Genomic DNA, 110,899 nt, shown 5'->3' on the forward strand with positions numbered 1-110,899 from the left:
AGCTGTTGACGGTGAGCTGCCGGTCGGCCCGGTCGAGGACGGCGTCGAGCTGCTCGTCGAGCAGCCGGTCGGCGACCTCGGGGATGACGTTGACACCGAAGGTGCGGGTGGTGCGGGCGGCGGTCCGCTCCACCAGGGCGGTGGCCAGGGCGCGGTCGCTCTTGTAGAGGGCGACGGTGCCCAGCGCCCCGGCCTCGCTGACGGCGGCGGCCAGCTCCGGTCCGGCGATGCCGCCCATCCCGGCCTGGACCAGCGGGAGTTCGACGCCGAGCGCGGCGGCGCCCACCGCGGCGGCGGCGTCGGCGGCGGCCACCGCAGCGGCGACGGCGGCACCGGCCGAGGCGGCGCCGGCGTCAGCGGCGCTCATCGCGCACCTCGCGGACCCGTTCGAGCGCGGCGTCGGCACTGCCGTGGGTGAGGATCGCGGCGTGCACCCAGCGCTCGGCGCCGAACGCGGTGCAGCCGCTGTGCGCGGCCTCGCCGCCGGAGGTGATGCCGAGGCGGTCGCCGAAGAAGTTGCGGTGCCGGTTGACGGAGGCGATGGCGGTGCCGTCGACGGCCAGGAACTCGTACTTGACCGGGTCGAGGGCCATCAGCTTGGCGCGCGAGCCGGTGCGGTCGTAGAACGGGTCGTTGGCGGGCTGGTAGTCGAGGACGATGCCGAGGGCGGCGGCGAGGTCGAGGACGAACTCCTTGGAGCGGGCGAGGTGGTCGCGCACGCCGTCGGGGGTGCCGAGGTAGAGCACCTCGCGCATGTGGAAGCCCCACAGGCGGCGCAGCCCGTCGTAGTGGTCCTCGTTGCGGAAGCAGCGGCCGATGGCGGTGACCCGCTGCCCGTCGCCGACCTCGGCGCCGGAGAGCGAGAGCAGCAGGCCGTAGCAGGTGGCGGAGGGCAGCAGGTAGCCGGTGGGGTGGACGCCCTGCTCGGCGGGGGGCTCCCCGGCGGCGAGGGCGTCCAGGGTGTCGCCCCGGTAGCGGGCGGCGGCGACGCCCAGGTGCGGGAAGTTGCGGAAGTAGTCGAGCTTGGCGAGCCCTTCGGCGGGCAGCAGCGGCGGGCCGATCACGGCGGGGGCGTGCAGTTGCTCGGCGAGGCCGGTGAACAGCGCGTCGAGTTCGGTCAGCAGCGCGGCGCGGACGGGGTCGAGGACGACCAGGCCGGGGCCGGGCTCGCGCAGCGGGGGCAGGTCGGCGGTGCGGGTGCTCATGCGGGTTCCCTTGCTGGGCGCGGGGGTCGGTGGGTTCTCAGGCGGCGTCGAGCACGCCGATGCGGCGGTAGAACGCGGTGGTGCGGGAGGTGATGGCGGCGTGCGCGGCCTGCCGGGCGGGGTCGGCGATGACCCGGGCGCGGAAGGCCAGCGGGTCGGGGATGCCCGCGTCGCGGTAGGCGTCGACGCTGTACAGCTGCTGGATCGAGGACTGGACGTACTTCTCGACGTACTGCCGGCCGCGCTCGGTCTCCCGCTCGTCCCCGGCCTCGACCAGGCGCTGCCACAGCGCGCGCACCAGTTGGGCGCCGAACGCGATGTGCCGGGACTCGTCCTGGTGGTGGACCCGGTTGATGGCGCGGATGGTCTCGGGCAGCGCGGTGTCGGCGGCCATCCTGCTGTTGAAGTGGTCGACGATCTGCTCGAAGATCAGGATGCGGCTGAACACCACGAAGTTGTCGAGCCGCGCGGAGTGCTTCTCGGCGGAGAAGGCCATCGACCGGTCGGGGAACAGCCGGCCGCCGTAGCGCAGGCAGAACTCGGCGAAGAACCACATGTGTTCGTTCTCCTCGCCGAGGAAGTGGTGGAAGAACGGGGTGGGGATCTCGTAGCCGGGGGCGTGGATGCGCCGGACGACCTCCTGCATCAGCTCGCGGATGCCGTGCACGTTGAGGCTGTAGAAGTTGATGCTCTCCCACTTCGACAGCGCCAGGTACTGCTCGCGGCTCAACTCGGCCGCTGCGGCGGTGCCGTGGACGGTGAGCAGGTCCTCGCTCATCCACAGGGCGCCCTCGGGGATGCGCTCGGGCCAGTCGAAGGTCTGGTAGGGGTTGTAGTACTCGTTCTCGGCGGCGGCGGTCAGCCGGGTGACGGCGGCGGCCACCTCCTCGTCCCAGACGGGCGCGGTGTCGGCGGTCGGGGCGGCGGTGGTCATGCGGGGTTCCTCTCGGTGCGACGGTCGGGGGGTGGCGGCCCGCGCTCGGCGGCTACGCGGTTCAGCGGCCGAAAGCGGCGACGGCGACGGCGGCGACGGGTTCGACGGCGACGGCAACAGCGACGGCGACGGCGACGGCGACGGGTTCGACCGGCTCAGCGGTCGAAGTCGAAGGCGACGGCGGCGAGTTCGACCGGCTCGGCGGCGGCGGCCACCAGCAGGCCCTCGAAGGCGCGCAGCACCCGTTCGATGTCCTGGCGGGGGATCAGTGCGGTGTCGGCCATCAGGTACAGCAGTGCGGTGTCGGGCGCGTAGGTGGTGTGGACGAAGAACAGCGCGTCCTGGCGCTCCCAGGAGCCGACGTGGAAGATCCGGGTCTTCGCGGTGAGCGGCGCGAGGTCCTCCGGGGTGGCGGGGACGTCCGGCAGGTCCTCCCAACGGTCGTGCATCCGCTTGTCGTTGAAGAAGTGGCCGAGTTGCAGCACGCCGCCGTTGCGTTCCCGAGCGGCGTCGAGCACCTCGTCGACGGCGATCGGGTCGTAGTGGGCGTGCCGGTAGGCGTTCATGCCGGCCAGGAAGGCGCGCTTGACGGCCTGGTCGAAGGTGCCGGTGCCGACGTCGAGGGAGAACAGGGCGTTCTCGGCCATCGCGGCGACCAGGCGGCGGGTGCGGTCGTCGTGCCGGTTCACGGCGATGAGTTGCAGCGGGACGAGGGGGTGCCCGGTCCAGGCGCCGAGCACCGCGGCGGTGGCGGCGAGCAGCACGGTGCCGGTGGAGACCTGGCAGCGTTCGGCGATCGCGGTGGCGGCGACGGCGGCGGCCGGGGAGTCCATGCCGAGGCGGACGAAGCGTTCGGGGCGCCCCTGGTCGTCGACCGGCGGGAACAGCGCGGGCGGGGTCTTCTCCAGGGTGCGCCGCCAGTGCTCGACGGCGGCAGCGCCGCGCCGGGCGCCCTCCCCCTCGCTCTCGTACCCGGCCTGGTCGAGCGGCTGCCAGTCGGGGGCGGGGCCCTGCTCCCCGGCGAGCAACTCCCGCAGGTCGCGCTCCAGTTCGCGCACCGCCCAGAAGTCCACGCCGAGGTGGGAGAAGACCAGCACCAGGTGGGCGGGCCGGCCGCCGTCGCGCACCAGGGCGCAGCGGAACGGGATCTCCTCGGTGTGCCGGAACGTCCGGGCGACCAGCTCGTCGGCGACCCGGGCGGCGGTGTCCGCGGCGGTGCCGGGGGCGGCGTCGACCACGGGGTAGCGCAGGGTGCCGGTGTCGGTGAGGTGCTGGCGCCAGCCGTCGGCGCCCTCGTGGAAGGTGGTGCGCAGCGCCTCGTGCCGCTCCAACAGCGCGACGATCGCCGCGTCCACCTGCAACTGGCTCGTCCCGTCCGGCAGTTGGGCGATCCGGCGGATGTTGAAGTAGTGGGCGCCCTCGTCCAGCCAGCGGATGGACTTCCAGATCGCGCGCTGGCCCCAGGTCATGGGCGCGGTGCCGGTCCTGGCACCGCGGTAGGCCACCGTACGGGTGTCAACGCTCTCCACAGCAGCGGGTTCCTCTCCGGTACGCGCCGGTGGGACGGCGCGCGGACGAGGGCCGTCGGCGGGAAGGAGGCGACGGCCGGGCGGAAACGGGGCGTGCGACCGGGGGATGCGTTCCGGGCGGCCGGCCTGATGGGCGCGGCGGCGCGGCGGAACAACCCTCCCGGCAGCGGGCCTGCCGCAGCCCGGGAACATGCGCCAACCCCCGTCGAGCGCAAGGAGAACGAGTACCGGCGGTGTCCGGCCGGTCCCGATCCGGACAGGACGCTAGCCCGGATGTCGATCAAATGTCTAGACCAAACGGAAGACTCGCCCACGCTTCCGCCGTCGTTCGCAACCAACTCCGAGTGACTGTCAGGTGAATTCTTGACGGACTTGACGGCCCTGCAGCAGACTCGGGGACCCGTGCCCCCCGGCGACATCGACGTCCCGGCTGTCGGGCACCCTCCCGCGTTCCCGCCCCGCGCCGCCCCTCCGCCCCGCGGCGCTCCCGGGCGCACCCCGTCCCGTTCGACGAGACCCACCGAAACCCGGAGGCACCCGCCCGTGCCCTCTCCCGCCCCGCCGTCCGCACCCGCGCCCGCCGCGCCTCCCCCGCCCGCCGCACCCTCCCCGCCCTCCGGGCCCGGGCCGGGGGCGGCCGGAGCCCCGCCCGCCCCCGGCCTGCCGGAACGGCTGCGCCGCCGCGTCCGGCACCGGCTGGCCGCCGCCCGGCTGCTGCGCCTGCTGCACCCGGCCCTGCTGGCCGGGGCGACCGTGCTGCACCTGGCGGTCGGCCTGCTGCCGATCGGCTTCATCGCCGCCACCAGCCACCTGATCGCCGCCCTGCCCGCCGCCCGCACCGGCGGCGGCGGGCCGACCGCGGCGCTGCTGATCGCCGCCGCCGCGTTCGTCCTGCACCAGGCGCTCGCCCCGTTCCAGTCCCTGGTCGGCGAACTGGTGGCCCGGCAGGTCGACGGCGCCCGGATCGCCGACCTGATGGCCTGCGCCCTGGACGGCCTGGACAGTGCCGAACTGGAGGAGCAGGACGTCCTCGACCTGCTCGCCGAGGCCCGCGGCGGCTTCGACCGCCTCTCGCCCACCCCGGGCGAGGCCGCCGCCGGCACCCTGGCCCTGCTCGCCCGTTACGCCCAACTGCTGGGCGCGGCCACCGTGGTGGGCATCGCCCTGGGCTGGCTCCCGGCCCTGCTGGTGACCGCCGCCGCGCTGGTCATCCGGGCCGGGCAGCGCGGCGCGCTGAGCCGCTTCGGTGCGGCCCGCGCCACCATGACCGGCCGCCGCCGGCGCCTGGCGTACCTGCGCAGGACCGCCACCGGCACCGGCCTCGCCAAGGAGGCCCGGATGCTCGGCCTGGTCCCCTGGCTGCGCGAACGGCACACCGCCGAGGCCCGCCGCTACCTCGAACCGCTCTGGGCCACCCGCCGCCGCCTGCTGTTCCGTCCCTTCCTCGGCCTGGCCGCGGTCGGCCTGCTCGGCGGCGGCGCGGCCCTCGCCCTGCTCGCCCGGGGCGGCGCGGCGCACACCCTGACGCTGCTCCAGCTCTCCGCCGCCCTCCAGGCGGTGCTGGTGCCGATGCGGTTCGGCGTGTTCTTCCCCGAGAGCGACATGCAGACCCTGTACGGGCTGACCGCCGAGGACGCCCTGCGCACCCTCGAACAGCGCCCGTCCCGCGCACCGGCACCCGCCGACGCGTCCGGAGGCACCGCCACCGCCGGGGACGGGGTGCCGGCCGGCGGGACGATCCGGCTGGAGGACGTCTCCTTCCGCTACCGCCCCGACGGCCCCGACGTGCTGCACCACCTCGACCTGGAGCTGCCGCCCGGCCGCTCCACCGCCGTGGTCGGCCTCAACGGCGCGGGCAAGACCACCGTGGTGCGGCTGCTCGCCCGGCTGCGCGAACCCACCGCCGGACGGATCACCGTCGACGGGGCCGACCTGGCCCACCGCCCGGTGGCCGACTGGCACCGGCGGATCGCGGTGATCTTCCAGGACTTCGCCCGCTACGAGCTCACCGGCGCCGAGAACATCGCCCTCGGCCGGCCCGCCCGGCTCACCGACCGGACCGCGCTGCGGGCCGCCGCCGACCGGGCCGGGGTCCTCGACGTGCTCGACGCGCTGCCCGACGGCCTGGACACCGTGCTCAGTTCGCACTACCGGGGCGGCAGCGACCTGTCCGGCGGGCAGTGGCAGCGGGTCGCCCTGGCCCGGGCCATGCTGGCCCTCGCCGACGGCGCCTCCCTGCTCGTCCTGGACGAGCCCACCGCCCAGCTCGACGTCCGCGCCGAGGCCGCGTTCTTCGACCGTTTCCTGGAGATCACCCGCGGCGTCACCAGCGTCATCATCGCGCACCGCTTCTCCAGCGTCCGGCGCGCCGACCACATCGTCGTCCTCGACGGCGGCCGGGTCGCCGAGTCCGGCACCCACGACGAACTGCTGGCCCTGGACGGCGAGTACGCCCGCCTGTTCCGCGCCCAGGCCGAACGCTTCACCGCCGACGCCGACGCCGACGCCGCTGCCAGCCTCGTCACCCCTGCCACCGACGCCGCTGCCACCACTGCCGACGCCGACGCCACCACCGCCGACTCCCCGGACGCCACCGGCGCCGGCACCCCGCCCGCCGAGGAGGCCCCGCGGTGACCGACCTGATCCCGGCCCTGCGCCACCTGCTGGTCCTCGCCTGGCGGTGCGACCCGCGCCGACTGCTGCGCGCCGCCGCCATGATGGCGGCCGGCTGCCTCGCCACCCCGCTGATCGCCCTGTGCCTGAAGGGCCTCACCACCGAGACGCTGGCCGGGCACGGCGGCAGCGCCGTCCTGCTCGGCCTGGCCGCCGCCGTCCTGCTGGTGCTCGAACTGATGATGGGTCACTTCGCGCACCTGGCCTACTTCGAGCTCGGCGACCTCGGCGAGGTCGAGCTGCAGAACCGGCTGGTCGCCCTCGCGCACGGCGCGCCCGGCCTGGAGGACCTCGACACCCCCCGGTTCGCCGACACGCTCGCGCTCGTCCGCGACGACCTGCCGCGCACCCGGGCCTCGCTCGAAGCGGCCCTGCAACTCGCCGGTCTGGCCATCCAGTTGGGTCTGACGGCGGTGCTGCTCGGCCTGCTCGACCCGTGGCTGCTGCTGCTCCCGCTGCTGGGGGCCGTCCCGGTGCTGGCCGGCCACCGGGCCCAGCGCCTGCTGGACGCCGCCAAGGAGTCCGCCGCCCCGCACCAGCGCCTCGGCCGCCACCTGCTGGACGTCGCCACCGGCCACGCCACCGCCAAGGAGGCCCGGCTGGCCGGTGCCGCGCCCTTCCTGCTCGACCGCCACCACCGCGAGTGGCGCGCCACCACCCGCCTGCTCGGCGGCGCCCACACCCGGGCCGCCGCCCTGCGCGCGGGCGGCCAGCTCTGCTTCGCGCTCGGCTACGCCGCCGCGATCTGGCTGGTGGTCCGGCAGGCCCAGCACGGCGTCTCGCCGCTCGGCGACGTCATCCTGGTGATCACGCTGGCCGCCCAGCTCTCGCTCCAGGTCGGCACCGCGATCCAGCTGCTCACCGTCCTCCAGGACGCCGGCCGCACCGCCCACCGCCTCGACGCCCTGAAACCCTCGATCCCCTTCCCCTCCAAGCCTTCTGACGACACATCAGCTCCGCTCGTCCTGGCCCGCGGCATCCGGCTCGAACACGTCTCCTTCCAGTACCCGGGCAGCACCCGGCGGGTGCTGGACGACGTCACGCTCGACATCCCGGCCGGCACCGCGCTCGCCGTGGTCGGCGAGAACGGCGCCGGCAAGAGCACCCTGATCAAGCTGCTCTGCGGCCTCTACCGGCCGACCGGCGGACGCGTCCTGGTCGACGGCGTCGACCTGGCCGCCGCCGACCCCGCCGACTGGCAGCGCCGGGTCGCCACCCTGTTCCAGGACTTCGCCCGCCTCGAACTGCGCCTGCGCGACAACACCGGCATCGGCGACCTCGACCGGATCGACGACGACGCGGCCCTGGCCGCCGCCCTGGACGCCGCCGAGGCCGCCCCGGTGGCCGCCGCCGTCCCCGGCGGCCTGGACGGCCTGATCGGGCGCAGCTACGGCGACGGCGTGGACCTGTCCGGCGGGCAGTGGCAGAAGCTCGGCCTGGCCCGCGCCCTGCTGCGCCGCGACCCGCTGCTGCTGGTCCTGGACGAGCCGGCCTCCGCACTGGACGCGGCAGCCGAGCAGGCCCTGTTCGAACGGTTCGCCCGGCTGGTCGCGGACTCCCGCTCCCGGACCGGCGCGGTCAGCGTGCTGGTCTCGCACCGCTTCTCCACCGTCCGGATGGCCGACCTGATCCTGGTCCTGGAACACGGCCGCCTCGCCCAGGCCGGCACCCACGAGGACCTGCTCGCCGCCGGCGGCCTGTACGCGGAGCTGTACCGCCTCCAGGCCCGGGTGTACGCCTGACCCCACCGCCGACGGGGACGGGGACGGGGCCGACGACCGTCTCCGCCCCCGCACCCGCCCGCCCGCCCGCCCGCCGTCAGCGTCAGGAGGTGGGCAGGACCAGGGCCCAGGTGTCGACGGAGAAGTCCACCTCCATGCCGTGCTTGCGGTACAGCTCCGGCGCGCCGGTCGCGTTCTCGGTGTCGACGCCCAGGCCGACGGCGGAGCGGCCGTCGGCGGCGTGCACCGCGAAGAAGTGCCGGAGCAGGTAGCCGCCGAGGCCGCGGCCGCGGGCGGCGGGCAGGACACCGATGTTGAACGCCCAGGCCAGGGTGGGGAGTCGGACGCCGGTGCGCAGCACGCCGACGTCGCCCTGGCCGTCGAGTTCGGCGACCCAGACCCGGGACCAGTCGACGGTGTCGGCGTGGATGTCGGCCAGCCACTGCTCGTAGCCGCGGGGCTTGAAGTCGTAGTGCTCGGCGAAGGTCTGCTGGAGCAGCCGGTGGGCGATCCGCCGGTCCTCCTCCCGGGCGCAGTCGCGCAGCCGTACTCCGGCGGGGGGTTCGGGCAGCGGGTCGGTCTCCGGGGAGACGTCGCGCCGCAGGGCGTGGTGGCGGCGGGCGAGCCGCCAGCCGCGGGCCCGCATCGCGTCGGTGTCGGTGGTGGGTTCGGCGTTGAGCAGCAGGTGCAGGACCGCGCGGTCGGCGCCGTTGCGGCGGGCGAGTTCGGTGGCGCGGGCCTCCATCAGGTCGAACAGGTGCAGGCCGCCCGCGAGTTGGCCCGGCAGCAGGTACTGGTCGAGGTCGATCCGCTCGCCGCCGGAGCGGTCGCGGACCAGCCCGTACCCGACCAACTGCCCGTCGGCGTCGTGCAGGAGCCAGGTGTCGCGCGCCAAGTCGACGTCTGGTCGGCCGAGTTCGGACTCCACCTCGTCGGGTTCGGTCTCCGCCCACCCGATCTCCATCTCGTCCACCTGGTTCAGCAGCGCGCAGACCGCCGCCGCGTCCCCGGCCGCCGCGGGCCGCACCGTCATACCGTCCGGGAGTGCCATCGCCGCTCCCCCTCCTCCGTCGTCGACTTCTCCGGCAAACCCACCCTTTCTATCCGGCCGACCGACTCCGCCTCACGACTTTCCCGTTTCCCGCCCACGATCGCCCGTCATCGCCCCCGTCCGTCCACCGCATCCGCGTAGCCGTCGACGATGACCCCCCAGGGTGCGCCGGTGACCCAGGTCGGAGTCGAGCCCGGCACCGGTGGCGAGGGCCTGCGCGAAGTGCGGCCGGGCCCCGGGAGCCGCCGACCGTCCACCGGCACCCCGCCCGGGGCGGGGCGGGCGGAGCACCGGCGGCGCCCGGGCGGGCTACTGGTGGCGCAGGGCGGCGGCGATGTGTTCGGCGGGGTCGACGAGGTGGCTGTGGTCGTCGTCGCCGAGGTCGACCTGCGCCCAGCGGATGGTGGCGGTGAAGCGGCCGTGGGGGTCGGTGTAGCCCTCGTAGACGGGCATCGCGGTGTCGCGGCCGACGTCCATGCCCTCGTCGAAGGAGAAGTAGAGGGGGTGGGTGCGTTCGATGCGGCCCTGGGCGACCCGGGCACCGTCGAGGAAGAGCGTGAGGGTGCCGCCCTTGCCGATGCCGCCGCCGTCGTAGGCGAACTCGGCGCGGACCTGGTGGGTGCCCGCGGGGAGCGGGTCGGGGGCGGTGACGGTGCTCCGGAGCAGGCCGCAGTAGTTGTAGTGGAAGGCGAGGCGGCCCTTGTCGGCCATCAGGACCCAGCCGCCGGTGCGGCCGCCCTGGCAGACGACAACGCCTTCGGCGCCGGCGTCGGGGACGTCGAGTTCGGCGGTGACGTTGAACGACTTGTTCTTGACGTTCAGGGCGACGTTCTCGCCGAGTCGGGTCATGCCGGGGTAGAGGCGCAGGGTGGTGCCGCGGAAGAGGGTGGGGCGTCCGGCGAGGTCGGGGTTCATGCGTTCGGCGGCGCGGTCGTCCATCGGCAGGACGTTGTGGCGGACGGCTTCGATGAGGAAGAGCTGCTGCAGTTCTGCGAGCTTCTCCGGGTGCCGGGCCGCGATGTCGTGGGCCTGGGTCCAGTCGGTGCCGGTGTCGTAGAGCTCCCACTGGTCGGAGTTGAAGTCGGTGCCCTGGGCGAGCAGGTCCCAGGGGGTGCGGTGCTTGGTGACCGCCGTCCAGCCCTTGTGGTAGATGCCGCGGTTGCCCATCAGCTCGAAGTACTGCACGTGGCGGGTCTCGGGCGCGTCGGGGTGGGTGAGGGTCGGCGCGAAGGTCACGCCCTGCATCGGGGTCTGGGTGACGCCGTTGACGGTGTGGGGCTCGGCGATGCCGGCGAGGTCGAGGACGGTGGGGGCGACGTCGATGACGTGGTGCCACTGGTGGCGGACGCCACCGGCGTCGGTGACCTTGGCGGGCCAGTGCAGGATGGTGCCGTTGCGGGTGCCGCCGTAGTGCGAGGCGACCTGCTTGGTCCACTGGTAGGGGGTGCACATGGCGTGCGCCCAGCCGACCGCGTAGTGGTTGTAGGCGTGCGGGCCGCCGATCTCCTCCAGGCGCTCGGTCCAGAACTCCGGGGTCTCGAACTCGGCTCCGCCGTTGGAGGCGTTGGTGACCATGTACGAGCCGTGCAGGCCGCCCTCGGCGGAGGCCCCGTTGTCCCCGATGATGTACATCACCAGCGTGTCGTCCAGGACGCCGAGCTCGCCCAGGGCGTCGACCAGGCGGCCGGTGTGGTGGTCGGCGTACTCCAGGTAGGACGCGTACACCTCCATCTGCCGGATCAGCACCGGCTTCCACGCCTCGTCGACGTCCTCCCAGGCGGGGATCTCGGCCGGCCGGGCGGTCAGCTGCGCGTCGGCGGGGACCACGCCGAGCTCCTTCTGCCGCTGGAAGGTCGCCTCACGCACGGCGTCCCAGCCCTGGTCGAACTCTCCCCGGTACCTGGGGATCCAGTCCTTGGGGACGTGGTGGGGGGTGTGGGTGGCGCCGGGCGAGAAGTAGAGGAAGAACGGCTTGTCGGGGGTGAGGGACTTCTGCTGGCGGACGTAGGCGATGGCCTGGTCCGCGAGGTCGGGCATGAGGTGGTAATCGGGGTCGTCCGGCGGGTCGATCGCGGTGGTGCCGTCGACCAGGGCGGGCGCCCACTGGTTGGTCTCGCCGCCGATGAAGCCGTAGAACTTCTCGAAGCCGCTGTTGGTGGGCCAGTGGTCGAACGGTCCGGTCGGTCCCGACTCCCACACGGGCACCTCGTGGCACTTGCCGAACTGCGCGGTGTTGTAGCCGTTCTGACGCAGGATCTCCGCCAGCGGGGTCGCCGAGTTGGGCCGCACCGAGCTGTAGCCGGGCGAGGCGGTCGCGGTCTCGGTGATGTGCCCCATCCCCACCGAGTGGTGGTTGCGCCCGGACAGCAGCGCGGCCCGGGTCGGCGCGCACAGGGACGTGGTGTGGAAGCGGGAGTACTTGAGGCCGCCGGCCGCGAGCCGCTCGGCGGTGGGAGTGCGGACCGGGCCGCCGAACGCGCTGGAGGCGCCGAACCCGACGTCGTCCAACAGGATCAGCAGCACGTTCGGCGCCTGCGCGGGCGGTCGCTTCACCTCGACCGGCGGCAGGGGCTCGTCCAGGTCCCGGACGTCCACCGCCAGGGGGCCCTGGTACGGCCGGTCCGGTACCGGAAGACTCGTCAAACGCTCATCGGACATGCCACGCCATCCTCTGCCTCGAAGAATCCCCTCAATTCGGGCATTATCCGCAGAACGGCCGCCCGGTGGGGGGAGCCGGTCCGGCGTGGCACGCCCCGTGCGCCCCGGCCGGCCGGGGATCATGGGCGAATGGACGAGACCACCACCCCGGCGGCGCCGATCGGGTTGCGGCGGGCACCGAAGGGCATGGCGTGGATCCCCGGTGGCACCTTCCTGATGGGCAGTGAGGACTTCTACCCGGAGGAGCGCCCCGTCCACCCGGTGGCGGTGGACGGCTTCTTCCTCGACGTCCACCCCGTGACCGTCGCCGCGTTCCGCCGCTTCGTGCAGGACACCGGCCACCTGACCCTCGCCGAACGCCCCCTCGACCCGGCCCGCTACCCGGACGCGGACCCCGCGCTGCTGGTGCCCGGTTCCCTGGTGTTCCGTCAGACCCCGGGCCCCGTCCCGCTGGACGACTACCGGCGCTGGTGGGAGTACGTCCCCGGGGCGAACTGGCGCCACCCCGAAGGCCCGGGCTCCACCCTGGACGGCCGCGAACTCCACCCCGTCACCCACGTCGCCCACCAGGACGCCCTCGCCTACGCCGCCTGGGCCGGCAAGGACCTCCCCACCGAGGCCGAGTGGGAGTACGCCGCCCGCGGCGGCCTGGAGGGCGCCACCTACGCCTGGGGCGACGACTTCACCCCCCGCGGCCGCCGGATGGCCAACACCTGGCACGGCGACTTTCCCTGGCGCCCCGACACCCCCACCGGCCGCCCCGGCACCACCCCCGTCGGCCGCTACCCCGCAGGCGGCCACGGCCTGCACGACATGACCGGCAACGTCTGGGAGTGGACCGCCGACCACTACACCACCCGCCACCCCGACGCCCCCGCCAAACCCTGCTGCGTCCCCCGCAACCCCCGCAACCAGCACGGCGCCCCGGGCCCCGACGGCTTCGCCCGCCGCACCATCAAGGGCGGGTCCCACCTCTGCGCCCCCTCCTACTGCCTGCGCTACCGCCCCGCCGCCCGCCAGGGCGAGAGCGAGGACACCTCCACCTGCCACCTCGGCTTCCGCTGCATCCGACGACGGCTCTGACCGGTCCCGTCCCTCCGGCCCGGAACCCCGCAGCCGGACGCCACCCGGTCGGGGCCGCTGCTGGACCACCGCGACGCGGACCGTCGCTCGCGTGGCGCACCCCGCGGTCCTGCCGGTCGAAGGCCGGGGGACGCCCACCGGAGCGGCCCCGCCGCCGACGGTCGCCGGCCCGGTCGGCGGGCTCGGCGACCGGGCACCGGCCCCCGAGCCCCGCACCGAGATCGTCACGCCTCAGCAGCCGCGTGGATACCGGAAACCTGAAACCCGCCCTACCGGCGGACCTGGATCAGCGCGTGCCGCCCGTCCGTGCGCCACGGGGTGCCGGTGGCGTCCAGTCGGGGCGGGAGGCCGGGGGCGAGGCCGACGGCGACGTCGGACTTGAGGGTGCGGAGGGTGGCGACGGGGGTCGGGAAGTAGGCGGTCAGGGCGGCGAAGGGGGTGGTGGGGGGCCAGTGGCGGTCGCCCACCAGGCGGCGGTGGTTGAGGTCGCCCTTGAGGATGGTCAGGGTGGCGCCGGAGAGTTCGTCCCGCAGGTCGGCGGGCATCGCGTCGAAGGGCAGCGGGGCGCAGAAGAACGGGTGGGCGCCGATCGTCAGGGTGCCCGCGCCCATCGCCCGCCACAGCCGCTCGCCGATCGCGGCGGCGGCTTCCCCGGGGGCGGTGCGCAGCCGGGCGAGGGCGGCCAGGGTGTCGGCGGTGGTGGCGTCCGAGACGAAGTGGGGCTGCGGTTTGACGTGCAGGATGACGCGTCCGGCCAGGCCGGAGGTGAGCAGGTGGTCGATCAGGACCAGGTCGGGGAGGAGTTCGCGTCCGGCGTTGTCGGCGACGAGGTCGACCCGCCCGCCCCGGCCGTGTTCGAGCACGGACCAGAACGCCGCGCTGTCGTCGGCGACCAGCGCGGCGACGGACGTCCCGTCGTCCCCCGCCGTGAGCCGGAAGCCGAGGTCGGCGCGGTTGCCCCAGAGCGCGGCGGACAGCAGCGCCTGCCGCGACGGCTCGGCGGCGTCCAGCGCGGCCAGTTCCCCGGCCACCGCCGGCCCGGCCAGTTCGGCGGCCTTGACCGGGGCGAACGGGTCGACGCCCCGCCAGGGGCCGGGCCGGAAGTAGCCGGTGGCGTCCAGCAGTCGGCGGTAGAAGTAGCTCTCGGCCCACAGGAACGGCGCCTCGTCCCACTTCCTCCCCCACAGCCCGGCGCCCCACTCCCGCCACCGCGCCGCGTCCGGGTCGTCCCCGTCCGGCGGTTCCAGCACGCCGCCGCCGGTGCTCTGCGCGAGCAGCGCCGCCAGCCGCTCCCGCTGCGCCGGCCCGTACGGCAGCGCGTCCAGCACCTGCCGGATCAGCACCGGGTGGCGCTCGTGGAAGACGCCCCGGGCGAAGGAGCCGGGCACGTCGATCCGGATCACGGGCGCGTCGGGGAGGTTCGGGGGGTTCGGCACGGGCGGGCTCGGCTCTCTCGCAGCGGCACGGACGGACGGGCGGCCAGGCGGACGGACGGTCAGGCGGCGTTCCCGGCGATGCTTTCACGCCGCGCCCGACCGCCCCGGCAGGGCCGCGCCCTCCGCCGGTCGGGCTGCCGCCACAATGTCCGCATGAGAGTGATCTTCACGGTGGCCGGGGCGGCGCTGCTGCTGACGACGGCGGCCGGCATCCTGCGGACCCTGGTGGTGCCGCGCGGGCTGTACTCGGCCCTGGTGATCCGGCTGTGGTCGGTGCTGCGCCGGGTGCTGCGGACGGTCGCGGCGCCGTTCGGCGGCTACCGGGCGATCGACCGGGCGCAGACCTGGCTGGCACCGCTGGTCCTGCTGGGGATGCTGGGCTGCTGGCTGGCGTCCACGCTGCTCGCGTACACCCTGCTGCTGCGGGGGACGTCCGGGCTGCCGTGGCGGGTGGCGTTCCGGGAGGCCGGGTCGAGCCTGTTCACGCTGGGTTTCGCCAGCGGCGACCGGCTGCACCTGTCGGTGATCGACTTCCTGGCGGCGGCCAACGGCCCGCTGATCATCGCACTGCTGATCGCCTACCTGCCGACGCTCTACGGGGCCTACAACCGGCGGGAGTTGGAGGTGACGCTGCTGCAGTCCCGGGCGGGCGAGCCGGCCTGGGGGCCGGAGCTGCTGGCCCGGCAGGCGCTGGTGCGCACCGAGAGCGGGCTGCCGCAGCTGTACCGGGACTGGGAGCGGCTGGCCGCCGACCTCGGCGAGGGCCACTCCAACTACCCGGTGCTGATCTCGTTCCGCTCCCCGCAGCCGTACCGCAGCTGGGTGGTCGGCCTGATCGCGGTGATGGACGCGGCCGCGATGCAACTGGCGCTCGTCCCGCGCTCCGCCCCGCCCGAGGCCCGCCTGCTGCTGCGCGCCGGGTTCACCGCGCTGCGCGACATCGCCACGGCGCTGCGCATCCCGTTCGACCCGGACCCGGACCCGGACGGTCAGATCCGGCTGACGTACGCCGAGTTCGACGCCGCAGCGGCCCTGGTCGCCGCGTCGGGCATGCCCCTGGAGCGGACGGTCGCCGAAGCCTGGCCGCACTTCCGCGGCTGGCGGGTCAACTACGAGGCCGTCGCCTACGAACTGGCCCGCCGCGCGGACGCCGTCCCCGCCCTCTGGACCGGCCCGCGCGACTTCCCCGCCACCCCGATCCCACCCCGCCGCCCCGCCGACCGCCGCCCCACCGGCCCCTGACCTGACCTCAGTTGACCTGTCCGGCCCGGCCCGGAACTGCGCTTCTCCTCCGTGCCGAGGTACGCCGCGAACCTCCCCGGAGTGCGCATCGACCGGGAGGCGTACCTCCGCAGGACACCCCGGGCACCACGGAAAGCACGGGCACCGCAGACGCCCCGGCGCAGGCGGAGGGGGAGCGCTCCGAGTCGCGGTGACCCCGGAGCGCTCCCCCGTCGGACCCGTCGACTAGCGGCCGCCGCGCAGCAGTTGTTCCTCCGCGGTGGCCAGGACCTCCACCACCTGGCGGCCGAAGCGGATGTCGCAGGGGTGCGGGTCGCCGGTCTTCGCCGCGGTGAGGAGGGCGTCCAAGGCGCGGGCGAAGGCGGCGGTGGGGTGTTCGTCGCGGTGGGGGAGGGTGGTGACGCCGGAGGTGCCGCGCAGTTCGACCGCGACGCCGTGGGCGGAGGCGGCGGGCGGGGCGGTCAGGCTGAGGGTGACGGTGCTGGAGGCGCCGCCGCGGTGGCGGAGCACCAGGTGGGTGGTGTCGCCGGGGCCGGGGGCGGCGGTCAGCCGGTCGACCTCGCCGAGGACGGGCAGCAGGACGGACAGGGCGTGCGGGCCGACGTCCCAGAGCGCGCCCTTCTGCTGGCGCCAGGGGGAGGCGGCGTAGGGGCTGTCGGTGGTGAAGACCGAGCCGATCCAGTGGCAGTGGGCGGTGAACCAGCCGTCCTGGGCGGCCTGTTCGGTGATCCACTCCTCCTGGACGGTGCCGAACCGGGTGGTGAAGAAGACCACCGAGGCGACGCCGGACGCGGCCACCGCGTCCTCGACGGCGCGGGCGGCGTCGACCGTCGCGGCGACCGGCTTGTCGAGCAGCAGGTGCTTGCCGGCCTGCGCGGCCCGGGCCGCGTACTCGGCCTGCACGTCCGGCGGGAGGGCGATCGCGACCGCGTCGACGTCGGCCAGCAGGGCGTCCACCGTGGGGTGGGTCGGAACGCCGTGCACGGCGGCGAGTTCGGCGGCGGCCTCGGGGCGGCGGCCCCAGAGTCCGGCGAAGGTGACGTCGGGATGGGCGGCGAGGGCGGGGGCGTGCACGAAGCCCGCCCAGGGGCCGGTGCCGAGGAGTCCGATGCGCATGGTGCTCAGTCTTCCACTGCGGCGTCGGCGACCCGGATCAGGGTGAACCCGTCGTACCCCTTGGTCCCGACGGTCTGCACGGTGGTGGCGTCCAGCCGCTCGTCGCCCGCGAGCAGCTCGTGCATCCGCCGCACGCCGCGCACCGCCTCGTCCGTGCTGTCGGGGTCGGCGAGCTTCCCGCCGCGCACCACGTTGTCGACCACCATCACCGCGCCGGGCCGGGCCAGGGCCAGGGCGGCCTCGACGTAGTGCGGGATGTTGGCCTTGTCGGCGTCGATGAAGAAGAAGTCGTACGGTCCGGCGCCCTGGTCGATCAGCTGCGCCAGGCTGTCGCGGGCCGGGCCGACCCGGACCTCGACCCGGTCGGCCAGGCCGGCCCGGTCCAGGTTGGCGGTGGCCACGGCGGCGTGCGCCGGGTCGATCTCCAGGGTGGTCAGGGTGCCGCCGGCGGGCAGGGCGCGGGCCAGCCAGATGGTGCTGTAGCCGGCCAGCGTGCCGATCTCCAGGATGCGCCGGGCGCCTTGGGCCAGGGCCAGCAGGTGCAGCAGCTTGCCCTGGTTGGCGGCCACCGCGATCTGCGGCAGCCCGGCCTCGTCGGCCGCCGCGAGCGCCGCGTCCAGCACCTCGTCCGGCCCGATCAGCCGTTCCTGGGCGTACTCGTCCACCGCGGTCCACACCTGCGGGTCGTTCTGCTGCATGCTCTTCCCCACCTCCGTGATCGGGCCGTGATCGGCTCGCGGGTGCGACCCTACTCCGCCGCGTCCCGGCCCCGGCCTCCGCGCGTCCCGGAACACGCCGGGGCCGCCGCGCCCGGTGGGGGGGTGCGGCGGCCCCGGTGAGGTGCGGCGGCCCCGGTGAGGTGCGGGGCTCGGCGGGGGTCAGTCGGTGGCCTCGGCGAAGGTCTCGGCGAGCGGTTCGCCGCTCTTGCCGCCGGACTGCTCCGGGTGCTCGGCGCGGGACTTCTTCGCCTTCCGCTTGAGCACCAGCGCCGACCCGGCGCCGAACAGCACGGCCGCGCCGAGCCCGATGTACGAGGCGCCCTGGAGGTACTTCTCGGCGACCTTGCCGACCTGGTAGACCAGCAGCGTGGTGCCGCCCGCCCAGACCACGCCGCCCAGCACGTTGGCGATCAGGAACTTCCAGTACGGCATCCGCAGGGTGCCGGCCAGCGGGCCCGCGAAGATCCGCAGCAGGGCGACGAACCGGCCGAAGAACACCGCCCACATGCCCCAGCGCTGGAACTGCCGCTCGGCGGTGGCCAGGTGGTCGGGCCCGAAGTGCTTGGGGAACTTCCGGCCCAGTCGGTCGAACAGCGGTCGGCCGCCCTTGTGCCCGATCGCGTAGCCGATCGAGTCGCCGATGATCGCGCCCGCGATCGCGCAGAGCGCCACGCCCCACGGGCTGACCGTGCCCTTGGCGGCCAGCAGCGCGGCGGTGACCAGGGCGATCTCGCCGGGCAGCGGGATGCCCAGGCTCTCCAGACCGATGATCAGGCCGATGATCGCGTACACCAGGGTCGGTGGGACGTCGTTGATCCATTGGTCGACGTGCAAGGCGGAGTACCTCCGTCTGGGCAGGACAAGGCCGTCGACACGTCGTACGGCACAGTCGTACGGCACACAGGAAAATTTCAGTAAAGAACCAGCCGGGTCAGCCTATCCGCTCCCGCACACCGCGCCGAGTGCCTCCTCCCGGCCCCGGCCCGGCCGCCTCCCCCGCAGGTGCCGTACACCGGATCCAACGCGGCGCGCCGAGCCGTTCGTTCCCGTCCCGGATGTGAGATCACTCAACGCCCGCGGCCCTGTCGCGGCCCTCCGGCGCGGGCCCATACTCCGTCACCTGACACGCCGTGGCACCGCCGCGGCACACCGACGACAGGGGGACGACATGACCGCGCACGCCTCGGCGGCGGGCGACTGGCAGCTCGGCGACCGGCGGGTGAACCGGCTCGGCTACGGCGCGATGCGGCTGACCGGCAACGGGATGCACGGCAACTCCGACGGGCCGCCGATCGACCGGGCGGCCGCCGTCCGGCTGCTGCACACCGCGTTCGAGCACGGCGTGGACCACGTCGACACCGCCGCGTTCTACTTCTCGCCGCTGCGCTCCGCGAACGGGCTGATCGGCCGGGCGCTGGCCGGCTGGCCCGGCGCCGACCGGATCACCGTGGCCACCAAGGTCGGCCCCGGCCGCACCCCCGACGGCGCCTGGTACACCATGGCCCGGCCCGAGCAGCTGCGCGCCCAGGTCGAGGAGAACCTGCGCCAGCTCGGCACCGACCACCTCGACCTGGTCAACCTGCGCCGCAACGGGCCGGACGCGGAGTCCGTCGCCGAGCACTTCGGCGCGCTCGCCGACCTGCGGCGGGCCGGGCTGATCCGGCACCTGGGCCTGTCCGACGCCCGCCCCGAACACGTCCACCAGGCCCGGGCGATCGCCCCCGTGGTGTGCGTGCAGAACTCCTACGGCCTGGACCGCCGACTGGCCGACGACAACGGGCTGCTCGACCTGTGCCGCGGCCTGGGCATCGCCTTCGTCCCGTTCTTCGCCATCTCCGGCCGGGCCCGGGAGGGCACGCCCGCCGCCGAGCGGGACGCCCGGGTGCGCGCCGTCGCCGCCGCGCACGGCGCCAGCCCCGCCCAGGTCCGCCTCGCCTGGACGCTGCACCGCGGCCCGCACGTGCTGGCCATCCCCGGCACCTCGGACCCCGCCCACCTGGCCGAGAACCTCGACGCCGGGGCGCTGCGCCTGACCGCCGAGCAGCTCGCCCTGCTGGACGGCCCGGACGGCCCGGACGGCCCGGACGGCCAAGCGCCCGGCCCGGGCGTCAGGACGTGAGGAAGTCGAGCAGGTCCTGGTTGAACCGCTCCTTGTCGCCGGGCACCAGCGCGATGCCGTGCGAGCCGCCCTCGTAGACCTTGAGGACCGCGCCGGGGACGAGCTCGGCGGTCTTGCGGCCGGTGGCGTCGATCGGGACGACCTGGTCGTCGTCGCCGTGGACGACCAGCAGCGGGATGTCGAACTTCTCCAGGTCGGCGTGGAAGTCGGTGTGCGCGAAGGCGTCCACGCAGGCCACGCCGCCCTGGATGGTCTCGGCCATGGCCATGTACCAGAAGGCGTCCTTGTTGCCCTCGGTGGCCTTGCTGCCGGGCCGGTCCGCGGAGAAGAAGCCGACCGCGGTGTCCTTCCAGAACTGCGAGCGCTCCTTGAGGATGCCCGCCTTGATGCCGTCGAAGACGGACTGCGGCACGCCCTCGGGGTTGTCGGGGCCCTGGAGCATCAGCGGCGGGATCGCGGAGAGCAGCACCGCGGAGCGGATCCGGGCGGTGCCGTGCCGGCCGATGTAGCGGGCCAGCTCGCCGCCGCCCATCGAGTGCGCCACCAGTGTGACGTCGCGCAGGTCGAGGCTGGTGAGCAGGTCGTTCAGGTCGTCGGCGAAGGTGTCGAAGTCGTAGCCGTCGTACACCGGGGTGGAGCGGCCGTGGCCGCGCCGGTCGTGGGCGATGGCGCGGAAGCCCGCGTCGGCGACGGCCTTCAGCTGGTCCTGCCAGGCGTCGCCGTTCAACGGCCAGCCGTGGATGAAGACGATCGGTCGGCCGTTCCCCCAGTCCTTGTAAAAGATCTCCACACCGTCGCGGGTCGTGCAAACAGGCATGAGTGTCTCCGATCCGGGGCCAGGCGGCGCCGGTCGGCCAGTCCTGGCGGGGAGGGGTGGGTCGGGTGCGCCGGTCCGGCCGGGGTCGGCGGGACGGCGTCACCTCGACCATTCAAGGCACAGTCCGGGGTCCCGCGCACCCGGGCCGGGCCCGCCCGGCGGCCTGCCGGAGGGCGGGCCGGGCCCATGCGGTCGGGGCTCGACTCCCCTGCACCGCCCGGGTGTTCAGGCGGGCTCGACGCAGAAGAGGGCCTGCCGGACCCGGGCGGCGGTGGGCGCGGCGGTGAGGCCGTGCACCCGGATGGTGGTGCGCTCGCCGGGCAGCAGAGTGGTCAGGCCGCGGTCGGCGGCGGCGGCCGGGTCGATCCGGTCGGCCTGGAGCAGCAGGTCGCGGACCAGGGTGCGGGCGGTGACGACCACGTCGACCGCGCCGTCCCCGGCCGCCCGCACGGCCAGCTCGTACTCCGGGTGCGGGTAGCCGAACGCCTTGTCGGGGACGGGGACGTGCACGGCGCGCAGGCCGTCGGCGTCCGCGACCAGGTACTCCCGGTCCGAGCCGGCGGCGGGCAGCAGCTCGGCGGGCACCGGCAGCCGGTGGACGGCCCGGGCCGGGGCGGTGAGTTCGACGGCGGTCTCGGCGAGCACCCGGCCGTCGGCGTCCAGGCGGCGCAGGCGCAGCGCGGTGGTCCAGGGTTCGGCGGACTGGTTGACCAGGGCGATCCGGGGCGCGCCGTCGCGGTCGGCGGGCTGGAGGGTGAGCAGCCGGTCGGCGTACAGGCGGCGCAGTTCGTACCAGAGCGGTTTGCGGCGGCCGTCGCCGTCGACGGCGGCCCAGGAGGAGACCGGCCAGCAGTCGTTGAGCTGCCAGACGACGGTGCCGGCGCAGTGCGGCCAGTGCGCGCGCCAGTGCTCGACGCCGGTGGCGACGGCGCGGGCCTGGACCAGCTGGGTGAGGTAGTGCCAGCGGTCGAAGTCGGCGGGCGGCGCGAAGTGGCGCTCCACGCCGCGGTTCAGCTTGCCGTTGCCGTCCGCGGCCTTCTGGTGGTGCAGCAGGCCGGGCGAGTCGGCGGCGAGTTCCTCGCCGGGCAGGGCGCGGCGCAGGGTGGCGTGGGCGGGCGGGGCCTGCCAGCCGAACTCGGCGACGAAGCGCGGGACGCCGGCCCGGTACTCGGCGAAGTCCTGCCGGTTCCACACCTCCCAGGAGTGGTGGGTGCCGTGGTCGACGTCGTTGGGGTGGTGGTCCCAGCTGCCGGACCAGGGGCTGCCGGCCGTGTAGGGGCGGGTGGGGTCGAGTTCGGCGACGATCCGGGGCAGCAGGCCGAGGTAGTAGCCCTCGCCCCAGGAGTCGCCCGCCAGTTCCCGCTCCCAGCCCCAGTCGCGGAAGCCCCACAGGTTCTCGTTGTTGCCGTTCCACAGCACCAGCGAGGGGTGCGGCATCAGCCGGACCACGTTGTCGCGGGCCTCGGCCTCGACCTCGCCGCGCAGCGGCTGCTCCTCGGGGTAGGCGGCGCAGGCGAAGGCGAAGTCCTGCCAGACCAGCAGGCCGAGTTCGTCGCAGGCGTCGTAGAAGGGCTCCTGCTCGTAGATGCCGCCGCCCCAGACCCGGATCAGGTCGACGTTGGCGTCGGCGGCCTGCTGGAGGCGGTGGCGGTAGCGGGCGGGGGTGACCCGGGTGACCAGGGTGTCGTCGGGGATCCAGTTGGCGCCGCGGACGAACAGCCGCTCGCCGTTGACCACCAGGGTGAAACCGCTGCCGTGTCCGTCGGCGGAGGTGTCGAGTTCGACGGTGCGGAAGCCGATCCGGTGCTGCCGGGCGTCGAGCGGGTCGGTGCCGTCGGCGCCGTCGGCGAGCGTCACGTCGAGGTCGTACCGGGCCTGCCCGCCGTACCCGCGGGGCCACCAGAGGGCGACGTCGGCGGCCTCCAGGACGAGCACGCCGGTGTCGCCGTCGAGGACGGCCTCGGCGCGGGCCCCGGCCACCGAGGCGCGCAGGGTGAGCGGGCGGCCGGCGCCGCTCGCGGTGCGCTCGACGGTGACGTGCAGCTCGACCCGGCCGGCGGCGCCGTCGACGGTGACCAGCGGGCGGACCTCGGCGAGCCGGGCGGTGGACCAGTGCTCCAGCCGGGCGGGCTTCCAGATGCCCGCGCCGGGCAGGGTCGGGCCCCAGTCCCAGCCGAAGCTGCTGGCCGTCTTGCGGACGTACTGGAACGGCTCGGGGTAGGAGTTGGGGCGCTCGCCCACCAGGGCGCGGACCCGCTCGGCCTCCGCGTAGGCGCTGGTGAACTCCACCTTCAGCTCGCCGGCCAGGCCGGTGGCGTCGAAGCGGTGGCGGCGGTGCATGTTGCGGGTGGAGCCGAGCCGGGTGCCGCCCAGGGTGACGGTCGCGACGGTGTCGAGGCCGTCGAAGACCAGGTCGGTGCGCTCGTGGCGGCTGCCGTGGGCGGGCAGCTCCCGGGTGTAGGTCCAGTCCCGGCGGTCGACCCAGGCCACCTCCGGCTCGTTGGTGCCCAGGTACGGGTCGGGGATCAGCCCGGCGGCCAGCAGGTCGGTGTGGACGCAGCCCGGGACGGCGGCGGGCAGCCGCTGCCCCTCGTGGTGCAGGCTCCAGCCCTGGTCGAGCGGGGTGGTGTCCTTCATCTGTGCGGCTCCTCGGTGGTCCGGCCGGGCCGGTGGTCGGGCGCGGCGCGAGCAGCACCGTAACCCGCCCGGAGCAGGCGGAACAGGGGTCCCGGCGGCGGCGGAGCACGCCGCCGGAGCGGCCGACCGCCGCCGACCGCACCCGCGCGCAGGACGCCCCGCCGCCGGGCCGGGCCCGGGCCGCGCGCCGGACAGTGGTCGCGGCGGCCCGGCCAGCGGTCGCGGCCCGGTCAGTGGTCGCTGCCCCAGGCGAGGTGGAGGACGGCGAGGTCGTCGGTGTGCCGGCCGGCGTTCAGGGTCTGGGCCTGTTCGATGAGCCGGTCGATCCGGGCGGCCGGGTCGACGGGGTCGGCGGCGGTGGTGCCGATCAGGGCGAGGAGTCCGTCGACCTGGAGCCGCCCTCCGGTGGCGCCGTTGTGCCCCTCGACCAGCCCGTCGGTGTAGATGGTCAGGGAGCCGCTGTCGGGGAGCGGGACGGTGGTGTGCGGCCACTGCCGCAGCCCCGGCAGGATGCCGAGGGCGATGCCGTGGGCGGCGGTCAGTTCCCGGGTGCCTTCGGCGGTGGTGAGCAGGGGTTCGTGGTGGCCGGCCAGGTGGAGCGTCGCGGTGCGGTTCTCCTGGTCGAGGGTGAGCAGGGTGCAGGTGGCGAAGAGCGAGGTGTTGTCGCGTTCGGCGACCAGCACCCGTTCCATCAGGTGCAGCAGGTCCTGGCCCCGGTGGCCGCCGAGGATCAGCGAGCGCCAGGCGATCCGGAGCAGGACGCCGAGGGCCGCGGCGTCCCGGCCGTGCCCGCTGACGTCGCCGACGACGGCGTGCAGCAGGCCGTCGTCGCCCTCGACCACGTCGAGGAAGTCGCCGCCGAGCAGCGCCATGGGGGCGCCGGGCAGGTAGCGGCTGGTCACCTCGACCTTGGAGGTGCCCAGGATCGGCGGCGGGAGCAGGCCGCGCTCCAGCCGGGCGTTCTCCTCGGCGCGCAGCCGCCCGGCCTCGGCCTGGATGCTGGCGCGCTCGGTGCGGCTGCGGTAGACGGCGTAGCGCAGCGAGCGGCGCAGCAGTTCGGCCTCGACCTTGCCCTTGACCAGGTAGTCCTGGGCGCCGGCGGCCATCGCCTCGGTGCCGGCCCGGTCCTCGGACAGGCCGGTGAGGACGATGACGGCGCTGTGCGGCGCGAGTTCGCGGACGGCGGTGACGGCGGCGGTGCCGGAGACGTCGGGCAGGTGCAGGTCGAGCAGGATGCAGTCGGTCCGCTGCTCGGCCAGGGCGGCCCGGGCGGCGGCGAGGGTGGTGCGGACGGTGAGTTCGAAGGGCATCCCGGTGTCGTGCAGGAGCTCCTCGACCAGGATGGCGTCCGCCTCGTCGTCCTCGATCAGCAGGACGCGGTAGGCCGGTTCGTCGGGGTCGCTGCGGGGCGGGCTGGTGACGGTGGACGTCATCGCGTTTCCCGCCCCGGTTCGGCGTCGGCGGTGTCCGTCGCGGCAGCGGTCTCCGTCCCGTCGGGGGTGTGCGTCGCGGCGGGGTGCGTCGCGGCGGGGTACCCCGCGGCGGCGAGGTACGTCGCGGGGACGGCGGGGAGCTCCGCCGCGTCGGGGGTCTCCGTCCCGGCGGGGACCGCGGGCGGCTCCGGGGAGATGGTGAAGGTGATCCGGGCGCCCTCGCGGTGGTACGGGTCGACGGCGATCGTCCCGCCGTGGAACTCGACGATCTTCTTGCACATGGCCAGGCCGATGCCGCTGCCCGCGTAGGCGTCCTTGGTGTGCAGGCGCTGGAAGATCACGAAGACCTTGACGGCGAACTCCGGGGGGATGCCGATGCCGTTGTCGGTGACGGCGAAGTGCCACAGCCCGCCGTCGTGCGCGGCCGAGACGTGGATGCGCGGGGCGGTGCCGGGGCGGCGGAACTTGACCGCGTTGCCGATCAGGTTCTGCCAGAGCATCCCCATCTGGGTGAGGTCGGCGAACAGGGTGGGCAGCGGGTCGTGGGTGATCTCCGCGCCCGACTCCGCGATGTTGTCGCTGAGCACGTCCAGGGTGCGCTCCAGCACCTTCTCCAGGTCGACGTCCTGGTGGTTGCGGTGCACCCGGCCGACCCGGGAGAAGTCCAGCAGGTCGTTGATCAGGACCTGCATGCGGTTGGCGCCGTCGACCGCGAAGTCGATGTACTGGTCCGCCCGGGCGTCGAGCCGGCCGCCGTAGCGGCGCTGGAGCAGCTGGGTGAAGCTGGAGACCTTGCGCAGCGGCTCCTGGAGGTCGTGCGAGGCGACGTAGGCGAACTGCTCCAGTTCGGCGTTGGAGCGCTGGAGGTCGGCGGCCTGGGCGTCCAGGCGCAGGCGGGCCTGCTCGGTGAAGGCCAGCTCCCGCACCAGCCGTCGGCGCATGGAGTCGATCTCGGCGCTGAGGCGGCGCAGGTCGGCGGGGCCGCTGCCGATGATGGGGTGATCGAAGTCACCCGCGGCGATCCGGCGGGCGTCCGCGCCGAGCCGCTCCAGCGGGTCGGTGATGCCGCGGCGCAGCCCCTCGAAGACCAGCACGGTCAGCACGACGATGACGACCGCGATCGCGGTGAACACCCAGTTCCGGACCCGGGTGGTGGCCAGCAGGTCGGCCCGGGCGGCGGCGCGGTCGGCCCGCAGGTGGTCCTGCTGGCGCGAGAGCTGGACCCGGATCCGGTCGAACTCGGCCTTGCCCGCTTCGGCCGAGGCGGCGGCCTGCGGCACGGGCGCGCCGGGGGGCGCGGCGGCGATCGGCTCGGCGACCTCCCGCTGCCACTGCCCGGCCGCGGCCTCGACGGCGGCGAGGTCGGCGAGCGCGGAGTCGTTGCCGTGCAGGAGGCCGAGCAGGGTGTCGGTGTGGGTCTTCTGGTCGGCCAGGCCCTGCCGGTAGGGCTGGAGGAACTCCGGGTTGCCGCTGAGGCCGTAGCCGCGGATGCCGGTCTCCTGGTTGAGCAGCACCGATTCCAGGCGGAACGCGGTGGACATGGCGGGCGAGCGGACGTCCACCAGGTTCGTGCTGATGTCCTGGGTGCGGCCCAGCGCCCAGAACCCCGCGACACCCAGCAGTGCCAGGACGGCCAGGGACAGCGCGGCACCCACCCGCAGCCAGCGCCTGGTCGTCCACGTGGACAGCGAGCGTCCGCGAGTCGGCCTGCGGTCGTCGTGCATGGTGTGAACCCCTCCGGGAAAGGCCGACCCGGGAGGGCGGCGCAGCGCACACTGTAGAGGCTGTCCGACAAGCGTTGTTGTCGAGGGGTGAAATCAGGGCCTATTGTTCGGCTATGCCTGGCAAGAACTTCGTGCTCCGCTCCACCCCGCAGGAGACGGCCGCGATCGCGGACGCCGCGGTGGCGCGGCTGGCACGGCGCCTGGTCGCGGAGCTGCTCCAGGAGAGCGGCGGCGAGCTGAGGCAGGCCCTCGGCACGCTGCACGTCCTGAACCAGCTCCAGCAGGCCGCGGAACGCCTCCAGCGGGACGCGGCCGCGACCGCTGCCAGGGCAGGAGCCGGTTACCCCCAACTCGGCTCCGCATGCGGCATGACCCGCCAGGGGGCCCGGCACCGCTGGCCCGGCCTCTACGACCATTCCGACGAAGCACCTACGGAGACCCCGACCATGACCAGCCCCGCCCGTGCCTTCGACGTGTTGCTGGTCGAGGACGACGTCGCCGACGCCATGCTCATCGAAGAGGCGTTGACCGAGCGTGGCACCCGGAACCTCGTCCAGGTCACCGACGGCCTCGCCGCGCTGGAGCACCTGCGCGACCCGGGCACCGTCCGTCCCGACCTGATCGTCCTGGACCTCAACATGCCCCGGATGAACGGCCGCGACCTGCTCCGGGTCCTCAAGTCCGACGAGGACCTGCGCACCATCCCGGTCGTGGTCCTCACCACCTCCGCGGCCCCCGACGACGTCACCGGCGCGTACAGCAGCCACGCCAACGCCTACGTCACCAAGCCGGTCAACCTGGCGGAGTTCGAGCAGGCCGTGCAGAGCATCGACGCCTTCTACCTCGACACCGCCACCCGCCCGCCCCGCGACTGACCCGCCCCACCGGCCCGGCCGGGCCCACCAGCCCGGCCGGGGCCCCGCACTCCCCCGCGTCCCGCTCCGCACCGGCCGCCTGCGGGTCACCGGCCGCCTGCGGGTCATCGCGTCGTCAGGTCCCCGCCGCGCCACGGCGGGGCGGCTGCTGGTAGCGTCGCCATCTTCGCCGGACGCCCCGGCGGAGTACCCCTCGGCAGGGACCGGCATGACGACCGCGCAACAGCGCCTGCACCACGCCCTGGACGCCCTCGACCGCACCGCCCGCCCCGGACCGGCGGTCGGCGGCTGCGAACACTGCTACACCGCCGGGCAGTTGGCGGCCCTGGCCGGTCCGCCGGCCCTGGTCCCGAACAGTCTGCTGCACTCGGTGGCCGCGAAGAGCCCCGACCACTGGACGGACTTCCCGACCCTCTACCGGCGCCTCGCCCCGCGCATCCTGCGCCAGTTGACCACCGGCACCCTGGCCGTCGACGGCCCGCTGGTCGCCGACCGCCTGGTCGCCGCCGGCTGGCCGGACTGGCACCGCGCCGAACTCGTCCGGGAGGTCCTGGACGCCTGGTGGCCCGCGGCCCTGGCCGACCCGGGCGCGGACGCCGCCGAGGTGCTGGGCACCCTCGCCGTCGCCACCGGAACGGTCACCCCCTGGCTGCGCACCTGGGCCGAGACCCCCACCCCCACCGCGAACCGCCACCTCGCCGACACCCTCGACCGGTGGCTGACCTACGGCGAACTCCCCGACCTGCGCCTCGGCTTCCACCGCGACCTGCCCGTCGGCCCCGAGGTCGCCGCCTGGATCTCCGGCCTCCCCCCGCACCGCATCGGCGAGGACCGGCGGTACTGGCTGGAGCTGGCCCTCCGGGACTGACCCCCGGCCGCCGCCCCGGGGCCCGCCCCGCCGGACTCAGTCCGGCGGCGGGGTCTCGCCGGAGCCGCGCGGGACGAGGAGGGTGGGGAGTTCGAGGCGGGCGGGCGGGGTGGTGTCGCCGGTGAGGCGGTCGAAGAGGCGGCGGGCGGCGAGGGCGCCGAGGGCGACCGGGTCCTGGGCGACGACGGTGAGGCCGGGGGTGAGCAGGTCGGCGAGTTCGAGGTCGTCGAAGCCGACCAGGGCGGGGCGGCGGTCGGCCGGGAGCCGGTGCAGGGCGACGAGGGTGACGCGGTTGTTGGCGGTGAACAGGGCGGTGACGGCGTCGGGGCCGGTGGTGAGGCGGTGCACGGCGGCGGCGACCCGGGCGCGGTCGGTGGGGCCGCAGTCGACCCAGCGTTCGTCGACCGGCAGCCCGGCGGCGGCCATCGCCGCGCGGTAGCCGCGCAGGCGTTCGGCGGCGGTGTGGATGGACGGGAGGTCGCCGACGAAGCCGATCCGGCGGTGGCCGTGGGCGATCAGGTGCGCGGTGCCGGCCTGCGCGCCGCCCGCGTTGTCGCTGAGCACGGCGTCGGCGTCGATGCGGCTGCCGGGGCGGTCCAGGAAGACCACGGGGGTGCCGGACTCGATCTCGGGCAGCAGGTAGCGGTGGTCGTCCCCGGCCGGGACGACGATCAGCCCGTCCACCCGCCGGGCGCAGAACGCCAGCGCCAACTCCCGTTCGCGCGAAGGGTCCTCGGCGCTGGAGCCGGTGAACAGCAGGCAGCCCTCGGCCGCCGCGACCTGTTCGACGGAGCGGGAGAGCGCGGAGGAGAACGGGTCGCTGATGTCCTCCAGCAGCAGCGCGACGCTCGCCGTCCGGCCGGTGCGCAGCAGCCGGGCGCTGTCGTTGCGCCGGAAGCCGAGCGTCTCGATCGCGGTCCGCACCCGGGCGGCCATCTCGGGCGTCACCCCGCTCTCGCCGTTCACCACCCGGGAGACCGTTTTCAGCCCGACCCCGGCCGCCGCCGCGACGTCCTTCATGGTCGGGCGGGCACCGCGAGGGCTGCTGGCAGGGCTGCTGGTCATGCCAGGGAGGATAGTGCGGGCCCGGCGGGCCCCGGCACGCCCGAGGACCGGCCCGCCCTCCCACCACCGCCGCCACCGCCGCGCCACCGCCCCCGCCACCGCAGCTACAGGCAGTGAGCGACACCGGCGAAGCGGCAGCCCGACGGGGGTGGCCGACCCCCCGGGCCGCTCGGCACCGGAGGCACCGGACCGTGACCGAGGGCGCTGGACAACGTTGTCAGATCGCGTCAGAATCACCGGGTACGACCCGGCAGCGCCCTGCCCAGCACCACGGCGCTCCCCTGCCACACCTGCGGAGACGTCACGATGAGTTACGAAACGGCCGGTACCGCCGTCGCCCCCGGCTCCCACGGGTCCGCACCGGACGGCGCTCCCGCCCCCGGGCCGGTCGACGGGCCGCTGATCGCGGCCCTCGACATCGGCGGCACCAAGATCGCCGGCGGGCTGGTCGACACCCGCGGCACCCTGCACCACCGCCTCCAGGTGCCCACCCCCGCCGACGGCGACCGGAACGAGCTGATGACCGCCGTCGACCGCGTCCTCGACGACCTCGCCCGCCACCCGGACTGGCACCGCGTCCAGTCCCTCGGCATCGGCAGCGCCGGGCCGGTCGACACCGCCCGCGGCACCGTCAGCCCCGTCAACATCCCCGGCTGGCGGGAGTTCCCGCTGCTCGACCAGGTCGCCGAACACCCCGCCGCCGGCCGCCTGCCGCTCGCCCTCGGCGGCGACGCGCTCGCCATGACCGCCGCCGAGCACTGGCGGGGCGCCGCCCGCCCCTACCGCAACGTGCTCTGCCTGGTCGTCTCCACCGGCGTCGGCGCCGGACTCGTCCTCGACAACGCCCTGCACACCGGCACCACCGGCAACGCCGGGCACCTCGGCCACATCACCATCGACTACAACGGCCGCCGCTGCCCCTGCGGCTCCCGCGGCTGCGTCGAGACGCTCGCCTCCGGCACCGCCATCGCCCGCACCGCCGCCGAACTCGGCTGGACCCCCGGCCCCGGCCAGGACGCCGACGCCGGCGCCGTCGCCCGCGCCGCCCGCACCGGCGACCCGCTCGCCCTGGCCGCCTTCGACCACGCCGCCCGCGCCCTCGCCGCCGGCATCGCCGCCACCGCCACCCTGGTCGAGCTCGACGCCGCCGTCATCGGCGGCGGCGTCGCCCAGGCCGGCCCGCTCCTCTTCGACCCGCTCACCCGCCACCTCGCCGACTACGCGACGCTCTCCTTCACCCGCCACCTCACCCTGCACCCCGCCCACCTCGGCACCGACGCCGGACTCATCGGCGCCGCCGCCCTCACCCGCCACACCTGGCCCGCCGGCCCCCGCTGACCGCGCCCGCGGCCGAGTGCCGGGCCCCGCGCCCCGGGTGCCGAGGACGGCCGGGCCGCCCCGGTGCTCGTCCCGGAGCGTCACGTCGGCGAACCGGCTGCCCGCGCGGCCGAACACCATGGCGCGCAGCACGAGTCGGCCGTCCGGCTCGGTGGCGCCGTACCCGGCGACGGGGCTGTTGCCGTGTCCGCGCGGCCCGGGCAGCAGGACGCGTTCCGCGGTCACCTCGCGCCGGGCACGCGGACGGTCGACCTGCTCCGGCAGCGCCGCGGTGGCGCGGTCGCCCTGGCGGCACTCCGGCCCGAGGACGCCCGCGCCGACGGCGGGCGGCATCCCGTCCGTCCCGAAGCACCCGGGGCGGTCGAGCCCGAGCCGGGCCCGGAGAGTCCGCGCCCTGCGGCGGACGGCCGGGGAGCGGACCACCGCGCCCGGTGCGGCGGCAGGTCGGCGAGCGTGCGGTGGCCGGAACCTGCGGGGAACAGCGGCACGTCCCGCCCGCCCGGCCGTGCCAGGTGCGCGGCGAAGACCGGTCCGCGCGGCAGCGGCACGTCCCCGGGCACGTCCCTGGCGCAGTGCCCGGCCAGGTCGACCGCGCCGTCCTGGAGCAGGGCGTCGATCTGCTCGGTGGAGGGGCTCTTGCCGCCGAGCGGGGCGAGGTCGCCGTGCCGCAGGTCCGCCCTCGTGGTCACCGGGACGACCTCGGTCGCCTGGGCGGTCGCGGCACTGCGGATGGAGGCCGTGCGCCACTGGACAGATAGTCTCCGCATAGATAATCTATGGATAGATCATCTAGTCGAGGAGACCACGCATGTGGGAGTACGAGCACGGCATCGAGACCGAGGCCACCCCCGAGGCGATCTGGCAGCTCTGGGCCGACGTCGAGAACTGGGGCACCTGGAACGCCGAGATCGAGAAGATCGAGATCAGCGGCCCGTTCGCGGCGGGCACGCAGATCACGATGACGCCGCCCGGAGACGACCCGGTACTGCTGCGCATCGCCGAGGCGGTCGAAGACGAACTATTCGTCGACGAGGCGCGCTTCGACGGCCTGCTGCTGCGCACCACCCACCGGATCGACCGGATCGACCAGCAGCGGATCCGCGTGGTGTACCGGATGGAGATCACCGGCACCGGCGCCGACGAGGCAGGCCCGCAGATCGGCCCCGGCATCACCGCCGACTGGCCCGAGACCATGGCCTCGCTGGCCGAGCTGGCGCTGCGCTGATGCCCCTCAGCCCCGGCGACAGCCCCGGATTCCTGCTGTGGCACGCCACGCTGCGCTGGCAGCGCGACATCGCCACCGCCCTGGCCCCGCTCGAACTGACCCACGTGCAGTTCGTGCTGCTCGCCTGCACCTGGTGGCTCAACACCCAAGGCGAGTACCCCAACCAGCTGACCCTCGCCCGCCAAGCCGGCACCGACGTCAAGATGACCTCCCAGGTACTACGCACCCTGGAGCACAAAGGACTCATCGAGCGTGAAGTCGACCCGGCCGACACCCGCGCCAAACGACTGCGCGTCACCGACACCGGCGCCGACCTGGCCCCACGCGCGACTGCCGCCGTTGAGCGCGCTGACGCACGGTTCTTCCAACCGGTGCCCCTCGACGACGCGGTAGCGCTGCTCGGCCGCCTGGCCCGTCCCGGAACCTGAATCGCCCTCACCGACAACCGCAGGCCGCCGACCCCGAACCCACCGGCCGGTGGCATCTGCAACCGGCCCGCCCCACCCCGGAAGGAGCGGCCGCCCTCGTTCACCCCGCTGCAGGTCGCCGAAGTCAAGGCGCCGACTTGCCGGTTACCCGCCGAGACCGGGACCCCGCTGCCCCGCCGGTCGTGCCCGGAACCGGCCCGCGAGGTGGCCGCCCGAGCCATCGCTCCGGCCGTGTCAGCCTCCACCGTGCGCCGCCGGCTCAAGGCCGACGCGATCAAGCCCGGGAGGCCGCCGAGTGCGGCGCGTTCGACGACCTGCCCGGCGCGGGGAAGCCGCTGGCGAACGAGGGGCAGCCGTACCACGAGATGTGGTGGCTGCGGGAGAAGCCGGCGCGCGAGGGCCTCTCCTCCCTGCCGCCTCCCCTCGCCCTGCGGGCCGAACTGCGCGGGGCCCTGGACGCCGCACGCCTGGCACCGACCGAACCGCTGCTGCGCAGCCGCCCGGCCGAGACCAACGCCCGGATCGAAGCCGCCCTGCGCCGCCCGATCGAGGTCCCGCCCCCGGGAGTCGCCCCGGTGGACGTGGAGGCGGCCGTCGCGGAGTGGCGCCACTCCCACCCGTGACGGGCACGGCGGGCGCGGCGGGCGGTTCCCGGGGGGCGGGCCGGTCACGCGCCGGGTTCTTCGTCCAGCCGGGTGCGCAGGGTGTGCGCGAAGTCCTCGGCGCGGGCGAGTTGGACGCGCAGGCGGTCGACCTGTTCGGCGGCGGCGCGTTCGTAGGTGCGGACGAGGGCGAGCAGCGCGGGGCGGCCGCCTTCGCCGTAGGGGCCGTCGGCGTCCAGGCGGTCGGTGGCGTCGAGGAGTTCGCGCATCTGGTCGAGGGTGAAGCCGAGCGGTTTCATCCGGCGGATCACCATCAGCCGGGCGACGTCGCGCTCGGTGTAGAGCCGGAAGCCGCCCCGGGAGCGGGCGGACGGGACGACCAGGCCGGTCTCCTCGTAGTGGCGGATGGTGCGCAGGGAGAGTTCGGTGCGGGTGGCGACCTCGCCGATCTGCATGTGCCGGTCCGGGCCCGCGCTCCCGTCCGCGCCCTCGTCCGCGCGCACGGCCCCGTCCACGTCCACGTCCTCGCCCACGCTGCGCCTTCCTCCGTCCACCGGGCGAACCCTACCCTCACGTTAGGGTAGAGTTCGGCTTCCCTCCTTCATTCTCCCCTCTCCGCCCTCCCCTCCACGACGGGTTGCCGCCTCTTGTCCTCCTCCGCCCTGTCCCGCTCCCTCCGCCTGCCCGCCTGGTGCTCCGACCCGAAGGTGTGGCGCACCGAGGTGCTGGCGGGCCTGGTGGTCGCGCTGGCGCTGATCCCGGAGGCGATCTCGTTCTCGGTGATCGCCGGGGTCGATCCGAAGATCGGCCTGTTCGCGTCGGTGACGATGGCGGTGACCGTCTCGGTGGTGGGCGGTCGGCGGGCGATGATCTCGGCGGCGACGGGCGCGGTGGCGCTGGTGATCGGGCCGCTGAACCGGGAGCACGGCCTCGGCTACCTGGTGGCGGCGGTGATCCTGGCGGGGGTGTTCCAGATCGTGCTGGGCGCGCTGGGCGTGGCCGAGCTGATGCGGTTCGTGCCGCGTGCGGTGATGGTCGGGTTCGTCAACGCGCTGGCGATCCTGATCTTCCTGGCCCAGCTGCCGCAGCTGACGCACGTCCCGTGGACGGTGTACCCGCTGCTGGCGGCCGCCCTGGCGCTGATGGTGTGGTTCCCGAAGCTGACCCGGGCGGTGCCGGCGCCGCTGGTGTCGATCGTGGTGCTGACGCTGGTGACGGTGGGCGCGGGCGTCGCGGTGCCGACGGTCGGCGACCAGGGCGCGCTGCCGTCCTCGCTGCCGGTGCCGGGCCTGCCGGACGTGCCGTTCACGGTGGACACCCTGGCCACCGTCGCCCCGTACGCGCTGGGGATGGCGCTGGTGGGGCTGATGGAGTCGCTGATGACGGCGAAGCTGGTGGACGAGATCACCGACACCCGTTCCGACAAGCGCCGGGAGTCGATCGGGCAGGGCGTCGCCAACATCGTGACCGGGCTGTTCGGCGGGATGGGCGGCTGCGCGATGATCGGCCAGACGATGATCAACGTGAAGGTGTCGGGCGCCCGGACCCGGGTGTCGACCTTCCTGGCCGGAACGTTCCTCCTGGTGCTCTGCCTGGTCTTCGGACCGGTGGTCTCGCGGATTCCGATGGCCGCGCTGGTGGCCGTGATGGTGATGGTCTCCTTCGGCACCTTCGACTGGCACTCGATCGCCCCGGCCACGCTGCGCCGTCTCCCGGTCGGCGAGTCGGCCGTCACGGCGGTGACCGTGGTCGTGGTGGTCGCCACCGGCAACCTGGCGATCGGCGTCGTGATCGGCTCACTGCTCGCCACGGCCCTCTTCGCCAAGCGGGTCGCCCAGCACGCCGACGTCACCGCCACCCCCGACCCGGACGGCGGCCGGGTGGTGTACGCCGTCACCGGCGAACTGTTCTTCGCCTCCGCCGACGAACTGACCACCCGCTTCGACTACGCCGGCGACCCCGACCTGGTCGTCATCGACCTGACCGCCGCCCACGTCTGGGACGCCTCCTCCGTCGCCGCCCTCGACACCGTCCGCGCCAAGTACGCGCAGCGCGGCAAGCAGGTCGAGATCACCGGCCTGAACCACCCCAGCGCCGCCCTGCACGACCGCCTCAGCGGCGAACTCGCCGTCGCCCACTGAACCCCGGCCGTCGTCTCGCCCTCGCCCCTCGCTCCTTCGGCGCTACTTCAACCCGCCGCTGCTCTGGAGGAGTTGGCCGTTGATCCACTGGCCCTGCGGGGAGCAGAGGAAGTCGATCAGGTGCGCGGCGTCCTGCGGGGTGCCGAGCCGGGCCAGCGGGGTGCGGGCGAGCGTCTCGGCGCGCACGGGATCGTCCATCCAGCCGGTGTCGGTGGGGCCCGGGTCCACCGCGTTGGCCGTCACGCCGAGGTGGGCGAGCTCGCGGGCGGCGGCGCGGGTGATCCGGTCGAGGGCGCCCTTGCTGGCGCCGTACGGGAGGTTGCCGACGGTGTGGTCGCTGGTCATGGCGACGATCCGGCCGGTGCCGAACGCGCCGGTGAAGCGGAGGCCGAACTCGCGGATCAGCAGCCAGCTCGCCCGGGCGTTGACCGCGAAGTGCCGGTCGAAGCTCTCCACCGTGGTGTCCAGCAGCCCGGAGTCGACGGACTCGGCGTGGCTCATCACCAGCGCGGTGACCGGGCCGAGCCCGGCCTCGACCCGGTCGAACAGCCGGGCGGGCTCCGCCCGGTCCGCCAGGTCGGCCGGCACCGCGAGGTGGCGCGCGCCGTGCGCGCCGATCGCCGCGCCGACGGCCGCCACCGCCCCGTCCTCGACGCCCCAGGGCATCCGGGTGTCGTACGGCGTCCGGTAGCTGTGGGCGACGTCCCACCCGGAGGCGGCCAGGCGCTCGGCGACGGCGGCACCGATGCCGACCGTCCGGCCGACGCCGGTGACCAGCGCGACGGGACGCTCGGCGCGGGCGGGATGCGGGTCGGCGGCTCTCACGGCACCGGATCCTGACAGTTCGTCAGCCCCCTGACCAACCGTTTTCCGGCTCCGTCCCGCAGCCCCCGTCCCGGAGCCCCGTCCCGCAGCCCCCGTGCGCTACTCCGCCGCCACCGCGTCCTCGGTCTCGGCCTCGGTCTCAGCCGCGTCCTCGGTCTCGGCGTGCAGCACGGCCCGGACCGGCCCGTCGGGGTGCACGGTGAGCCCGTACCCGGCCCCGGCGGGGGCGTCCCGGATCTCGGCCCGGTACGCGGGCAGCAGCTCCTCCAGCAGCAGCGCCATCTCCCGGACGGCGAACTGCGCGCCCAGGCAGGCCCGCGGCCCGAGGCCGAACGGGAGGTACGCGCCGGGCGCCGGGCGCCGCTCGGCGTCCAGGAAGCGCTGCGGGCGGAACTCCTCCGGGTCGGGCCACAGCCCGGGGTCGCGGTGGGTCAGGTACGGGGAGAGCAGCACCGTCGTCCCGGCCTCGATCGGGATGCCGTCCAGCGTGTCCGGCTCGGCCGCGTACCGGGGCATCAGCCAGGCCACGGGGTACAGCCGCAGCGTCTCGTCGATCAACGCCCGGATCGCGGCAGCCCGTTCGGCCGAACCGGCCGGTCCGGCGGCCAGCGCCCGGGTCCGCTGCTCTGGGTGCGCGTCCAGCAGCAGGAACAGCCAGCTGAGCGCGGTGGCGGTGGTCTCGTACCCGGCCACCACCAGCGTCATCAGCTCGTCGCGCACCAGGCGCTCGGTGTAGTCCGGGAGTTCGGCCGCGGCCCGGAGCAGCACCTGGATCAGCCCCGGCTCCCCGGCCTCCTCGGCCAGCGCGATCGCGCGCTCCGCGACCCGGTCGACGTGCTCGTTGGCCTCCCGGAAGTCGATCGCGGTGTCGCCGGTGGCGGGCGCGAACGCCGGGATCGCCGCGAAGCCCTCCCCGGCCGCGACCAGTCGCCGGTGGGTGTCCGGGTCCAGCGGATGGGCGGTGAGCGAACGCCAGATCACGTCCAGCGAGAAGTACCGCAGGTCCGCGTCGATCTCCCGCACCTCCCCCGCCGCGGCGGCCACCCGCCAGCGCTCGGCGGTGTCCGCCGCCGCGGCCCGGATCTGCGGCTCGTACGTCCGGATGCCGCGCCCGGTGAACTGCGGCTGCAACAGCTTGCGTTGACGCCGCCACGGCTCACCCGCCGCGCACAGCAGCCCGCCGCCCAGCAGCGGCTTGACCCGGTGCCCGCGCTTCACGTACGTGTCGGGGTTCTTCGCCAGCACCTGCTGCACCTGCCCCGCCCCGGTCACCAGCACGACCTGCCGGTCCCCGAGCCGGAACCCCGCGACCGGACCCAACTCCCGCGCCGCGCCCAGCAGATCGACCACCTGCCCGCCGCCGGCCCGCCAGCGGGCGAACGCCCCGGCGTCGAGTTCGGGAAGAACACTGCTGGCGGCCGTGGCCAAGGCACTCTCCTACCACGCTGGACTGCACCGTACGGACACCGACCACCCTAACGGGAGAACCGCCCCCCGTCGGCGGTCCGACACCGTCTCCGCTCCTCCCGCGCCCCCCCTCCTGCTCGTCGAGCCCCCTGCTACGGCCGCCCGCCCCCTTCCCTCCCTACAACCGGTAGTTGAGCGAGTAGGGGAAGGACTCCGCGCCGGGGCGGCAGGTGTACTCGCCGGTGCCGGTGAGCCCCGCCAGGTCCTCGGTGCCGCTACCCGGGACGACGGTGAAGGCGCAGTGGATGGTGCCGTCGGCCGCGAAGGTGCCGCGCTGCTCCAGGACGAAGGTGCCGTGGCGGCCGTCGACGCTGCCGGTGACCAGTTCCATGCCGGTGAACGCGCCTTCGTGGCCGGTGGTGTAGGCGATGCTGTAGTCGCAGGCGGTGCGGACGGCCTCGATGCCGCCGGTGAAGGTGTTCGCGACCGAGGCGCGCGCGGTCCGCGGGCCCGCCGGGCTGGAAGCCGCCTCCTGCTCCGTCCAGTCGGCGAAGCTGATGCTCCCGGTGGCGGTGCTGCCGGTGGTGGTGCTGATGGTGCTGCCGGTGGTGTCTGCGGTGGTCATGGCGCCGTCCTTCCGTCCGGTGCGCGGCGGTTCCGCGCAGCGAGGGCCCGCGGTCGCGCCCCGCCGGGTGCGCCGCACCACCAAGGCTGGCGGCCATACCTGACACCTCCTGTCAGGTATTCCGGCCGGTCTGCGCGATGATGGCGGGGTGCGCGCCGACCGTCTCCTCGCCCTGCTCCTGCTGCTCCAGAACCGGGGTCTGTGCACGGCCGCCGAACTCGCCGCCGAGCTGGAGGTCTCGGTGCGCACCGTCCACCGGGACGTGGAGGCGCTGGGCGCGGCGGGCGTGCCGGTGCTGGCCGAGCGCGGCCGGACCGGCGGGTACCGGCTGGTGGGCGGCTACCGGACCAGACTGACGGGGCTGACGGGGGACGAGGCCGGGGCGCTGTTCCTCGCCGGGGTGCCGGACGCGGCGAAGGAGCTGGGCCTGGGCGCGGTGCTGGCCACCGCCCAGTTGAAGGTGCGGGCCGCGCTGCCCGTCGAACTCGCGGACCGGACACGGCAGTTGCAGGAGCGCTTCCACCTCGATCCGGCCTCCTGGTTCCGGGACGCGGACCCCGTACCGGAGTTGGCCCGGGTCGCCGAGGCGGTCTGGGAGCAGCGGGTCCTGCGCGTGCACTACCGGCGCTGGCGCGGCGAGGTGCACCGCGAACTGCGGCCGCTGGGGCTGGTGTTGAAGAGCGGCATCTGGTACCTGCTGGCGTCCGCCGCACCGGCCCCCGAGGGCGTCCCGCCCGTCCCCGCCCGCACCTCACCGGCTCCCGGGAGCGCCGCGCCGCCCGCCGAGGCCGCCGCCGCGGTCCGCACCTACCGGGTCTCCCGGATCCTGGCCGCCGAGGTCGCCGACCGGCACTTCACCCGCCCGCCGGACTTCGACCTCGCCGCGCACTGGGCGTCCGCCACCCGCGAGTTGACGGGCATGCTGCACCAGGACACGGCCACCGTCCGGGTCTCCCCGCGCGCGCTGCGGCTGCTGCCCGCCCAGTTCGGCACGGCGGGCGCCGAGGCCGCCCGGCAGGCCGGCCCGCCCGACCAGGAGGGCTGGGCGGTGGTCGACCTCCCGGTCGAGTCCACGCCGGTGGCCGTCTCCGACCTGCTCCGGCTCGGCCCGGACGCGGAGGTGCTGGCCCCGCCCGTGCTGCGCGCCGCCGTCGCCGAGGCGGTCGCCGCCCTGGCCCGCCGCTACGCCGAAACGAGCACTACGGCCGCCCCGTCCTGATCCGGCCGCGTCCGCCGAGCACCCCGTCCAGCGGGGCGGCGCGCGGTTCTCCCGGGGCGGCCACCGCGCCGTGGTGGCACGGCACCGTCCGGGCGCACCGCGGATATCGGCGCACCGCGGATATCCGGGTGCCGATCGCCGGGCGGGCCGTTACGGTGGCGGGCATGAAGCGCGCCGCGATGTCGACGACGACGCCGGAGAGTGTCCCGGCGCGCTGACCGCTGTGCGTGTGCGAGCCCCGGGGCCGAGAGCTCCGGGGCTTTCGCGTGTGCGCGTGCACGTCCTCCCCGGCGGCCCGGCCCCTCCCCGTGAATCCGTTCCGTACGTCCCCGAGGAGACCGCCGTGTTCGAAGCACCCGACGTTCCCGACGTGCCCGCCGCATCCGCCGGGCCAGCCGCGCCCGCCGCGCCCGACCACCGCCGGCTGGGCCGCGAGCTGGGCCTGTTCGACACCGATCCGCTGATCGGCTCCGGTCTGCCGTACTGGCTGCCGGACGGCGCCGTGGTGCGCCAGAGCCTGGAGGACTTCGTCCGCGCCCTGGAGCGGCGGGCGGGCTACCGGCACGTGTACTCGCCGGTGCTGGGCAAGCGCGAGCTGTACGAACTCTCGGGGCACTGGGCGCACTACCGGGAAGACATGTTCCCGCCGCTGGAGATGGGCGGCGACGAGCAGCTGGTGCTGCGTCCGAGTCTGTGCCCGCACCACGCGGTGCTGTTCCGGTCCCGTTCCCGCAGCTACCGGGAGCTGCCGCTGCGGATGGCCGAGCTGGGCGACATGTACCGCTCCGAGCGCTCGGGCGTGCTGGGCGGGCTGACCAGGGTGCGGGCGATCCGGCTGAACGACGCGCACGTGTTCTGCACCCCGGAGCAGGCGGCGGCGGAGGTGCGCGGCGCGCTGGAGCTGATCGCGGCGGCGTACCGGGCGATGGGCGTCGTCCCGTCCCGCTACCGGCTGTCGCTGCCGGGCCCGGGCGGCAAGTACGCGGCGCGGCCGGAGCTGTGGGAGCGGGCGACCGCGATCCTGGTGCGGGTGCTGGCGGAGCTGGGCCTGCCGTACGAGGAGGGGGTCGGCGAGGCGGCGTTCTACGGGCCGAAGATCGACGTGCAGGTGCTGGACGCGGCGGGGCGGGAGTCGACCCTGTCGACCGTGCAGGTCGACTTCCACCAGCCGGAGCGGTTCGACCTGCACTACGCGGGGCCGGACGGGGCGCGGCACCGGCCGGTGATGGTGCACCGGTCGGTGGTGGGCAGTGTGGAGCGGGCGGTGGCGCACCTGATCGAGCGGCACCGCGGGGCGTTCCCGGCCTGGCTGGCGCCGGTGCAGCTGGCGGTGCTGCCGCTGGGCGCGGAGCAGGCGGAGGCGGCCGGGGCGCTGGCCTCCCGCTGCCTGGAGCTGGACCTGCGGGCCGAGGTGCTGGGCGCGGAGCGCGGTTCGCTGGGGGCCCGGGTGCGGGCGGCGCGGCTGGTGCCGTACCAGGTGGTGCTCGGTCCGCGCGAGGCCGCCGGCGGGAGTCTGGCGCTGCGGCTCCGGGACGGTCGGCGGCTCGGCCCGGCGCCGGCCGGCGAGGTGCTGGCGCGGATCGCCGGACGCGTCCGGTCGCACGCCGTCGAGCTGTGGTGAGCGCCACCCGGGGCACGTGACGCCGCCCACGCCGCGGCCGTCCGCGCACCGCCCGCACGCCCGTCCCGGGGGTGTCCCCGGAACCGCCCGCCACCCGTGTCCCGCCCGCACCGCACCCGTCCTGCGACCGTCTCGCACCCCCTTTACGCAGGGCTTATTCACGGTACGGGCGGTCGGGACGGGTGCCGTCCGACCCTCGTCCCCGGGACCTTCGGCGTGCCATACTCCTTCACCATGACCGGCATTCACGCGACCAAGGCCCTGCGGGGCGCGGTGTTCACCGCGCTCGCCGTGCCGCTGGCCGCGTTCGGCCAGGTGGCGATCACCGGGCGTGCCCTGCCGCTCACCCTGGTCGCGGCGGCGAGCGTCGCGGTCTTCCTGCTGGCGGTGGTCCTCGACGGGGCGCGCCGCCGTTTCCTGCTGCTGTCCTCCGTGCTGGTGCCGGTGGAGCTGCTGCTGAACACCACGTTCAACCTCGGCCAGGACGCCTGTGCGCGGCCCGCCCGGGGCGTGGACCTGCTGGTCTGCGGCGGCGACTCGATGGGCGGCTCGGAACTGTTCGCGCAGTGGACGCACGACTCGGCGGGCCTGCTGCGCCTGCTGGTGCTGGCCGTGCACCTGGCGCTGGCGCTGGCCGCCGCGGCCTGGCTGCGGCTGGCGGACGACGCGCTCAGCGGCGTCGCGGCGGCGCTGGACGCACTGGCCCGCCTGCTGCCCGCACCCTGGCGCGCGCTGCTGTCGGCCGTCCGCCCGGCCTGCCCGGCCGCGCTGCTGCCGTCCCCGGGCACCGAGCCCGCGGCCCGCCGTCCACAGGTGCTCGTCCTCTGCCCCGCTCCGCGTCGCGGCCCCCCGCAGCCGGCCCTCGCCAGCTGACGGACCGTCACCCGGACGCGTTCCGTCCCGGGCGCCCGCCGAGGCGCGCCCCTCCCCTTCTTTACCCGCACCCCGCCGTGCCCTGTCCCGACCCGTCCCCGTACGGGCCGCGCCGCCGCCGGGTGCCGAGGAGACGACGGATCACCATGACCAGCAACCACCCGAACCAGCAGTCCCAGCCCCAGAAGCCCCAGTTCCCGTCCCAGTCCCAGTCCCCGTCGCAGTCGCAGTCGCAGTCGCAGCAGCGCGCCACCGCCCGCGAGCGCCTCAAGCAGGCCCAGCAGGCCGAGGCCCGGGCCGCCAAGCGCCGCCGCGGCCTGACCATCGGCGTGTCGGTGGCCGCCGCCGTGGTCGTGATCGCGGGCGGCACCGCGCTGGCGATCGCGGGCGGCTCGAAGGGCGACGGTCCGTCCACGGCCGCCGCCGTCGCGCCGGCCCACACCAGCGCCACCGACGACACCGTGGTCGTCTACGGCAAGGCCGACGCCCCGCACACCCTGGCCGTCTACGAGGACTTCCGCTGCCCGGTGTGCCAGGCGTTCGAGACCTCGGCCGGCAAGAGCGTCCAGCAGCTCGCCGACCAGGGCGACTACAAGATCGAGTACCACCTGGCCGCGTTCCTGGACAACAACCTGGGCGGCAAGGGCTCGAAGACCGCGCTGGCCGCGGCGGGCGCGGCGCTGAACGAGGGCGTCGACAAGTTCAAGGCGTTCCACGACGTGCTGTACGCCAACCAGCCCGCCGAGAGCGAGGACGGCTTCGGCGACGTCAACCACCTGCTCGACCTGGCCGGCCAGGTCCCGGGCCTGAAGACCGAGGCGTTCACCAAGGCCGTCACCGACGGCACCTACAAGAGCTGGGCGGCCGAGGTCGCCACCGCGTTCAACCGCAGCGGCGTCTCCGGCACCCCGACGGTCAAGCTCGACGGCAAGCAGCTCGCCGTGATCGGCCAGGACGGCAAGCCGCTCACCGGCGACCAGTTCACCGCCCTGGTCCAGCAGACCATCGGCGGGTGACCCGGATGACCACGGCCCTCACCACCACCCCCGCCACCGCGCCCGCCCCCGGGAAGACCCCGATCGGCGCCTCCCGCGGCTACGCCTGGATGCTCCTGGTCGCCGGCCTGATCGGCCTGGCCGCCTCGGCCGTCCTCACCCTGGACAAGCTCAGGCTGCTGGAGAACCCGGCCTACCGGCCCAGCTGCAACATCAACCCGGTGATCAGCTGCGGTTCGATCATGCGCACCGCCCAGGCGTCCGCCTTCGGCTTCCCCAACCCGCTGATCGGCCTGGCCGCCTTCGGCGCCCTCGCCGCGGTCGGCGCGGGCCTGGTCGCCGGCGCCGCCCACCGCCGCTGGTTCTGGCTCGCCCTCCAGTCCGGCACCCTGCTCGGCCTCGGCTTCGTCGCCTGGCTGGTCGACCAGGCGCTGTACGAGATCGGCGCGCTCTGCCCCTACTGCATGGTGGTCTGGGCCGTGGTCATCACCGCCTTCTGGTACACCACCGTCCACAACCTCCGCACCGGCGCCCTCCCCGCCCCCGCCCCCCTCCGCCGCCTGGCCGCCCTCCGCTTCCAGTGGCTCGTCCCGGTCGCCGCCTACCTGGTGATCGCCCTCCTGATCCTCAACCGCTTCTGGTACTACTGGTCCACCCTCCTCTGACCCCCGCCCCGCACAACGGCCCCCACCTGCGGTTCTCCCGGGCGGGGGCCGTTCGCGTCCGCCCCGGCCGGGCGTCCGTGCGGTGCGGATGGCGGGGGACCCCAGGTTTCTGGGATGGTTGCCGCCGTGCCGCGCGGCCAGGGTGGGTGCACCGGCCCCGGGGGCTTCCCGGGGGTGGTGCACAGCGGCACGAGGAAGGAACAACTCATGGGTATCGGAAGGTACTTGGGCTCCCTGGCGCGCGTCTCGGCGGTGGCGGCCCTGGTGGTGGGGGCGGTGGCCGCACCGGCCGTCTCCGCGGCGGCGGCGCCCGCGGCCGCGGACGGGTCGGGTTCCGCGGCGGCCGGGGTCTGGCGGAAGGCCGTGATCAGCGGACCGTTCACGATCCGCGACGACGAGGGGTGGGCGGCGGGCACGTACTGCCGCGGTGAGGTGCACGCCGAGAACTGGACGAACGGCACGGTGGGCCCCAACGAGTGGTGGCGGACGTACTGCGGCGGCGAGATCCGGGTCGAGCTGCACGCCTACGCGTCCGTGGTGGACGCCGCGGGCACCCTGGAGTTCGGTCTCGACGCCTTCTTCTTCGAGGGCACCAACGACCGGACCACCGACCTGGACGACGAGGTCACCGGCGTGCGCGTCCGGGTGCCGGCCGGCCAGTCGGTGCCCTACACCGTGTACCTGAAGAACGGGGAGAACGGCGGCAAGGACTGGGCCACCCTCGACCTGACCTTCAGCAACGCCGCCTGATCCCGCGCACCCGGCCCGGTCCCGGCGATCCGGTCCCGGTGACCCGGTTCCGGCGACCCGGTCCGGGCCGGGTCACCGGGGCCGGTCGGGGGCGGCGGGCCCCGGCAGGTAGTGCCGGAAGAAGAGCCGGCCCGCGAGCTCCTTGCGGGAGCGCACCCCGGTCTTGTCGAAGACCGCCTTGAGGTGGTCCTGCACCGTGTAGGGGGACAGCGCGAGGCGGTCGGCGATCTCGGCCGTCGGGCTGCCCCGCAGCACGTGGGCGAGGACCTCGCACTCGCGCGGGGTCAGGCCGTAGGCGTGGATCAGCGCGGCGATCCGGTCCGAGGGCACGGCCGGCCCGACGGTCAGGGCCACCCGGGTGCCGTCGGCGGTGTCGAGCCGCCAGCCCTCGATGGCGGCCAGGCCGCCGTCGAGGGTCGGCACGCAGACCCGGCTGCCCCCGCTCTCGCTCCGCAGGGTGGCGGCGGCGACGCTGTAGGCCGAGGCCGGCAGGCCCGTCCCGTGCGCGCGGGCCTCGGCGAGTTCGCCGTAGCGGGCTTCGGCGCCCGGGCTCTGGGAGAGCACCGCGTACTCCTCCGACAGCAGGGTCAGCGCGCTCGGCCCGACGGCGGCCGGGCCGGCGAGGAGCCCGCCGACGGACCCGCCGACGGACCCGCCGACGGGGCCGGTGGCGGGCCCGCCGACGGGGCCGGTGGCGGGCCCGCCGGCCGGACCGGCGGTGGGCCCGTCGGCCGGGTCGGTCGGGGCCGCGAGCGAGCGGCGCAGGGCGCGGCCCAGGGCGCCGGACAGGGCGGCGCCGAGCTCCAGTTCGGCCGGCGAGAAGGGTGGCCGGTCGGCGGCGCGGACCAGCACCAGCGCGCCCCACACCCGGCCGGCGTCCCGCAGCAGGACCCGCATCTCGTCGGCCAGTCCCTGCGGGCGGTAGATGTCCCGGTAGCGCACGCTGCGGTCGAGCCGCCCGTCCAGTTCGGACGCCAGGCTGCCCACGGGGGTGCTCATCCGCGACAGGTGCGGCATCTGGTTGGCGTCGCCCACCCGGTACTCGATGTCCAGCATCCGGGGCATCCACTCGGCGCCGACGCCGTGCCGGAAGCTGCCGCCGACGTTGAGCAGGGTGACCGGGTCGAGCAGCACCCCGGCCCACAGGTCGAACGGCAGGGCCCGGGCCAGCGGGGGGACGGCGTCCTCGAAGACCGCCACCGAGTCGGCGGCCCGGCGGGCGGCGTGCACCGCCCGCCGCAGCGCGGCCGGCAGGCCCCGGCGCGCCGCCGAGGGGGAGGCGCCGCGCGGCCGGGTGCCCGCGCGTCCCGTGGGTGTGAACTCGCCGCGCCGGTTCATCCGGTCCCCCCTCCGCCGTGGCCGCTGCCGTGGTCGCCGATGGTGCCCGCGGCGGCTGGACATTGGATAAACGGCCAGGTGGCGACCACGGCGGCCGTTCACAGCGCGGCGAGGAGTTCCTCGGTGGCGGTGTGCAGGCGCAGTGCGGCGGCGGGGTCGAAGGCCGGGGTGTCGGTGGGGACGCGGCGGCCTTCGAGGACGGCGGTGAGGGGGGCCGGGGGTGCGTCGAGGTAGGGGAGGATCTGGGCGACGGCCTGGGCGGGGGGTTTGGCGTGGGCGCGCAGGTGGGCGACGTGGGCGGCGGTGGCGGGGTCGTACTCGCCGGCGAAGCTGGTGGCGACGGTGCCGGGGTGGTTGACCAGTTGGGGGACGTCGGGGTGGGTGGCGGCCAGGTGGGCGGCGAGCAGGTCGCAGAGCGATCCGCTGTGGCCGAGGGCTCCGGTGCCGGGGTAGTCGTGGCGCAGTTGGAGGTCGTCCCAGCGGACGGGGCCGGTCAGTCCGGCGCCGCCGAAGTTGAGCACCACGGGCCGTTCGGCGCGCCGGAGTCGGGGCAGCAGGCCGTGCGAGAGCAGGTGGCGGCTGAGGTAGTGGAGGGCGAAGTTGGCCTCCAGGCCGTCGGCGGTCTCGGCCCGGGTGGAGCGGTGGTAGCGGGCGCCGAGCACCAGGACGTCGACGGCCGGGTGGTGGGCGGTGACGTGGTCGATCAGGCGGTGGTTCTCGGCGACCAGGCTGAGGTCGGCCGCCAGGAAGTGCGCCCGGTCGCCCGTGCCGTGCCGGTGCGCCTCGGCGCGGAACGCCGCGCCCTTGGCCGGGTTGGTGCCGACCACCAGGACGTGGTGTCCGCGCTCCAGGTAGACGGTGGCGAGGGCGCGGCCGATGCCGTCCGTCCCGCCCGTGATCACTGCGGTGGCCATGGTTCCCCTTCACGCCCGGAAATGCTTTGAGATATCAAAGCATTCGACCGGAGGGGCCGACAACTGCGCTGCTCGGTGCCGTAGTTGCCGGAGCGTCAGGTGGGCGCGGCCGGGCCCGGTAGGCTGGTCCGGTGATCTCACCAGCCACCCCGCCGTCCGCCGCTGCCGCCGTCGCGCCGGAGCTGGCGCGGCTGGAGACGGCGCTGTCCGCGCTGGTCCGGTGGAGCGAGAGCAGGCACGTCCGCGCCGAGGTGGCCCGGCTGGCCGGGTGCGACATGCCGCCCAGCGCGCTGCGGCTGCTGGAGCACTTCGCGGCGGCGGGCCCGATGCGGGTGTCCGACATCGCCGAGTGCCTGCGCATCGACGTCTCGACGGCCTCGCTGCAACTGCGCCGCCTGCGCGCCGACGCGCTGGTCAGCCGCAGCGCCGACCCGGCCGACGGCCGCTGCGGCGTCATCGCCATCACCGCGGAGGGCCGCCGGGTGCTGGACGCGGTCCGGGCCGCCCGCTGCGGCCTGCTCGCCGAGGTGTTCGGCGCGACGCCCCCGGAGCAGCTCGGCCGCGCCGCGGACGTGCTGGGCCTGGTGCAGGAGCACATGCTGGCGGGCGCGGCGGAGCCCTCCCCCGGCGGGGACCGTTCGTGACCGGACGGCAACTCGCGCCCGGTCTGACGGTGTTCGGCCCCGACACCGCTCCCCCGCTGGTCCTGGTGCACGGCATCCGGCTGTCCGGCGCGATGTGGCGTCCGCACGCCCGCCGCCTCGCCCCCGACTTCCGGGTCAGCACCCCCGACCTGCCCTGCCACGGCGCCCTCGCCGACCGCCCGTTCACCCTGGACGCAGCCGTCGACACCGTCCGCCGCGCCGTCCGGGAGGCGTACGAGTCGACCGGACGCCGCCCCCTGCTGCTCGGCCTGTCCCTGGGCGGGTACGTCTCGCTGGCGCACGCCGCCCGCCACCCCGCGGACCTCGCCGCGCTCGTCCTGCACGGCTGCACCGCCCGCACCGGCGGCGCGCAGGCCGCCGTCTACGCCGCCGCCGGGCGGCTGAACGACCGCCTGGGGCAGGAGCGTTCGGCCCGGCTCCAGGCCCGGGCGATGCGCCGGCTGCTCCCGCCGGAGTCCGCCGAAGCGGTGCTGTCCGGCGGCTTCCACCTGCCCGCCCTCACCCAGAGCGTCGCCGAACTGCGCCGCCACGACTTCCTGGCCCTGACCGGCCGACTGACCACCCCCACGCTCTTCCTCAACGGCCGCTCCGACCTGCCGTTCCGCGCCGACGAGCGGCTCTTCCTGACCGCCGCCCGCACCTCCGGCACCCCCGCCCGGCTCTTCCACACCCCTGGCGGGCACCTGCTCAGCCTCACCGACCCCGACCGCTTCACCGCCCTACTACGCCGCGCCCACCGCCTCCTGCTGCCGGACGACTCCCGCCCTCAGCAAAGGAATTGACGTTCGGTCAGCTCCCGGCCGGCCGGTACACCACCGCGCGCTGCTGCGGCACGGGCAGCACGCCCGGGTCGAGGAAGTCCGCCGCCGGATCGTGCACCATGCCGAGCCGCCGAGCCACCGCCCGCACCGCCGACACCCCCGCCCGACTCTTCCACACCTCCGGCGGGCACCTGCTCAGCCTCACCGACCCCGATCGCTTCACCGCGCCCACCACCTCCTGCTGCCGAACGAATCCGGCTCACAGTAAAGGAATTGACGTTCGGTCAGCTTCTGACCAGCCGGTACACCACCGCGTGCTGCTGCGGCCCCGGCGGCACGCTCGGGTCGAGGAAGTCCGCCGCCGGGTCGTGCACCATGCCGAGCCGCCGCGCCACCGCCCGCGAGGGCGCGTTCCCGGCCGCGATCACGGCCAGGATCTCGGGCAGCCCCAACTCCTCGAAGCCGTAGCGGAGGACGGCCCGTCCGGCCTCGGTGGCGTAGCCGTGGCCCCAGGCGTCGCGGTGCAGCCGCCAGCCGGCCTCGACCCCGTCGAAGGGCATTCCCTCGTCCACCGGGTCGAGCCCGGCGAAGCCCAGGAACCTTCCCTCCGAGCGGAGTTCGACCGCCCACCAGCCCCAGCCGCGCCGCGCCAGCTCGGCCCGGAAGTGCTCCAGCGAACCGGCGGCCTGCTCCCGGTCGAGCAGGGTGCCGAAGTACCGGCGCACCTCCGGGTCGGCGTTCAGCTCCGCCCAGCGGTCCAGGTCGCCGTCCCGCCACTGGCGCAACAGCAGCCTGGGCGTGGTCAGTTCGGTCACGGTCACGGTGTTCCTCCCGCTCCGGCCAGCACCTCGCCGGCCAGTTCCTCGGCCCGGTCCAGCAGCGCCGCCAGGCTCGCCGGATCGGTGCCGCCGACGGCGAACAGCTCCTGCGCCCGCCGCTCGAACTCCGGTGGTGCGCACGGCAGTCGACCAGCCGAGGCGATCGCGCCCTTCTCGTTGACCAGCCACCGCCCGGCCCGCGCGTGCAGCGCGTGCACCAGCAGGCCGACGGCCCGGAACAGGCAGCCCGCGACGTACCCGGCGTCCCCCCGGCCCGCGCCCTTGCGCGCGTTGGCCAGCACGAACGGCACCTCCCAGGCCGCGTCGGCCTCCAGCGTCCGCGTCAACTCGGGCGGGAAACAAGGGGTTTCGCCCCGCAGCGCGGCCAGCTCCCCCGCCGGGTCGGCCAGCACCCGGGCCAGCGCCAGCTCGCCGACGTACGCGTAGGACGGCACGCCGTACGGGTGTCCGGGCTGCTGGCCGGAGACGTACCGGCCCCGGCGGGCCTCGGCCGCGTAGTGGCGGACGCGCTCGACGTCCCGGTAGATCCAGTCGACCCGGGCCGGGCCGATGTCCAGCCAGGCGCCGCCGTCCACCCAGGGGCCCCAGCCGCCGGGCTCGGCCACCTCCACCGGACGACCGCACAGCTCGGCGGCCAACTCCCGCAGCGCGCCGGTGTCGAGCTGCCCGGGGCGGTAGTACAGGCCGAGGTCGTAGTCGGACCCGGCGGTGTGCGTGCCGCGCGCCCGGCTGCCGCCGAGGCAGACCCCGACCACCCCGCCGACCCGCGCCAGCCGCTCCGCGATCCGCCCGAGCCCGGGCCCGGACCCGAGACCGCTCTCGCCCTCGTCCCGCTCCGCCGCCGCACCCGCGCCCTCGTTCGTCATCACCCGCCACCCTGCCCCACCGCACCGTCCGCCGCCAGGCATTTTCCGCCCGACACGCACCGACACGCACCGGCCCGCACCGGCCCGCACCGGAAGGCACCGGAAGGCACCGCCGTGCTGGCGGTGCCCGGACGCACAAGGGCGCGGTGGGGGCGCCGCACCGCCCCCACCGCGCCACCGGTCGCCGCCCGCACGGCGCCCGGCCTGAATCGGTCGCCCCGGCCCCGCCCGGCCCTGGGCCGACCGACCCGGTCCCGCCCGGATGATCGGCGCACCCGGCTCAGCTGGTCCGGCTCAGCCCGGCGGACTCAGCCCGGCAGGCCCGGACCGTCCGGACGGCCGCCCGGCTCAACCGGCCGCGCAGGCCACCCCGTTGAGGGCGAAGCCGCTCGCCGCGGCGGCGTTGCCGGTGTGGTTGGCCTGGAAACCGAAGGTGGTGGAGCCCCCGGCCGGGATCGCCGCGTTGTACGACAGGTTGCTCGCGCCGACCTGGCCGGCGGCCGGGCTGACGGTGGCGTTCCAGGCGTTGGTGACGCTCTGCCCGCCGGGCAGCGTGAAGGTCAGCGTCCAGCCGTTCACGGCGCTGCCGCCGGTGTTGGTGATCGTGACGTTCTCGGTCAGGCCGGTGTTCCAGGCGCTGACCTGGGCGCTCACCTTGCACGCCGCGCCGGTCGGCGGCACCGACGGCGACGAGGACGGCGACGAGGAGGGCGACGAGGAGGGCGAGGGCGAGGAGGACGGGGACGGCGAGGAGGTGCTGCCGCCGAGCGCCGTCACCACCGCGTTGTAGGCGGCCTTCGGCTGGTAGTTGTTGTCGTACATGGTGGCCGCGCCGTAGCCGGAGAAGAAGTCCGGGATCCACGAGTCCGGGTCGCCCACGCCCCACTGCGAGACGCCGACGCAACCGGTCACGGCCAGGCAGGAGTTGACCACGTTGGCGTAGTCGGTGGCCTGCTGGGCGAGGTTGGCGGCGCTGGCCGGGACGGGCATCCGGTCGTCCAGCTCGGTGATGGCGACGTTCACGCCGAGCGCGGTGAAGCGCTGGATGTTGGCCTTGAGGGTGCTGGGGACCTGGCCGACGATGAAGTGGCTCTCGAAGCCGACGCCGTCGATCGGCACGCCCTGCTGCTTGAGCGAGGAGACCAGCTGGTACATGCCGTCGCTCTTCGCGCCCAGGCCCTCGATGTTGTAGTCGTTCAGGTAGAGCTTGGCGTTCGGGTCGGCGGCGCGCGCGGTGCGCAGCGCGTCGGCGATGTAGCCGGAGCCCATCGCGTTGGTGAAGGCGTCGGTGCGCAGCGTGCCGTCCTCGTTGAACGGCTCGTTGACGACGTCCCAGGAGTAGACCTGGCCCTTGTAGTGGGTGGCCTCGGTGGTGATGTGGTTCTCCATCGCGGCCTTCACCTGGGCGGTGGGCAGGCTGCTGACCCAGCCGGGCAGTTGGCTGTGCCAGACCAGGGTGTGGCCGCGCACCCGCATGCTGTGGGCCTTGGCGAAGGAGACGATCTGGTCGCCGGGGCCGAAGTTGAAGTTCCCGGCGGAGGGTTCGGTGGTGTCCCACTTCATCTCGTTGCCGGGGGTGACCATGTCGAACTGGGTGCCGGCGATCGCCGTGATGGTGGAGCTGTTCAGGTTGGACTGGGTCAGGGCGGTGCCGAAGTAGCCGCCCTTGGCCTCGGCGAGGTCGCGCAGGGTGGTGCCCGCGGCGCCGGCCGGTCCGCTGCCGACGGTGGCGGCGGCCAGCAGTCCGCCGGCGGCGGCGAGGGCCAGCGCCGCGAGGGCGCGCCCGGGCCGGCGAGCTGCGCGCAACTGTGCAGCCATGGTGGGTCCCTTCCGAGGGGGTGGGTGGGGTGCACGGACCGTACGGCGGCCCGCGCGGCCCCGGCAACGGAGCGCCGGGGCCGACCGCCACCGGCCACCGCCGGGCCGACTCCGAAAATTTCGACGGACGTTCGACCGTCCTTCGACGCCCACCGCCCCGACCTGCGGCGGGAGCCGGAAACGACGCGGCGGCCGCGGCCCCGGCCCCCGGGTCCGCGGCCGCCCCGACCGGCTCCGCCGTCAAGAAAGTTACAGCTACCGCACGTCAGCGGGCTGCGCCACGGGGACGACGGCCAGTTCCTTGCCCATGCAGACGCTCTGCTCGTGGTCCTTGTAGTAGCCGAACTTGCGGATCTCGGCGTAGCCCTCGGAGGTGTAGAGCGCGATCGCCTCCGGCTGCAGGGTGCCGGTCTCCAGCACCAGCCGGGTCCGCCCGGCGGCGACCGCGGCGGCCTCCAGGTGGCGCAGCACCGCGCGGGCGTGGCCCCGGCCGCGGGCGTCGGGGACGACGTACATCCGCTTGAGTTCGGCGTCGCCGTCGCGCAGCCCGTCCGCGTCCCGCTCCTTGGCCCGCCAGCCGCCGCAGGCCACCGGCCGCCCGTCCTGGTAGCCGATCACGAACAGCCCGGCGGGCGGGTCGAAGTGGTCGGTGTGGATGGCGGTCTGGTCGCCGTCGCCGTACCTGCGGACGTACTCCTGCTGGACCTCGGCGGCGAGTTGCTGGGCGTCGGGGTGTCCGAAGCCGGTGGTGCGGATCTCCATGGCGCCCAAGGGTACGGGCCCGCCCCCGGCCCGCTCGGTGCCGGGGGCGGGTGAACCGCCAGGTGAGGAGCCGCGCAGGAGCCGCGCAGGGGCCAGGGCTCAGGCGCGGGTGAGACGGGCGATCAGGTCGTCCTTGCCGAACATCCGGGCCGCGTCCAGCGCGGAGGGCGCCCCGGCCCGCGGGTCGGCGCCGTGCGCGAGCAGGGCGTCGACGACCTCGGTGGCGCCCTTGAAGACGGCGCCGGCCAGCGGGGTCTGGCCGTGGTCGTTGGCCCGGTCGGCCTCGGCGCCGCGCTCCAGCAGGGCGGTGACGGCGGCGGCGTGGCCGTGGTAGGCGGCGAGCATCAGCAGGGTGTCGCCGCGGTCGTTGGTGAGGTCGGCGGGGGTGCCGGCGTCGAGGTAGGCGGCGAGCAGCGCCGCGTCCCCGGTGCGGGCGGCCTCGAAGAGCCGCCCGGCCAGGGCGATGACGTCCTCGTCGGGCTGCACGGTGGGATCGGTCATGGGGTGTTCTCCGCCTTCCGGTGGGCGGCCGCGCGGGCCGCTGATCGTCCTGGTGGTGCCACCGCGAACGCTAGCGGACGCCCCCGCGGCGCCGTCCGGCGCGGCGCGGCACGGCCGTTCGGGCGAATTCCGGGTGCGCGGAGCGCGGTCGCGCCAGGCGCGGGGACGCCTGAGTGCGCCGGTGCGATCCACTGGCCCTGTGCATCCCCGCCGCGCGGGACGTATACCGCCGATCCGAGTGCTCGGGTGAGATCCACCCGTTTGCCGCACCCCATCATCTATTACTTCTTGTCACCATGAAGGCACTTTCTGTACACACTGTCCCCGCCCCTCGTGAGGAGCAATCCCGTGATTCTCTCCATCTCCGGCATCGTCCTGTTCGGTGTGATCGCTTTCCTCTTCTTCCGCCGGGACGGGCTGAAGATCTCCCACGCACTGGTCTGCGCCCTGTTCGGCTTCTACGTCGCGGGCTCCTCGATCGCCCCGACCATCCAGGCGGGCGGCGCGAGCCTGGCCAGCCTGATCGGCGGCCTGAAGTTCTGAGCGGTCCCTGCTCCTTACGGCCCGGGCGCGGACATCCCACCGCCCCGGGCCTTCTGCCAGCCCCGCCCGGCCGATCCCCCGTCAGCCCGCCACCGCCGTACCCCGCGGCCGTCCCCCGCGCCTGCCCCCGTGACCGTTCCCCCTCCATGCCCTCCGGAGCCCGCATGTCCCTCACCCGCCACTTCACCCGGGGCCGCGACCTCGCCCGCAGCGCCGGCGACCACGCCGCCGACGTGTTCGCCCCGCTGGCCCTGATCGGCCGCGGCCTGCGCCGCCACGCCGAGTGGGCCAAGGACCGCTGGGCGGCCACCCCGAAGGAGCGGCGCAGCCCGACGCTGCTGGTCGGCGCGGCCGTGGTGCTCGGCGTCTTCCTGCTGCCGCACGGCCCGCTGCTGGCGATCGTCGCCCTGGTCGCCTCCGCCGCCTGGGTCGGCCGCAGCCCCAAGTCCCCGCCGGTGCCCGAGCCGGAGGCCGCCGACGTCAAGCTGCCCGCGCTGTACGCGGCACTCACCCCCTACTTCGGCGGCTACGACGACCCGGGCGCGCTGTACCGGGTGGACGGCGAGTGGAAGGCGGTGTTCGCGGACTGGGCGTTCGACCCGGACGGGCGGCTGGCCGCGCTGGACATCGTCTACCCGGCGTACTTCACCGACACCGAGCCGGCCGCCCGGGCCCGGATCGAGCAGGTGGTGCAGGGCAAGGCGGGCCGCTCGCGCGAGTACCGCTTCGACTGGGACGAGGAGTCCAACCGGCTGCGGGTGACGGCGCTGGCCCCGCTGCCCGCCGACATCGCCGCGCAGCGCTTCGTCACCGCGCCGGGCGAGATCGTGCTGGGCTTCACCGACGGCGCGGGCAGCCCCCGCACCATCCCGGTCGAGCAGGGCGGCGTCACCGGGCAGCAGCCGCCGGTGGTGTGGCGGGTCGGGCCGCGCTCGGCCGAGCCGCACCTGCTGGCGCTGGGCGCGCCCGGCCACGGCACCTCGACGCTGCTGCGCTCGATCGCCCTGCAGGCGCTGCCGCACGGCGACCTGGTGGTGGTGGACGGGGCGAGCACCGGCGAGCACGCCTGCCTGGTGAACCGTCCGGGCGTGCACACCGTGGAGACCAGCCTGCACGGGGCGCTCGCCGCGCTGGAGTGGTGCGCGCAGGAGACCGAGCGCCGGCTGGTCGCGCTGAACGCCGCCCGGCACCACGGGCTGGCCGCGCCCGCCGACGTCACCCGCCCGCTGTGGATCCTGCTCGACCACCTCACCGAGCTGTCCGAACTCGCCCACGCCGAGGGCCGCACCGACCCGCAGGAGCTGCTGGAGGTGCCGCTGCGGCACGGCCGGGCGGCTCGGGTCACGGTGGTGTTCGTGGACGCGCTGGACGCCCGGGACCGGATCTCCGCGACCGTCCACGCCTGCGCCCGGGCCCGGGTGGTGCTCGGCCCGGTGACCGTCGACTCCGGCGCGGCGGCGCTCGGCGGCCCGCTGGACATCGCGCCCGCCGCGCACACCCCGCCCGGCCGCGGCTACGCCCGGATCGGTGCCGCCGCGCCGGTCCGGCTCCAGGTCCCGGTCACCGTCGACCCGCTGGACGAGGACGCCCCGGCCGCGCTGCGGGACGCGGTGGTCGCCCTGCTGCCGCACCACGACACCCGCACCGAGGCGGCGGCTCCGGCGGTCGCCGAGGGGGTCGGTGCCGGACCGGTCGACGCCGAGCCGGTCGACGCCGAGCCGCAGCCGCGGCCGACCGATCTGACGAAGGACCCGGCGCAGGTTAGTCCGCGCCCGGTCTGGTAAGAAGACCGGTCGGGCCCGACGCCCTTCGGCGGACCATAAGTGCACAAAATGTGACACGCCGGGTGATAACACCGCCCAGATGTGACAAAACGGGCGACCATGGGTACAAACAGGGGCGGCACGACAGGCGACGTATGTCCCGGACGGGAATCTTCGTCGGAGGTCGAGCGTTGGACCCAGCGACGAAGACAGCGACCACTAGTCCTGTGGGCAAGAAGCCCGGGAGGCACGATTCATGAGCGAGCGAGCTCTCCGCGGCACGCGACTCGGGGCGACCAGCTACGAGACCGACCGCGGTATTGACCTGGCACCCCGCCAGACCGTTGAGTACGCATGTCAGAACGGACACCGCTTCGAGGTCCCGTTCTCGGTCGAGGCGGAGATTCCCGTGGTGTGGGAATGCCGTTTCTGCGGCCAGGAGGCCGCCCTCCTCGACGGCGAGGAGCCGGAGGAGAAGAAGACCAAGCCCACCCGCACCCACTGGGACATGCTGATGGAGCGCCGGACTCGCGAGGAGCTGGAGGAGGTCCTGGCCGAGCGCCTGGCCGTCCTGCGCTCGGGCGGGATGAACCTGGCGATCCACCCGCGCGACTCGCGCAAGTCCGCCTGACGGACCAGCGCCGCACCACCGCCGAAGGGCCCCGGTTCCCCGGGGCCCTTCGGCGTTCCCGCGTGCACGGGAAGAGACTGCGCGGGAACCGCCGGACGGAGCGTCCGACGGAGCGTCAGGGCGCGATCGGCGGACGGTACCCGGTGTCCGGGCCGGACGGGCCGGAGGGGTCGGCGGAGCCGCGCGGGCCGGCCGGCGGGTCGACGACCTCGCCCTGGACGACCTTGCCGTCGGGCCGGTGGATGCGCAGCTGCTCCTGCAGGCGCACCGCGTCGGCGAACCGGTCCGCGCCGACCGGGGTGGTGGAGCGCAGCGCCGAGCCGGCGATCCGGCGGCCGACGGCGCGCCACACGGCCCGGGTCGGCGGCAGCAGGAAGGTCACCGCCAGCAGGTCGGACAGGAAGCCGGGGACCATCAGCAGGAGGCCGGCCAGCACCGTCATCGACGTGCCGGTCTGCGGCTGCGCGGACTGCGGGTCCCTGGACAGCTCGACGGCGGCCCGGAAGGCCCGCGCCCCGGCGCGCTTGATCACCGCGCCGCCGAGGAACACCCCGGCGACCAGCAGCAGCAGGGTCGGGAACCAGCCGATCCAGCCGGCCACCACGGTGACCAGCCAGATTTCCAGCACCAGCCAGGCGACGACCAGCAGCGGCACGGTTCGGGCGAGCCGGCCGCGGCGGGCCGGGCGGGCCGGGGTTGCTTGCCGGGACACGGTACGGATCCACTCCATCGCGGTGCTCTCCGCGGCGGCCGGCCTCTCCGGCCGCGTCCACGGCACCACCCAGCACAACGGCCCCGGGACCCGCCGTGTTCCTCGGCGCGCACCCGGGGCCGTCGGCCCGCGACCGCTCAGGCCGCGCGCTCCGCCCTCCGCCGGCGCACCCCGCCGGCCACCGCGAACGCGCAGGCCAGCACGCCGCCGAGGGCCAGCGTCCACTCCGGCGCGGCGCCGACCCGGTCCGCGACGGTCCTCCCGTCGCGCAGCGGCACCACCGCGTTCAGCACGGCCTGCTCCATCTCGCCGGTGCGCTGCTGCACCGCACCGTCCGGGGTGATCACCGCGGAGACGCCGCTGGTCGCCGCGATCAGCACCGCCCGCCCGTGCTCGACCGCCCGCAGCCGGGACATCGCCAGCTGCTGCTCGGTCTGCCCGGTGTTGTTGTACGTGGCGTTGTTGGTCTGCACGACGATCACCCGGCCGCCCTGGTCGACCGCGTCCCGGACGATCTCGTCGTACGCCACCTCGAAGCAGATCACGTCGCCGATCCGGGCCGGGCCGAGCTGCATCACGCCGTTGTGGTCGCCGGGGTAGAAGTCCCGGGCGACCCGCTGGAGGCGGCTGATCACCTTGGACAGCTCGGTGCGGAACGGCACGTACTCGCCGAACGGGACCGGGTGCTGCTTGGTGTAGGAGGCGCCGGGGCCGGTCGCCGGGTCCCAGACGATGCCCTCGTTCTGGACGTGCTGCTCGTCGGGGCCGTCGACCAGCGCGCCGACCAGGGTGGGGACGCCGACCGCCTTGACCGCCGCGTCGATCCGGGCGTAGGCCGCCGGGTCGGTGAACGGGTCGAGGTCGGAGGCGTTCTCCGGCCAGATCACGACGTCCGGCTTGGGCGCCGTGCCCGCGGCGACGGCGGCGGCGAGCTTCTCGGTGGCGGTGGCGTGGTTGTCCAGCACCTCCATCGGGCGGCCCAGGAAGTCCATGCCGGGGCGGTCCACGTTGCCCTGGACGAGGGCGACCTTCACCGTGTCGTCCGCCGAGGTCGGCACCGGCACCGCGTAGCCGACCAGCACCAGCGCGAGCGCGCCCGCCGCGCCGACCGCGGTGCGCCAGGGCAGCTCGGTGTCGGTGCGCCGGGCGCGCACCGCGCTCAGCGCGGCCCAGGCCAGCAGGGTGCCGCTGCCCGCGACCGCGAAGGTCACCAGCGGGGCGCCGCCCAGCGCGGCCAGCGGCGTGAACGGGCTGGCGGTGTTGGCGAACGCCAGCCGACCCCACGGGAAGCCGCCGAACGGCAGCCGGTCGCGCATCCACTCCTGGGTGACCCAGAGCACCGCGCCCCACAGCGGCCAGCCCCGCAGCCTGGAGGTCAGCGCCGTGCCCGCGCCCATCAGCGCCAGGAACAGCGCCTCGATCAGCGACAGGCCGACGGCGGCGTCCCAGCCGACCGGGCGCAGCCAGGACAGCAGCACCACGAAGAACGGGACGCCGAAGGCGAAGCCCAGCCAGGCGCCGTGCCGGGCCCGGCGGCCCCGGGTCAGCAGCGCCAGGCCGGCCACCGCGAGGATCGACAGCGGCCACCCGTCGAACGGCGGGAAGGCGAACGCCAGGGCCAGGCCGCAGAGCGCGGCCAGGACGGTCCGGCCCCACCAGGCCCGGCGGCCGTCCGCCCACCGCGCCCCGCGGCCACCCGGCCCGGGCGCCGGCGGCTCCGCGTCCTGCTCGGCCACCGGCTGCTCCTGCGAAACGGGCAGTGCCACCTGCGCACCACCTCTCTACCTCGGGATCGTCTCCGCGCCGGGAGGGGCGCACGCGCGTTCCACCTCGTCCGACGTCCCAGGAAAGGTACCTCACTCCCCCGGCCGCCCCCGCGCGGCCGACGGCCCGTCAGCGGCCGACCGGCGGGCGGCGTCCGGACCAGGGCAGCGGCTCCTCCGGGGTGCGGGCGACCTGGAGCAGCAGGTCCTCGCGCCAGGGGGCGGCGACCAGCTGGACGCCCACCGGCAGGCCGGTGGCCGGGTCCCGGTGCAGCGGCAGCGGGAGCGCGGGCTGGCCGGTGACGTTGGACAGCGAGGTGAACCCGCCCCTCGGGTAGGAGTCGCGGAGCGCGGCCGCCGGGTCCTCGGCGGCCGCGGCCCGCCAGGCGCCGATCCGCGGCGGCAGGCAGGCCATGGTGGGGGTGACCAGCAGGTCGAACCCGGCCAGGAAGCCCTCCACCAGGGCGCGGGAGAGCCGCTGGGCGCGCTGCACGGCCTGCGCGTAGGCCCAGGAGTCGACGGCGTGCGCGGCGTCCCGCAGGGCCCGGTCGTGCGGTTCGACCCGGTCCGGGTCGGTGAGCGGGACGCCGGCCGCACCGGTGTTCCAGACGGTGGTGAACGCGCCCACCAGCTCCTCGGTCGGCGGCAGCGCGGTGTCGACCACGCGGTGCCCGGCGGCCTCCAGGGCGTGCAGCGCCCGGTGGACGACCGTCCGGCAGACCGGGTCGACGGCGACCACCAGCTGCCCGGGTCGGGCCGGGCCGGCACGTCCAGGGCGGCGGCGGTGTCCGCCACGGTGCGGCTGACCACCCCGCTTGCGGCCAGGGCCTCCCTTGCGGATCTTGTCGGATCGGCGCGCGGCGTCGGGCGCCCGGCAGGATCGGCCGGACCGGTCCTACGCGGTGCGGCGGTGGACGGTGCGGCCGCGGACGACGGTGCGCAGGCAGGTGGGGAGGGGGTGGCCGGGGGTGAGGTCGGGCAGGCCCGGGGTGCCGGAGCGGGGGTCGGTGGACCAGCCGGCGATGCGGGTGTCGGGGGCCTGTACGACCAGGTCGGCGGTGTCCCAGACGGCGTAGGAGGCGATCGCGCCGGGGACGAGGACGCCGTCGGCGTCGTGGCCGAGGGCGCGGTGGCCGCCGCGGGTGTGGGCGGTGAAGGCGGCGCGGACCGAGATCCGGTGCTCGGGGGTGCGGTGGAAGGCGGCGGCCCGGACGGTGCCCCAGGGGTCGAGCGGGGTGACGGGGGCGTCGGAGCCGAAGGCCAGCGGGAGGCCGGTGCGCAGCATCGCGGCGAAGGGGTTGAGGGCGGCGGCCCGCTCCGCGCCGAGGCGTTCGGCGTACATGCCGTCGGGGCCGCCCCAGGCGGCGTCGAAGGCGGGCTGGACGGAGGCGGTGAGGCCGAGTTCGGCGAACGCGGCGAGCGTCTCGTAGGTCAGGGCCTCGGCGTGCTCGACCCGGTGGCGGGCGGCCTTGACCCGGTCGAGGCCGAGCTTGTCGGCGGCGGCGCGCACGCCCGCCACGACGGCGCCGATCGCGGCGTCGCCGATGGCGTGGAAGCCGGCCTGGAGGCCGGCCTCGGTGCAGGCGGTGACGTGGTCGGCGATCTCGGCGGCGGTGAGGTAGGCGACGCCGGTGTGCGGGGCGTCGGTGTAGGGGTCGTGCAGGCAGGCGGTGTGCGAGCCGAGCGCGCCGTCGACGAACAGGTCGCCGCCGGCGCCGACCGCGCCGAGCCGCCGGGCGGTCTCGATGCCCTCGGGGCCGAGTTCGCCCCAGTAGCCGTAGACCTCGGGGCCGTCGGTCTCGGCGGCGAGGGCGAGCAGGGCGGCGAGGTCCTCGGCGGAGGAGATCTGCGGTCCGGCGCACTCGTGCAGGGTGCCGATGCCGAGTTCGGCGGCGCGGCGCAGGGTGGCGTGCTGGGCGGCGCGGCGCTGGGCGGGGGTGAGGTGGGCGAGGGCGGCCTGCCGGACGGCGTGGTGGGCGTCGCGGGTGAGCGGGCCGTCGGGGTGGTGGCCGGGGAGCGCGTCCAGGCCGGGCACCAGGGCGCGCAGCGCGGTGGTGGCGAGGGCGGAGTGGACGTCGGTGCGGGAGAGGTAGAGCGGCACGGGGCCGGCGGCGGCGTCGAGTTCGGCCAGCGCGGGGGCGCGGTGCTCGGGCCAGCGGGTCTCGTCCCAGCCGTGGCCGATCAGGGCGCCGCAGGTGCAGGAGGCGGCGAACGCGGCGATCCGCTCCAGCGCCTCGGCGAGCGAGGCGCAGTCGGTGAGGTCGAGGCCGGTGAGCGCGAGGCCGGTGGAGGTGGCGTGCACGTGGGCGTCGACGAAGGCGGGGGTGACCAGGGCGCCGTCCAGTTCGACGATCTCGTCGACGGTGTCGGCGTACGCCTCGGCGGCTCCGTCGCTGCCGACCCAGGCGACGTGTTGCCCCTCGACCAGCATGGCGGTGGCGAAGGGGTCGGCGGGGCTGTAGACGTTGCCGCCGCGCAGCAGCACGGTCCGGTCGGTGCGTTCGGTCATGGCGTCCAGTCTCGCACCGCGGACAGCGCGCCCCCGACCGGGTCAGAGCTTGGGCGGGCGGGCCTCGTACGGGGTGGACAGCACGACGGTGGTGCGGGTGGAGACGCCCGCGGCGGAGCGGATCCGGGCCAGCAGGTCCTCCAGGTCGCCGGGGCCGGGGACGCGGACCTTGAGGATGTAGTTCTCGTCGCCGGCGACGCTGTGGCAGGCCTCGATCTCGGGCAGGCCGACGAGCCGCTCGGGGGTGTCGTCGGGCGCGCTGGGGTCGAAGGGCTTGACCGAGATGAACGCGGTGAGCGCCAGGTCGACCGCCTCGGGGTCGACGATCGCGGTGTAGCCGCGGATGACGCCGCGCTGTTCGAGGCGGCGCACCCGCTGGTGCACGGCCGAGGTGGACAGGCCGGTGGCCTTGCCCAGGTCGGTGTAGCTCATCCGTCCGTCCTGGAGCAGCAGCTGGACGATGCGCTGGTCGAGTTCCTCCACAAGGCGTCAACCTACTCGATCGCGGGCGGGCTGTGCAGACAGCTCGCTGGGGGGCGCATCCGGGGGGCACATGCCAACGGAATGTGGCGAGGAACACAAGGAATGCATCACCGTGCGCCGGAGTGCAGGGTTATGACGTGCCGTCACTGGGAAGTGCTGCTGGTGGCCCGGACGACGAGAGGTTCCGGCCCGATCCGAGGGGGATCACGATGCCTTCCACCGACCAGCGTTCCGACGTCGAGGACGAACCCGGCGCGCTCGAGGCGCCCTTCGGGGCGGACTCGGGCGCGGCCGACACCTGGGAGAGCTTCCGGGTGCACTGCCCGGAGTGCGACCGCCCGATCGCGTTGATCGGGGACGAGGAGCGCCTGCCCCAGCACGCGGTGCTGACCTCCGCGTGGAACCCCTTCCAGCCGGCCATCTGCCCCGGCACCGGCCTGCCGACGGCCGAGCTGCCCGAGTGCGAGGAGCCGCCGCGGTCGGACGGCCCGGACAACCTGGTGGCGCTGCCGTCCGCGCTGGACTGGCGCACCCAGCCGTTCTCGCACGCCGGGGCGCACCGCCCGGTGCGGGCGCTGGTGCCCGCGCAGCGCGACCGCCGCGCGGCCTGACGGCCGCGGCCCGCAGAGCCGGGCCGGCCCGGCCGGTCCGACGTCCCGGCGAGGGTGCCGCCCGCGGCGCCCTCCGGGATCACCCCCCGCCCCTGACGTCCTGACGCGCGGAGCCCGGCGTCCGGCCCGGTCCGCGTACCCTTGGCCGGATGGACGCCGCCCTCCCCGCCCCGCCCGCGGAGCTGTCCGTACCGGCCGCGGCCGCGGCCCTGCTCGCGCTGCCGCCCTCGCTGGGCCCGGTGCGGCTGGTCGCGGTGGACGGGCACGCGGGCTCCGGCAAGACCACGTTCACCGGCCGGCTGGCCGCCGCGCTCGGCGGCGCCCCGGTGGTGCACCTGGACGACCTGGCCACGCACGAGGAGCCGTTCGGCTGGACGGAGCGGCTGCGCGCGGGCGTGCTGGAGCCGCTGGCGCGCGGGGTCGCGGGCCGGCACCCGGTGTACGACTGGACGGCGCGGGCCTTCACCGCCGAGCGGGCGGTGCCGGTGGCGCCGGTGGTGCTGCTGGAGGGGGTGGGCGCGGGCCGGCGGGAGGTGCGCCCGCACCTGGCGGCGCTGCTGTGGATGGAGCTCGATCCGGCCGCGGCGCGGGCCCGCGGGCAGCTGCGGGACGGGCCGGAACTGGCCGAGTTCTGGGCGGGTTGGTCGCGTGCGGAGGACGCGCACTTCGCGGCGGACCCGAGCCGCCCGCACGCGGCGCTGCGGGTCGACGGGGTCACCGGGCGGATCTCCGGGAGCACCCTGAGTGAACCGGGCGGACCGGTCTTGACCTGCGACATCATCAGGATTTAAGTTCTGCGTGTCGCGGAAATCAGTTGAATCCGCAACCACAGACACGGCGCCTCCGGCTTGTTCCCCCGTGAGCCGGAGGCGTCGTCCTGCCCTCCTCCCCGGCCCGCCGCCCCCGCCGGGATGCGATCGTCTCGCGCCATTCGAGCCGCGCGGCACCCTTCCGGATCAGCGCCGCGCCGGTACCATGCCACGCAGGCGCGCAGAGGAGCGCCCCGAGGTCTGGCGGGGGGCGTCAGTGACGGTGGAGAGTTCCGGCGGCGAGGGTCCCGCCGCGGCGGGTCCCGACCCGGACGCCGACCGCGCCTGGTCGCGGGCCATGGACGCCTACACGGCCGGTTCGTACGCCCGCGCGGAGGAGGAGTTCCGCGCCGCGGTCTACGTCGACCCCGGCATGGCGGACGCCTGGCTCGGGCTGCACGCGCTGCGCAGCGACACCGCGGGCGCGCTGCTGGCGATGCACCGGCACCGCGACCGCTTCGGCGAGCAGCGCGAGCGCCACCGCCGTCCGCTCAGCTCCTGGTACTGGCTGGGCTGGTGGGTGCAGCCGGTGCTGGAGACCCCGCAGGACCTGGCGCTGGCGCACGCCTCGCACTGGCTGGACGGCCGCCACCTGGCCGAGCTGGAGCAGGCGCTGACGGACTGCCCGTCGCCGGAGCGGGACCCCGCGGTGCGCTTCCTGCACGCCTGCCGCTCCTACCTGCTCAAGGACTGGGAGCAGCTGATCCGGGACACCGACCGCCTGCTGGACGACCCGGTGCTGGGCATCGAGGCGGGCCTGTTCGCGGGCATGGCCCGGGTCCGGCTGGACATGTGCGCGCAGGCCCAGCGCCCGCTGGCGGCCTCGCTGGCGCGCTGCCGCTCCGAGCAGCCGCAGCGCAAGGAGCTGCGCTACTGGCTGGCCCGGGCGTACGAGGGCGCGGGGCGCAGCGCGGCGGCGCTGCCGCTGTACCGGGCGGTGCACCGGGCGGACCCGGCGTTCATGGACACCGCGCAGCGGCTGGCGGCGATCGCGGCCGAGGACGGGCTGCTGGACGGCGAGGCGTTCGGCGAGTACCGGGGCGCGGCGGGGCCGGCCGGGGCGCTGGAGGAGCTGGAGCCGGTGGAGTTCCGCGGCGGGTCCGGCGGGGTGAGCGAGGAGGCGTGCGAGGAGGACGGCGCCCCGGGCGCGGCCGAGCCGGGCCGGGCCCAGCTGGCCGAACGGGCCTCGGGCTCCTCGCCGTTGACGCCGCGGCTGGGCAACTGGCCGATGGCGCAGGCGATCCCGCCGGTCGGTCCGAACCCGGCGCCGGCCGCCCGGCTGGAGCTGGACCAGGCGCTGGCCGAGCTGGAGGCGATGGTCGGCCTGGACCCGGTCAAGCGCCAGGTGCGGGCGCTGTCCGCGCAGTTGCGGATGGCCCGGCTGCGCGCGGACCGGGGGCTGCCGGTGCAGCCGCCCAAGCGGCACTTCGTGTTCTCCGGGCCGTCGGGCACCGGCAAGACCTCGGTGGCGCGCATCCTCGGCCGGGTCTTCCACGCCCTCGGGCTGCTCTCCGGCGACCACCTGGTGGAGGCCCAACGGGCTGACCTGGTGGGCGAGTTCCTCGGTCAGACGGCGGTGAAGGCGAACGAGCTGATCGACTCGGCGCTGGACGGCGTGCTGTTCATAGACGAGGCGTACTCGCTGGCCAACTCCGGCTACAGCAAGGGCGACGCGTACGGCGACGAGGCGCTGCAGGTGTTGCTCAAGCGGGCCGAGGACAACCGGGACCGATTGGTCATCATCCTTGCGGGGTACCCGGACGGCATGAATCGACTACTGGCAACGAACCCGGGCCTGAACTCCAGGTTCACCACCCGGGTCGACTTCCCGTCCTACCGCCCCGCCGAACTGGCCGACATCGGCCTGAAGTTGGCCCAGGCCGACGGCGACGGCTGGGACGTGGACGCGGCCGAGGAACTGACCTCGATCTGCGGACACGTGGTCGCCGAGGGCTGGATCGACCAGCTCGGCAACGGCCGCTTCATCCGCACCCTGTACGAGAAGTCCTGCGCCTACCGGGACCTGCGGCTCTCCGGGCAGCGCGGCGTGCCCTCCCGGGAGGATCTGGCGACCCTGCGGCTGCCGGACCTGCTGCAGGCGTACGGCGAGCTGATCGACGACCGCCAGTGAAGGGCGTCCGGGAGGAGCGCGCCGGCCGGGAGGACGACGAGGACCCGGCGCCGAGAGCGGAACGCGTACGGACGGCCGGGCCCCGCCGGGTGCCCTGGTACGTCTCCCTGCCGGTCACGCTGGCCGTGATCCTGGCCCTGTTCCTGGGGCTCGGGCAGCTGGGCTGGCTGCCGGGCCTGCCGAACCCGTTCGCCGAGAAGAGCGTGGACCGCAGCCAGCCCGCGGTGCTCAAGTCGGTGCAGAACATGAGCCGCTACAACGCGGCCACCGGCAACTTCCAGGTCATCGTGGACCTCGCCAACGAGGCCAAGTTCCTGCCGTCGGCGATCCTCGGCACCCGCAGCCTGTACGTGGGCGCGGGCACCGTCGGCGCCTACGTGGACCTGGGCAAGCTCGGGCCGGACTCGGTGAAGGTCTCCGACGACCGGCGCACCGCGTCCATCACCATCCCGCACGCGCAGCTCGCGGACGCGGCGCTGGACGTCAAGCACTCCTACATGTACTCGCAGGAGCGCGGCCTGTTCGACCGGCTCGGCGACCTGTTCTCGTCCAGCACCTCCGACGACCAGCACAAGGTGGAGCTGCTGGCCGTGGAGAAGATCGACAAGGCGGCGAAGGACACCGAGCTGACCGCGACCGCGGAGAACAACACCAAGGCGATGCTGTCGGGCCTGCTGGGCTCGCTGGGCTTCACCTCGGTCACGGTCACCGTGGCGTAGCACCGCCCCGCACCCCCGGGCCCCCGTTCCTCCGGCCGCGCGGCCGGAGGAACGGGGGCCGTCTCAGCGCTGGGCGGCGGCGGGCGGGCGGTGGTCGGGGTCGTGGACCTCGCCGACCAGCTCCTCCAGGACGTCCTCCAGGGCGACCAGGCCGAGCTGGCGGCCGTCCGGGTCGACCACGGCGGCCAGGTGGGCGGCGGCCCGGCGCATCGCGGCGAGCGCGTCGTCCAGCGGCAGGCCGGCCCGCAGCACGGTGATCGGCCGCCACAGCCGCTCGGGGATCGGCGCGGCCAGGTCGTCGGCCTCCAGCGAGTCCTTCAGGTGCAGGTAGCCGAGGACGGCACCGTGCTCGTCGGCGACCGGGAAGCGGGAGAAGCCGGTCCGCACGGCGAGGCGCTGGATCTCCTCGCCGGTGACCTCGCGGCCGACGGTGACCAGCTGCTCGGGGTCGAGCAGCACCTCGGTGACCGGGCGGCTGCCCATCTCCAGGGCGTCCTCCAGGCGTTCGCGGCGGCTGTCGTCGAGGAACCCGGCCTCGCCGGAGTCGGTGAGCATCAGCAGCAGCTGCTCGCTGGTGGCCACCGAGTCGACCTCGTCCTTGGGCTCGACCCGGAACAGCCGCAGCACGCCGTTGGCGAAGGCGTTCAGGAAGGCGATGAACGGGGCCAGCCAGCGGGCCAGCCGGTCCAGCGGCGGGCCGAGCAGCAGCGCGGCCCGCTCCGGCCCGGCCAGGGCGAGGTTCTTCGGCACCATCTCGCCGATCACCATGTGCAGGAACACCACGATGCTCAGCGCGATGGCGTAGCTCAGCGGGTGCATCGCCGACTCGGGCACGCCGAGCGCGTGGAAGGCGGGCTCCAGCAGGTGCGCGATGGTCGGTTCGGCGAGCGCGCCGAGCAGCAGCGAGCAGACGGTGATGCCGAGCTGGGCGGCGGCCAGCATCGCGGAGACGTTGGACAGCGCGTGCAGCACGGTGCGGGCGCGCTTGTCGCCGGCCTCGGCGAGCGGCTCGATCTGGCTGCGGCGCACCGAGATGACGGCGAACTCGGCGCCGACGAAGAAGGCGTTGCCGAGCAGCAGGAGCAACGAGAAGGCGAGTTGCAGGGCGCTCATCGGTGGTTGTCCCGGTCCTCGTCGTCGTTCTCGTCCTCGTGCACCCGGCGGACCTCGACCCGGCTGGTGCGGTGCCGGTCGACGGCGGTCACGGTCAGCTCCCAGCCGGGCAGGTGGGCGCGCTCGCCGACGGCGGGGAGCTTGCCGAGCAGGTCGGCGAGCAGGCCGCCGAGCGTCTCGTACGGGCCGTCGGGGGCGTGCAGGCCGATCTTGGCGAGCTGGTCGAGCCGGGCCCGGCCGTCGGCGTCCCAGACCGGCAGGCCGTCCCGCGGGGGGAGCGGGCGCAGGTCGGGGGTGTCGGCGGGGTCGTGCTCGTCCTGGACCTCGCCGACCACCTCCTCGACGATGTCCTCGATGGTGGCGACGCCGGCGGTGCCGCCGTACTCGTCGACCACCACGGCCATCGGCTCGCGACGGCGCAGCAGGTCGAGCAGCCGTTCGGCGGACATCGTCTCGGGGACCAGCAGCGGCGGGGCGCACAGGTGGCGGACCTTGGTGTGGTCGCGCCGCGCGGCGGGGACCGCGAGGGCGTCCTTGAGCGTGACGGTGCCGGTGACCTCGTCCAGGCTCTCGGCGTACACCGGGAAGCGGCTCAGCCCGGTGGCCCGGGTCAGGTTGAGCACGTCGGTCGCGGTGGCGTCCTGCTGGAGGGCGGCGACGTCGATCCGCGGGGTCATCACGGACTCGGCGGTCAGCTCGCCCAGGCCCAGGGTGCGGACGAACAGCGTCGCGGACTCCTCGTCCATGACGCCGGCCTGGTACGAGTGCCGGGCCAGCGCGACGAGTTCGTCGGCGGTGCGGGCGTGGCCGAGCTCCTCCTGGGGCTCGACGCCGAAGGCCCGGACGATCCGGTCGGCGGAGCCGTTGAGGAAGGCGATCAACGGCCGGCAGGCGGCGGAGAACGCGCGCTGCGGAGCGGCCACGGCGTAGGCGACCCGGATCGGGCGGGAGATCGCCCAGTTCTTCGGGACGAGTTCGCCGATCACCATCTGGATCACGGTGGCCAGCACCAGGCCGACGGCCACCGCGGTGCCGCGGGCCGCCGAGTCGGGCAGGCCGACGGCGGTGAACACCGGTTTCAGCAGGACGGACAGCGCCGGTTCGGCGAGCATGCCGACCACCAGCGAGGTGATGGTGATGCCGAGCTGGGCGCCGGAGAGCTGGAAGGACAGCTTGTGCAGGGCCTTGGAGAGCCCCTTGGCCCGCCGGTCGCCGTCGGCCGCGGCGCGTTCCACGGTGCCGCGGTCGGCGGTCACGAACGCGAACTCGGCGGCCACGAACAGGCCGTTGGCGAGGATGAGCAGGAACGCCGCGAGCAGCAGGAGCCAGGCGGTGGTCATCGGGCCGCCCGCCTTCCCCGGCTGGAGACGTGCGCGGCGGCGCGGGTACTACCGGACGGATCGTCCATCGAGGGGAGGTGTCACTCCTCTGGTCGCGGGTGGAAGCGGGCAGCCCGTTTCTCGGGTGGGCTTTGCCGCGGTTTTACCAGCCTAGACGATACCCGAACGCTTCTCCGGGCCGGTCCGCCCCGCCCGTCCGGGGCGTGTCAGGGCCGCCCGTCCGGAGGCGGAGGTGGGCGCGTGCGTCCGGGGCGGAGGCGGGCCGGGCGCGTGCGTCCGGAGGCGGGTCGGGCGCGTGCGTCCGGGGTGGGTCAGGCCCGCTGCTCGCGGCCGGCGCCGCGCTCCTCGACCAGGTCGCGCAGGGCGCGGGCGGCCCGGATGGCCTGCTCCCGGCCGCCGCCGGGCTGGATGCCGACGGCGGCCAGCGCGGTGCCGTCGGCGAGGTCGAGCACCACCCAGGGGTCGCCGGCCCGGAAGTTGACCCGGACCACCTCGGCCCAGGAGAGCCGGCGGCTGCGGACGAAGTTGACCACGGTCAGGCCCTCGGCGTCGGCGACCACCTTGGGGCGGGCCAGCATCAGGCCGACCGCGGCGAACAGCAGGCCGGAGCAGGCCATCATCACCCGGTCGTTGAACTGCCAGCTCTCCGGCAGCACGACGGCGAGCACCGAGAACAGCACCACCAGCACGGCGCACAGCGTGTACAGCACGGCGCGGTTGCGGCGGGGCGCCCAGGTGACGGGCAGGGCGGCGGGTGCGGGGGTGGACACGGGTGGCTCCAGGAGGGGCGGGACCGGGGGTGGCGGCCCCGCCCGGTGGCGGGTCAGATGCGGCAGGCGTGGATGTTGGTGACCAGGATGGCCCGGGCGCCGATCGCCCACAGGTCGTCCATGATCCGCTGGGCCTCCTTGCGGAGCACCATCGAGCGGACCGCGACCCAGCCCTCGGTGTGCAGCGGCGAGACGGTCGGCGACTCCAGGCCCGGGGTGAGGGCGACGGCCTCGCCGACCTTCTCGGCCCGGATGTCGTAGTCCATCAGCACGTAGCGGCGGGCCACCAGCACGCCCTGCAGGCGGCGCAGGAACTGCTCGACCGCGGCGTCCTCGCCGGCCCCCTTGGAGCGGATCACCACCGCGTCGGAGACCAGGATCGGCTCGCCGAACACCTCCAGGCCCGCGTTGCGCAGGCTGGTGCCGGTCTCCACCACGTCGGCGATCACGTCGGCGACGCCCAGGTGCACGGCGGTCTCCACCGCGCCGTCCAGCTTGGTGACGGTGGCCTTCACGCCGTGCTCGGCGAGGTGCTGCTCGACCAGGCCGGTGTACGAGGTGGCGATCCGCAGGCCGTCCAGGTCCCGGACGCCGGAGAGCTCCGCGCCGACCGGCTTGGCGAAGCGGAAGGTCGAGCCGGCGAAGCCGAGCGCCAGCACCTCCTCGGCCTCCGAGGCCGAGTCGAGCAGCAGGTCGCGGCCGGTGATGCCGACGTCCAGCCGGCCGGAGCCGACGTACACCGCGATGTCGCGCGGGCGCAGGAAGAAGAACTCGACCTGGTTGTCCGGGTCGACCAGGACGAGCTCCTTGGCCTCCTTGCGCTGCCGGTAGCCGGCCTCATGGAGCATCTCCGCCGCGGGACCCGAGAGCGAACCCTTGTTGGGGACGGCGATGCGGAGCATGAGTGGCGGACCCTTCGCGTTGGCGAGCAGTGGAGCGATCGGACGGGCGGTGGAACGGGACTGCTGGAGGCACCTGTCGGAGGTGCGCGTCAGAGGTGCTTGTAGACGTCTTCGAGCGTCAGCCCGCGGGCGAGCATCATCACCTGAACGTGGTAGAGGAGCTGCGAGATCTCCTCGGCCGCCTCCTCGGGCGACTGGTACTCGGCGGCCATCCAGACCTCGGCGGCCTCCTCGACGACCTTCTTGCCGATCGCGTGGACGCCCTGCTGGACCAGCTGGGCGGTACGGGAGGACGCGGGGTCGCCGGTGGCGGCCTTCTGCTGGAGCTCGGCGAAGAGCTCCTCGAATGTCTTGGAAGCCATGATGGGCTCACCTTACGGGGTGCGGGCTGACGGACGGTAAACGGTTCCGCACCGTGGACAGTCCGGTGGACGGCGTCCACGGTGCGGGGAACCGCCGTCCGCGGTGCGGAGGGGCGGTGTCAGCTGCGGGGCGCGAGCGCCGCGCGCAGCGCGGCGGCGGTGGCGACGGCGGCGGTGACCGCCTCGTGGCCCTTGTCCTCGGCGGAGCCGGGCAGCCCGGCCCGGTCCAGCGCCTGCTGCTCGGTGTCGCAGGTGAGCACGCCGAAGCCGATCGGGACGCCGGTGTCCACCGAGACCTGGGTCAGGCCGACGGTGGCGGCCTGGCAGACGTAGTCGAAGTGCGGGGTGCCGCCGCGGATCACCACGCCCAGCGCGACCACCGCGTCGTACCCGGCGGCGGCCAGCCGCTTGGCGGCAACCGGCAGCTCGAAGGTGCCCGGGACGCGGACCACGGCCGCGTCGCCGATGCCCAGGTCCTTCAGGGCGCGCCGGGCGCCGTCCAGCAGGCCGTTCATCACCTGCTCGTGCCACTGCGCGGCGATCACCGCGACCCGCAGGTCGGCGCAGTTCTCCAGGCTCTCCGGGGACAGGACGGGGGCTCCGTGGCCGGCCATGTTCGTCTTCCTCTGTTCGTTGCTGGCGGTGGTTCGTTGCTGATGGTGGTGCGGGCGTGCGGTGGTGCGGGCGTGCGGTGGTGCGGGACGTGCGGTGGTGCGGGACGTGCGGTGGTGCGGGCGTGCGGTGGTGCGGGGGCGGCGGCTACTTGCCGTCGTCCTCCTCCAGCCACGGCAGGTCGTGGCCCATCCGGTCGCGCTTGGTGCGCAGGTAGCGCAGGTTGTGCTCGCTCGCGGTGGTGGGCAGCGGGCGGCGGGCGGCGACCTTGAGGCCGTGCTCGGTGAGCGCGGTCTGCTTGGCCGGGTTGTTGCTGAGCAGGGTCAGCGAGCGGACGCCGAGGTCGGTGAGCATCTGGGCGCCGATCGAGTAGTCGCGGGCGTCGGCGGGCAGGCCCTGGTCGAGGTTGGCGTCGACGGTGTCCAGGCCCTGTTCCTGGAGCTGGTAGGCGCGCAGCTTGTGGGCTAGGCCGATGCCGCGGCCCTCGTGGCCGCGCAGGTAGAGCACCACGCCGCGGCCGGCCGCGGCGACGGCGGCCAGCGAGGCGCTCAGCTGGGGGCCGCAGTCGCAGCGCAGCGAGCCGAACACGTCGCCGGTCAGGCACTCGGAGTGCAGCCGGACCAGCACGTCCTCGCCCTCGGGGAGCCGGCCGTCCGCGTCCAGGCCGCCGGCCACCAGGGCCAGGTGCTCGGTGCCGTCGATCGTGCCGCGGTAGCCGACGGCGGTGAACGTGCCGTGCTCGGTGGGCAGTTGGGTGACGGCGGCGCGGTCGACGTGCAGTTCGGTGCGGCGGCGGTAGGCGATCAGGTCCTCGATCGAGATGATCGCCAGGCCGTGTTCGCGGGCGAAGGCGTGCAGTTCGGGCAGCCGGGCCATGGTGCCGTCGTCGTTGACCACCTCGGCGATGCCGCCGGCCGGGGGGAGCCCGGCGAGCCGGGCCAGGTCGACGGCGGCCTCGGTGTGGCCGGGGCGGACCAGCACGCCGCCGTCGACGGCGCGCAGCGGGAAGACGTGGCCGGGGCGGGTGAGGTCGGTGGGCTCGGTGCCGGCGGTGGCGAGCAGCTTGACGGTGCGGGCCCGGTCGGCGGCCGAGATGCCGGTGGAGACGCCGTCGCGGGCGTCGACCGAGACGGCGTACGCGGTGCCCTTGCGGTCCTCGTTGACCCGGGTCATCGGCGGGAGCTCGAGCCGGTCCAGTTCCCCGCCGGTCATCGGGACGCAGATCACGCCGGAGGAGTGCCGGACGGTGAAGGCCAGCAGTTCGGGGGTGGCGGCCGAGGCGGCGAAGACGATGTCGCCCTCGTTCTCGCGGTCCTCGTCGTCGACCACGATCACGGCGCGGCCGAGCGCGATGTCGGCGACGGCGCGCTCGACCGGGTCGAGGGCGAACGGCCCGGTGGCGGGGCCGGGACCGGCGGGCCGGGGGGTGGTGGGCCGGGGGGTGGTGGGCTGGGCGCTCATGCGGCGGCTCCGGTGGGGATCGAGGCGGTGCGGGCCGCCCGGGCCTTCGTCCACCAGCTGGCCAGGCCGGCCACCACCAGGACGAAGTAGATGCTGAAGGTGAGGGCCGAGAAGACGTAGCCGTGGGTGTACGAGTACGGGACGCTGATCAGGTCGACGGCGATCCAGGCGAACCAGAACTCGACCCAGCCGCGGGCCTGGGCGTACATCGCGGCCAGCGTGCCGACGAAGATGTACGCGTCCAGCAGCGGGTTCCAGGACAGCTTCGGGAAGGCGTGGAAGAGCGCGGCGACGGCGGCGGTGCCGGCCGCGGTGGCGACGACCAGCACGGCCCGTTCGCGCCAGTTCGCGAAGCGCACCTCGACCTGGCCGGTGTCGCGGCGGCCCCGGCTCCACTGCGTCCAGCCCCAGACGGCGGCGACGATGACGATCACCTGCTTGCCGATCAGGCCGGGCACCTGCCCGCCGAGGAAGGCGGTGATCAGCACCGCTCCGGCCAGCAGTTGGGCGGGCCAGGTGAGCACCGAGCGGCGCCAGCCGAGGGCCAGGGCGCCGAGCCCGATCAGGTTGCCGGTCATGTCGGCGACCTTCACGTGCTCGCCGAAGGCGGTGAAGGCCAGGTCTCCGAACGCACTCACTTGGAACCCCCCAGGGTGTCGGGCAGGGCACGGGTGTCGAGCAGCCGCTCGACGTACTTGGCGAGCACGTCCACCTCGAGGTTGACGGGGTCGCCGACCGCCTTGGCGCCCAGCGTGGTGAGGGCGAGGGTGGCGGGGATGAGCGAGACGGTGAACGAGTCGAGGGCGGCCTCGACGACGGTGAGGCTCACTCCGTCCACGGTGATCGACCCCTTCTCGACCAGGTAGCGCGAGATCGGCTGCGGCAGGGTGAAACGCAGCACCTCCCAGCGCGGATTCCCGTCCGGGCCGAGGTCGCCGGGCTCGCGGGAGAGCAGCGTCCCGGTGCCGTCGACGTGCCCCTGCACCAGGTGGCCGCCGAGCCGGGCGCCGAGCGCCATCGCCCGTTCCAGGTTGACCCGGGAGCCGGGGCGCAGCACGCCGAGGCTGGAGCGCAGCAGCGTCTCGCGCATCACGTCGGCGCTGAACTCGCCGGGGCGGTCCGCGAGTTGCTCGTTGTCGTCGAGGACGGTCAGACAGACGCCGTTGACCGCGATGGAGTCGCCGTGCCGGGCGTCGGCCGTGACGACCGGACCGCGCAGGCGGATGCGCGAGGATGCGCCGATCTCCTCGATGGAGACGACCTCGCCGAGCTCTTCGATGATGCCGGTGAACACCCGGGTTCTCCTCGCGCTTGGGGCGCGGACTCCGGGGCGGCTCATGGGAGTTGACTGCGGACGGCACGCCGGACGCGGCTCCCCCGGGGCGCCTGGGCTTCCTCGCCGAGGCACGGGTTCGCTGCCGTCCTGCTGCGCACCCCGGCCCTCGGGTGGGCCGCGGTACTGACACGCCTGGTCCGCCGCGCACGCCTCCCATCCGGACTTTAACCGTCGGTCCAGGAATTTCACCTGGTCAACCGCCCGCTGGCTGCGGACGGGTCGCGGACTGTAACCGCCGGTTCGGATTTTCACCGACCCCGGAGTGCGCTGAACGTCACTGGTACTGCACCCACATTCTTGCACGCGCCGGTGGTCCGGCCGCAAGGACGCGTGCTGTGGCCTGGTTCACGCCGGCGGAGCACGGTGGGAGGGAATAGTTCTCCGTACGGAGGACTCCCGACCGAGGAGTTGAGCCGGCATGACGATGTTCATGGACGTCCACCACGGGATGGCCGGCATCACCGCCGACCAGTTGAGGGCCGCGCACGAGGCGGACCTGGCGGCGCAGGGCGAGGAGGGCGTGGAGTTCCGGCAGGCCTGGGCCGACCCGGACTCGGGGACGGTCTACTGCCTGTCCTCCGCCCCGTCCCGGGAGGCCGTGCAGCGCGTGCACGAGCGGACCGGGCACCCGGCGGACGAGGTGCACCCGGTGCCGCTGCACGTCTGACGCCTTCCGGTCCGGGCCGCGCGCGCCGAGTGCCGACGCCGCCCGCCGGGCGCGCGGCGGGCGGGGGTAGCGTCGGGCGGGTGATCTTCGACGCCCTGGCCGCGGACGCGATCCGCGGACCGGCCCGCCTGCGGGCCCTGTACGAGCAGCCGAGCGCGCTGGTGCGGCGCAAGCAGGTGGACCGCCTGCACGAGGCGGACCGCCGGCTGATCGGCTGCTCCTCGCTGGTGTTCGTCGCCACCGCCGACGCGGACGGCAACTGCGACGCCACGCCGCGCGGCGGCCCGCCCGGCTTCGTCGCGGTGCTGGACGAGCACACCCTGGCGATCCCGGACGCCACCGGCAACCGGCGGCTGGACACCCTGCACAACGTCGCCGCCACCGGGAAGGCCGGCCTGCTCTTCGTCGTCCCCGGCCGGGCCGCCACCCTGCGGGTCAACGGGCGGGCCTGCGTGAGCGAGGACCCGGAGCTGCTGGCGCGGCTGACGCCGGTGGGCAAGCCGCCGCGCACCGCGATCGTGGTGGCCGCCGACGAGGTGTACGGGCACTGCCCGAAGGCGCTGCTGCGCTCGTCCGCCTGGCGGCCCGAGCGGTGGCTGCCCGCCGACGCGGCGCCCGGTTCGGCCGAGATCACCCTCTCCCACGTGGGAGATCCGGCGCTCACCCTGGAGCAGGTGGTGGCCGCCGAGGAGGAGTCGCTGCGGCTGCGCTACGAGTGACCCGGGGCCCGCGAGGGGGGTCGCGGGAGGGGGGCCGGGAGGGCTTCGCGGCGGGCTGGTGCATGCTGGGAGGCACGGGATCTCCGCATAGGCGGAACTTTGGGGGGCCATAGCTTCGGCTTATGACGACATAAGCCGGAGCCCGGTACCGGGCGCGCCCGCCGGCCGCGAGGCTGGGCGGTACGCGCCCCGAGTCGAACAGGAGTACCTGCCCATGCCCCGCCCCGTCCGGGTGGCCATCGTCGGTTCCGGCCCCGCCGGGATCTACGCCGCCGACGCGCTGCTGAAGTCCGACCTGGCCGCCGCCCCCGGCGTCTCCATCGACCTGATCGAGCGCCTGCCCGCCCCCTTCGGCCTGATCCGCTACGGCGTCGCCCCCGACCACCCCCGGATCAAGGGCATCATCACCGCCCTGCACCAGGTCCTCGACAAGCCCCAGGTCCGCCTGCTCGGCAACGTCGACTACCCCGGCGACCTCTCGCTCGACGAACTGCACCGCTTCTACGACGCGGTGGTCTTCGCCACCGGCGCCGAGGCCGACCGCGACCTGAACGTCCCCGGCATCGAGCTGGACGGCTCGTACGGCGCGGCCGACTTCGTCTCCTGGTACGACGGCCACCCCGAGGTCCCGCGCGAGTGGCCGCTGGAGGCCGAGCAGGTCGCCGTCCTCGGCGTCGGCAACGTCGCGCTCGACGTGGCCCGCATCCTGGCCAAGACCGCGGACGAGCTGCTGCCCACCGAGATCCCGCCGAACGTGTACGAGGGCCTGGCCGCGAACCGCGCCGTCGAGGTGCACGTGTTCGGGCGGCGCGGGCCCGCGCAGGCCAAGTTCTCCCCGATGGAGCTGCGCGAACTCGACCACTCCCCCACCATCGAGGTCATCGTCGACCCCGAGGACATCGACTACGACGAGGGCTCGATCGCCACCCGGCGCGCCAACAAGCAGGCCGACATGGTCGCCTCCACCCTGGAGAACTGGGCGATCCGCGACGTCGGCGACCGGCCGCACCGCATCCACCTGCACTTCTTCGAGAACCCGGTCGAGGTGCTCGGCGCGGACGGCAAGGTCGTCGCGCTGCGCACCGAGCGCACCGAACTCGACGGCACCGGCAACACGGTGGGCACCGGCACCTTCCGCGACTGGCCGGTCCAGGCCGTCTACCGGGCGGTCGGCTACCGCTCCGACGAACTGCCCAAGCTGCCCTTCGACACCCTGACCGCGACCGTCCCGCACCAGGCCGGCCGGGTCCAGGAGAACGGCGCCCACCTGCCCTCCGTCTACGTCACCGGCTGGGTCAAGCGCGGCCCCGTCGGCCTGATCGGCCACACCAAGGGCGACGCCAACGAGACGGTCGCCTGCCTGGTCGCCGACCACGCGGCGGGCCTGCTGCGGCCCGCCGCCGAACCCGCCGAGGACGCCGTCGTCGGCTTCCTGCGCAGCCGCGGCGTCGACTTCACCACCTGGGAGGGCTGGCAGCACCTCGACGCCCACGAGAAGGCCCTCGGCGCGGCGGAGAACCGCGAGCGGGTCAAGGTCGTCGACCGGGTCGGCATGCTCGACGCCTCCCGCAGCGACCGGGCGGCGGACCGCAACCCGCGGTAGCCGCCCGCGGGCCCGGGTGAACGCCCGGCCGGACCGTCCAGGACCACGTCCTGCGGCGCGCCCGGCCGGGCGTTCGCGCGCGACCGCGCGGAAGGCCGCGGGGCCCGGGCCGGTCAGTCCTGCGGGGCGGGGCCGGTGCGCCGGCGGTCGTAGTGCCGGGCGACCCGGGCCCGATTGCCGCAGGAGGTCTTGCACCACTCCTGGCGGCCGTGGCTCTTGACGAAGTACCGCACACAGCGCGGCGCCTGACAGGCCCGCAGCTGTTCCCGCTCGGGCCCGGCCAGGAACTCGATCACCGCGCGGGCCAGCGCGGCGAGCAGCCGGGCGCGGGCGTCCCCGGTGGAGGAGAGCGGACGAATCCGGGCCGGTGGCTCCCCCGCGTCCCAGCCGAGTTGCGGGGCGACCGGGTCGAGCGCGGCGGCGGCGTTCAGCCGTTCCAGTGCCCGGTCGGCGGGCATCAGCCGGTGCGCGTCGGCGCGGCTGGCGGGGCCGGGGCTGACGGCCCGGGCGAACAGGGCGCGGGCGGCGCGGCGCAGTTCGAGCACCTCGGCGTGCAAGTCGGCGTCCAGGTCGGGGAGTTCGGCCGGGCCGGTGAAGCGGGTGCCGTGTTCGGCCAGCCAGGCGGCCGCGTCGCCGGCCTCCGCCAGGTCGTCGAGCACGCCGCCGTTGCCGTCGTGGCGGACGGTGCCCACCAAGTCCAGTGCGGGCCACCCCTGCCGGGTGTCGCCCTCGTTCGCCATGCGTCCGCCTCCTCGCCCGTGCCGCCGGTGCACATTCTCCCTTGCCGCGCCGATCGCTCCTACCCTAAAGTCCCTAACGCCAAAGCGAAAGACAACCATTAGGCACCGGCGAAGGAGCCCCCCATGCCCCTGCTGTTGGCCCAGATCAGCGACCTCCACCTGGACGGCACCGAGCGCGCCACCGAACGCGCGGCCCGCGTCGTGCGGTACCTGCGCGGCCTGCCCCGGCCCGTCGACGCGCTGCTGGTCACCGGCGACATCGCCGACCACGGGACGGAGGACGAGTACCGGGAGGCGGCCGAACTGCTGGCGGACGCCCCCTTCCCGGTGCTGCACTGCCCGGGCAACCACGACGCCCGCCCCGCCTACCGCGAGGCCCTGCTCGGCGAGGAGCCGGACACCGCGCCGATCAACCGGGCGCACCTGGTCGGCGGCACCGCGATCCTGATGGTCGACTCGACCGTCCCCGGCCGGGACGAGGGCCTGCTGGAGTCGGCCACGCTCGGCTGGATCGACCGCACCCTCACCGAACTCCCGCCCGGAACACCGGCGTTGATCGCCTTCCACCAGCCGCCGGTGGCCCTGCACCACCCGGTGCCCGACTCCTGCCGGCTGCGGCGGCCCGAGGACCTCGCCGCGCTGCTCGACGACCACCCCGAGGTGGTCGCCGTCCTCACCGGGCACGCGCACACCGCCGCCGTCTCGACCTTCGCCGGACGGCCGCTGATCGTCGGGCCCGCCGTCACCTGGACGCTCCAACTGCCCTGGGAGACCGAGGACTTCATCGGGCGCGACCAGCCGCCCGCACTCGCCTACCACGTCCTGGACGAGGAGCGCCGGCTGACCACGCACTACCGCGTCGTGCTCTGACGGCCCGGCGCGCACCGTGGCCACCCCGCACGCCGTCGCCGGGTTCCTGATCGCCCTCCTCCCGCTGATCGCCACCCCCGGCGCGAGCCTGGCCCTGCTGATCCGGCAGACCACCGACCACGGCCGACGACGGGCGGTGCCCGTGGTCCTCGGCACCGTCGCCGGACTGGCCGTCCACGCGGGTCTGGCGATTGCCGGACTGGCCGGGCTGACCGCGCACCACCCCGGCGCGCTCACCGCCGTCCGGCTGGCCGGCGGCGGCTACCTGATCGGCCTGGCCGTCTGGACCTGGCGCTCCGCCGGCCGGCCGCCGGCCCGCCGACCGGGCCGCGGCGGCCCCGTCCTCGTCCAGGCCCTGCTGGCGAACGTCCTCAACCCGAAGGCCGCCTCGATCTACCTGACGCTCGTCCCGCAGTTCCTGGACGCCACCCGTCCGCTGACCGGCCAGGTCCTCACCCTGGCCGCCGCGCACGCCGCCCTGGTCGGCGGCTGGCTGTTCGGCTGGACCGCCCTGCTCGGCCGCGCCCGCCCGCACCCCCGCCTGCGCGCCTGGACCACCGGTGCCACCGCCGCCGTCCTGCTCGCCCTGGGCCTGCACGCGCTCGCCGGGGCCTGACGTCCGACCGCGGAACCCCGGCGGACCGGAACACGTCCACCGGCCCCGGCGGACGGGCCCGCGCGGCCCGGGGCCCTTCGGTCCAGTGACCGTTCGGTTCAGGGGCGGTTCGGTTCAGGGGCGGTTCGGTTCAGGGGCGGTCGGGACGCTCCTCCGGGGTGTGGCAGGCGCGGCGGTGGCGTCAGGGCGGGCCCGGTTGCAGTTCCGCCCGGCCCGCCGCGTCGGAGAGTTTGAGCAGGACGGCGGTGAGCAGCCAGTTCGCGGTGAGGGAGGAGCCGCCGGCGGCGAGGAAGGGGAGGGCCTTGCCGGTGAGCGGGATGAGGCCGGTGACGCCGCCGACGACGACGAAGACCTGGAGGGCGAGGGCGGCGGCCAGGCCGGTGGCGAGGAGTTTGCCGAAGGGGTCGGGCAGGGCGACGGCGGTGCGCAGGGCGCGCTGGACCAGCAGGCCGTAGAGGAGGAGGACGGCCATCGAGCCGGCCAGGCCGAGTTCTTCGCCGATGGTGGTGAAGATGAAGTCGCTGCGCCCGGCGAAGCCGATCAGGAAGGGGCGGCCCTGGCCGAGGCCGGTGCCGAGGACGCCGCCGGTGCCGAGGCCGAAGAGGGCCTGGGCGGGCTGCCGGGAGATCAGCGCCGGGTCGTGGACGGGTTCGTAGATGTCGAGCGGGTGCAGCCAGGCTTCGACCCGGCCGTGCACGTGCGGTTCGAGGTCGCCGACCACGGCCGCGCCGCCGACGGCCATCAGCAGGCCGATGACCACCCAGCCGGTGCGTTCGGTGGCGGTGTAGAGCATCACCACGAAGACGCCGAAGAAGATCAGCGAGGTGCCGAGGTCCCGTTCGAAGACCAGCACCAGCAGGCTGACCACCCAGATCGCCAGCACCGGACCGAGGTTGCGGCCGCGCGGCAGGTGCAGGCCCCACGCCTTGCGGCCGGTGAGCGCGAGGGCGTCCCGGTTGGCGGTCAGGTACCCGGCGAAGAAGACCGTGATGGCGACCTTGGCGAACTCGTCCGGTTCGAAGGAGAGTCCGCCGACCCGGATCCACCGCTTGGCGCCGAAGCTGTCGCCGGGGAAGAACGCGGGCGCGGCGAGCAGCACCAGCGCGCCCGTCATGATCAGGTAGACGTACTTCTGGAACAGCCGGTGGTGCCGGACCACGGCCAGCACGCCGACGGCCAGCAGCGCGGCGATCACCGTCCACTGCACCTGGGCGGGCGCGGCCGGGAGCTTCTGCCAGTCGCCCTTGTCGGGGTGCCAGAGCGCGTAGGAGCGGTCGAGGCGGTCGAGCAGGACGAGTCCGAAGCCGCTGAGCAGGACCGCGAGCGGCAGGATCAGCGGGTCCGCGTACGGGGCCCAGCGGCGGACGGCGAGGTGCAGCAGCAGGGCGAGGGCGCCGAGGCCCGCGCCGTAGGGCAGCAGGCCGGGCGGGACGGTGCCGCGCAGGGCCAGGCTCGCGGTGGTCCAGCCCGCCAGGCAGACGGCCACCGCGAGGAGCAGCAGGGTGAGTTCGCTGCGGCGGCGGTGTGCGGCGCGGCGGCGGCCGGCGCTGCGCGGGGCGGCGTTCACCCGGGCTCCCCCACTCGGTAGATTCTACAGTGGCGTAGATAGTGGAGCCGGGTCCGCGGTCGCGGGCCCGACCCTGCGACGACGCCCGGAACCCCGCCCCGGGTTCCACCGCCGGGCCCCGCCACCGGCACCGCCGCCCGAAGGAGGCCCCCCGGCATGACCCACCCCGCGGCCGTCGCGCCCTGGCACTGGTCGGCGCTGGCCGACACCTGGACCCTCGAACCGGCGGTCGCCGCCCTGTCCGTCCTGCTCGCGGCCGGCTACCTGGCCGGCGCCCGCCGCCACCGCACCGGCGGCTCCGGCCGCTGGCCCTGGTACCGCACCCTGGCGTTCCTGGGCGGCCTCGCGGTCTGGGTCTGGACCACCTGCTCCGGCCTCGGCGCGTACGAGCGGGTGCTGTTCACCGACCGCGCGGTGCAGCTGGTCCTGCTGCTGATGCTGGTGCCGATGCTGCTCGCCCTGGGCGCGCCCGTCTCGCTGCTGGCCGCCACCCTCCCGGCGGCGGGCCGCGAGCGGCTGCGGGCGGCGCTGTCCGGCCGGGTCTCCCGGGTGCTGATGTTCCCGCTGGTGTCCACCGTGCTGCTGGTCGCGCCGCCCTGGCTGCTGTACTTCACGCCGCTGTACGCCCGGACGCTGACCGACCCGGTCTGGAACACCGGCTTCCACCTGGTCCCGGTGCTGCTCGGCCTGCTCTACTTCTGGCCGCGCCTGCAACTGGACCCGGTCGCGCACCCGTACCCGCTGATGATCGGCGTGGTGATCACCTTCGTCGAGGTGGTCTTCGACGCGGCCCTCGCCCTGGTGCTGCTGTACGGCGGCCACGTGATCGCCGAGCCGTACTACGCGGGCCTGGCCCGCGACTGGGGGCCCACCCTCGCCCGCGACCAGTTCGTCGGCGGCAACGCGATCTGGATCCTCGGCGACCTGGTCGGCCTGCCCTTCCTGTGCGCGCTGATCCGCCGGATGATCGTCACCGGGCGCGCCGAGACGGCGGCGGTGGACGCCGCGCTGGACGCGGCGGAGGAGGCCCGGGCGGCGGCGGCCTCCGCTGCGGTCTCCCCGGCGGGCACCGCCCCGGGCGCTCCCGCGAGCGCTGCTGCCGGGGACCGGCCGTGGTGGCTGGACGACCCCAACCTCCGGCACCGCTACGGCGGTTGAGGCCCCGCACCCCCGTGTCGCCCCGCGCTGCCGCCCCGTGCTGTCGTCCCGCGCCGCCGCCCCGGTCCGGGCTACCCGACCGGCTCGCCGGCGTTCAGCACCCGTCCGGCGAACTCCGGGTCGAGGGCGACCCGGACCAGGGCGTCGGCCAGCCGGTGCAGTTCGGCCGGGTCGACCAGGGCGGCCAGCTCGGCCGGGTCGGTCGGGAGCCGGAGCAGTTCGGCGCCGGCCAGCACCCGGGCGTCCAGGGCCGGGCGCAGGTGCGGCCAGACCGCCTGCGCGTCGCGGCAGAACGCGGCGGCGCCGGCCGGGCCGATGCCGGGGAAGCGCTGGAGGAGGGCCCGGGTCCGTTCGGGGCGGTGCTGGGCGGCGACGGCGAGCTTGCGCAGGTCGCCGCCGTACTCATCCTGGGCCAGGCGGGCGCAGTCGTTGAGGCGGGTGGCGGTGCCCTCGGCGAAGTGGCGGTAGTGCCCGGCGATCAGCGCGTCCTTGCAGTGCTGCCGCCCCAACTCCAGGGTGCCGTAGGGCGTTCCGGCCCCGGCGGCGATCAGCGCGGCCGTGCCGGTGACGGCGATCGCGCCCTGGACGCGGGCCGACACCAGGTTGCTCAGCACCAGGAGCTGCCAGAGCGGTTCGGCCCGGTCCGCGAGCACGATGCCCGCCTGTTCCGGGTACGTGCCCCCGGCCGCCTCCACCAGCACCGCCACCCGTCGCCGCGTGTCCATTCCGGCCCTCCCGCCATTGATTCGCTGACGAACCGCCAGCCGTCGGGCCCGACGGTACGCGGCGGCGGCCCCGACCGGCCCGCAGCCACGCCGCGAACGCCCCGGTTCGGCCCGCGCCCGCCCACCGGGAAACGACGGGCGGACGGGACGGTCGGGGCTCCGGGGGCTCAGCCCAGCAGCGCGGCGACCTCGGCCAGCGAGTGCACCCGCGGCACGGCGCTCTCCTCGCCGCTCGGCTCGCGGTCCAGCCAGATGCCCAGCAGCCCGGCCTCGGTGGCGGCCTGCGCGTCCACGTCCAGGCGGTCGCCGACGTACGCGGTGCGCCCGGGGGCGACGCCGAGGGCGCGGCAGGCGAGGTGGAAGATCGCCGGGTCGGGCTTGGCGCAGCCCGCCTCGGCGGAGGCGGTGGTGTGCGGGACGAGCACGTCGAGGCCGACGGCGCGCAGCTTGCGCCGCTGAATGTCGCCCTCCCCGTTGGTGATCACGCCCGTCCGCCGCGACGCGCCCAACTCCCTTACCGCGCGCGGCACTTCCGGGTAGGCCCGCCAGGAGCGCTCGTAGCGCCGCAGGTAACCGGCGAACCAGGCGTCGGCCCGCTCGGCCGGCCACTCCCCCAGCCCGAGGTGCGCGGCCAGCCCGACGGCCCGGTTGCGGCGCTGCTGGTGGACGGTCGACTCGCCCGCCAGGTAGCGGTCGTACTCGACCCGTTCGAGGCGGCGCCAGAACCGCAGCACCTCGTCCCGGTCGAACTCCCGCCCGGGCAGCTCCGCCGCGACCCCGGCCAGCAGGGCCGCCTCGGCCGCCCCGTCGTGGTCCAGCAGCGTGCCGTCGAGGTCGAACAGCACCGCTTCGATCACCGCCCGCCTCCCGTCCTCGCCCCGTTTCACCCTACCGGCCGCTGACGTGCCGTCACCACCCGGCCACCGGGCGCTCACCTCGCGGTACCGGGCGCCCCGTCCGCCGGTTCCGCTTCCAGCTCCAGGAGGACGTCGAGCAGGTGGGCGGGGCCGGACCGGTGGGCCGGGTGGGCCTCGGTGCGGGCGGCGCGCGGGTGCCAGTGGCCGTCCGGGGCGGGGGCGAAGTCCAGGGCCCAGAGTTCGTGGCCGGTGTCGGCGCGGTGCAGGTGCAGGGTGCCGTCGGCGGTGTGGGTGAGCCACCGGGGGGTGCGCAGTCCGGCCCGGTAGCGGTGCCACTGCCGGTCGGACCAGCGCAGCGCGGGGACGGGGTGGGGGCGCGGTAGGCGCATCGGCGTCAGGTGGCCGGGGGCGGGGCGGACACCGCCGGGGGTGGGGAACGCCCAGTCCGGCAGCGGTTCGCGGGCGGCCAGCCAGGACGCGGGGATGCCCCCGGTGCCGGTCCGGGCGGCGACCACGCCACCGGTGATCGCGGCCACCGTGTCGACGTCCCCGCCCGCGTCGATCGCCGCCCGGAGCGCCGACGGGTAGTCGGTGAGCCAGTGGGCGGCGCACCACAGCGCGTAGGGGACGGTGTCGGCAGCGCTGGTGCGGCTGCCGTTGCCGAGCACGGCGGCGGCCGCCCGCGGGTCGGAGCGGTCGGTCAGCCCGGCGGCCTCCAGGACGCCCCGCCGCACGGCGCCGTGCGGGGTCAGGTCGGCGACCTCGCGCAGCAGGCGCTCCGGCGTGGTCGCCGTGGTGCGGGCCCGGACGGCGAGGGCGGCGGCGACGGCCACCGCGATCGCGCCGTCCACGGCCTGCGGGTGGGTGTGGGTGATCACGGCGGTGTCGGCGGCCGGACGGACGGCGGCGGCCGGGTCCTCCGCGTAGCAGGCGCCCAGCGGGGCCACCCGCATGGCCGCGCCGTTGCCGAACGAGCCCTGGCCGTCGAAGAGTTCGGCCGCCAGGCGGCGGGCGTCGCCGCCCTCCCGGACCAGCCGGAGCATCCGGTTGGCGGCCGGCCCGTAGCCGCGGTCGAAGTCGTGCCGGCGGGCGAAGGCGTGGGTGAGGTCGAAGGTGTCGATCGCGCCGCGCTCGCACTGGGCGGCGTACACCGAGCAGGCCATCTCGGTGTCGTCGGTCCACGGCCACGGGCCGGGCGGTGCGGTGCGGGCGTCCAGGTGCGCGCGGGCGACGGCCGGGACGAAGAACTGGGCGCCGAGCGCGTCACCGACGGACAGGCCCTGGAGCGCGTCGAACGCGGGGCCGTCGTGCGGGGACGGGCTGTGCGGGGAGGAGCCGGGCGGGAACGAGCCGGGCGGGGAGGCGTCGGGCGGAAAGGTGTCGGTCATACGTGTTCCACCGAACCGTGCGGGCGGGCGGGTGTCAAGCCCCGTCCCGTGACGGCTCGGTGGCTCGGCGGCTCAGTGCCTCAGTGCCACAGCGGCCCGGTGGAAAGGCCGGGCCGCCGGTCGCGCGTCGCCCGGCCGTGGCGGCGGTGGCCTGGGATGATCCAACCGTACGTCCCGGAACGGAAGGTGGCCCCATGGTCGGCACGGTTCTGATCGTCGTCCTGCTGCTCGCGCTCGGCGGCTGCACCTGCGTGGTGTGGGCCGCGCGCGGCGGCCCCGGCTGGGTGCGGGCCGTCGCCCGGGTCACCCTCGGCGTGGGCAGGATGATCCGGCGGACCGAGCGCAACCGGCGGCGGTACGGCATCACCAGCGGCCGGTCCGGTACCAGCAGCGGGGACTGACCCGGGCGCCGGCGGCCCCCGGCGGGGCGTCAGTCGGACAGGCCCAGCGGGTCCGGGGTGTCGGCCAGCAGCTCGGGCCCGTTCGCGGAGACCCGGTTGACGGCGGTCGGCACCGCCCGGACCAGGATGTCGCCGTCGGCGGGGCGGTGCAGCAGGTCGTGCAGGTCGGCCGGGTCGGTGCCGGCCGGGTCGAGCCAGCTGTCCAGGTCGTCCCGGTCGATGATCAGCGGCATCCGGTCGTGCACCCGGCCGGCCCGGTCGGTGGCGTCCGTGGTCAGGATGGTCGTCGTCGCCAGCCAGGCCGCCGGGTCGTCCTCGGGCAGGCTGGCGTCCCGCCAGAACTCGTACAGCCCGGCCATCAGCATCAGCCCGCCGGTGGACAGGAAGTAGGGCTGCTTGTACGCCTTGCGGCCGTCGGCGGCGGGCACCGGGCGCCACTCGTAGTAGCCGTCGGCCGGGATCACGCAGCGGCGCTTCGCGAAGGCCCGGCGGAACGAGGGCTTCTGGTCGACGGTCTCCGAGCGGGCGTTGATCAGCCGGGCCGCGCCCGACCGGTCCTTCGCCCAGGACGGCACCAACCCCCAGCGCAGCGTCCGCAGTTGGCGGACCACCTCGCCGGTCTCGGGGTCCACCCGCTCCAGCACGGCGGAGACCGGCTGGGTCGGGGCCACGTTCCAGTTCGGCGCCAGGGCCTCGGTCGGGTCCCAGCTCGCCACGTCGAGCAGGGGGACCAGGTCGGCGGGATCGGTGGTGGAGACGAAACGACCGCACATGCGTCCCACCCTGCCACCGAACCCCGACAACCGCACGCGTCGGCGCCGGGCGCCGGGCCCCGGGAGTGCCTCGCGGGAGTGCCTCAGGAGTAGAAGTTGCGCTCCCAGCGGTGCCCGGCCAGCACCTTCAGCTGGCGCTCGTCCAGCGGCACCCCGTCGGCCACCGCCGCGTTGCGCTCCACGTGGCGCACCGTGCGCATGCCGGGGATCACCGTCGAGACGGCGGGCGCGCCGAGCACGAACCGCAGCGCCGTCTCGGCGAGCCGGTCCGGCTCGATGCCCAGGTCGGCGGTGATCGCCGCGACCCGCCGGGCCACCTGCGCGGGCCGGTCGTCGCGGAAGTACCGCCGCCGGAAGTCGCCCTCCGGGAAGGTGGTGTCGGCGGTGATCCGGCCGGTCAGCCCGCCCTCGTCCAGCGCGACCCGGACGATCACCCCGACGCCGTGCTCCTCGCAGGCCGGGAACAGCTCGTCCAGCGGCGACTGGTCGAACACGTTGAAGATCACCTGCACCGCGTCCACCTCCCCGCTGCGCACCAACTCGACCGCGCTGTGCGGCTCGTGGTCGTTGATCGAGACGCCGAACAGGCCGATCAGGCCCTCCCGCTTCAGCTCCCGCACGGTCTCCAGCCAGTCGCCCCGGCCCAGCCACTCGTCGCTCCACACGTGGAACTGGAGCAGGTCGAACCGCTCCAGCCCGCTGACCGCCAGCGAGGTCTCCAGGCTCTGCCGGATGTGCGCCCCCGGGAAGGTCTCCGCCGGGTCCACCCCGGCTCGGGCCGGCCACTGCCCGTTCAGCGGCGGCACCTTGGTCGCCACCCGCACCCGCTCGCCGTTGGCCGCCCGCTCCCGCACCACCCGGCCGACCAGCCGCTCGCTCTCCCCGTACCCCCGGGCCGTGTCGACGAAGTTCACCCCCAGGTCGACCGCCCGGTGCAGGGCCGCCAGCGAGTCCTCCTCCCGGGCGCCCACCCAGCTGGACGCCCCGATCCCCCACGCCCCGTAACCGACCTCCGAGACCTGCACGCCGCTGCGCCCGAGTTCGCGGTACCGCATCCGTTCTCTCCCTCACCGGTGAGCCGACCGTTCCGGGACGGGACCCTAGGCGCCGGGGCCATGCGGACGCCAGGGGGTCACCCGGGCTGCTGGGTGCCGTTCGTCGGCGCGGGTGCCTGCTGCGGCTGGTACTGGTGCTGGTGGACGCCGCCGTTGACCTTGCCCTGGATCGTGATGCCGCTGAACGTGCCGCCGTTGATCACGTTGTGCAGGGTGTCGCCGCTCAGCGAGGCCTCGGCCCGGCCGTGCCAGCGCTCCAGCGCCACCAGCTCGGCCTCGCCGCTGCTGGCCGAGGCGGCCACCGCGTGCTGGAACGGCCGGCGGACCAGTGCGGTCAGCCCGTTCCGGCCCTGCTTGCCGAACTCCCCGCCCGCGTCGGGCGGCTTGCCACACTACACTCCGCGATGTGCCCCTCACCTGCGATCCGCCGACGTCGTCCCGACCGTGACGGCCACCGATCCGCGCGCCGCGCTCGGCCCGTACTTCGCCGTCCGCACCGACGCGTCCCCGCCGCCCGGCTTCCGGCCGCTGCCCGAACTGTCCGCAGCGGACGGCCCGTTGGCGGCGCGGATCGCCGAGGTGGGCCGGGTGCTGGGGACGGGCGAGCCGCGGGTGGCGGCGTCGACGGCGCACCTGGGGCTGGCAGCGCGGCTGTGGTCGGTGGCGCTCGGGGCGGCGCTGGCGACGGGGCGGGTGCCGGAGCTGGGCGGGGCGTGGTTCGCGCTGCCGCCGCAGGGGCCGTTCGACCTGTGGCTGCCGTCCGCGCCCGGCCGGGAGGCCACCGCCGAGGCGCTGGAGGCGACGGTGCTGACGGGCCGACTGGCACCGCTCGCGGGGGCCGTGCGCGCCGTCACCCCGCTCGCCCCGGGCCTGCTCGCGGGCAACGCCGCCTCCGCGCTGGTCGGTGCGGCCCGCCAGGCGGCGACCGTCCCGGCCTTCCGCGCCCCGGCCGCCGCGCTGGCCCGCGCCCTGCTGGCCCGCCCGGCGCTCGCAGCCACCGGGACGGTCTCCCCGCCCGGGCGTCCGCTGGCCTTCCGTCGGGCCTCGTGCTGCCTGTACTACCGCACCCCGTCCGGCGGCCTCTGCGGCGACTGCGTGTTCACCCGGGCGCCCCGCCGCTGAGCCCCGCTCCGGGCGGGCCGGGCCCGTGAACCCGGGATCGGCGGGTAGCAGGCAGGGTGAGGGCAGTGGGTGACGCATCGCACGAGGGGGCGGCGGGGCAGTGGCGGGGGAAGCGGCCAAGGCAGGGACAGGGGTGGCGGAGCCGGGCGGCAACCGGCGCGGTCGGCGTTCGAAGGAGGAGATCCTCGACGCGACGGCCCGCGTGATGGCCCTGCGGGGCTACGCCGCCACCACCATCTCGACCATCACCGCCGAGACCGGGCTGCCCCGGAGCGCGATCTACCACCACTTCCGTTCCAAGGGCGGCCTGCTCTCCGCCGTGATGGCGCGCGGCGCCCGCGACTTCTTCGCCGCCATGCGCACCGCCCACCGCGATCCCCCCGAGGGCGGCAGCCACCGCGAACGGATGGCCTGGTACCTGGACCGGACCGCCGAAGTCCTCGCCGCCCAGCCCGACTTCATGCGGCTGCACTTCCTGCTGCTGCTGAGCGACGAGGCCACCGAGGCCGAGGTCGCGGAGATGAACCGGCGGGTGCGCGACGAGGCCCGCGCCCACATCCGGGCGATGATCTCCGCCGTCTTCGCCGACCAGGGCCCCGAGACCGCCCGGGCGGTCGCCGAGGAACTCGACCACTTCACCCTCGCCGGCTTCGACGGCGCCTTCCTCACCTCCCAGGCCGACCCGGAACGCACCGTCGCCACCCAGACGGCCCGCCTCGCCGACGCCCTCGTCGCCCTCGGCGAGGCGTCTGCCGCGCGCCGCAAGGGGCTTTCCCCGCAGTTGAGTTGACCCTCCGTCGGGGCGTTCGGGCGGTCAGGGGTGGCGGCGGTCGGCGAGCTGGGCGGCGAGGACGGCCGGGGCCTGGGCGAGCGAGGGGCCGTACCAGGTGAGGTGGCGGCCGTCGAGGAGGGCGTACGGGAGGCCCGGGAAGGCGTCCGGCCCGTCGGTGGCGGTGAAGCGGTAGGGCTCGTCCGGCAGGAGCAGCAACTCGGGCTCCAGGGCGTGGAGTTCGGCGAGCGGGAGGCGCGGGTAGCGGTCGGGGGCGCCGGGGCGGTCGGGGTCGTCGGCCGGGAGCAGGTCGACGCCGAGGCGGCGGAGCAGATCGGCGGCGAAGGTGTCCCGGCCGAGGACCATCCAGGGGCGGCGCCAGATCGGGGCGACGGCCCGCACGGCGCGGGCGGGCGGCTCGAAGGACCATGCCTGCCGGGCGGCCACCAGCCAGTCGGGGCAGGGGAGTTGGAGGACGTCCACGAGCAGCCGGTGGAGCGAGGCGAGGGCCTGGTCGAGGTCGCGGACGCGGGTGGTCCACACCGGGAGTCCGGCGGCGCGCAGCGCGGCCAGGTCGGGGGCGCGGTTCTCCTCCTCGTTGGCGATCACCAGGTCGGGGCGGAGCGCGCAGATCGCCTCCACCGAGGGGTTCTTGGTGCCGCCGATCCGGGCGACGTCCAGCCCGGCGGGGTGGGTGCACCAGTCGGTGGCGCCGACCAGCAGGCCGGGGGCGCTGACGGCGACGGCCTCGGTGAGCGAGGGGACGAGGGAGACCACCCGCCGGAGCCCGGGCGGCAGCCGTACGTCGTCGCCCTCGTCGTCCGTCAACCGCCGCGCCGCGTCCATGCGGGACACGCTACTGAATTCGGCGGCCAATGACGCATTTTTCACGAATTCGGAATGTCCGGGCGCCCGGATTTTCCCGACATCACGCCGGAATCGGATTCGCCCGCCGCCACCACCGCACGAAGAACCCCGCGAACCCCGGGTGTACGGAACGGGAACAGGCCGGGCGCATTTCCGGTTCGGGGCCACGGTTCGGGCCCGCGATTCGGGGACGACCGCTGCACGGCCGCCCGAGCCGCGGTCGCATCCGGTGCCCGGGTACGGGTTTACCGTCGAAGGCGTCCCCGCTCGGGGACCTGGTGGCGGGAGCGGGCGAGATGAGCGGGAGGGGTGGTCCGGACCGGGTGCCGGCCTCGTGCGCGCTGCCCGTGGCGGAGCGGCCGCTGCGGGCGACGGAGTGGGACGCACTGTTCGCCGAACGGCTGGAGCGGGTCTCGCGGCCGGAGCCGTTGCGGCTGCGCCTGGTGCTGCGCGGCGGCGAGGGCGTCGAGGAGCGGGTGCGGGAGCCGGCCGGACGGGAGGGCGGCTGCTGCTCGTCCTTCGCCTTCGACGTCGCGGCCGACGGGGGCGCGATGGTGCTCGGCATCGCGGTCGGCGCGGCGCACGCGGCGGTCCTGGCGGCGCTGGAGCGCCGGGTGGCGGCGGCCGGGAGGGCGCGGTGAGCGGACCGCGCAGGTCGCCCGGGCGGCCGGGGTGAACGCCCGGACCCTGCGCTCCCACGAGCGCCGCGGCCTGCTGCCGGAGCCCGACCGCTCCCCGGGCGGCCACCGCCGTTACGACGGGCGGGCCGTGACCGTGCTGCGGGTCGTCAAGGCCGCCCAGCGCCTCGGCTTCTCCCTGGAGGAGGTCGCTGAGCTGCTGGAGACCGGCCGCCACCGCCACGGCCGTCCCGTTCCCGGGCTCCAGGAGCGCGCCCGGCGCAAGCCGGCCGAGGTCGAGCGGAGGATCGCCGACCCGGCCGCCGTCCGCGGAGTCCTCACCGCGGCCCTGGACGCCGGTTGCGACGACCTCACCCGGTGCGCCGGGACCCCGGGCTGCCCCGTTCCCTTCACCGGCCCCGCCACGGCGGACGGCGCGCCCCGGTAGTGCCCGGTAGTGCCCGGTAGTGCCCGGTAGTGCCCGCCCGGTAGTGCCCCGGGGCACAGCCGCTGCGGGGCGGCCGCCGCGAGGTCAGAGCCAGTCGTTCCGGACGGCCTGGGCCCCCGCCTGGAAGCGGCTCTCGGCGCCCAGCCGGTTCATCAGGTCCTGCATCATCCGGCGCACCGTCCGCAGGGACAGGCCCAGCTTGCGGCCGGCGGACTCGTCGGTGTGGCCGTGGCCCAGCAGTTCCAGCAGGGCGCGCTCGGACCCGGTGAGGTCCTGGCCGTCGCGGGGGGCGGGCTGCCCGAAGTCGGTTCCGCTGCGCCAGAGTTCGTCGAACAGCGCGCACAGCGGCTGGATCAGGGCCGCCCCGTGCAGCTCCAGCGCGCCGCGGCGGCCGTCACTGGGGTCGATCGGCACCAGGGCGATGCTGCGGTCGACGATCACCAGCCGGATCGGCAGGAGCGGCACGGTGCGCGTCAGGCCGCCCAACTCGGCCAACCACCGGGCATACCGCAGGGTGTCGGGGTCGTTGCGGAAGCTGTCCTGGAAGATGCTGCGAATGACCACTCCGCGTTCCAGCGCCAGCTGATTGGGGTGCTTGCCGGCCTGGATGGAATCGGGACGAACTGCTCCCCCCCGCATCAGGGAGAGGCATTCCCGGGTCGCGGTCGCCGCGAGTTCCTCCAGGCGGTCGCGGACGGCGTCGAGGGATTCCAGCCGCAGGACCTGCTCGTCGTCGGGCCGCCGGTCGACGTACTCGGCGGAGAGGGCGGCGATCTCGGACCGGGCGCTCTCCAACTGCTGCTGGCGGAACAGCAGTTGATTCTGGTTTCGGGCGAGTAGCCTGGTCAGCCCGACCTCCGGGCTGACGGCCCGTAGCGCGTGGGAGCCGCCCGCGGGCCGAAGCAGCGTCAGTTCCAGCAGCTCGTCCAGTGCTTCACGCACCTGTGCTTCCGTCAGGCGCAGGCTCGTGGCGATCCGCTCGACCCCCGCGTCCGGCTCGGCCAGCAGGGCCCTGTAGACGCCCTCCGTCAGGGCGTTCAATCCCAGTACTTGCAACACCGCGACACCCTCCCCGTATCGATGATCATCATCGGTGCACGGCGGCCGGGGACGCAATGCTTTCGCAGGCGAAATGATCTGGCACTTAGATGCCGAGTGACTTGATGCCACTTCTGTAGTCGTGACATCGCCTTCCGTAGGCGGCAAGCTCTTCCTCGTCAGCGGAAAACGCCGCAAAAACCGGGACGAGTTCCGCGAACCACTCACTGACACAGCAACCACTCACGGGTACAGCATGGGTACGAAACAGGAGAGAACAGTCGTGGCTCACTCGATACGCATCGTATGCACCGGTCTGATCGCCGCATTCACCGTCGGTCTGGTCTCCGTCGCCGCGGACGGCCTCGCCGCCGATCACTCGGCCGTCCGACACTCCGTCACCGCCTCGGGCTTCGACTGGGATTCCGCTCCTGCTTCACCCCCCGCACAGAGTTGACCGGACCTCGTGCAGTTGGTCGCGGTGACTCTCGTCCGTTCCGATCCGGCGCCCTCGCAACTGACGGCTGAAGCGGTCACCGACCTGATCTGGGTCCACAGCCGGCACGAAGACCGAGTGGAACACATCCGCACCCGCGTCGACCTCAACTGCTACCGCATCGCCGCCGCGATCATCGCGGACACCCCGGACGCGGCGACCATGAACCTGCGCCACGTCTGCGAACGCGCTCTGCAGCAAGCGCCGGCCCTGCGCGGCTGGTGCCTCGCCCTCACCTGAGCCTCCGCCGAGAGCTCGACCGGGGCCTCCACCGAGAGCCCCACCGAGAGCCCTACCGAGGGCCACACCCGGACTTCCACGCAGACCTCCAGGGACCGAGCCCGCGGCTCTCCCGGCCGCACGAGGCCGTCCCGCCCGGAGGTCGAGCACCACCTGCCCGCCGCCGCCGTCCGAACACCTCGGCCCGGCCCGGCACATGACGTCCAGTCGGGAAGAGACGACCCCGACCGCGACAGCCCCCGATGGCCGACGCAGCGGTCGTCCCAGGCTCCCTCGGCCCCGCCCGCCGGTCTCCGCACGCCCCGAGCGGCCCGGCCCGCCCCCGGCGGAACCCGCTCCGGCGCCCCGGCGACGGCCGAGACACCTCCTCCCTTCCCCTTTCCCGAAAGAAGGCTCCTCGCCATGCGCGTCCTCGCCAAGATCGCCACCGCCGCGGCCATCGCCGTGCCGATGCTCGTCGCCATCCCCGGAGCGGCCAACGCCGCGGCCACCCCGTCCGGTTGTTCCAGCGTCACCCAGATCGGCAGCACCGCCTACCTCAACGTCGGCGGACAGACGATGGCGTCGGTGAAGCAGTACAAGGGCTGCGGGAAGAACTACTCCTACCTGTACGTGTGGGAGGGCTACCGCAACACCCACAGCAGCTGGGACGTGTGCACGGCCATCGTCACCGGCGGCGGGCACGACGTCCAGGACCCCCGGTGCGGCCACAACTCCGTGGAGCTGTGGTCCTTCGGCGCCGCGACCCTGGCGGAGTGCACCCAGGGCCTGGGCTGGACGGGCTACGGCCCCATCCCCTACCCCAACGACGGCGACATCGCGGTCAAGACCGACGTCCGCTGCTGACCGTCCCACCCGCGGCGACCGCCGTGGCACCGGCTCCCGGAACACCGGCGACCGTGACGGCCGTGACGGTCGCAACAGTCCTGACAGCCGTGACGACCGCACCGGCCGGCCGCACCGACCAACGGTGCCGCTGAGCGCCGCCCCGGCCGGGAGCCCCTTCGACTGAACCCCCGCCCGCCCGCTGCCCGCTGCCCGACACCGGGACGGGAGTAGGGCCGGGGTCGAGATCCATCCTCCACCGAACCAGAAGGAACCATCGCATGGCATCCGCCATCAAGACCCGCAAGACCGCCGCCCGACTGCTCACGGCCGCCGCCGTCCTGAGCGGCCTGGTACTGAGCGCCGCCCAGGCCAACGCGGCGACCCCGACGCCCCGTACCGAGGCGGCGGCGGCCACCGCGCTGCCGACGGTGAACATGGAGGCCACCGTGCTGGCCGCCCAGATCGACCCCCGGCGCGCCGACAACACGCTGACCCCGGGCGCCAAGGACTCGGTCCTGGCCGTCGAGCGGGCCCTGCAGGCCCGCGGCCTCCTCGACGCCAAGTGGGTGGACGGCTACTTCGGCACCACCACCATCACCGCCTACGCCGCCTACCAGCGCTCCCTCGGCTACACCGGCCTGGCCGCCAACGGTCTGCCCGGCACCACCTCCCTCACCACGCTCGGGCAGGGCCGGTACACCGTCACCCAGCAGATCGGCCCCGGCGCCCACGTGCAGCGGAACGGCTACACCATCGACACCCGCACCCAGAACATGCTGACCGAGGCCGAACGCCTCCTGGGCTACAAGCTCACCCTGGACCAGGGCTCCTACAACCCCGGCGGCGACCCCACCTCGGCCGGCACCCACGACGGCGGCGGTGTCGTGGACATCAACGTCGACGGCATGACCAGCGCCACCCGCACCGCCGTCGCCAAGGCCCTGCGCCAGGTCGGGTTCGCCGCCTGGGTCCGCAACCCCAACCAGGGCGACTGGCCGTGGCACATCCACGCCGCCGCGATCAACGACACCGACCTGTCCACGCAGGCCCAGAACCAGACCGGTGACTACTACCTCGGCCTCAACGGCCTGGCCAACCACGCCGCCGACGACGGCCCCCACGTCCCGATCCAGACCTGGGAGGAGTACCAGCGCACGCACTGACCGCGCGGTACCTCCCGAGCACGACCCACGCACGGCCCGAGCACGACCCAGGCACGACCCGATCGCCCGTCAGCGCCCGTTGACGGCACGTCACCGAGAGAGAAGACCGTGAAGAACATACGCAACATGATCACCGTCGCCGGCACCGCCCTGGCGCTGGCCGTCCCGCTGATCGCCACCACCTCCGCGCCCGCCTTCGCCGCGTCCCGCGACGGATCCTGCGGCTCCGGAGAGTTCTGCTACTACTACAACAGCGACGAGGCTGGCTCGGTCTCCGACTTCACCGGCTCCCTCAGCAACTACGGGGACAGCCAGCCGGACTGCTACGAGTTCAAGGGGTCCGGCGCCGGCCAGGGTCTCTGCGTCAAGAACAACGCCGCATCGGTGTGGAACCGCAGCAGCCAGACCGTCCGCGTCTACTACAACAGCGGCTACGCCGGCTCCTACCAGGACTTCGCCCCCGGTGCCAAGGGCAACCTCAACTCCACCCTGAAGAACAACGACGCCTCCCACAAGTTCCTCAGCAGCTCCAGCAACGACAACGAGAGCCCCACCAACGACTTCGACGGCGGCACCCGCGGCTTCGCCGCCAAGAACTGCACCGCCTTCGCGGCCTTCCGCATCGCGGACCGCCTCGGCATCCCGAACTTCAGCAACTCCTACGGCGGCACCACCTGGGGCAACGCCAGCACCTGGGACGACGCCGCCCGCCGCCTCGGCATCAGCGTCAACACCACCCCGACCGTCGGCGCCATCGCCGTGAACGACACCCACGGGGCCTACGGCCACGTCGCCTACGTCAACGCGGTGTACTCCGACGGCTCCTTCGACGTGGAGGAGTACAACTGGAACAACCCGCTCGCCTACGGCACCCGCAGCCACCTCAAGGTCAGCAGCGCGGAGTCGTCCTTCCAGCACATGATCCACTTCTAAACCGCCACCGACCGGCCCCCGGCAGCGCCGGGCCGATCCGGTGAGCGCGCGGCCCACGGCGGTGTGACGAACTCCGCCGGAGCCGCAGCGGTACGTGTCGAAGCCCCGTCGGGCAGGTGACCCTTCCAGGTCGCCTCCGTCCGACGGGGCTTCGACGTGCGGTCGACGTGCGGTCGGCGTGCGGTCGGCGGGCCGCCGACGGACCGACGGCTCGCCGACCGCTGCCGCGGTGCCGCAACGCCGAGGCGCGGGTGGCTACTTCAGGTAGGGGCCGTCGGTGCCGACCTTGCCCGGGGCGGCGTTCCTGCCGCCCAGGTCGAGGACGTAGACCCGCAGGTTGCCCTTGCCGGGGGCGGGCACGGACAGGGTGCCGTCGGTGACGGTGCGGACGGCCCCGGAGACGGCGTCCCGGTACGTGCCGTTGGGGACGCCGGTGAAGGTGGCGGCGTCGGTGACGGTGACCAGGGCGAAGGAGTCGACCCCGGCGGCGGCGTCGGTGTAGCGGCGCTTGAAGGACATGCCGCCGGTGACGCCCTCGGTGGAGTACTGCCCCATCTGCAGGGCGGGGATCGCCCGGCGGATCTGGTTGAGCCGCTGCACCTGCTTGACCAGCGGCTGCTGGAGCGTGGCGGCGACGGCGCCGCTCGCGCCGGAGACGACGGAGAAGTCGGGGGCGGTGACGCTGCCCTCGACGTGGTCGCCGTAGTACGCGCGGCCGGTGGTGGCGAGCGGGCAGGACGGGCCGCAGTCGATCTGCTTCCCGGCCTGGAACTCGATCTCGGAGCCGTAGTACAGGGTGGGGATGCCGCGGAAGGTCCACATCAGCGCCATGTTCTCGGCCCAGGCGTCGGTGCCGCCGGTGTAGCGCACAGCGGACTTGTTGGGCCCGTAGTCGTGGCTGTCGACGTAGACCACGTTGTAGGTGGCGTCGTTGGTGGAGTCGTCGGAGTCCTTGCCGTTGTTGTACGCGTTGTGCGCGTCGCCGAAGTTCATGTGCATCCGCATGTCGATGATGTTCATGCCGGAGAACTTCGAGTGGTCGGGCGCGTGGTAGGCGTTGCCGTCCAGGAAGGCGTTGGCGGACGTCGGCTGGTTGCCGGTGCCGAGCTGCTCCTCGTAGGTGTACTGGTCGAGCGCGGCCTGCGCGTCGTCGGCGGTGTAGTCCTTGCGCTCCTTCCAGGTGTAGAACTGCGCGGAGTGGTTGACCGAGCCGCGGTTCCACTTGTCGTTGACGAACGCGGCGACCTCGCCGAAGACGAAGAAGTTCTGCGCCTTGGCCGGCCCCCAGTCCCGGGTGACGCGCTGCTGGATGGCGGGCAGGAAGCGCCGGTTCCAGGTGACGCGCGGAACGTGCACGGCGGTGTCGACCCGGAAGCCGTCCACGCCCATGTCGATGTACTTGTCGTAGGCGCCGATCAGGTAGTTCTGGACGTCGGCGTCCTCGGTGTTGAAGTCGGCCAGGTCGTCGGCCAGCCAGCAGGAGCGCGAGTCCTCGCCCTCCCAATTGCCTATCCAGCACCGGTGGTAGTACTTGGACGGGAACATGCCCGAAGTCGGGCTCGGCCACTGGCAGTTGTAGATGGTGTAGCCCTCGGGGCTCTTGTACTGGGTCGGGGTGCCCCAGCCGACGCAGGTCTGGCCGCTGGGCTGGGTGGTCGACCACAGGTCGCCGTTGTAGTACGACTTGCCGCTCTTCGGCTCGACGGTCAGGCCGTCGTACTCGAAGCCGGGCTGCTTCTCGTCGTAGTACCAGGACCACTGCGCGTCCCGGACGCCGTACACGGTCGGCACGTACAGGCCCTTGGTGCCCCAGCGGGAGCTGTGGTTGTAGACCACGTCCTGGTAGACCTTGATGCCCTTGGCGTGGGCGGCGTTGATCAGGTCCTGGTAGGAGGCCCCGGCCGACTCCAGCCGCGGGTCGACCCGGTAGAAGTCGTAGCCGTGGTAGCCGTGGTAGTCGTAGTCGGAGCGGTTGAGCACCACCGGGGTGATCCAGATCGCCGAGAAGCCCAGGCCCTTGACGTAGTCGAGCTTCTGCACCAGCCCCTTGAAGTCGCCGCGGAACATCGGGTCGCCGTTGGCCGCGTTGCCGGACTTCACGTCCTGGTTGCCGCCCCGGTCGTTGGACGGGTCGCCGTCGTAGAAGCGGGCGGTGAGCACGAAGTAGATCGGGTCCTTGCGCGGGTCGGTGCCGATCATCTCGCCGGGCCGGGCGGCCGGCGGGGCCTCCCCGGTGGTGGCGACCGCGGCGGCGGAGGCGGCGGAGACGTTCCCGGCCGCGTCCAGCGCCTTGACGGTGTAGGTGTAGACGGTGCGCGGCTCCAGGCCGCTGTCCGCGTACACCGTCGAGCCGACGTTGACCACCGAGGTGCCCCTGGTGCCACCGCTACGGGTGACCCGGTAGCCCGTTACACCCACATTGTCGGTGGCCGGTTCCCAGGTCAGCACGACGGAGGTGTCGGTCGCGGCGGCGGCCACGCCGCTCGGCGCGCTCGGCGCGGTGGTGTCGGGGACGACGGCCGCGCACGGGTCGGCGGCGTTCGCGGTGACCTTGCCGTTCTGCACGGTGCTGACGCCCGACGGGAGGACGTAGTTGACGCCGTTGTTGTTGTCCCAGGTGCCGTTGCCGTTGTTGAACGTCGCCGCCAGGGTGGCCGCACCGCCCAGGTCGACGGTGCGCCTGTACCAGCCGGGACAGGCGAGCGTCATCCCGACACCCGGCACCGCCGTCCACGCCCCGCCCGCCGGGGCGTAGTGCAGGTTGACGACGCTCCAGCCGACCACGGCCGTCGAGTAGAACACGGTGGCGCTCTTCCCGGCAGGCGGGCTGCTGCTCGCGGACGGGGACGCGGACGGGGAGGTACTGGTGGACGGACTCGGGCTCGGGCTCGGGCTCGCGGTCCCGGCGGAGCACGGCGCGGTGCTGCCGACGACGCCGTCCTTGACCGTCACCACGCCCGTCCCGAGGGCGTAGTTCCTGCCGCCGTTGTTGTCCCAGGTGCCGGAGCCGTCGGTGAACGTCGCCTGCAATCCGGCGGCGCTGCCCAGGTCGACGGTCCTCTTCACCCAGTCCGTGCAGGCCGCCTCCATCGCCACGCCCGGCACGGCGGTCCACGTCCCACCGTTCGGGGCGTAGTGCAGGTCGTAGGCCGACCAGTTGCGGGACTTGGTGAAGTAGTAGACGGTCGCGCTCGCGCCGGTACCACCCTGTCCGCCCGGGCTCGGACTCGGGCTCGAACTCGGGTTTCCGGTACCGCCGTTGTCGTCTCCGCACGGGTCGCTGTGGGCGATCACGCCGTCCTTGACCACCACGGCGCCGGTGCCCAGGGCGTAGTTCTTGCCGCCGTTGCTGTCCCAGGTGCCGGAGCCGTCGGTGAACGTCGCCTGCAACCCGGTGGCGCTGCCCAGGTCGACGGTCCTCTTCACCCAGTCCGTGCAGGCCGCCTCCATCGCCACGCCCGGCACGGCGGTCCAGGCCCCGCCGTCCGGGGCCCAGTGCAGCTTGTACGCCGACCAGTTGCTGGTCCTGGTGTAGTAGAAGACGGTGGCGGTGTTGCCGCCGACCGCCGCGGTGCCGGCCGCCGCGCTCGCGGCGGCGCCGAGTGGGGCCGTGGACAGCAGACCGGCGGTGAGCGCCGCTACCGCGGTGAGGACGACGGCGGTGGGGCGCCTTCGGTGCCGTGCTCGTCTGATCAAGGGAGTGCCCCTCGTACGGGGCCGCAGGCGGTGGGGAACTGCCTTGCGGCAGGGGGTGGGTGGGGGAACTTGCGCAAGAACCTGCAAGAACTTCCAGGAGGTTACTGAGACATGACCGGCCTGTAAAGACTTCTTGACCTCCCCACTGCCGGGCATTCCGCCGAGAATCCACCCCACTCGCCGAAAATTCTTTCCGCAACCACCAGTGGGGACAGTGGAACTGACGCTCCGTCAACTCGCCACCATCGGAAGCCCCTTCGGCTCCCGCAGCGCGCGGGTCACGACCACCGCCACCGCCACCGCGCCGGTGAGGGCCGCGCAGCCGAGCAGCGAGGCCCGGGCGCCGACCGCCCCGGCGAGCGCGCCCCAGACGGGGTTGGCCGCGGTGAGGGCCGCGCTCTGGACGAGCGCGAGCAGCGCCTGCACCCGCCCGAGGTGGGTCGTGGGCGCACCGGACAGCACGAGCGGGCCCAGGTGGCAGGCGAAGACGCTGGAACCGGCCCCGACCAGCACCGCGGCCGCCCCGGCCCAGGCCGGGGCGGGGGCCAGGGCGAGCGCGGCGGTGCCGAGGGCGGCGATCCCCAGCCCGAGGACGATGCCGCGCCCGGCCCGGCGGAGCACCCCGTACCGGGCGGCGGCCAGCGAGACGCCCAGCACACCGAGCGCCTGTCCCCCGGCCGACAGCCCCACGGCGCCCGCACCCCAGGCGTGCGCCCGGACCAGCAACGGTCCGAGCAGCCCGACCACCGGCAGCACCCCGGCCGCCGCGACCGCGGCCACCGGCAGCGCGACCCGCAGCGTCCGGTCCCGCCGCACCACCCGCAGACCGTCCGCCAGTCCCGCCACCAGGCCGCCCCCGCTCCGTCCGACCTCCTCCCCCTCCCCCACCCGCAGCCCCACCCGCAGCCGCAGCGTCACCGCGAGGACCGCGAGGAAGGTCACCGCGTCGGCGACCGCCGCCCCCGCCAGGCCGACGCCCCCGACCAGCAGCGCGCCGACCGGAGCGCCGAGCAGCACCGCCACCTGGCCCCCGGCCTGACGCAGCGCCAGCGCCCGGGACAGCTGGGCGGGGGCGACCAGCAGCCGCGGCAGCGCACCGCTCGCGGGGAGCTGGAAGGCGTCGACGGTGCCGATCAGCAGCGCGAACCCGATCAGCGTCCACCGGCCGCCACCCGCCGCCCGGTCCACCACCGCCAACGCCAACGCCAGGACGACGACCACCATCGCCGCGTCCGCGAGCAGCGCCACCCGCCGGGGCCCGTACCGGTCGACCACCGCCCCGCCGAGCAGCAACAGGACGGTGCGCGGCACGGTGACCGCGGCCAGCACCAGCCCGGCGGCCGACCCGCCGTAGCCGGCACCGGCCCAGCCGAGGGCGGCGGCGAGGGCGGCGTCCCCGACGGCGGAGACCCGGGTGCCCGCGAACCACCACAGGTACGCCCGGGGCAGCCCGGCGGCATCGGCATCGGTATCGGTATCGGTATCGGTATCGGCAGTGCTGGTTCCCATGGCGGCCGACGCTAGGAACCTCGACCCGCTCGAAGGCAAATCCCGTCCCCGCGTGCCGTCGGTCCACCAGCGGGGTCGGGCCTCCACACTGGCGGGATGTGCCACTACTGCGGGTGCCGCGAGATCCCGCTGATCAAGGACTTCATCCGGGAGCACGAGGCGGCCACCGACCTGACCGGGGAGATCGCCCGCCTACTGGAGTCGGACGACCCGATCTCGGCGGGAGCACTGCTGGCACCGCTGGCCGCCGAACTCGCCGCGCACTGGCGGGGCGAGGAGGACGGCCTGTTCCGAGTGATGCGCACGGACCCGGAGTTCACGGCGTACATCGACGCCCTGGAGACCGAGCACCGCGCCCTCGCGGACCTCCTCGCCACCACCGACCTCGCCCGCCCCGCCGACCGTTCCGCCCTGCTGACCGCCTTCGCCGAGTTGCACGCCCACATCGCCAAGGAGGAGGACGGGCTCTTCCCCGCCTCCCTGATCGCCCTGACCGCCGCCGACTGGAACACCTCGATGGCCGCCTGGCGGGCCGCCCACCCCGACCGCCGCCCCTCCCCACCGGGCTGACCCGACCTCGCGGGCACCCGGCGCGACGCCCCCGGTCAGCGGGTCCGGTGGTGCGGTGCCGGACCTCGGCGCCCGGCGCACCACCCCGGCGCGCGTCCACCTGCCGAGTATCCGGGTGGATACGCAGTGTCACTACGTGCCCGTATGATCTCTGCCGGTGGCACCGTCCAGGGGAGATCAGTGAGCGAGCAGATCAGCGTGGACCCGGCCGAGTTGAGGGCTTCGGCCGCCGCCTCGCGGAGCATCGGTGAGGAGTTGCGGCGGCCGGTCGCCGCGGCGACCGGTGCCAGCCGGGCGACCGGCGGGGAGCTGGCGGGGTGGTCGGTGGGCGCGGAGTTGCAGCGCCTCGCGAACGGGTGGGCGCCGCCGCTCGGCGGGCTGGCGGAGCGGCTGGCCGCCACGGCCGCGGCCCTGGAGGCCAGTGCGCAGGGGCACGAGTGGAACGACGACCGGATCGCCGGGACGTGGCGGAAGCCGGGGGCGCGGTGAGCGGCGACTTCGCGCTGCTCCGGCGTTTCGACCCCGGCGGGCTCCGGGACGCGGCCGAGGGCTGGCGTCGGCTGTCCGCCGCGGCGGAGGACGCCAACGGCCGGCACCGGCACCGGGTCAACGGGCCGCTGCGGGCGCACTGGCAGGGCAGGGACGCGGACAGCGCGTTCTTCACGATGGAGTCCACCGAGCAGGAGCTGGAGGTCGTCCGGGTGGAGGCCGAGTCGGTGGCGCTGGTGCTGGACACCGTCGCCGACCGGATGGACCAGGCCAGGACGAACCTGTCGAACGCGCTCCGGCGGGCCGACGAGTGGAACCTCCCGGTGGCCGACGACGGCACGGTCGGCCTCCCGCCGCAGGCCGCGTCGGACCGCCACGACCCGGACGCCCGCGACGAGCGGCAACGCCGGACCCTGCTGCGCGCGCAGCTCCAGGGCCGCATCGACACCGCACTCGCCACCGCCCGCGAGGCCAGCGACCAGGGCGCCCGCGCGCTCGGACGGCTCGGCGCGGACATCCTCACGCGGCCCCGGGTGTTCGGGGCCGCGAGCGAATCGGCCAAGGACGTCCGGGACGTCGCCGCGGACCTCTGCCTCGCCGCCCCGTACCTCCCGGCGAACGAGGACCCCGCACGGGCCGCCCGGTGGTGGAGGTCGCTGACGCCCGAACAGCAGCAGCGCCTCCTCGCCCTGCACCCCGAGGAGATCGGCCGCCTCGACGGCCTCCCCGCCACCGTGCGGGACCGGGCCAACCGCCTCGTCCTGGAGCAGCGGCTCGACGCCCTGAAGGCCGGCGACGCCAGGGGCTCGGGGCTGACGGCCGACGAGTACGGCCGGCGCGAGACCGCCCTCCGCGTACTGAAGGAGACGCTCGACCGGCGGGACGGATCGGACGAACAGCACCGGCTGTTCCTGCTGGGCCTGGACCCGCGGGGCGACGGCAGGGCCATCGTGTCCACCGGCGATCCGGACACCGCCGACCACACCGCCGTCCTGGTGCCCGGCACCGGCACGACCGTCAAGGAGATGCCCGGTCAGATCGACCGGATCAGCAGGTTGCAGGACGCGGCGGAGGAGGCGGCTGCCCCGGGGCAGAGGATCGCGGTGGTGTCCTGGCTCGGCTACGACGCGCCCGAGGTGAGCGGCAGCGTCCTCACCCGCGGCCGTGCCGAGGACGGTGCCGAGGACATGCGTCGCTTCACCAGCGGCCTGCGCGTCTCCGCAGGAGACCACCGCAGCCACCTGACCGTCATCGGCCACAGCTACGGCACTACCGCCGTCGGAGCCGCCGCAGCCGGGGGCCAGGGCCTACAGGCGGACGACATCGTCGCCATCGCCAGCCCCGGCATGACCACCGGCACCGCCTCCGACCTCCACATCGATCCCGACCATTTCTGGGCCGGAACCGCAGCCGACGACAACATCAGCCTCGCCACCGGTCTGACCCTCGGCCCCGACCCAACCCTCGGTGTCTTCGACGGGAACACCCTCGCCATCGACACCTCCGGCCACAGCGGCTACTGGGATCCCCACAGCGAGAGCCTGGCCAACCAAGGGAAGATCATCGCCGGTCGGCCGCCGAATACCGTCGACAACCACCGCGGCGAGCCCGATGCCCTCGTGCCCGGCCTGTGACACCCGAACGCCGCCCGGACAGAGACCTTCCGATGCACCGATCGAGCACACCTCCCGGACACCGCGTGCCAACCCGCGCCGCTGTCGTCCTGGCCCTGTCACTCCTCCTGGGAGCCTGCGTGAACAGCCCCGATCCGAACGAGCCGCTGCCTGTCATGGCCAAGAGTGAAGCCGAGGCATGGGCCCAGCACCTGACCCGGTACCTGGCCCAGACCGCCGATGTCGCCCTGACTCCGGACAGCGTCAAGCCCTACTTCAGCACCTGCGAGGGCAGGAACGGCGAAGTCGCCGCCGACGGCCGATACACCCTCGCCTACCACGCAACGGGCGCCGTCCCCCGGACTCAACATCCCGATGCCGTCCGCAAGATCAGGTCCGCTCTCGAGAAGGACGGCTTTACCGTCACCGGCTACCGCGAAACAGTGCAGGACCGGCCCGACGTGCTCCTGTACGCCAGGCACACCGAAGGGCGCTACTTCATCGACGTCAGCACCGGCGGGGGCACCGACCGGCTCACCTTCACCGTCAACACCCGCTGCCTCATGCCGCCTCCCGCCCCCTGACCGTCGCGCACCGGGTCACTCCAGGGGGTCGCGGACCACCTCGGGGAGGTGGAGGACGGCCTGGAGGGCGATGTAGAGCTCGGCGGAGTCGAGGCGGCGTTCGGTGGAGCGGCCGGAGAGCTGTTCGATGCGGCGCAGGCGGTAGCGGACGGTGTTGGGGTGGCAGTGGAGGAGTTTGGCGGCCTTGTCGGCGGAGCCGTCGACGGCGAACCAGGTGGAGAGGGTGGTGAGGAGTTGGTCGCGCTGGCCGTCGGGGAGCCCCGTGACGTGGCCGAGCACCTGGTTGCCGATCCGGGAGGCGGTGGAGGGTGCGCTGGCGACCAGCATGGGGAGCGGGTTGGCGTCGAAGAGGGTGACCGTCTCGTCGGGGCGGGCGGAGCTGGCGAGGGCGACCTGGGCGAGGTGGAGGGCCTGCGGGGTCTGGTCGAGACGGGTGTAGCAGGGGCTGACGCCGGCCCGGCGGACGGTCTGGCCGCGCAGGGTGTCGACCAGCAGGTCGATCGCGGCGGCGGCGCGCATCGAGACGATGCCGATGTGGGCGTCGGGGGTGAGCCGCCAGGCGGAGCCCATGTCGTGGGCGCGCAGGGTGGGTTCGATGTCGGGGAGAGCCTGCCGGGCGAGGCCGGGGGCGTGGGCGACGACCACGGCGAAGGTGCCGTCGTACGGGAGGGTGAGCATGTCGGCGGCTTCCAGGACGGAGCCGGGGTTGCCCATGCCGCCGCGCAGCACCACGTCGACGAGGGCGGAGCGCTCCTGGTCGCGGCGGACCATCAGCAGGGCGGTGGTCTCGTTGAAGGCGTTCATCATGGCGGTGGTCGACTCCTCGTTGAACCGCCAGACGTCGGTGGCCATCTGCACCAACTCCTCGCTGGTGGCGAGGCCGTGGCGCTGCGACTCGGCGGCCATGGTCTCCCAGAGGTGGGCGAAGCCGACCCGGAACGCGGACTGCACGGTGGCCGACGGGACGCCCTGCTCGGCGCGCAGCCGCCCGGTGCGGCGGGGGGCCTCCAGGCTGAGACCGTCCTCGTGGGCGAGCCGGCGCAGGGTGAACTCGATGTTGCTGCGGACGGATTCGGCGAGGTCCCCGGCGGGCAGCGGTCCGGCGCTGCGGTAGACGGTCATGGCGCCGCGGATCCGGCGGACCGTCTCCTCGGTGAGCGCGGTGAGTCGGTTCAGCAGGTGGCCGGCCAGTCGCGCGGCCGAGTCGGGCGGCGCGTCGGTGAGTCGGGTGCCCATGCGGTGAGCCTAGGCGGCGCGCGGTGGCGTGCGGTGGCGCGTCCGGTGGGTGCGGAGGCGCGCCGGGCGGCCGGGGGCGGCGTGGGGTGCCGGGACGGGCGGCGGCCGGACGGGCGTTCCCCGGGTGAGGGCGGGGGCGGGTGTTGACGCGGCGTCAGGCCGTTGGCGGAGCGTTTTGTCGCGGCCCACAGGCCGGGCCGGGCCGCGGCTGTCCGTCCGGACAGCGTTGGTGCCGGCGGGGCCCGGGGCGCGCCGGGCGGCTCTAGTCTGCTGCCCAGACCGGCCCGGACCCGCCGGGCCGGACCGAGTGGAGAGGGCACCCGTGATGGAGAGCCCCGCCGAGCTGCGCCTCGACCTGGTGATGGACCTGCTGCTGTCGCCGGAGGAGGCCTTCCCGGTTCCGGCGCGGCTGGTGTACCGCACCGACGACCCGTACGCGGTGCACGTCGCCTTCCACGTCGACTCGGCGCAGCCGATCGGCTGGTTCTTCGCCCGGGACCTGCTGGCGCAGGGGCTGCTGCGGCCCACCGGGCTGGGCGACGTACGGGTCTGGCCGGCCTCGGTGGACGGGCGGCGGACGGTCGCCCTGATGCTCTGCTCCCCGGAGGGCGACGCCTTCCTCCAGGCTCCCGCCGCCCGGGTGGCGGCCTGGGTGCGGCACACGCTGCACCTGGTCCCGCCGGGCGGGGCGGCCGAGCGCGACCGGGTGGACCGGGCGCTGGACGCCCTGTTCGCGGCGAACGCGGCGAACAGGGCGGGCGGCGCGGGCGGGGCGTTCGAGCCCGGCTGCTGAGGCCGGGCCGGGGGCGCTGCCAGCGGCTCTCAGCGGGCCAGCCGCCCCAGCAGCGCGGAGGCCGCGGTGATGCCGGCGCCGGTGGCCAGGGCGAGTACGCCGAAGTCGAGGGCGAGGTGGGACGGGGTGCCGATGAGCAGGCCGCGCAGGGCGTCGACCTGGTAGCTGAGCGGGTTGGCCCGGCTGACGGCCTGGAGCCAGCCGGGCATCAGGTCGACGGGGTAGAGCGCGTTGGAGCCGAAGAACAGCGGCATGGTGATGGCCTGTCCGATGCCCATCAGCCGGTCGCGGGTGAGCACGATGCCCGCGATGGTCATCGACAGGCAGGAGAAGAAGGCCGAGCCGAGCACCACCGCGACCGCGACGCCCAGCAGCCGCAGCGGGTTGGCGGTCATGCCGACGCCGAGCACCGCGGCCAGCACCACCACCACGGCGGCCTGGATCACCGCCTTCACCCCGGCGGCGAACGCCTTGCCGGTGACCAGCGCGGCCCGCGGGGTCGGGGTGACCAGCAGTTTGGTGAGCACCCCGGAGTCCCGCTCCCAGATGATCATGATGCCGTAGAAGATCGCGATGAACATCGCGGACTGCGCGATGATGCCGGGCGCCAGGTAGTCCAGGTACGGGATGCCGCCGGTCGGGATCGCCTTCAGCCGGGTGAAGGTCTCCCCGAAGATCAGCAGCCACAGGGCGGGCTGGACCGCCCGGGTGTACAGCTCGGTGCGGTCGTGCCGCAGCTTCTGCAGCTCGACGGTGCACATCGCGACGACCCGGGCCGGGACCACCCGCCAGCCCGTGCGGGCCTTCGGCGGTACCAGCAACAGGCCCAACTCGGGCCCGGCGGACGGGCGGTGCTCAGCCGACTCGGCTTGCGGTGCGGCGGGTGCGGCGGACATCCGAGAACTCCCCTTCCTTGGCGTCGTCGGTCAGCGCGCGCCCGGAGAAGTGCCGGAACACGTCGTCCAGGGTGGGCGCCTGCTGGGCCGGGTCCTCGACCCGGACCCGGGCCTTGAGCTCCTCGGGGGTGCCGAGCGCGCGGATCCGGCCGCGGTCCATCAGGGCGATCCGGTCGCAGTGCCGGTCCGCCTCGTCCATGTAGTGGGTGGTGACCAGCACCGTCATGCCGGTGGCGCGGCGGACCGCGTCCACCCGCTCCCAGACGCCGGCCCGGGCGATCGGGTCCAGTCCGATGGTGGGCTCGTCCAGCACCAGCAGCCGGGGCGCGCTGACCAGGGCCTGGGCCAGTTCGAGCCGGCGCACCATGCCGCCGGAGTAGGTGCCGGCCATCCGGTCGGCGGCCTCGGTCAGGTCGACGGCGGCCAGCGCCTGGGCGACCCGTTCGGCGCGCTCGGCGCGGGAGACGTCGAAGACCCGGGCGAACAGGGCGACGTTCTCCCGCCCGGTCAGCCCGGAGTCCGCGGACAGCGCCTGCGGGACGTAGCCGAGCAGGCGCCGCACCCCGGTGCGTTCGGCGGCGCAGTCGTGGCCGAACACCCGCACCATGCCGCGGGACGTCGGCAGCAGGGTGGTGATCGCCCGGATCGTGGTGGTCTTGCCCGCGCCGTTCGGTCCGAGCAGCCCGAACACCTCGCCGGGGCGCACCGTCAGGTCGACACCGTCCACCGCCCGGGTGACCGGGCCCTTCCCCCGGCCGTGGTGGAAGCTGTACACCAACTCCCGGCACTCGACGGCCGGTTGGTCCTGTTCGCTCATGCCTCCGTACTCCCCTCTCCGGCCGCCCTGGCCCGCAGGCCGGCCGCGACCGCGCGCAGGGCGGGCACCGCGGCCGCCAGGGCCGCCCGCTCCGCCTCGTCGAGTTCCGCCACCACTTCGCCGACCAGTTCGGCCCGCCGGACCCGCCAGGCGGCCAGCCGCTCGACCGCCTCGTCGGTGACGTACAGCAGCGCCGCCCGCCGGTCCGCCGGGTCGGTCTCACGGCGCAGCAGACCCTGTCCGACCAGCTGGTTGACCAGCGTGGACACCGAGTTGCCGGCCAGGAACAGCTCCTCGGCCGCCTCCGAGACCCGCGTCCCGGGCGTGTCCGCCACCAGGCGCAGCAGTTCGACCTGGGCGCCGCGCAGCCGCGGCACGGCCAGCCCCGCCCGCAGCCGGCGGCGGATCAGCCGCTGGATGCCGACCAGGAGGACGGAGAGCTCCTCCGCCTCCGCCGCCGTTCCGGTCTCGGCACCGTTCGGCACCGCCCGTTCACCGGGTTCCGGGCCCTTCGCCAGGTGTTCGCTCACCCTTCGATTTTAGCTCTGAATGAGAGGTATCGGTCGAGGGGTGTCCGGTAAAGAGTTCCGCAAGCTTCCGGGAACGCCGCACCGGAACGCCGCACCGGAGCACCGGAGCAGCGCGCCGGAACGCCGTCGGGCCGGGCCGCGTTGCGCACGCGGACCGGCCCGGCGGGAGGGGTGGAACAGGCGGGGTGGAACGGGCGGGGTGGAACGGGCGGGGTGGGACGGGAAGCGGGCTCAGCAGTCGTCGAACGCGGTGCACACCGCGCCGCCCAGCGGGTTCAGCACCGCGTCGTCGGAGCCCCCGGACCAGGCGGTCTTCGGGTGGCCGCCCTTGGGCAGCTGGGCGTGCAGGGTCAGTTCGGCGAGCGAGCCGTCCTTCGCCGTCAGGTACTCGCGCACCTCGGTGCTGCCGCCGCCCGACTGCGGCACCGTCAGGGTGGCGGCCACCGACGCCCCGTCCTCGACGGTGACCTTGACGGTGGCGCCCGGCACGGTGGAGGCGCAGCCCTTCAGCCCCTCCGTGACGCCGGTGAGCAGGGCGTACGCGCTCTGCGCCGCGGCGCTGCTCTTCGCGGACGAGCCGAAGCTGGCGATCGTCTCGTCGGCCGACCAGTCCCCGGCGGCGCCGCCCAGTGCGGCGGTCTCCACGATCGGCACCTCGGCGAAGGAGTCGTCGCGCGGGATCTTGCAGAGTTCCTCGATCCGCAGCCTGCCCTTCTCGCCGAGCACCTTCGCCGGGCCCGCCTTCCAGTGCAGCGCGGAGTTCAGCGGCACGGACTTCGGGTCGATCCACACCCCGGCGGGCAGCCGGCCGGCCTTCCCGGGGGTGGCCTCGGGCGCGGCCGGGGTCTTGGACGCGGCGGGGGACTTGGCGCCGTCGGCGGACGGCGCGGCGGAGGCGGCCGTGGCGGTGGACGCGGTGCCGGGCGCGGCGGAGGCGGCGGAGTCACCGGTGTCGGTGCCCTCCGGGTCGCACGCCGACAGGACGGCGACGGCGGACAGGCAGGCCACCGTGGCGGCGGCGAGGCGGAGCGAACGCACGGATGTATCCCTGGGGAGTTCGAGGACGGTGGAGAGAGGAACGGGGAACGGGCCCGGCCGGGACGGGGCGCGGCGGGGGCGGCCGTCCCCGGGCGGGAACGGCCGTCCCGGCGGGGGCCCGGTCAGTAGCCCTGCGGCTTGTGGTGCGGGTTGGCCTGCGGCACCTTGCTCGCCAGGTCGTGCCCGTCCGGCGCGACCTTGTACCTGCTGCGGATGTACGTCATGGACGCCGCGACGTTGGCCACCGGGTCGTAGATGTCGGTCGAGGTGCCCTTGACGTGGTTGGCCGCGAAGGTGCTCGGGATGCACTGCCAGCCGCCGCGCGAGCAGTTCGCGGGCTTGCCGTCGCCGACGACGGCGCCGTGGGCGTTGCTGTCCCAGGCGTTGATCTGCGAACCGGGCGCGTTGTACGAGGACTCCCGGGAGGCGATGGTCAGCATGCCCTCGGTCCAGGCGGCGCGGGCCTTCGGGTCGGTGACGCCCATCGCGTCCAGGGCCTGGGAGATGTACTCGCGGCAGGCGGCCTCGCCGCTCCGGTACTTGCCGGCGCCCTGGTAGCTGACCTGGCCGACCTTGATCGCGCCCTCGTGGGAGACCGTCGGCGTGGGGTCCTCGCCGTGACCGCCGTGGCCGCCGTGGCCGCCGGTGGGCTTCTTCGGGCTGGTGGGCATCGGCTTCTTCGGTCCGGTGGGCTTGGCCTCGTGCGTGCCGCCGTGGCCGCCGGCGGGCTTCTTCGGGTCGGCCGGCTTCCCCGGGTGGCCGCCCTGGCCGGGTTTCCGGACGCCCTCGCGGGCGCGCCGCTCGGCGTCCGCGTACTGCTTGACGATGACGCCGAGCTTGTTGACGTCGCTGCCGAGGTTCTTGGTGAGCTCGTTCTTGGTGGCCTCCAGGGCCGCGACCTGCCGCTCGATCGCGCCGACCCGTTCACGCACCTGGGCGACCACCGCGCCGAACCCGATGACGCCGCCGAGGGCGCCCGCCGCGAGGTCGGTGGTGACGGCCCTGGCCATCACGCCCTTGATCCGGCCGGTCCGCTGGGACAGTTCACCCATCCGCTGCTGGATCGCCTGGAAGTCCTGCTGGATCCGCGCCAATTCGCCCGGTTCGTAACCGAAACCCGCTGCCATTCCGTGTCCCCCCGTAGGACCTGACCTGACGTCTGCTGAGGTCGTTTATCCCATCACATCGCGTCGTGACGCAATCACCGGACCCTCCGGTTCGGCTACCGCGCGTACCCTTTGCCCGGGTTCTGCAAACCCGGCGAACGGGTGTCCGTCGAGATGCCCGGGCTCCCCCGGCACGCGATCATGGCTGGTGCGGACCGTCCCGTCGGCGGGCCCGTGTACGGCTCACCGCCGTCGACCGCCGGCGCCCGACCGGAAAGGCTGGGTCTCGATGTTCCAACTCCTCTGGATTCTGTTGATCGGTTTCGTGCTGGGCGTGCTGGCCAAGCTGATCCTGCGCGGACCGCAGTCCATCCCGTGGTGGCTGACCATGCTGCTCGGTGCGGTCGGCGCACTGCTCGGAAACCTGGTGGCCGGCTGGATCGGCGTCCGGCACACCGGCGGCATCGACTGGATCAGGCACCTGCTCCAGATCGGTTTCGCCGTCGTCCTGGTGGCCTTCGTCGCCCCGGCCTGGAGCAAGTCCCGCTCGGGCAGGTAGCCCCCGCGGTCCACGGCCGACCCACCCACCGCCCGCCCGGCTCCCTGCCGGGCGGGCGGTGGCGTGCCGGGGGTCCTCCCGGGGACCGGGCGGACGGCGCGGCGGGCGACGCGGTGGGCGACGCGGTGGCCGGTCAGTCGAAGCGGGAGCTGCGCACCGGCCCGGCGGAGCGGATCCGGTCCCGGCTGCCGGTCGCCCAGGTGGCGGCGGCGCGGGCCGCGAAGCCCGCCAGCGCCGCGTCCGGGTCGGGCGGGGTCGCCCCGTCGCCCGGGTCGGGCTCGGCGGAGGCGGCCAGGATCTCCCGGGCCAGCTCCTCGGCCGGGCGCTCGTCGGCCGGGGACGAGGTGACCTCGCCGTCCCCGGCCACCGTCATCCGCGGCTCCCAGGGCGCGACGATCCGCTGCACCAGCAGGCCGCAGACGTCCGCCGACACCGCGGGGGTGTCCGTCCAGCAGGTGGCGTGCTCGTACAGCAGCTCGCCGGGGGCCCGCTCGTGCAGCGCGGAGAGCACCTCCCCGTCCAGCTCGTTCAGGTCGTACGCCACCACCAGCGTGTCCGGCGTGCCCGGCCGGTACGGGGCGGCGGGCAGGCCCAGCAGCTCGGCCGCGGCCAGGCCGAGCGCCCGGCTGCCCCGGTCGGGCAGCAGCGCGACGGCGGCGGGGCGGCGGCCGGTGGCGTCCAGCACGACGCGCAGCCGCTCCAGGCCGAGCCGGCAGTCGTCCCAGCCGCCCTGGAAGTACGCCCAGCGGCCGGTCATCCCGGCGTCGTGGCCGTACGGGGAGAGGGTGGCGAGCAGGCCGCCGGTGAGCACGTGGTGCCAGCCGCGCAGGTCGGCCGGGCCGGCCGGCGGGACGGCGGCGGCCCGGGCCAGGGTGCGGCGGATCCGGTCGGCGGCGGGGCGCCAGGTGTCGTCGGGCGCGGAGAGCTGCCCGAAGACCTCCCGGGCGAGGTCGAGGTCCCCGGCCATCAGCGCGTTGTGCACCAGCAGGTAGCGGTCGGGCCAGTCGCCGGTGACGTCCCGGTGCTCCCGGAGCAGCTCGACGGCCTCGTGGTGCCGCTCGCCGTCCTCCAGCGCGACGGCCAGCTCCAGCAGCACCTGCCGCGGGTTCACCGCCGGCCCGGCCGGGCGGGAGCGGCCGAACAGCCGCCG

General features: G+C 74.7%; 109 protein-coding genes, 1 pseudogene and 1 riboswitch (2 of these 111 running past the window's edge). Of the genes and pseudogenes, 48 read left to right on the forward strand and 62 right to left on the reverse strand.

All coding sequences use genetic code 11. The annotated features are described in order from the left end of the window. The 4 genes from ACIP60_RS19655 to ACIP60_RS19670 form a co-directional block, all read right to left on the reverse strand. Positions 1-367, reverse strand: partial view of an NAD(P)H-dependent flavin oxidoreductase gene (locus ACIP60_RS19655; protein WP_400686071.1) — the 5' portion only. 800 nt of this gene lie to the left of the window's left edge; 367 of the gene's 1,167 nt are visible here — the first part of the coding sequence; it begins with the start codon at positions 365-367; the stop codon falls past the left edge of the window. Continuing rightward, positions 354-1,205 (reverse strand): hypothetical protein, encoded by an 852-nt coding sequence (locus ACIP60_RS19660; protein ID WP_400686074.1) that lies wholly within the window; start codon positions 1,203-1,205, stop codon positions 354-356. Before ACIP60_RS19660 ends, ACIP60_RS19655 begins: the two co-directional genes overlap by 14 nt. Before the next feature lie 37 nt (positions 1,206-1,242). Beyond that, positions 1,243-2,139, reverse strand: coding sequence for a diiron oxygenase (locus ACIP60_RS19665; protein ID WP_100835105.1), 897 nt, complete (start codon positions 2,137-2,139; stop codon positions 1,243-1,245). Positions 2,140-2,294: 155 nt separating this feature from the next. Further along, a complete protein-coding gene (locus ACIP60_RS19670; RefSeq protein WP_400686077.1) occupies positions 2,295-3,668 on the reverse strand; it encodes a condensation domain-containing protein in 1,374 nt (457 codons plus the stop codon). A gap of 543 nt (positions 3,669-4,211) precedes the next feature. Here ACIP60_RS19670 and ACIP60_RS19675 point away from each other — a divergent pair. Next, positions 4,212-6,302, forward strand: a complete 2,091-nt coding sequence (locus ACIP60_RS19675) for an ABC transporter ATP-binding protein (protein ID WP_400686080.1) — start codon at positions 4,212-4,214, stop codon at positions 6,300-6,302. Next, positions 6,299-8,083, forward strand: coding sequence for an ABC transporter ATP-binding protein (locus ACIP60_RS19680; protein WP_400686083.1), 1,785 nt, complete (start codon positions 6,299-6,301; stop codon positions 8,081-8,083). The genes ACIP60_RS19675 and ACIP60_RS19680 overlap by 4 nt, the downstream gene beginning before the upstream one ends. 82 nt (positions 8,084-8,165) lie before the next feature. On the opposite strand, the gene ACIP60_RS19685 is transcribed toward ACIP60_RS19680, so the two are convergent. Together ACIP60_RS19685 and ACIP60_RS19690 are read right to left on the reverse strand one after the other, a co-directional pair. Further along, a complete protein-coding gene (locus ACIP60_RS19685) occupies positions 8,166-9,113 on the reverse strand; it encodes a GNAT family N-acetyltransferase (RefSeq protein ID WP_282204948.1) in 948 nt (315 codons plus the stop codon). Positions 9,114-9,422: 309 nt separating this feature from the next. Continuing rightward, a complete protein-coding gene (locus tag ACIP60_RS19690; protein WP_400686086.1) occupies positions 9,423-11,771 on the reverse strand; it encodes an arylsulfatase in 2,349 nt (782 codons plus the stop codon). Between the two features lie 129 nt (positions 11,772-11,900). On the opposite strand from ACIP60_RS19690, the gene ACIP60_RS19695 reads away from it, so the two are divergent. Then, a complete protein-coding gene (locus tag ACIP60_RS19695; protein WP_400686089.1) occupies positions 11,901-12,854 on the forward strand; it encodes a formylglycine-generating enzyme family protein in 954 nt (317 codons plus the stop codon). A gap of 269 nt (positions 12,855-13,123) precedes the next feature. Here the strand turns inward: ACIP60_RS19695 and ACIP60_RS19700 are convergent, their stop codons facing one another. Next, positions 13,124-14,290 carry a damage-control phosphatase ARMT1 family protein gene (locus ACIP60_RS19700; protein WP_400686092.1) on the reverse strand — a complete coding sequence of 389 codons (1,167 nt, stop codon included), beginning with the start codon at positions 14,288-14,290 and terminating at the stop codon, positions 13,124-13,126. A 153-nt stretch (positions 14,291-14,443) separates the two neighbouring features. On the opposite strand from ACIP60_RS19700, the gene ACIP60_RS19705 reads away from it, so the two are divergent. Next, on the forward strand, positions 14,444-15,532 hold the full coding sequence (locus tag ACIP60_RS19705; protein WP_400686095.1) for a hypothetical protein: 1,089 nt from the start codon (positions 14,444-14,446) through the stop codon (positions 15,530-15,532). Between the two features lie 225 nt (positions 15,533-15,757). Here the strand turns inward: ACIP60_RS19705 and ACIP60_RS19710 are convergent, their stop codons facing one another. The 3 genes from ACIP60_RS19710 to ACIP60_RS19720 form a co-directional block, all read right to left on the reverse strand. Then, complete coding sequence (locus tag ACIP60_RS19710) at positions 15,758-16,648, reverse strand: Gfo/Idh/MocA family protein (protein ID WP_400686098.1); 891 nt, start codon at positions 16,646-16,648, stop codon at positions 15,758-15,760. A gap of 5 nt (positions 16,649-16,653) precedes the next feature. Next, positions 16,654-17,346, reverse strand: a complete 693-nt coding sequence (locus ACIP60_RS19715; RefSeq protein ID WP_400686101.1) for an O-methyltransferase — start codon at positions 17,344-17,346, stop codon at positions 16,654-16,656. Positions 17,347-17,526: 180 nt separating this feature from the next. Further along, positions 17,527-18,201, reverse strand: coding sequence for a DedA family protein (locus tag ACIP60_RS19720; protein ID WP_400686104.1), 675 nt, complete (start codon positions 18,199-18,201; stop codon positions 17,527-17,529). Positions 18,202-18,535: 334 nt separating this feature from the next. Here ACIP60_RS19720 and ACIP60_RS19725 point away from each other — a divergent pair, with 334 nt between their 5' ends. Beyond that, on the forward strand, positions 18,536-19,486 hold the full coding sequence (locus ACIP60_RS19725) for an aldo/keto reductase (RefSeq protein ID WP_400686107.1): 951 nt from the start codon (positions 18,536-18,538) through the stop codon (positions 19,484-19,486). Here the strand turns inward: ACIP60_RS19725 and ACIP60_RS19730 are convergent. The 4 genes from ACIP60_RS19730 to ACIP60_RS19745 form a co-directional block, all read right to left on the reverse strand. Next, positions 19,476-20,303 carry an alpha/beta fold hydrolase gene (locus ACIP60_RS19730; RefSeq protein ID WP_400686110.1) on the reverse strand — a complete coding sequence of 276 codons (828 nt, stop codon included), beginning with the start codon at positions 20,301-20,303 and terminating at the stop codon, positions 19,476-19,478. The two genes, ACIP60_RS19725 and ACIP60_RS19730, sit on opposite strands and share 11 nt — an antisense overlap. 225 nt (positions 20,304-20,528) lie before the next feature. After that, a complete protein-coding gene (locus tag ACIP60_RS19735) occupies positions 20,529-22,940 on the reverse strand; it encodes a glycoside hydrolase family 2 protein (RefSeq protein ID WP_400686112.1) in 2,412 nt (803 codons plus the stop codon). 230 nt (positions 22,941-23,170) lie between these two features. Further along, on the reverse strand, positions 23,171-24,373 hold the full coding sequence (locus ACIP60_RS19740; RefSeq protein ID WP_400686114.1) for a PP2C family protein-serine/threonine phosphatase: 1,203 nt from the start codon (positions 24,371-24,373) through the stop codon (positions 23,171-23,173). Next, positions 24,370-26,097: a CHASE3 domain-containing protein gene (locus tag ACIP60_RS19745; protein WP_400686117.1), complete on the reverse strand. Its 1,728-nt coding sequence runs from the start codon at positions 26,095-26,097 to the stop codon at positions 24,370-24,372. The genes ACIP60_RS19740 and ACIP60_RS19745 overlap by 4 nt, the downstream gene beginning before the upstream one ends. Before the next feature lie 113 nt (positions 26,098-26,210). Here ACIP60_RS19745 and ACIP60_RS19750 point away from each other — a divergent pair, with 113 nt between their 5' ends. Both ACIP60_RS19750 and ACIP60_RS19755 read left to right on the forward strand, forming a co-directional pair. After that, on the forward strand, positions 26,211-26,972 hold the full coding sequence (locus ACIP60_RS19750) for a response regulator (RefSeq protein ID WP_400686119.1): 762 nt from the start codon (positions 26,211-26,213) through the stop codon (positions 26,970-26,972). Between the two features lie 208 nt (positions 26,973-27,180). Next, positions 27,181-27,840 carry a hypothetical protein gene (locus ACIP60_RS19755; RefSeq protein WP_400686121.1) on the forward strand — a complete coding sequence of 220 codons (660 nt, stop codon included), beginning with the start codon at positions 27,181-27,183 and terminating at the stop codon, positions 27,838-27,840. 36 nt (positions 27,841-27,876) lie between these two features. On the opposite strand, the gene ACIP60_RS19760 is transcribed toward ACIP60_RS19755, so the two are convergent. Continuing rightward, positions 27,877-28,905 carry a LacI family DNA-binding transcriptional regulator gene (locus ACIP60_RS19760; protein WP_400686123.1) on the reverse strand — a complete coding sequence of 343 codons (1,029 nt, stop codon included), beginning with the start codon at positions 28,903-28,905 and terminating at the stop codon, positions 27,877-27,879. A 306-nt stretch (positions 28,906-29,211) separates the two neighbouring features. On the opposite strand from ACIP60_RS19760, the gene ACIP60_RS19765 reads away from it, so the two are divergent. Next, on the forward strand, positions 29,212-30,243 hold the full coding sequence (locus ACIP60_RS19765) for an ROK family protein (RefSeq protein ID WP_400686126.1): 1,032 nt from the start codon (positions 29,212-29,214) through the stop codon (positions 30,241-30,243). Positions 30,244-30,464: 221 nt separating this feature from the next. Here ACIP60_RS19765 and ACIP60_RS19770 read toward each other — a convergent pair whose 3' ends face one another. Beyond that, on the reverse strand, positions 30,465-30,932 hold the full coding sequence (locus tag ACIP60_RS19770; protein WP_400686129.1) for a hypothetical protein: 468 nt from the start codon (positions 30,930-30,932) through the stop codon (positions 30,465-30,467). A 119-nt stretch (positions 30,933-31,051) separates the two neighbouring features. Between ACIP60_RS19770 and ACIP60_RS19775 the strand changes: the two genes are divergently transcribed. The 3 genes from ACIP60_RS19775 (at position 31,052) to ACIP60_RS19785 (ending at position 32,519) form a co-directional block, all read left to right on the forward strand. Further along, complete coding sequence (locus ACIP60_RS19775) at positions 31,052-31,468, forward strand: polyketide cyclase (RefSeq protein ID WP_400686131.1); 417 nt, start codon at positions 31,052-31,054, stop codon at positions 31,466-31,468. Continuing rightward, positions 31,468-31,896, forward strand: a complete 429-nt coding sequence (locus ACIP60_RS19780) for a MarR family winged helix-turn-helix transcriptional regulator (RefSeq protein ID WP_400686133.1) — start codon at positions 31,468-31,470, stop codon at positions 31,894-31,896. The genes ACIP60_RS19775 and ACIP60_RS19780 overlap by 1 nt, the downstream gene beginning before the upstream one ends. Positions 31,897-32,078: 182 nt before the next feature. Beyond that, positions 32,079-32,519: a DUF1992 domain-containing protein gene (locus tag ACIP60_RS19785; protein WP_400686138.1), complete on the forward strand. Its 441-nt coding sequence runs from the start codon at positions 32,079-32,081 to the stop codon at positions 32,517-32,519. A 44-nt stretch (positions 32,520-32,563) separates the two neighbouring features. On the opposite strand, the gene ACIP60_RS19790 is transcribed toward ACIP60_RS19785, so the two are convergent. Then, positions 32,564-32,953 (reverse strand): MerR family transcriptional regulator, encoded by a 390-nt coding sequence (locus ACIP60_RS19790; RefSeq protein ID WP_282206434.1) that lies wholly within the window; start codon positions 32,951-32,953, stop codon positions 32,564-32,566. 192 nt (positions 32,954-33,145) lie between these two features. On the opposite strand from ACIP60_RS19790, the gene ACIP60_RS19795 reads away from it, so the two are divergent. After that, positions 33,146-34,639, forward strand: coding sequence for a SulP family inorganic anion transporter (locus tag ACIP60_RS19795; protein ID WP_400686140.1), 1,494 nt, complete (start codon positions 33,146-33,148; stop codon positions 34,637-34,639). 42 nt (positions 34,640-34,681) lie between these two features. Here the strand turns inward: ACIP60_RS19795 and ACIP60_RS19800 are convergent, their stop codons facing one another. From ACIP60_RS19800 to ACIP60_RS19810, 3 genes are all read right to left on the reverse strand, one after another. Beyond that, positions 34,682-35,464 (reverse strand): SDR family oxidoreductase, encoded by a 783-nt coding sequence (locus ACIP60_RS19800; RefSeq protein WP_400686142.1) that lies wholly within the window; start codon positions 35,462-35,464, stop codon positions 34,682-34,684. Between the two features lie 99 nt (positions 35,465-35,563). Then, on the reverse strand, positions 35,564-36,892 hold the full coding sequence (locus ACIP60_RS19805) for a cytochrome P450 (RefSeq protein WP_400686144.1): 1,329 nt from the start codon (positions 36,890-36,892) through the stop codon (positions 35,564-35,566). A gap of 157 nt (positions 36,893-37,049) precedes the next feature. Beyond that, a complete protein-coding gene (locus ACIP60_RS19810) occupies positions 37,050-37,496 on the reverse strand; it encodes a DUF3224 domain-containing protein (RefSeq protein WP_400686146.1) in 447 nt (148 codons plus the stop codon). Positions 37,497-37,644: 148 nt separating this feature from the next. Here ACIP60_RS19810 and ACIP60_RS19815 point away from each other — a divergent pair, with 148 nt between their 5' ends. After that, positions 37,645-38,715 carry a helix-turn-helix transcriptional regulator gene (locus tag ACIP60_RS19815; protein WP_400686148.1) on the forward strand — a complete coding sequence of 357 codons (1,071 nt, stop codon included), beginning with the start codon at positions 37,645-37,647 and terminating at the stop codon, positions 38,713-38,715. On the opposite strand, the gene ACIP60_RS19820 is transcribed toward ACIP60_RS19815, so the two are convergent. Continuing rightward, on the reverse strand, positions 38,696-38,881 hold the full coding sequence (locus ACIP60_RS19820) for a hypothetical protein (RefSeq protein WP_400686151.1): 186 nt from the start codon (positions 38,879-38,881) through the stop codon (positions 38,696-38,698). The genes ACIP60_RS19815 and ACIP60_RS19820 overlap by 20 nt on opposite strands. A 204-nt stretch (positions 38,882-39,085) precedes the next feature. On the opposite strand from ACIP60_RS19820, the gene thrS reads away from it, so the two are divergent. The 5 genes from thrS (at position 39,086) to ACIP60_RS19845 (ending at position 43,619) form a co-directional block, all read left to right on the forward strand. Further along, entirely contained in the window at positions 39,086-40,336 is a 1,251-nt protein-coding gene (thrS, locus tag ACIP60_RS19825) for a threonine--tRNA ligase (RefSeq protein WP_400686383.1), read from the forward strand. Positions 40,337-40,570: 234 nt separating this feature from the next. Further along, positions 40,571-41,209, forward strand: coding sequence for a hypothetical protein (locus ACIP60_RS19830; protein WP_400686153.1), 639 nt, complete (start codon positions 40,571-40,573; stop codon positions 41,207-41,209). 146 nt (positions 41,210-41,355) lie between these two features. Beyond that, a complete protein-coding gene (locus ACIP60_RS19835; RefSeq protein ID WP_400686156.1) occupies positions 41,356-42,225 on the forward strand; it encodes a DsbA family protein in 870 nt (289 codons plus the stop codon). A 5-nt stretch (positions 42,226-42,230) separates the two neighbouring features. Beyond that, a complete protein-coding gene (locus ACIP60_RS19840; protein ID WP_400686386.1) occupies positions 42,231-42,869 on the forward strand; it encodes a vitamin K epoxide reductase family protein in 639 nt (212 codons plus the stop codon). Between the two features lie 207 nt (positions 42,870-43,076). Further along, positions 43,077-43,619: a hypothetical protein gene (locus tag ACIP60_RS19845; RefSeq protein WP_400686159.1), complete on the forward strand. Its 543-nt coding sequence runs from the start codon at positions 43,077-43,079 to the stop codon at positions 43,617-43,619. A 72-nt stretch (positions 43,620-43,691) separates the two neighbouring features. Here ACIP60_RS19845 and ACIP60_RS19850 read toward each other — a convergent pair whose 3' ends face one another. Further along, entirely contained in the window at positions 43,692-44,957 is a 1,266-nt protein-coding gene (locus ACIP60_RS19850; RefSeq protein ID WP_400686162.1) for a LuxR C-terminal-related transcriptional regulator, read from the reverse strand. Between the two features lie 98 nt (positions 44,958-45,055). Then, positions 45,056-45,871, reverse strand: coding sequence for an SDR family NAD(P)-dependent oxidoreductase (locus ACIP60_RS19855; protein WP_400686165.1), 816 nt, complete (start codon positions 45,869-45,871; stop codon positions 45,056-45,058). A 131-nt stretch (positions 45,872-46,002) separates the two neighbouring features. Here ACIP60_RS19855 and ACIP60_RS19860 point away from each other — a divergent pair, with 131 nt between their 5' ends. Together ACIP60_RS19860 and ACIP60_RS19865 are read left to right on the forward strand one after the other, a co-directional pair. After that, positions 46,003-46,515, forward strand: a complete 513-nt coding sequence (locus tag ACIP60_RS19860) for a MarR family winged helix-turn-helix transcriptional regulator (protein ID WP_400686168.1) — start codon at positions 46,003-46,005, stop codon at positions 46,513-46,515. After that, complete coding sequence (locus ACIP60_RS19865; RefSeq protein ID WP_400686170.1) at positions 46,512-47,318, forward strand: alpha/beta fold hydrolase; 807 nt, start codon at positions 46,512-46,514, stop codon at positions 47,316-47,318. Before ACIP60_RS19860 ends, ACIP60_RS19865 begins: the two co-directional genes overlap by 4 nt. A gap of 7 nt (positions 47,319-47,325) precedes the next feature. Here the strand turns inward: ACIP60_RS19865 and ACIP60_RS19870 are convergent, their stop codons facing one another. From ACIP60_RS19870 to ACIP60_RS19895, 6 genes are all read right to left on the reverse strand, one after another. Continuing rightward, complete coding sequence (locus tag ACIP60_RS19870; protein WP_400686172.1) at positions 47,326-47,475, reverse strand: hypothetical protein; 150 nt, start codon at positions 47,473-47,475, stop codon at positions 47,326-47,328. A gap of 106 nt (positions 47,476-47,581) precedes the next feature. Beyond that, positions 47,582-48,112, reverse strand: a complete 531-nt coding sequence (locus tag ACIP60_RS19875; RefSeq protein WP_400686389.1) for a GNAT family N-acetyltransferase — start codon at positions 48,110-48,112, stop codon at positions 47,582-47,584. 2 nt (positions 48,113-48,114) lie between these two features. Next, complete coding sequence (locus ACIP60_RS19880; RefSeq protein ID WP_400686175.1) at positions 48,115-49,002, reverse strand: nucleotidyltransferase domain-containing protein; 888 nt, start codon at positions 49,000-49,002, stop codon at positions 48,115-48,117. Between the two features lie 348 nt (positions 49,003-49,350). After that, the gene (locus tag ACIP60_RS19885) at positions 49,351-50,820 is read right to left on the reverse strand and encodes an endo-1,4-beta-xylanase (RefSeq protein ID WP_400686177.1); all 1,470 of its coding nucleotides are present in this window, start codon (positions 50,818-50,820) and stop codon (positions 49,351-49,353) included. Between the two features lie 255 nt (positions 50,821-51,075). Beyond that, complete coding sequence (locus ACIP60_RS19890) at positions 51,076-51,582, reverse strand: GNAT family N-acetyltransferase (protein ID WP_400686180.1); 507 nt, start codon at positions 51,580-51,582, stop codon at positions 51,076-51,078. 99 nt (positions 51,583-51,681) lie between these two features. Continuing rightward, entirely contained in the window at positions 51,682-52,083 is a 402-nt protein-coding gene (locus tag ACIP60_RS19895; protein WP_400686183.1) for an ankyrin repeat domain-containing protein, read from the reverse strand. Between the two features lie 348 nt (positions 52,084-52,431). On the opposite strand from ACIP60_RS19895, the gene ACIP60_RS19900 reads away from it, so the two are divergent. The 3 genes from ACIP60_RS19900 to ACIP60_RS19910 all read left to right on the forward strand — a co-directional run bounded on the left by ACIP60_RS19900 (position 52,432) and on the right by ACIP60_RS19910 (position 55,020). Continuing rightward, positions 52,432-52,626, forward strand: coding sequence for a hypothetical protein (locus ACIP60_RS19900; protein ID WP_100835141.1), 195 nt, complete (start codon positions 52,432-52,434; stop codon positions 52,624-52,626). Between the two features lie 164 nt (positions 52,627-52,790). Further along, the gene (locus ACIP60_RS19905) at positions 52,791-54,410 is read left to right on the forward strand and encodes an FtsK/SpoIIIE domain-containing protein (RefSeq protein ID WP_400686186.1); all 1,620 of its coding nucleotides are present in this window, start codon (positions 52,791-52,793) and stop codon (positions 54,408-54,410) included. 235 nt (positions 54,411-54,645) lie between these two features. After that, positions 54,646-55,020 (forward strand): RNA polymerase-binding protein RbpA, encoded by a 375-nt coding sequence (locus tag ACIP60_RS19910; protein WP_014134296.1) that lies wholly within the window; start codon positions 54,646-54,648, stop codon positions 55,018-55,020. Between the two features lie 115 nt (positions 55,021-55,135). Here the strand turns inward: ACIP60_RS19910 and fxsA are convergent, their stop codons facing one another. The 5 genes from fxsA to ACIP60_RS19935 form a co-directional block, all read right to left on the reverse strand. Then, the gene (gene fxsA / locus ACIP60_RS19915) at positions 55,136-55,732 is read right to left on the reverse strand and encodes an FxsA family membrane protein (protein ID WP_400686189.1); all 597 of its coding nucleotides are present in this window, start codon (positions 55,730-55,732) and stop codon (positions 55,136-55,138) included. Positions 55,733-55,869: 137 nt separating this feature from the next. After that, positions 55,870-57,498: an apolipoprotein N-acyltransferase gene (gene lnt, locus ACIP60_RS19920; protein WP_400686192.1), complete on the reverse strand. Its 1,629-nt coding sequence runs from the start codon at positions 57,496-57,498 to the stop codon at positions 55,870-55,872. A 127-nt stretch (positions 57,499-57,625) separates the two neighbouring features. After that, positions 57,626-58,234: an amidase family protein gene (locus tag ACIP60_RS19925; RefSeq protein ID WP_400686195.1), complete on the reverse strand. Its 609-nt coding sequence runs from the start codon at positions 58,232-58,234 to the stop codon at positions 57,626-57,628. A 156-nt stretch (positions 58,235-58,390) separates the two neighbouring features. Beyond that, positions 58,391-60,004, reverse strand: coding sequence for an amidohydrolase (locus tag ACIP60_RS19930; protein ID WP_400686197.1), 1,614 nt, complete (start codon positions 60,002-60,004; stop codon positions 58,391-58,393). A 42-nt stretch (positions 60,005-60,046) separates the two neighbouring features. After that, on the reverse strand, positions 60,047-60,487 hold the full coding sequence (locus tag ACIP60_RS19935) for an Lrp/AsnC family transcriptional regulator (RefSeq protein WP_176185772.1): 441 nt from the start codon (positions 60,485-60,487) through the stop codon (positions 60,047-60,049). Between the two features lie 209 nt (positions 60,488-60,696). On the opposite strand from ACIP60_RS19935, the gene ACIP60_RS19940 reads away from it, so the two are divergent. The 4 genes from ACIP60_RS19940 to ACIP60_RS19955 all read left to right on the forward strand — a co-directional run bounded on the left by ACIP60_RS19940 (position 60,697) and on the right by ACIP60_RS19955 (position 64,757). Beyond that, positions 60,697-61,098, forward strand: coding sequence for a hypothetical protein (locus tag ACIP60_RS19940; protein WP_111552575.1), 402 nt, complete (start codon positions 60,697-60,699; stop codon positions 61,096-61,098). A gap of 149 nt (positions 61,099-61,247) precedes the next feature. Beyond that, positions 61,248-61,889, forward strand: coding sequence for a uridine kinase (locus tag ACIP60_RS19945; protein WP_400686201.1), 642 nt, complete (start codon positions 61,248-61,250; stop codon positions 61,887-61,889). A gap of 316 nt (positions 61,890-62,205) precedes the next feature. Next, on the forward strand, positions 62,206-64,038 hold the full coding sequence (locus tag ACIP60_RS19950) for an AAA family ATPase (protein ID WP_400686391.1): 1,833 nt from the start codon (positions 62,206-62,208) through the stop codon (positions 64,036-64,038). Then, positions 64,035-64,757, forward strand: a complete 723-nt coding sequence (locus ACIP60_RS19955) for a DUF4230 domain-containing protein (RefSeq protein ID WP_400686203.1) — start codon at positions 64,035-64,037, stop codon at positions 64,755-64,757. The genes ACIP60_RS19950 and ACIP60_RS19955 overlap by 4 nt, the downstream gene beginning before the upstream one ends. 63 nt (positions 64,758-64,820) lie before the next feature. Here ACIP60_RS19955 and ACIP60_RS19960 read toward each other — a convergent pair whose 3' ends face one another. From ACIP60_RS19960 to ACIP60_RS20000, 9 genes are all read right to left on the reverse strand, one after another. Beyond that, positions 64,821-65,870, reverse strand: a complete 1,050-nt coding sequence (locus ACIP60_RS19960) for a hemolysin family protein (protein ID WP_100835149.1) — start codon at positions 65,868-65,870, stop codon at positions 64,821-64,823. Next, positions 65,867-67,210 (reverse strand): hemolysin family protein, encoded by a 1,344-nt coding sequence (locus ACIP60_RS19965; protein WP_400686205.1) that lies wholly within the window; start codon positions 67,208-67,210, stop codon positions 65,867-65,869. The genes ACIP60_RS19960 and ACIP60_RS19965 overlap by 4 nt, the downstream gene beginning before the upstream one ends. A gap of 311 nt (positions 67,211-67,521) precedes the next feature. Next, positions 67,522-67,980: a PH domain-containing protein gene (locus ACIP60_RS19970; RefSeq protein ID WP_400686208.1), complete on the reverse strand. Its 459-nt coding sequence runs from the start codon at positions 67,978-67,980 to the stop codon at positions 67,522-67,524. Between the two features lie 53 nt (positions 67,981-68,033). Next, positions 68,034-68,882 carry an ATP phosphoribosyltransferase gene (gene hisG / locus ACIP60_RS19975; protein WP_400686211.1) on the reverse strand — a complete coding sequence of 283 codons (849 nt, stop codon included), beginning with the start codon at positions 68,880-68,882 and terminating at the stop codon, positions 68,034-68,036. An 89-nt stretch (positions 68,883-68,971) separates the two neighbouring features. Beyond that, complete coding sequence (locus ACIP60_RS19980) at positions 68,972-69,244, reverse strand: phosphoribosyl-ATP diphosphatase (protein ID WP_111552569.1); 273 nt, start codon at positions 69,242-69,244, stop codon at positions 68,972-68,974. A 119-nt stretch (positions 69,245-69,363) separates the two neighbouring features. Beyond that, positions 69,364-69,858 carry a 6,7-dimethyl-8-ribityllumazine synthase gene (gene ribH / locus ACIP60_RS19985; protein WP_100835154.1) on the reverse strand — a complete coding sequence of 165 codons (495 nt, stop codon included), beginning with the start codon at positions 69,856-69,858 and terminating at the stop codon, positions 69,364-69,366. 145 nt (positions 69,859-70,003) lie between these two features. Then, positions 70,004-71,317 carry a bifunctional 3,4-dihydroxy-2-butanone-4-phosphate synthase/GTP cyclohydrolase II gene (locus ACIP60_RS19990; protein WP_400686215.1) on the reverse strand — a complete coding sequence of 438 codons (1,314 nt, stop codon included), beginning with the start codon at positions 71,315-71,317 and terminating at the stop codon, positions 70,004-70,006. Next, the gene (locus ACIP60_RS19995; protein ID WP_199528022.1) at positions 71,314-71,895 is read right to left on the reverse strand and encodes a nicotinamide mononucleotide transporter family protein; all 582 of its coding nucleotides are present in this window, start codon (positions 71,893-71,895) and stop codon (positions 71,314-71,316) included. Before ACIP60_RS19995 ends, ACIP60_RS19990 begins: the two co-directional genes overlap by 4 nt. A gap of 56 nt (positions 71,896-71,951) precedes the next feature. Then, positions 71,952-72,611, reverse strand: coding sequence for a riboflavin synthase (locus tag ACIP60_RS20000; protein ID WP_400686218.1), 660 nt, complete (start codon positions 72,609-72,611; stop codon positions 71,952-71,954). Positions 72,612-72,794: 183 nt separating this feature from the next. After that, positions 72,795-72,922, reverse strand: a riboswitch (FMN riboswitch). A gap of 149 nt (positions 72,923-73,071) precedes the next feature. Between ACIP60_RS20000 and ACIP60_RS20005 the strand changes: the two genes are divergently transcribed. From ACIP60_RS20005 to ACIP60_RS20015, 3 genes are all read left to right on the forward strand, one after another. Continuing rightward, entirely contained in the window at positions 73,072-73,320 is a 249-nt protein-coding gene (locus ACIP60_RS20005) for an SCO4226 family nickel-binding protein (RefSeq protein ID WP_400686220.1), read from the forward strand. Positions 73,321-73,400: 80 nt separating this feature from the next. Further along, entirely contained in the window at positions 73,401-74,039 is a 639-nt protein-coding gene (locus ACIP60_RS20010) for an MSMEG_1061 family FMN-dependent PPOX-type flavoprotein (protein ID WP_400686222.1), read from the forward strand. 214 nt (positions 74,040-74,253) lie between these two features. Further along, positions 74,254-75,642, forward strand: a complete 1,389-nt coding sequence (locus tag ACIP60_RS20015; protein ID WP_400686224.1) for an FAD-dependent oxidoreductase — start codon at positions 74,254-74,256, stop codon at positions 75,640-75,642. Positions 75,643-75,755: 113 nt separating this feature from the next. Here the strand turns inward: ACIP60_RS20015 and ACIP60_RS20020 are convergent, their stop codons facing one another. After that, positions 75,756-76,382 (reverse strand): CGNR zinc finger domain-containing protein, encoded by a 627-nt coding sequence (locus tag ACIP60_RS20020; RefSeq protein ID WP_400686226.1) that lies wholly within the window; start codon positions 76,380-76,382, stop codon positions 75,756-75,758. Between the two features lie 123 nt (positions 76,383-76,505). Here ACIP60_RS20020 and ACIP60_RS20025 point away from each other — a divergent pair, with 123 nt between their 5' ends. Together ACIP60_RS20025 and ACIP60_RS20030 are read left to right on the forward strand one after the other, a co-directional pair. Continuing rightward, positions 76,506-77,252: a metallophosphoesterase gene (locus tag ACIP60_RS20025; protein WP_400686228.1), complete on the forward strand. Its 747-nt coding sequence runs from the start codon at positions 76,506-76,508 to the stop codon at positions 77,250-77,252. 16 nt (positions 77,253-77,268) lie between these two features. Then, the gene (locus tag ACIP60_RS20030) at positions 77,269-77,868 is read left to right on the forward strand and encodes a LysE family translocator (protein ID WP_400686230.1); all 600 of its coding nucleotides are present in this window, start codon (positions 77,269-77,271) and stop codon (positions 77,866-77,868) included. Between the two features lie 181 nt (positions 77,869-78,049). Here ACIP60_RS20030 and ACIP60_RS20035 read toward each other — a convergent pair whose 3' ends face one another. After that, a complete protein-coding gene (locus tag ACIP60_RS20035; RefSeq protein ID WP_400686233.1) occupies positions 78,050-79,435 on the reverse strand; it encodes an FtsW/RodA/SpoVE family cell cycle protein in 1,386 nt (461 codons plus the stop codon). Between the two features lie 156 nt (positions 79,436-79,591). Here ACIP60_RS20035 and ACIP60_RS20040 point away from each other — a divergent pair, with 156 nt between their 5' ends. Beyond that, on the forward strand, positions 79,592-80,593 hold the full coding sequence (locus ACIP60_RS20040) for a cytochrome c oxidase assembly protein (RefSeq protein ID WP_400686235.1): 1,002 nt from the start codon (positions 79,592-79,594) through the stop codon (positions 80,591-80,593). 71 nt (positions 80,594-80,664) lie between these two features. Here ACIP60_RS20040 and ACIP60_RS20045 read toward each other — a convergent pair whose 3' ends face one another. The 3 genes from ACIP60_RS20045 to ACIP60_RS20055 all read right to left on the reverse strand — a co-directional run bounded on the left by ACIP60_RS20045 (position 80,665) and on the right by ACIP60_RS20055 (position 83,563). Continuing rightward, entirely contained in the window at positions 80,665-81,318 is a 654-nt protein-coding gene (locus tag ACIP60_RS20045; RefSeq protein WP_400686238.1) for an endonuclease, read from the reverse strand. A gap of 167 nt (positions 81,319-81,485) precedes the next feature. Beyond that, a complete protein-coding gene (locus ACIP60_RS20050) occupies positions 81,486-82,175 on the reverse strand; it encodes an HAD family hydrolase (protein ID WP_400686241.1) in 690 nt (229 codons plus the stop codon). Positions 82,176-82,249: 74 nt separating this feature from the next. Next, entirely contained in the window at positions 82,250-83,563 is a 1,314-nt protein-coding gene (locus tag ACIP60_RS20055) for an ADP-ribosylglycohydrolase family protein (protein WP_400686244.1), read from the reverse strand. A 194-nt stretch (positions 83,564-83,757) separates the two neighbouring features. Here ACIP60_RS20055 and ACIP60_RS20060 point away from each other — a divergent pair, with 194 nt between their 5' ends. Continuing rightward, positions 83,758-83,964 (forward strand): hypothetical protein, encoded by a 207-nt coding sequence (locus ACIP60_RS20060; RefSeq protein WP_400686246.1) that lies wholly within the window; start codon positions 83,758-83,760, stop codon positions 83,962-83,964. Positions 83,965-83,993: 29 nt separating this feature from the next. Here the strand turns inward: ACIP60_RS20060 and ACIP60_RS20065 are convergent, their stop codons facing one another. The 3 genes from ACIP60_RS20065 to ACIP60_RS20075 form a co-directional block, all read right to left on the reverse strand. Next, entirely contained in the window at positions 83,994-84,737 is a 744-nt protein-coding gene (locus ACIP60_RS20065) for an SOS response-associated peptidase (RefSeq protein WP_400686249.1), read from the reverse strand. Positions 84,738-84,820: 83 nt separating this feature from the next. Next, complete coding sequence (locus tag ACIP60_RS20070; protein WP_400686252.1) at positions 84,821-85,792, reverse strand: aldo/keto reductase; 972 nt, start codon at positions 85,790-85,792, stop codon at positions 84,821-84,823. Between the two features lie 77 nt (positions 85,793-85,869). Continuing rightward, complete coding sequence (locus ACIP60_RS20075) at positions 85,870-86,094, reverse strand: hypothetical protein (RefSeq protein WP_400686255.1); 225 nt, start codon at positions 86,092-86,094, stop codon at positions 85,870-85,872. A gap of 142 nt (positions 86,095-86,236) precedes the next feature. Between ACIP60_RS20075 and ACIP60_RS20080 the strand changes: the two genes are divergently transcribed. Further along, a complete protein-coding gene (locus tag ACIP60_RS20080; RefSeq protein WP_400686258.1) occupies positions 86,237-86,914 on the forward strand; it encodes a (2Fe-2S)-binding protein in 678 nt (225 codons plus the stop codon). 133 nt (positions 86,915-87,047) lie between these two features. Continuing rightward, positions 87,048-87,704 (forward strand): TetR/AcrR family transcriptional regulator, encoded by a 657-nt coding sequence (locus ACIP60_RS20085; protein ID WP_400686261.1) that lies wholly within the window; start codon positions 87,048-87,050, stop codon positions 87,702-87,704. A 24-nt stretch (positions 87,705-87,728) separates the two neighbouring features. Here ACIP60_RS20085 and ACIP60_RS20090 read toward each other — a convergent pair whose 3' ends face one another. Further along, complete coding sequence (locus ACIP60_RS20090; protein ID WP_400686264.1) at positions 87,729-88,529, reverse strand: helical backbone metal receptor; 801 nt, start codon at positions 88,527-88,529, stop codon at positions 87,729-87,731. A 317-nt stretch (positions 88,530-88,846) separates the two neighbouring features. Here ACIP60_RS20090 and ACIP60_RS20095 point away from each other — a divergent pair, with 317 nt between their 5' ends. Together ACIP60_RS20095 and ACIP60_RS20100 are read left to right on the forward strand one after the other, a co-directional pair. Continuing rightward, positions 88,847-89,191, forward strand: coding sequence for a hypothetical protein (locus tag ACIP60_RS20095; RefSeq protein ID WP_400686267.1), 345 nt, complete (start codon positions 88,847-88,849; stop codon positions 89,189-89,191). Between the two features lie 16 nt (positions 89,192-89,207). Next, positions 89,208-89,615, forward strand: a pseudogene (locus ACIP60_RS20100) (MerR family transcriptional regulator); the annotation flags it as partial. Between the two features lie 84 nt (positions 89,616-89,699). On the opposite strand, the gene ACIP60_RS20105 reads toward ACIP60_RS20100, so the two are convergent. Beyond that, a complete protein-coding gene (locus ACIP60_RS20105; protein ID WP_400686270.1) occupies positions 89,700-90,656 on the reverse strand; it encodes a LuxR family transcriptional regulator in 957 nt (318 codons plus the stop codon). Positions 90,657-91,227: 571 nt separating this feature from the next. Between ACIP60_RS20105 and ACIP60_RS20110 the strand changes: the two genes are divergently transcribed. From ACIP60_RS20110 to ACIP60_RS20125, 4 genes are all read left to right on the forward strand, one after another. After that, positions 91,228-91,389 carry a hypothetical protein gene (locus ACIP60_RS20110; protein WP_158585356.1) on the forward strand — a complete coding sequence of 54 codons (162 nt, stop codon included), beginning with the start codon at positions 91,228-91,230 and terminating at the stop codon, positions 91,387-91,389. Positions 91,390-91,791: 402 nt separating this feature from the next. Continuing rightward, positions 91,792-92,235: a hypothetical protein gene (locus ACIP60_RS20115; protein ID WP_400686274.1), complete on the forward strand. Its 444-nt coding sequence runs from the start codon at positions 91,792-91,794 to the stop codon at positions 92,233-92,235. 260 nt (positions 92,236-92,495) lie between these two features. Beyond that, a complete protein-coding gene (locus ACIP60_RS20120; protein WP_400686277.1) occupies positions 92,496-93,380 on the forward strand; it encodes a peptidoglycan-binding protein in 885 nt (294 codons plus the stop codon). A 126-nt stretch (positions 93,381-93,506) separates the two neighbouring features. Next, positions 93,507-94,313: a CHAP domain-containing protein gene (locus tag ACIP60_RS20125; protein WP_111552550.1), complete on the forward strand. Its 807-nt coding sequence runs from the start codon at positions 93,507-93,509 to the stop codon at positions 94,311-94,313. A gap of 255 nt (positions 94,314-94,568) precedes the next feature. Here ACIP60_RS20125 and ACIP60_RS20130 read toward each other — a convergent pair whose 3' ends face one another. Together ACIP60_RS20130 and ACIP60_RS20135 are read right to left on the reverse strand one after the other, a co-directional pair. Further along, complete coding sequence (locus ACIP60_RS20130) at positions 94,569-98,009, reverse strand: carbohydrate binding domain-containing protein (RefSeq protein WP_400686280.1); 3,441 nt, start codon at positions 98,007-98,009, stop codon at positions 94,569-94,571. Between the two features lie 231 nt (positions 98,010-98,240). Next, on the reverse strand, positions 98,241-99,518 hold the full coding sequence (locus tag ACIP60_RS20135; RefSeq protein WP_400686283.1) for an MFS transporter: 1,278 nt from the start codon (positions 99,516-99,518) through the stop codon (positions 98,241-98,243). A 96-nt stretch (positions 99,519-99,614) separates the two neighbouring features. On the opposite strand from ACIP60_RS20135, the gene ACIP60_RS20140 reads away from it, so the two are divergent. From ACIP60_RS20140 to ACIP60_RS20155, 4 genes are all read left to right on the forward strand, one after another. Continuing rightward, positions 99,615-100,088, forward strand: a complete 474-nt coding sequence (locus ACIP60_RS20140) for a hemerythrin domain-containing protein (protein WP_400686286.1) — start codon at positions 99,615-99,617, stop codon at positions 100,086-100,088. Between the two features lie 180 nt (positions 100,089-100,268). Then, positions 100,269-100,577, forward strand: a complete 309-nt coding sequence (locus ACIP60_RS20145) for a hypothetical protein (protein WP_400686289.1) — start codon at positions 100,269-100,271, stop codon at positions 100,575-100,577. After that, positions 100,553-102,211, forward strand: a complete 1,659-nt coding sequence (locus ACIP60_RS20150) for an alpha/beta hydrolase (protein ID WP_400686292.1) — start codon at positions 100,553-100,555, stop codon at positions 102,209-102,211. The genes ACIP60_RS20145 and ACIP60_RS20150 overlap by 25 nt, the downstream gene beginning before the upstream one ends. 119 nt (positions 102,212-102,330) lie before the next feature. Further along, entirely contained in the window at positions 102,331-102,774 is a 444-nt protein-coding gene (locus tag ACIP60_RS20155) for a hypothetical protein (protein WP_400686295.1), read from the forward strand. A 15-nt stretch (positions 102,775-102,789) separates the two neighbouring features. Here the strand turns inward: ACIP60_RS20155 and ACIP60_RS20160 are convergent, their stop codons facing one another. Then, positions 102,790-104,010 carry a PucR family transcriptional regulator gene (locus tag ACIP60_RS20160; protein ID WP_400686298.1) on the reverse strand — a complete coding sequence of 407 codons (1,221 nt, stop codon included), beginning with the start codon at positions 104,008-104,010 and terminating at the stop codon, positions 102,790-102,792. A 325-nt stretch (positions 104,011-104,335) separates the two neighbouring features. Between ACIP60_RS20160 and ACIP60_RS20165 the strand changes: the two genes are divergently transcribed. Then, entirely contained in the window at positions 104,336-104,803 is a 468-nt protein-coding gene (locus ACIP60_RS20165; protein ID WP_400686394.1) for an SsgA family sporulation/cell division regulator, read from the forward strand. 29 nt (positions 104,804-104,832) lie between these two features. Here the strand turns inward: ACIP60_RS20165 and ACIP60_RS20170 are convergent, their stop codons facing one another. The 5 genes from ACIP60_RS20170 to ACIP60_RS20190 all read right to left on the reverse strand — a co-directional run bounded on the left by ACIP60_RS20170 (position 104,833) and on the right by ACIP60_RS20190 (position 109,178). Continuing rightward, a complete protein-coding gene (locus ACIP60_RS20170) occupies positions 104,833-105,699 on the reverse strand; it encodes an ABC transporter permease (protein ID WP_111552544.1) in 867 nt (288 codons plus the stop codon). Then, positions 105,659-106,516: an ATP-binding cassette domain-containing protein gene (locus tag ACIP60_RS20175; protein ID WP_400686302.1), complete on the reverse strand. Its 858-nt coding sequence runs from the start codon at positions 106,514-106,516 to the stop codon at positions 105,659-105,661. The genes ACIP60_RS20170 and ACIP60_RS20175 overlap by 41 nt, the downstream gene beginning before the upstream one ends. After that, positions 106,513-107,001 carry a MarR family winged helix-turn-helix transcriptional regulator gene (locus ACIP60_RS20180; protein ID WP_400686396.1) on the reverse strand — a complete coding sequence of 163 codons (489 nt, stop codon included), beginning with the start codon at positions 106,999-107,001 and terminating at the stop codon, positions 106,513-106,515. Before ACIP60_RS20180 ends, ACIP60_RS20175 begins: the two co-directional genes overlap by 4 nt. Positions 107,002-107,277: 276 nt before the next feature. Then, positions 107,278-108,084, reverse strand: a complete 807-nt coding sequence (locus ACIP60_RS20185) for a hypothetical protein (RefSeq protein WP_400686305.1) — start codon at positions 108,082-108,084, stop codon at positions 107,278-107,280. 122 nt (positions 108,085-108,206) lie between these two features. After that, positions 108,207-109,178, reverse strand: a complete 972-nt coding sequence (locus ACIP60_RS20190; RefSeq protein ID WP_400686308.1) for a hypothetical protein — start codon at positions 109,176-109,178, stop codon at positions 108,207-108,209. A 301-nt stretch (positions 109,179-109,479) separates the two neighbouring features. Between ACIP60_RS20190 and ACIP60_RS20195 the strand changes: the two genes are divergently transcribed. Then, positions 109,480-109,749: a GlsB/YeaQ/YmgE family stress response membrane protein gene (locus ACIP60_RS20195; RefSeq protein WP_400686311.1), complete on the forward strand. Its 270-nt coding sequence runs from the start codon at positions 109,480-109,482 to the stop codon at positions 109,747-109,749. 133 nt (positions 109,750-109,882) lie between these two features. Here ACIP60_RS20195 and ACIP60_RS20200 read toward each other — a convergent pair whose 3' ends face one another. Further along, positions 109,883-110,899: the 3' portion of a hypothetical protein gene (locus tag ACIP60_RS20200; RefSeq protein WP_400686314.1), read on the reverse strand. The gene runs 327 nt beyond the window's last position; only the last 1,017 of its 1,344 coding nucleotides appear in the window; its start codon lies beyond the right edge, outside the window; the stop codon is at positions 109,883-109,885.

It is taken from the genome of Kitasatospora sp. NPDC088783, from assembly GCF_044750705.1.
Taxonomy (GTDB): domain Bacteria; phylum Actinomycetota; class Actinomycetes; order Streptomycetales; family Streptomycetaceae; genus Kitasatospora; species Kitasatospora fiedleri.

What these genes read in the sequence shown, in the direction of transcription:
- ACIP60_RS19905 (WP_400686186.1), top strand. Translation starts at nt 52,791, where the DNA reads ATGTCCCTCACCCGCCACTTCACCCGGGGCCGCGACCTCGCCCGCAGC.
- ACIP60_RS19845 (WP_400686159.1), top strand. Translation starts at nt 43,077, where the DNA reads ATGGGTATCGGAAGGTACTTGGGCTCCCTGGCGCGCGTCTCGGCGGTG.
- ACIP60_RS20025 (WP_400686228.1), top strand. Translation starts at nt 76,506, where the DNA reads ATGCCCCTGCTGTTGGCCCAGATCAGCGACCTCCACCTGGACGGCACC.
- ribH (WP_100835154.1), bottom strand. Translation starts at nt 69,858, where the DNA reads ATGGCCGGCCACGGAGCCCCCGTCCTGTCCCCGGAGAGCCTGGAGAAC.
- ACIP60_RS19830 (WP_400686153.1), top strand. Translation starts at nt 40,571, where the DNA reads ATGACCGGCATTCACGCGACCAAGGCCCTGCGGGGCGCGGTGTTCACC.
- ACIP60_RS19660 (WP_400686074.1), bottom strand. Translation starts at nt 1,205, where the DNA reads ATGAGCACCCGCACCGCCGACCTGCCCCCGCTGCGCGAGCCCGGCCCC.
- ACIP60_RS19685 (WP_282204948.1), bottom strand. Translation starts at nt 9,113, where the DNA reads ATGGCACTCCCGGACGGTATGACGGTGCGGCCCGCGGCGGCCGGGGAC.
- ACIP60_RS19780 (WP_400686133.1), top strand. Translation starts at nt 31,468, where the DNA reads ATGCCCCTCAGCCCCGGCGACAGCCCCGGATTCCTGCTGTGGCACGCC.
- ACIP60_RS19810 (WP_400686146.1), bottom strand. Translation starts at nt 37,496, where the DNA reads ATGACCACCGCAGACACCACCGGCAGCACCATCAGCACCACCACCGGC.
- ACIP60_RS19745 (WP_400686117.1), bottom strand. Translation starts at nt 26,097, where the DNA reads ATGCACGACGACCGCAGGCCGACTCGCGGACGCTCGCTGTCCACGTGG.
- ACIP60_RS19995 (WP_199528022.1), bottom strand. Translation starts at nt 71,895, where the DNA reads ATGACCGGCAACCTGATCGGGCTCGGCGCCCTGGCCCTCGGCTGGCGC.
- ACIP60_RS19960 (WP_100835149.1), bottom strand. Translation starts at nt 65,870, where the DNA reads ATGAGCGCCCTGCAACTCGCCTTCTCGTTGCTCCTGCTGCTCGGCAAC.
- hisG (WP_400686211.1), bottom strand. Translation starts at nt 68,882, where the DNA reads ATGCTCCGCATCGCCGTCCCCAACAAGGGTTCGCTCTCGGGTCCCGCG.
- ACIP60_RS19820 (WP_400686151.1), bottom strand. Translation starts at nt 38,881, where the DNA reads ATGCCCGCCACCGTAACGGCCCGCCCGGCGATCGGCACCCGGATATCC.
- ACIP60_RS20135 (WP_400686283.1), bottom strand. Translation starts at nt 99,518, where the DNA reads ATGGGAACCAGCACTGCCGATACCGATACCGATACCGATACCGATGCC.
- ACIP60_RS19690 (WP_400686086.1), bottom strand. Translation starts at nt 11,771, where the DNA reads ATGTCCGATGAGCGTTTGACGAGTCTTCCGGTACCGGACCGGCCGTAC.
- ACIP60_RS20160 (WP_400686298.1), bottom strand. Translation starts at nt 104,010, where the DNA reads ATGGGCACCCGACTCACCGACGCGCCGCCCGACTCGGCCGCGCGACTG.
- ACIP60_RS19710 (WP_400686098.1), bottom strand. Translation starts at nt 16,648, where the DNA reads ATGCGCATCGGACTCCTCGGCACCGGCCCCTGGGCGGGCTTCGTGCAC.
- ACIP60_RS19885 (WP_400686177.1), bottom strand. Translation starts at nt 50,820, where the DNA reads ATGGCTGCACAGTTGCGCGCAGCTCGCCGGCCCGGGCGCGCCCTCGCG.
- ACIP60_RS20090 (WP_400686264.1), bottom strand. Translation starts at nt 88,529, where the DNA reads ATGGACGCGGCGCGGCGGTTGACGGACGACGAGGGCGACGACGTACGG.
- ACIP60_RS19775 (WP_400686131.1), top strand. Translation starts at nt 31,052, where the DNA reads ATGTGGGAGTACGAGCACGGCATCGAGACCGAGGCCACCCCCGAGGCG.
- ACIP60_RS19950 (WP_400686391.1), top strand. Translation starts at nt 62,206, where the DNA reads ATGGACGCCTACACGGCCGGTTCGTACGCCCGCGCGGAGGAGGAGTTC.
- ACIP60_RS19790 (WP_282206434.1), bottom strand. Translation starts at nt 32,953, where the DNA reads ATGCAGATCGGCGAGGTCGCCACCCGCACCGAACTCTCCCTGCGCACC.
- ACIP60_RS19665 (WP_100835105.1), bottom strand. Translation starts at nt 2,139, where the DNA reads ATGACCACCGCCGCCCCGACCGCCGACACCGCGCCCGTCTGGGACGAG.
- ACIP60_RS19735 (WP_400686112.1), bottom strand. Translation starts at nt 22,940, where the DNA reads ATGAAGGACACCACCCCGCTCGACCAGGGCTGGAGCCTGCACCACGAG.
- ACIP60_RS19965 (WP_400686205.1), bottom strand. Translation starts at nt 67,210, where the DNA reads ATGACCACCGCCTGGCTCCTGCTGCTCGCGGCGTTCCTGCTCATCCTC.
- ACIP60_RS19990 (WP_400686215.1), bottom strand. Translation starts at nt 71,317, where the DNA reads ATGAGCGCCCAGCCCACCACCCCCCGGCCCACCACCCCCCGGCCCGCC.
- ACIP60_RS19840 (WP_400686386.1), top strand. Translation starts at nt 42,231, where the DNA reads ATGACCACGGCCCTCACCACCACCCCCGCCACCGCGCCCGCCCCCGGG.
- ACIP60_RS20040 (WP_400686235.1), top strand. Translation starts at nt 79,592, where the DNA reads ATGACCCACCCCGCGGCCGTCGCGCCCTGGCACTGGTCGGCGCTGGCC.
- ACIP60_RS20195 (WP_400686311.1), top strand. Translation starts at nt 109,480, where the DNA reads ATGTTCCAACTCCTCTGGATTCTGTTGATCGGTTTCGTGCTGGGCGTG.
- ACIP60_RS19725 (WP_400686107.1), top strand. Translation starts at nt 18,536, where the DNA reads ATGACCGCGCACGCCTCGGCGGCGGGCGACTGGCAGCTCGGCGACCGG.
- ACIP60_RS19895 (WP_400686183.1), bottom strand. Translation starts at nt 52,083, where the DNA reads ATGACCGATCCCACCGTGCAGCCCGACGAGGACGTCATCGCCCTGGCC.
- ACIP60_RS20115 (WP_400686274.1), top strand. Translation starts at nt 91,792, where the DNA reads ATGCGCGTCCTCGCCAAGATCGCCACCGCCGCGGCCATCGCCGTGCCG.
- ACIP60_RS19890 (WP_400686180.1), bottom strand. Translation starts at nt 51,582, where the DNA reads ATGGAGATCCGCACCACCGGCTTCGGACACCCCGACGCCCAGCAACTC.
- ACIP60_RS19730 (WP_400686110.1), bottom strand. Translation starts at nt 20,303, where the DNA reads ATGCCTGTTTGCACGACCCGCGACGGTGTGGAGATCTTTTACAAGGAC.
- ACIP60_RS20070 (WP_400686252.1), bottom strand. Translation starts at nt 85,792, where the DNA reads ATGCGGTACCGCGAACTCGGGCGCAGCGGCGTGCAGGTCTCGGAGGTC.
- ACIP60_RS20060 (WP_400686246.1), top strand. Translation starts at nt 83,758, where the DNA reads ATGGTCGGCACGGTTCTGATCGTCGTCCTGCTGCTCGCGCTCGGCGGC.
- ACIP60_RS19750 (WP_400686119.1), top strand. Translation starts at nt 26,211, where the DNA reads ATGCCTGGCAAGAACTTCGTGCTCCGCTCCACCCCGCAGGAGACGGCC.
- ACIP60_RS19715 (WP_400686101.1), bottom strand. Translation starts at nt 17,346, where the DNA reads ATGCAGCAGAACGACCCGCAGGTGTGGACCGCGGTGGACGAGTACGCC.
- ACIP60_RS20140 (WP_400686286.1), top strand. Translation starts at nt 99,615, where the DNA reads ATGTGCCACTACTGCGGGTGCCGCGAGATCCCGCTGATCAAGGACTTC.
- ACIP60_RS19910 (WP_014134296.1), top strand. Translation starts at nt 54,646, where the DNA reads ATGAGCGAGCGAGCTCTCCGCGGCACGCGACTCGGGGCGACCAGCTAC.
- ACIP60_RS20065 (WP_400686249.1), bottom strand. Translation starts at nt 84,737, where the DNA reads ATGTGCGGTCGTTTCGTCTCCACCACCGATCCCGCCGACCTGGTCCCC.
- ACIP60_RS20015 (WP_400686224.1), top strand. Translation starts at nt 74,254, where the DNA reads ATGCCCCGCCCCGTCCGGGTGGCCATCGTCGGTTCCGGCCCCGCCGGG.
- ACIP60_RS19705 (WP_400686095.1), top strand. Translation starts at nt 14,444, where the DNA reads ATGAGAGTGATCTTCACGGTGGCCGGGGCGGCGCTGCTGCTGACGACG.
- ACIP60_RS20165 (WP_400686394.1), top strand. Translation starts at nt 104,336, where the DNA reads ATGGAGAGCCCCGCCGAGCTGCGCCTCGACCTGGTGATGGACCTGCTG.
- ACIP60_RS19740 (WP_400686114.1), bottom strand. Translation starts at nt 24,373, where the DNA reads ATGACGTCCACCGTCACCAGCCCGCCCCGCAGCGACCCCGACGAACCG.
- ACIP60_RS19835 (WP_400686156.1), top strand. Translation starts at nt 41,356, where the DNA reads ATGACCAGCAACCACCCGAACCAGCAGTCCCAGCCCCAGAAGCCCCAG.
- ACIP60_RS20020 (WP_400686226.1), bottom strand. Translation starts at nt 76,382, where the DNA reads ATGGCGAACGAGGGCGACACCCGGCAGGGGTGGCCCGCACTGGACTTG.
- ACIP60_RS19880 (WP_400686175.1), bottom strand. Translation starts at nt 49,002, where the DNA reads ATGACGAACGAGGGCGCGGGTGCGGCGGCGGAGCGGGACGAGGGCGAG.
- ACIP60_RS20175 (WP_400686302.1), bottom strand. Translation starts at nt 106,516, where the DNA reads ATGAGCGAACAGGACCAACCGGCCGTCGAGTGCCGGGAGTTGGTGTAC.
- ACIP60_RS19755 (WP_400686121.1), top strand. Translation starts at nt 27,181, where the DNA reads ATGACGACCGCGCAACAGCGCCTGCACCACGCCCTGGACGCCCTCGAC.
- ACIP60_RS19695 (WP_400686089.1), top strand. Translation starts at nt 11,901, where the DNA reads ATGGACGAGACCACCACCCCGGCGGCGCCGATCGGGTTGCGGCGGGCA.
- ACIP60_RS20170 (WP_111552544.1), bottom strand. Translation starts at nt 105,699, where the DNA reads ATGTCCGCCGCACCCGCCGCACCGCAAGCCGAGTCGGCTGAGCACCGC.
- ACIP60_RS20045 (WP_400686238.1), bottom strand. Translation starts at nt 81,318, where the DNA reads ATGGACACGCGGCGACGGGTGGCGGTGCTGGTGGAGGCGGCCGGGGGC.
- ACIP60_RS19945 (WP_400686201.1), top strand. Translation starts at nt 61,248, where the DNA reads ATGGACGCCGCCCTCCCCGCCCCGCCCGCGGAGCTGTCCGTACCGGCC.
- ACIP60_RS20120 (WP_400686277.1), top strand. Translation starts at nt 92,496, where the DNA reads ATGGCATCCGCCATCAAGACCCGCAAGACCGCCGCCCGACTGCTCACG.
- ACIP60_RS20005 (WP_400686220.1), top strand. Translation starts at nt 73,072, where the DNA reads ATGACGATGTTCATGGACGTCCACCACGGGATGGCCGGCATCACCGCC.
- ACIP60_RS19760 (WP_400686123.1), bottom strand. Translation starts at nt 28,905, where the DNA reads ATGACCAGCAGCCCTGCCAGCAGCCCTCGCGGTGCCCGCCCGACCATG.
- ACIP60_RS19940 (WP_111552575.1), top strand. Translation starts at nt 60,697, where the DNA reads ATGCCTTCCACCGACCAGCGTTCCGACGTCGAGGACGAACCCGGCGCG.
- ACIP60_RS19980 (WP_111552569.1), bottom strand. Translation starts at nt 69,244, where the DNA reads ATGGCTTCCAAGACATTCGAGGAGCTCTTCGCCGAGCTCCAGCAGAAG.
- ACIP60_RS19855 (WP_400686165.1), bottom strand. Translation starts at nt 45,871, where the DNA reads ATGGCCACCGCAGTGATCACGGGCGGGACGGACGGCATCGGCCGCGCC.
- ACIP60_RS20095 (WP_400686267.1), top strand. Translation starts at nt 88,847, where the DNA reads ATGAGCGGGAGGGGTGGTCCGGACCGGGTGCCGGCCTCGTGCGCGCTG.
- ACIP60_RS19850 (WP_400686162.1), bottom strand. Translation starts at nt 44,957, where the DNA reads ATGAACCGGCGCGGCGAGTTCACACCCACGGGACGCGCGGGCACCCGG.
- ACIP60_RS19930 (WP_400686197.1), bottom strand. Translation starts at nt 60,004, where the DNA reads ATGACCGAACGCACCGACCGGACCGTGCTGCTGCGCGGCGGCAACGTC.
- ACIP60_RS20125 (WP_111552550.1), top strand. Translation starts at nt 93,507, where the DNA reads ATGATCACCGTCGCCGGCACCGCCCTGGCGCTGGCCGTCCCGCTGATC.
- ACIP60_RS20055 (WP_400686244.1), bottom strand. Translation starts at nt 83,563, where the DNA reads ATGACCGACACCTTTCCGCCCGACGCCTCCCCGCCCGGCTCGTTCCCG.
- ACIP60_RS19765 (WP_400686126.1), top strand. Translation starts at nt 29,212, where the DNA reads ATGAGTTACGAAACGGCCGGTACCGCCGTCGCCCCCGGCTCCCACGGG.